Raw genomic sequence first — 114812 nt, 5'->3', positions numbered from 1 at the left:
CACTAAAAACAATGCTCAAGTATAAATGCGAGAACGCAGGCGTATTGTTTGAAGAAGTCCAAGAAGCCTATACCACCCAAATCTGTTCGTGCTGCGGTGAGATCACCTCAAGTAGTCCCAAAGGTAGGACAGATCTTGGAATAAGAGAATGGGAGTGCATGAGCTGTGGTACAGCTCATGATCGAGATATAAACTCAGCTTTAAACATTCTTGCGCTTGGGCATAAGCGTCTAGCTGTAGGAATCACCCTCTTTTAAGGGGGGGAGGATGTCAAAACCTCAAAACCGAGCACATGATTTTACTGCATCGACCTCACCCTGAAAATGAAATCAAAGGTGGGGCATTGAAAGCTGTAAAGCAAGCACTCAAGCAGGAGGGTTTTTTATGAGTTATTTTAAATACAAAGGTTATCTCGGGACGATTGAACCAGACCTTGAAACAGGTGAGTTGTTTGGAAAATTGGCGTTCATTCGAGATCTTATTACTTATGAGGCTGAAACCTTAAAAACACTTGAGCAAGCTTTGCAGGAATCGGTAGATGGATATTTAGATTCTTGTGCAGAATTAGGGAAGAAACCTGATCAGCCATTCAAGGGAACATTTAATGTTCGTATCAGTCCTGAATTACATCGCAAAGCTGTTTTAGCTTCGGAGGAGAGTTCTTTGAATGCATTTGTGAGTGATGCAATTCAAGAGAAATTAATGCGCTTAGGTGTATGATTTTATCAATGCTATAAACTTTATTCTATATTCAATTTAAAGCATAGCGACCTATTGCTATACAGATCGCTATGTTTTTTTGTGTGAAAATTACTTCTTCTTACGTTTTAAGCGTTTCTTCGCCTGTTGTGCAGCAAGAGCCTCTAACGCCTCACGCAATTCTTCATCGCTAAAGGTGGTGATGTGTTGCAGCATCTGTAAAGTCACATCATCCAACACCAAATTGGCGTATTGTGCGACGTTTTTAAAGTTATCATCAAACACAATCGCATTGTCACTGTTGGTGCTGATATAACCTTGCTGAGTTAAGACTTTAATAAAGCTTTGGAACAAGGCTTTGTCAAAGAATTCAGGTGAGTTGAATTCATACAGCACCGACAAACGCTGACCGACCAAATGGCTGAGTTCTTCGACCTGACGTGCCGAAATATTGCCTGAGCCGCGTTGTGTAATCAGCGCCAGTGTCATGTAATAACGCTCTAAACTCTGCATTACAGGTGCAGCCAATACTACCAACTGGTTATGGTCTTCACTATTTGGTGCAGGTGAAATTAAGTTGCCTTCCGCATCTTCAGAAATCAATTTGGCCTGAATTAACGCTTCTACATAGGCACAAATCCGTTCTTTGAGTTCCTGATCTTGCCATTTCAAGAACAACTCGGCTTTCAGGAACGGATATAAGGTGCGGATGACGTTGATTAAATCGCCACGACGAATCGAACCATTATGTTTCACCAATGCTGCAATTAAAGATGGTAAGACAAAGGCATGCAAAATATTGTTGCGGAAGTAGGTGAGTAACACCGCCTGATGGTCTTCAATCGCGATAATATCGCCCAAAACGTGCTGCACTCGTTTAATCAGTTTGAGTTTTAAGCCGTAGGCAATAATTTCTTTACCTGATAATGGTGTGACTTGAGTGCGCTCATCATAAGGCAGGGCAGTGAGCAGATTACGGTAAGTGTCTAACTGCTTCACACAAATTTCTTCATCCAAGGTATGTTTTGGTGTTGCCAGTAAAATCAGCGATAACAAAGATACCGGGTTAATTACCGCAGCACGGTTAATGTTTTCCAAAATCGCATGTGCTGAAGTATTCACTGCATCTGACACTTGTGGTGGAATAGGATCATCATTTTTTTCAATGCTGATGTGTTCGGCATCGTGTTGTTTTAGAACATCATCTAAAAACACAGGTTCGCCAAAATTGACATGCACCTTGCCAAAAATCCGTTCAATCTTGCGCATGGTTTTTAAAATGCCCATTAGCGATTCAGATTCTTTTGGCTTGCCTTGCATTTCACCGACATAGGTTGAACCTTCCATCAGGCGTTCATAACCAATATAAGTTGGCACAAAAGCAATCGGTTTAGCACGACCACGCAAATGACTGTGAATGGTCATGGCGAGCATGCCTGTTTTTGGTGGCAACAAGCGGCCTGTACGTGAACGTCCACCTTCAATAAAGTATTCAAGCGGCGTGTTACGCGACAAAATACTGAATAAATATTCTTTAAAGACGGTTGTGTATAAGCCGTTGCCACGGAAAGTACGACGGATAAAAAACGCACCGCCACCACGAAGCAATTGACCTACAAATGGCATATTCAGGTTATCGCCCGCAGCAATGTACGGCACCATCATGCCGCGTTTGTAAATCACATAAGACAGCAATAAATAGTCGATATGACTGCGGTGACATGGGGTATAGATAATTTCATAGTCTTTGGCCAGTTCGCGCACGGTACTAAAATTATGCACTTCCACGCCATCGTACAATTGTGTCCATAAGCGGGTCAGTGCCATATCGGCAAAGCGTACCGCTGCATGAGAGTAGTCCGACACGATTTCATTTAAATAACCAATCGCACGACGCTCGGCTTCAATCACGCTAATTTTACTGCGTAAACTTTCACGACGAATGGCATCTTGCACATCGGGAGATTTAATCAGACTGAGCATGACATTGCGGCGGTCAGACAAGTCTGGGCCAAGTACGACTTCACGTTGTCCATCTAAGTAATTATTTAGAGTGTTAACAATAAAGGTCGCAGGCGACAGGTTCGGATGCTCAGTTTTGGCATGTTCAATTAAAGCGCGTAATGATTGTGGCTCGTGAAATTCCAAATAAGACTGACGACCATGCACCCCAATATTCATTAACTGCTTGACTGTGCCAGGCGTTGCCCACGTATCGGTAAACAGTAGTTTAAACCACGAATCCTCTTTGTCTGGAGAACGTCCCCACAACACGGTCACAGGTACCAATTCAATATCAAGTTCTGGGTGTTGTTCTAATTGTTCAATTAAACGTAACAAGCGTGGCGGAAAAGCATAAGGTGGTGGATTGAGTAGGTTGTTCTCATCGTGATGCTGTAAAAACAGAATCGAGGCTTTTTCTTTATGTGAACCCATCACCAATGGATCAAGCGCAGGCGTGAGTTTTAAGCGACGTGTTTCGCCATCGACCACCAAGGCATTGCTGCGTGAGTGATTTTGCAATACGTAGCAAGTTATCTTGGTGCGAGTGGCATTTGAGTCTACACTTTGCGCATCCTTGACAGGGACTTCACCCAAAACATGCGGTGTCACCACAAGGTCAAGCAGCTTACCAGAAAGCTGACGATACATTTGACCAAAACCACGCTTGGACATACTCACTCCTACTTCATCACCTAAGTCCCTAGCCAGTAGGGAATTTATTTTGCGTCATTGTATCTAATAATCGCGCTGCATTTTTAGATAATTTGCATGAATATTGTTAGATTTTATCGTTAAAAATCGTATTTTTAGCAAAATTGATCGGCTAAGTTGTGACACAGCGGTCAGTCTTTGATGGGTAAAAGATGCAGAATCTATGGCAAAATAGCAGGCTTAAAATAGTCAGTTTATTTTGACGATTTATTTTTTCATCGACTTCGATCCCGCATCCCCAATTTCCGCCATACATAGGTTAGTTATGAACGCACTCACACAAGAGCTGGTTGAACTTCTTTGTTTAGAAAAGTTAGAAGAAAATATCTACCGAGGTATCAGTCGTAACTTGGTGGGTAAACGTGTTTTTGGTGGACAGGTTTTGGGACAGGCTTTACGTGCTGCATCTTATACCACTGATCGTCCTGCGCACTCATTGCATGCCTATTTCTTGTTTGGTGGCGATGTCAACGCACCTATTATTTATGAAGTTGACCGTTTGCGTGATGGTAAAAGTTTTTCTAGCCGTCAAGTACGTGCCATTCAGCATGGGCGTACCATTTTTACTGCGATGGTGTCCTTTGCGCCGTTGGAAGACGGTCTGAATTATCAAATTTCAGAGCCAAACTATCCTGCAGCAGAAGCTTTAAAAAACGAAGCGGAACTCAAACAGCATATTGTCGAGTTTGTACCTGAAAACGTACGTGCCAGTTTTATGCGTGATCGCTTGGTGGAGATTCGCCCGATTAATCCGAGCAATCCGTTTTTGCCACAGCCTGAGGCACCTGCTTATGCACACTACATTCGTACCCATGACAGCATTTCACCAGAGGTGGATGAAGTGTCTTTGCATCAGGCAATTGCTGCATTCTATTCAGACTTCACGTTAATGACCACAGCGCTGCGTCCGCATGGTTTGAGCTATTTATCGCCAAGTATGCAATGTGCCAGTATTGACCATGCCATGTATTTCCATAAACCGTTCCGTGTGGATGACTGGATGCTGTACGACATGGAAGCCACCATTAGCACCAGTTCGCGTGGTTTGAACTTTGGACGCATGTGGCAAAATGGTGAATTGGTGTGTAGCACCAGTCAGGAAGGTTTGATTCGTTTACGTGAAATCGAAACGCAATAAATATAGCCTTTAAAATCTACATTCATCAGCCGACATTTAAGTCGGCTTTTTTACATCCTGAGGCGCGATTTGAACCTCGCCAAAGTGCACCAGAAAAATAATACTCGATTCAATTTCAGTCACATGGCATAGTCCACACATCACATTAAAAAAACTCAATTGCGTATGAGCCTCAATACACAAATTCTAATTGCCGCAATTTTGGGTGTGGTGTTTGGTTTTGTTCTGAATCTATTTCCAGACAGCACATTTTTTAGCGCCAGTTTGTATGGCATTGCTTTAATGAGCAGTATTTTTATTGGTTTATTAAAAATGCTACTGATCCCGCTAATTTTTAGCTCAATTGTGGTCGGTGTGTCGAACTTGCAGGCTGTGGGGCAATTGAGTCGGGTCTGGAAAATTACGTTGGCGTGTTGTGTCACCACCACGACTTTGGCTTTAATTTTAGGTTTGGCGTGTGCGCATTTATTTGCAGTCGGTAAAGGCGTAGATATTGTGATGTTTCAAGATGCTATGGCGCAGCATCAAACCCCAGACACGCTTACGCCGTCTTCGTTTTTTACCAATTTTATTCAAAACACCTTAATCAACCCGTTTAAAGCTTTTGCTGAGGGTAATGTTTTGGCCGTGGTGATTTTCGCCTTATTGGTGGGTGTGGCACTGGTCAAAGGTGGGGAGCACTTTAAAACCGTGCGTAAACTCAGTCAGCAATTTTTTGAAATTATGATGTTGATGATTGGCTGGGTAATGAAATTAGCGCCTTTTGGGATTTTTGCCTTATTGGCAAAGTTGGTCGCAACTGAAGATATTTCAGTTCTGAGCCGTTTAGCAGAATTTGCTGCGGTGGTCACGGGCACCACGATTTTTCATGGTGTGGTGGTCTTGCCTTTGCTGTTGTGGATATTTGGCAAAATGGATCCGATCACCTTTTTTAAAGGCACACGTGCTGCCTTAATTACGGCTTTTGCCACCAGTTCCAGTTCTGCCACTATGCCACTTTCGATGAAATGTGCGCAGGAAAATTTAGGTGTGCGTCCGCAAACTGCAGGCTTTGTGATCCCGTTAGGTACACAACTGAATATGGATGGAACGGCATTGTATGAAGCTGCAGCGGCTTTGTTTGTTGCCAATTTAATGGGGCTGGATTTAAGTTTAGGACAGCAATTAATTGTCTGTGCCACAGCCATGATCGCTTCTTTGGGCGCGCCTGGTATTCCAAGCGCAGGTATGGTGACGATGATTATGGTATTACAATCGGTGGGCTTGCCTGCAGAAGCGATTGCGATTTTATTGCCGATCGACCGTTTGTTGGATACTGTGCGTACTGTGGTCAATGTGCAGGGCGATATGATGATTAGTGTGGTGGTCGATCGGCATACTCGTGATGACCCTGCACTGCATTCTTGATAATGGGTTTAAAATCGAATCAAGTTTTCAGCATCATCCTGTTTTATTGTGCTATGTAAAGACATGAGCCAAAGCAGATTAATCCCAACATGGGCTGTAGGCCACTTCCCAAATATGACCATCTAAGTCCTGAAAATAACCTGCATAACCGCCGTAAAAGGTGCTCTGTGCAGGTTTTAAAATTTTCGCACCTGCATTTTTTGCTTGTTTCAATACCTGATCGACCTCGAGTGGGCTATGTACATTATGTCCTAAAGTGATTTGTGCAGCACTGCTGGCTGTACCTGTTAAGCCTGTATCTTGTTGTAAACTTTGTTTAGACCATAAAGCCAGTTTTAAGCCTGCTTGCAGTTCAAAAAAGACCACCGCACCTTGTTCAAATTCCTGTCCAATAATGCCTTCAGTTACAAGTCCTAAGCCGTCGCGGTAAAAGTCGAGTGCACGTTGTAAATCTTCTACCGCTAAGGTAATCACTGAAATGTGTGCTTGCATGTTTGATCTCCTTATCGCATGTAATTGTTTAATGTCTAATTGTTATGATCTTGACAGTAGGGCATTTCTGGCTGCGTTGTAAAGTGCAACTTTGGTGGTGAGAGAGATTGTGATTACGGCGTAAAACTGAAAGTGGACATACAAATAAAAAGTCCTATTCGAGATTGAACGAATAGGACTTTATGTTATCGACCAATAGTCAGTAATTTAACGGACTATTTGGTTTTGGTATCAGATGTGGCTGGATCGTCTATATCTAAAGATTCAGGCTGATCAACATCAACATCAACATCAACATCAACATCAACATCATCGCCAGTCGCTTCTGGAATGCTGTCTAAATCAAATTGATGCGCTTGTTCTAAGGTGAAGTTCAAACGACCGCCCATCACACTCGCAAGCTCTTCCAAACCTTGTTTGTTGAGTGATGAAAATAATTGAATCGAGAAATCTAGTTTCATCTTTTTCAACTGCTGTTTGACTTCAAGCAATACTTTATTGGCAGGGCCGCGGTTGAGTTTGTCCGATTTGGTGAGCAATACATGCACGAACAATTTACGTGAATATGCCCACTCCAGCATCATCACATCAAAGTGCTGTAAGGGATGGCGAATATCCATCAGTAACACCAAGCCTTGTAAACTTTTACGATGAATCAAATAATTTTCGAGTTCTTTTTGCCACACAATTTTCATGGCTTCAGGTACGGCTGCATAACCATAACCGGGTAAATCGACCAAACGCTGTTCGGGGTTGCCCAAACTAAAGAAGTTGATCATTTGAGTACGACCCGGTTTTTTAGAAGCACGTGCCAATTGTTTTTGATTGGTTAAAGCATTAATTGCACTGGACTTACCTGCGTTGGAGCGTCCTGCAAAAGCCACTTCGTAGCCAGTATCTTCTACACATAAATTCAGTTTAGGCGCACTCATTAAAAACTCGGCTTTACGCAGCCAGTTTAAGGCGCGAACAGAGTATTCAGTAATGGCAGGGTCTACTTTTTTCTCGTAGCTAATTTTCTGCCGTGGCTGTGCTGCTGCCTTACTGTTTTTCGATTTTCCTCTGCTATGGTGCATAACTTAACTTCAATTCATGGTCTACAAACAGGCATTATAAAGCAAGTCATACAGGCAAGCGACCTTTGCGCCCTGAATGCCCGAAAAAAGCAACATCTAGGATGATATTGCTTTGACCGTTTAAGTTACTTTAAAGATGAATCAGCGGGATTGGAGATTGTGTACTGAACTGTAAATTGGGTACAGGCTGTAGCACTTCACCCAAGCTGTATTGATCTAAGCTTTGATAAAACTGTTCCATTGCCTGATTGAGAATGCCTTTTAGTCCACATTGCGCACGCAGCACGCAGGGCGGGGTATTACACTCTACAATTTGATTTTCACCTTGCAGGATTCTCACCACATGACCTAAACGCAAAGGCAATGCTTCAGGATGCAAGCGAATCCCGCCACCTTTACCACGAGTGGTAATTAGCCATCCTTGCTTACCCATAAAGTGAACGATTTTTACCAGATGGTTCTGGGAAACATGCAAATCCTGTGCAATTTCCGCAATGGTATAGGGTACATCTCGAGGACGCGAGATATACATTAAAATACGCAGCGCATAGTCGGTGAATTTATTTAATTGCATGATCGCACAGATGTTTTTTTTAAATACAAATAAATTAAGGCTAGTCTAGCATAACTAGACTAGCCTTACCTATTAGCTTTTAACGCTTTAGATTAGTGGCGAACACCACCTGTACCAAACGCTTCGCTATGGATTTGCTCATCTTTGATGCCACGCGCAAGTAAAGCTTTACGCTGTTCTGCCATGAATGGCATTGGACCACATAAGTAGTAATCTGCATCGGCTGGTAACAGCGCTGCATCTACAGTGCTGAGGTCTAAACGACCTGCAACATCGTAATCTTGACCCAGTACATCACCTTCGTTCGGGAACTCATACGCAGTCAACGTATGAATACGTGGACATTTTGCAGTTAAGTCTTGGAGATGCTGTTTCATGGCATGTACTTGTTTGCTACGACATGCGTGAATAAATGTCACAGGTTGTGGCACATCTAAAGTCACCAATTGATTCAACATTGCAATCATTGGTGTTAAGCCAACGCCGCCACTAATGAAGACATTGCGTTTGTTGCTGTCGATGAGGAAGAAGTTACCTGTTGGTGCAGATACTTCAACTTCAGAACCTTCTGGTAATTGGTGCAATACGTTCGATACCCAACCTGCAACTTTATCTGCACCATTGCCTGGCTCACGTTTTACAGAAATACGTAAGTAATCTTGTTGTGGGCTAGTCGATAGCGTGTATTGACGTGGTTGCTTCAAGCCAAGTTCAGGTACAAATACGCGTACTGAAATATATTGACCTGCTTCGTATTTTGGTAAATCGCCACCATCTACTGGCTCGAAGTAGATTGAAGTGATTTCGTCACTTTCTACAACTTTCTTGGCAATTTTGAAATTACGCCAGCCTAACCAGCTGCCTTTAGTTTGTTCGTGTTGTTCGTAGATTGCACGTTCAGCATTAATAAACACTTCTGCTAACTGACCATAAGCAGCTGCCCATGCATCAATTAGAGGATCTTCCATTGAAATATTTAATACTTCGCTAATAGAGTGAAGTAGGTTTTCGCCCACAATATTATAGTCAGGTGCTTGAATGTTTAAGCTCACGTGTTTGTGGGCAATCAATTCAATCACAGGCGCAAGCACAGAAGGATCTTCAATGTTTTCAGCATAAGCCAATACAGCACCTGCAAGCGCTTGAGCCTGCGCACCACTACGTTGGTGACCCATGTTAAAGGTTTCTTTTAGATCAGGATTATTCCCCAACATGCGGTTATAGAAATAACCAGTCAGTGCGACACCATTTTCACGGAGTACAGGAACAGTTGCTTTTACAAGGTCAATTTGCTGTGGAGTCATGTTCGATCTCTCATGGCTGTTATTTATAAGATGTATTCAAAATACATCTTATAAATAAGGATTGCAAACATTTTTTTGTGAAACCTTAAAAAAAATATGGATTATAAAAATATCCCATTATTTTTAAAGTTTTTATGGGGTTTGTAGATGTGACAGCGAGAGGTTTGTAAGTGTTCATTTAGGTTTTGGATGGTGCATCCATGAATGAAATCTATACAAACCTCATCGTTTATAACATGCTATTTCTTACCAAATAATGACCCTAACAAACCTCGTACAATTTTCTGCCCTGTAGAACCGCCTAAGCTGCGTGCTGCGCTTTTGGCAAAGGTACCCACAATATCCTGAGTCAGTTTTTCACGCTGTTTGGCAGCGCGTTCTGCTTCTTTTTGCTGTTCGCGGGCTAGACGTTCTTGCTCGCGCGCTTGTTGTTTGGCCAGTGCCTCGGCCTCTTTAGCCTCTTGCTTGGCGCGAGCTTCAGCTTCTTTGGCTTCAATTTTAGCTTGTTCTGCTGCTGCCGTTTGTTGCTGACGTTGTTCAACTTTTTGTTGCAGCATTTCATAAGCACTTTCACGATCTAGCTGCTGCTCATAAACACCTGCAATAACACTTTGGCTGATACAGGCTTGACGTTCTTCTGTGCTAATTGGGCTAAACGATGAGTAGGGTGGCATTACCCAAGCACGTTCTACAATTTGTGGTGTGCCTTGTTCATCTAAGCAACTAATTAAGGCTTCACCTACCGCAAGTTCGGTAATGGCTTGTTCAACTTTAAAGTCTGGGTTGGCACGGAATGTATCTGCGGCAGTTTTTACTGCTTTTTGGTCTTTGGGTGTAAAAGCACGTAAGGCATGCTGAACACGGTTACCCAATTGTCCCAATACGCTTTCAGGCAAGTCCAGCGGGTTTTGGGTCACAAAATAAATCCCCACGCCTTTAGAGCGAATTAAGCGTACCACTTGTTCAATTTTTTCTTGTAGCGCGCTGCTGGCATTGTCAAATAACAAGTGTGCTTCATCAAAAAAGAACACCAGTTTTGGCTTGTCCATATCGCCCACTTCAGGCAATTGTTCAAACAGTTCTGATAACATCCATAATAAAAAGGTGGCGTACAGTTTTGGCGTGTTCATGAGTTTGTCTGCAGCCAAAACATTAATATTGCCGCGTCCCTGACTGTCAGTTTGAATAAAATCCAAAATATCCAAACTTGGTTCACCAAAGAATTTATCACCGCCCTGATCGGCTAAAGCCAGTAAATTACGCTGAATCGCACCCAAACTGGCCGGAGAAAGATTGCCATACTCGGCTTTAAATTCACTGGCATGCTCGCTGACATAGGTCAGCATGGCTTTTAAATCCTTAAAATCAATCAGCAATAAGCCCTGATCATCGGCAATACGGAATACCGCAGACAACACGCCTTCTTGGGTATCATTCAAGTTCAGCATTTGCGCCAATAATAACGGGCCAATTTCAGAAATGGTGGTACGAATTGGATGACCCTGTTCGGCAAATAAATCCCAAAACACCACAGGAGATGCTGCAAACGGAATGCTTTCGATACCTAAGCTCTGAATACGTGCATCGAACTTTGGACTGATGCTACCTGCTTTGGCTAGACTGGAAACATCGCCTTTGGCATCGGCCAGAAAGACTGGGACACCAATGCGGGAAAAACTTTCTGCCAGTACCTTTAATGTTACGGTCTTGCCGGTACCTGTTGCCCCAGCAATCAGGCCATGACGGTTGGCAAGCTGAGAATGCAGCACGATATCCTGTGTGGTATCGGCGGTTTTTTTAGCAATAACGATTGGTGTATTCATTGACTTGAAAACCTCTATATAAATTTTTGTCTTTTGGAATACTTAAATTTCCCTTATGCACGGATTCGTGATTTAAGCCTCTTTTTTGGTTTATTGTGTTACATGTTAAGGTATTTTTACTTTATTGTTGAAATTGTATCCATTTTTTTTGTAATATTCACCATTCATTTTATTTTTAATAACATTATGAAAAATAAAATTTTAATTTAATAGCTTTTATTAAATAGTTTGAAAACGGTTAGAGGGTATAAATGAAACTTAACAAACAATTATTAGCAATGTTAGTGGGAACATCTGTATTTTTAACGGCATGTGGTGGTGATTCAGATAGCTCAATATCTACAAAGCCTACTGATCCAGTTCCACCAGAACAGCCAGACGAAACGCTTACTACTATTCAAGATGTTGCAACTGTAGTAAGTGAAAAGGCAAATATTGCAGTTTTTGGTGCAGTGAATCCTAAATATTTTACAGAGACAGCATTAACATCAGGTCGGACTGTTTTATTGTTAGATGATAATGTGACAAAAGCAGCTGGATTTGCTTCACAGGTTGATTTAACTGCTTCATCGGCACAGAATCAAGCGAAAGTGAGATCCGTTGTATTAAATCAAAATTTAGATGAATTTAGTAAATTCTATTTAGCTGCATTTACTGATGCTCTTATCCAGCAAAATGCAAAAGTCAATATTTTAACTAATCGTGTATCTACGAATGCTCAAGGTGAAGTGGTTAATGTAATCTTGGATATTGATTTTTCTAATGCCAATGAACTGACTAAAGTTCGTGATCTGTTGTTATCTGTATTAAATTCAAATTCATCTGTTACTACTCCTGTAGCCGTACAAGCAAGTGATAAAAAATTACGTCTCAATCTATCTTTTTGGCTTGCAAACCAATTAGGTTATATTTGGGGAAATACTTACGTAGCGAGTAATAGTGATCAAGTTAACCAAGTATATGGTGATTTGAATATTGCTAGTGCTTTAAGTAGCAATGCGGTTATTGAAGTGGCTACAGTAAAAGAAACTTTTACTCAAACAACACAATCTGCAAATGCGGTTGACATTTTATGGAATATTGATTCTTCAGGTTCAATGTCTGAAGAACAGCGTAACTTGGCTAATGGTGCTGCACAGTTCTTTAAATCATTGAATCAAGCAGGTGTAGATTATCGTTTAGCAGTGAATACGCAGGATGCGTACGCATGTAAGTCGCTTAGAACTTTAAAAGATAAAACGACTAATTTTATTGATAGAAATACACCTGATGCAGAGCAAGAGTGGGCAACCTTGGCTCAACCTGGAACTTATGGTTCAGCTACTGAAACAGGTTTTTACTGCGTTCGTGAAGCAGATTTGACTGGTTTTGACCGTCCAAACGTGAAGAATTTAGTGGTGTTTGTTTCAGATGAGCCTGAAAATGAAACATATTGGCAGTCCAGTCCAGTATATAGTAACTATACACGACGAGATTTTAATGATTATAAAAATTATTTCTTGTCTACAAACACTACCTACTTTTCGATTGTAGGTACATCTGATCATATTCGTCCAACTTTTGCAGATCCTACAATTTCTTGGAGTACACCAGGATTCGAATGTAATGGTCAAGGTGGATCAGCAGAGGGCGGTGGTCATTTTAAAGAGATTGCACGGTTGACTGGTGGGGCTTCTGCTTCAATTTGTGCGGATGCCACAAGCTGGAATGTAGTATTTGATGACATTATTCGTGTAGCAACCGGTCTTGCAAGTCAGTTTAGTTTAAAACAGGTACCAGTACCTTCAACTGTTAAAGTGACAGTAAATGGTCAAAATGTTGCGCGTGATACAACACATCGACAAGGCTTTGATCTAGTTTATAGTAATTCTGGCGTAAGTTTAGTGTTCTATGGAACAGCTTTACCAAAAGCAGGTGAGACTGTTTCAGTAAGCTATGATTACTTTAAGTAAAGCGAAACAATAATGTAAAAAATTGGGCAAATTGCCCAATTTTTTATGTCGATATTTAAGCTAAGACTTTTAAAGCTTGTTGAATATCCTGAATCAGATCTTCCGGATGTTCCAGACCAATACAGAAACGAACCAGAAAACCCTCCTTCAAATGTGAATGTTCAAGCACACGCATTTCTTTTAAGTTATATAGCATGACCAGACTGACAGGACCACCCCAGCTAAAGCCAAGCTTAAACAGTTTTAAGCTGTCACAGAAATTGCGAATATCTTGCAACTTGTAGTTATTGTCAAAAATCACGCTGACCAAACCTGCGCTGTGTCCATCGCGGCAAATTTCTTTCCAATACGCATGCCCCGCAGATGTGGCATCGGCAGGGTGCAACACCTGAGCAAATTGTGGTTGTAGTTTCAGCCAGTTGAGTAATTCAATTGTGCTTTTTGCTTGGTGCTCATAACGTAGTTGCATCGAAGCCAAACTGCGTTGTACTTGCGCGACATCATCCCCCGATACGCAAATACCTTGAATGGCATGCATACGAAACAGTTGATGATGTAAGTGTTGATCACGGGTCACGACAGACCCCATTAAAATGTCACCACCACCACTTGGGTATTTGGTCAGGGCATGCACGGTCATATCGACACTTAAATGTTCATTGCCAAAATCAAAAGCATTAAAGGCAAGACCTGCACCCCAGGTATTGTCCAGTGCAGTCAGAATGTTATGGGCTTGGGCTTTTTTTACCAGACCAATTAAGTCCGGAAACTCCAGTGTCACCGAACCAGCCGCTTCGAGCCATAACAGTTTGGCTTTATCGCTTGGGCTAAAGCTTTCTACCTCCAACGGGTTATAGACCTTGACGGCAATGCCATAACGCTGCTGCAGATTACGCAGATGCTCCATATTCGGACCATAAATATTGTCCGGAACCCAGACCTCATCACCCTGGCTTAACAAGCAGGAATTGACCAGATTAATCGCAGAGAGGCCGCTCGGCGCCAGCAGGTGATACAGACCGCCTTCGATCTGCGCGATGTGATCACCTAACGTAAAGGTCGTCGGTGTGCCATGTGTGCCATAGCTATAATCATAAGCATCAGTCCAGTGTCGATTAAACAGTGCATCTGTGTTTTCAAAGATAATGGTCGATGCACGAAATAGGGGAGGCTGTACCGTTTGAATATATTGTGGGGCACGTCTTGGTGCATGAATTAAAGCAGTTTGAGCATTTTTCTTCACAGGTTCACTCAGAAAATAAGCAAATATTGAGTTTAGCTTAAGAGAAATACTGGCTTTAGGCTATAAAAAGCTGCACTACAAGACATGCCTTGAACTTGGCGCTATTTTTGCAGAAGCTGAAGTATAGAAAATACAAAGGATGATCCAGATGAAAGCACCACTAAGCGTGCATTATTTTCAGCATAGTGCAGGTGAAGGTTTTGGAAGTTGCTATGACTATTTAAAGCAGATGGGGGCGCATATCACTGCAACCGAATTTTTTGCTTTACCGCCTGAGCAAAATATTGAAATTGAAGCCTTACCCAAAGTTGAAGATATTGACCTGTTAATTGTGATGGGCGGTGCCATGAGTGTAAATGATGAAGTACATTATCCATGGTTAAAAACAGAAAAACGCTGGATTAGGCGTTATTTGGCGATGGGTAAACCTGCAATCGGTTTGTGTTTAGGTGGGCAGATGATTGCCAATGCGTTGGGTGCAGCAGTGAGTCCTAATCCTGAACAGGAGCGCGGTTGGCATCCTGTCTATAAAGTCGAAAATATACCAGAAAGCTGTTTCCAAATGCCTGATCAAATCTCAGTGATGCAGTGGCATGGCGAAACTTTTGAATTACCTAAGGGCGCGGTAAGACTTGCCAGTAATGCCGCTTGCACCAATCAACTGTATCAAATTGGGAAAAACGTACTAGGATTTCAGTTCCATCCAGAAATTACCCCACGGGCTTTGCAGTTGTTTTTGGACAATGCTGAAATGAAACCTGCATTTTCAGGCATGTATGTACAACCCGCGCATGAATTAAAACAGATGTCTGCAGCACAATTTCAGGCAGGCAACCAATTAATGAATCGTGCAATAGATTATGTTTTAGCACAAAGCAAACTTAGGGAATAAAGTCATGGATTGTGGAGTGAACACAAAAAATGAAAGTTAGTCATGGTGAGGATGATTTGCGCTGTCAAGGTAGAGGAAATGGTCAAAAAGCAGATTACCTACATTTACACTCAATAATTGGATAGGAATGCTGCCTAACTCATATATAAAGTGCTAATCGTATATTTTAAAAAGAGAAATCGGCAGAGCGTGAAAAATAAAGCAATAAAGCCAAAAAGAGATTTGCTTATGCATTAAACAATCGTTATAATGGGCGACCCTTTATGCAAGGGGGTTAACTGCGAAGAAAGTAGTTAACATCGTGACAGTCGTGGCATCGATCATGACCTTAGTGATAATTCACTGCCTTTGACACTTGCCTTAAATTAGTGGGGTGAGATGCGTCAAGGGTGATTCTTTATATATTTGGCTTGGAGTTAACTGGTATGTCTAACCAGAGAATTCGTATCCGTTTGAAGTCTTTTGATCATCGTCTGATCGATCAATCTGCTCAAGAAATCGTAGAAACCGCTAAGCGTACTGGCGCACAAGTTTGTGGTCCAATCCCGATGCCAACTCGCATCGAACGCTTCAACGTTTTAACATCACCACACGTAAACAAAGATGCGCGCGACCAGTATGAAATCCGTACTTACAAGCGTTTGATCGACATCGTTCAACCTACAGATAAAACTGTTGATGCGTTGATGAAATTAGATCTAGCAGCTGGTGTTGATGTTCAGATTGCATTGGGTTAAGGCTTTCGGTTAATTAACACTCTAAGTTAATTAGGCCGCTTTTTTAGAGGTTTATGCACATGGCTATTGGTTTAGTCGGTCGCAAGTGCGGTATGACCCGTATCTTTACAGATGCTGGTGTTTCTGTACCTGTTACAGTGATTGAGGTTGATCCTAACCGCATCACTCAAATCAAAACGCTTGAAACAGATGGTTATCAAGCAATTCAGGTTACTACTGGTGAACGTCGCGAATCTCGCGTAACTAACGCTCAGAAAGGTCACTTCGCTAAAGCGGGTGTTGCTGCTGGTCGTTTAGTTCAAGAATTCCGTGCTACAGAAGCTGACCTTGAAGGTCGTGAAGTTGGCGGAACTATCGGTGTAGATTTGTTCACAGTAGGTCAGATCGTTGACGTAACTGGTCAGTCTAAAGGTAAGGGTTTCCAGGGTGGTGTTAAGCGTTGGAACTTCCGTACTCAAGACGCTACTCACGGTAACTCTGTTTCTCACCGTGTTCTAGGTTCTACAGGTCAAAACCAGACTCCTGGTCGCGTATTCAAAGGCAAAAAAATGGCTGGCCATTTAGGTGCTGAACGCGTAACTGTACAGGGTCTTGAAATTGTATCTATCGACACAGAGCGTTCAGTTCTTGTTGTTAAAGGTGCGATTCCTGGTGCGACTGGTGGTGACGTAACTGTACGTCCTACGATCAAGGCTTGAGGGGAAATAACGTGAATTTAAATACTGTTTCCGGCTCTGCTGTTGAGTTATCTGAAGTTGCGTTCGGTCGTGAATTCAATGAAGCACTTGTACACCAAGTTGTTACGGCTTACTTAGCTGGTGGTCGTCAAGGCTCTAAAGCTCAGAAATCACGTGCAGACGTTGCTGGCGGTGGTAAAAAACCATTCCGTCAAAAAGGTACTGGCCGCGCTCGTGCTGGTTCTATTCGTAGCCCAATCTGGGTTGGTGGTGGTAAAACTTTTGCTGCTCGTCCACAAGATTGGTCTCAAAAAGTTAACCGCAAAATGTACCGCGGTGCAATGCAATGTATCTTAGCTGAACTTGTTCGCCAAGATCGTCTTGTATTGGTTGAAGAGTTTGCTGTTGAAGCTCCTAAAACTAAAGAGTTGCTTGCAAAACTTAACGACTTGAATGCAACTCGCGCATTGATCGTAACTGAAGCTGTAGATGAGAATCTATATCTTGCAGCGCGTAACCTTCCACACGTTGATGTGGTTGATGCTACTGCAATCGATCCTGTTAGCTTGATCGCGTTCGACAAAGTTGTAATGTCTGTTGCTGCTGCTAAGAAAATTGAGGTAGAACTCGGATGAACAACGAACGTTTATATCAAGTCCTACAAGGACCTGTATTTTCAGAAAAAGCACAAGTTTTAGGCGAAACTGCTGGTGTTCAAGTATTCAAAGTTGCATTAAATGCAAACAAACTTGAAATCAAAAAAGCAGTTGAGCAATTATTTGGTGTGGAAGTTGTTAAAGTTAACACGACTATCACTAAAGGTAAGACTAAGCGCTTTGGTCGTACATTGGGACGCCGTTCTGATGTTAAAAAAGCATACGTCACCCTGAAAGCTGGCCAAGATGTTGAAATGGCTGACTTGGGCGATACCGCTGAAAGCGCAGCGGAATAAGGACGAAATTTATGCCGATTCAAAAATGTAAGCCAACGTCTCCAGGACGTCGCTTTGTAGAGAAAGTCGTTCACGATCATCTTCACAAAGGTGCGCCTTATGCGCCGTTGGTGGAAGCTAAAAAACGTACTGGTGGTCGTAACAACAACGGTCACATTACTACACGTCACGTTGGTGGTGGTCATAAGCAACACTACCGTATCGTAGACTTCAAACGTAACAAAGATGGCATTCCTGCTGTTGTAGAGCGTATTGAATACGATCCAAACCGTACTGCACACATCGCATTGTTGAAGTATGCTGACGGTGAACGTCGTTATATTATTGCGCCTAAAGGTTTACGTGCTGGTGATCAAGTTCAATCTGGTAACGATGCTCCAATCCGCCCAGGTAACTGCTTGCCACTTCGTAACATGCCAATCGGTGCTACTCTTCACAACATCGAACTTAAAATCGGTAAAGGTGCTCAATTAGCGCGTTCTGCTGGTACTTCAGTTCAATTGTTGGGTCGTGACGGTTCATACGCTATCGTTCGTCTACGTTCAGGCGAAATGCGTAAAGTGCACGTTGAATGTCGCGCTGTGTTAGGTGAAGTATCTAACTCAGAAAGCAACCTTCGTTCACTTGGTAAAGCAGGTGCTTCGCGCTGGCGTGGTGTTCGTCCTACCGTTCGTGGTATGGCAATGAACCCGGTTGATCACCCGCACGGTGGTGGTGAAGGGCGTACTAAAGGTATCCAACCTGTAAGCCCATGGGGTCAAAAAGCTAAAGGGTACAAGACACGTACCAACAAGCGTACGACTAAGATGATTATTCGCGACCGTCGCGTTAAGTAACAAGTAAAGGAATCTGACAATGCCTCGTTCTCTGAAAAAAGGCCCATTCGTCGATGCGCACTTGTTCGCTAAGGTTGAAGCGGCAATCGCGGCTAATAACCGTAAGCCGATCAAAACTTGGTCGCGTCGTTCGATGATCCTCCCAGATTTTGTTGGTTTAACAATTTCTGTTCACAATGGTCGTAACCATGTTCCAGTGATTATCTCTGAACACATGGTTGGTCATAAACTCGGTGAATTCGCGCCAACTCGTACCTATCGTGGTCACGGTGTTGACAAGAAGTCTAAACGTTAATAGGTGCTATGATGGAAGTAACTGCTAAATTACGCGGTGCCGCTATCTCGGCACAAAAAGCACGTTTGGTTGCAGATCTTATCCGCGGCAAATCTGTTGCGCATGCACTTAACATTTTAAACTTCAGCAACAAAAAAGCTGCTGTTTTAGTTAAGAAAGCATTGGAATCTGCAATTGCAAATGCTGAACACAATAACAGTTTAGATGTAGACGACCTTAAAGTATCTACGATTTACGTTGATGAAGGCATGAGCCTTAAACGTATTATGCCACGTGCTAAAGGCCGTGCAGATCGTATTACTAAGCGTACTTGTCACATCACCGTTAAGGTAGGGGTTTGATATGGGTCAGAAGGTTCATCCAATCGGTATCCGCCTAGGTGTTGTGAAACGTCATAACGCTAACTGGTATGCGAATCCGAAACAATACGCTGAATACTTGCTTAAAGACCTTCAAGTTCGTGAGTTTTTAACTAAAAAACTTAAGAACGCAATGGTAAGCAATATTCTTATCGAACGTCCAACGGGTGCTGCTAAAGTAACAATTAGCACTGCGCGTCCTGGTATCGTAATCGGTAAAAAAGGCGAAGACATTGAGAAATTACAACGCGAATTAACATCTATTATGGGTGTTCCTGCGCAAGTAAGCATCAACGAAATTGACCGTCCAGACTTAGATGCACGTTTAGTTGCTGAAGCAATCGCTTCTCAATTAGAAAAGCGTGTAATGTTCCGTCGTGCTATGAAGCGTGCGGTACAGAACTCTATGCGTGCTGGTGCTAAAGGTATCAAAGTTGAAGTTTCTGGTCGTTTAGGTGGTGCAGAGATTGCACGTACTGAATGGTATCGTGAAGGTCGTGTACCTTTGCATACACTTCGTGCGGACATCGACTATGCAACTATGCGTGCTGAAACTACTTACGGTACGATTGGCGTTAAAGTTTGGGTATTCCGTGGTGAAATCTTGGGTGGCATGAAACAAGTCATGAACCCAGCACCTGCTGAAGAACGTCCAGCTAAACGCGGTCGCGGTCGTGGTGAAGGTCAAGAGCGTCGTGGTCGTCGCAATGATCGTTCTGCTGAAAAAGGAGAATAATCCATGTTGCAACCTAAACGTACTAAATTCCGTAAGGTGCAAAAAGGCCGTAACACTGGCTTAGCGCACCGTGGTAGCTCAGTATCTTTCGGTACTATCGCTCTTAAATCAGTTGAACGTGGTCAAATGACTGCGCGTCAAATTGAAGCGGCACGTCGTACAATCAGCCGTCGTATTAAGCGTGGTGGTAAGATCTTTATCCGTGTATTCCCAGACAAACCAATTACTTCTAAGCCTCTTGAAGTGCGTATGGGTAAAGGTAAAGGTTCTGTGGAATATTGGGTTTGTCAAATCAAACCAGGTAAAGTCTTGTACGAAATTGATGGTGTGAACGAAGAATTGGCGCGTGAAGCATTTACGCTTGCTGCTGCTAAACTTCCGTTTAAAACCACTATCGTGACTCGGACGGTAATGTAATGAAAACTAAAGATCTACGTGAAAAGTCGGTAGAAGAGTTGACAGCTTTGCTTGATGAGCAACAGCTTAACCAATTCCGTCTTCGTATGGCGAAAGCAACTGGTCAATTGGGTAAATCGCATGAAGTTGCGCTTACTCGTAAAACTATTGCACGCATCAAGACCCTCCTTACCGAAAAACAGGGGAACGGGCAATGAGTCAAAATACAGTCCGCACGTTAACTGGCAAAGTTGTAAGCGACAAAATGGAAAAATCTATTGTTGTCCTTATTGAACGCCAAGTTCAACACCCGTTGTATGGCAAATTGATTCGCCGTTCAACCAAATTACACGCTCATGATGAGAACAATACCGCCAAGATTGGTGATGTTGTAACCATCAAAGAAAGCCGCCCAATGTCTAAAACTAAGTCATGGACTTTAGTTGAAGTTGTTGAAGCTGCTGCTGAGTAATTAACGTTCTTGTTGCATCATCGGTCAATTTCGAGTACTCTTTGAGCCTTTCGAAATTGTGACCGGTGATGCTCGGTTTTGGAGTAGGGCAATGATTCAAACCGAAACGATGCTTGACGTAGCTGACAACAGTGGTGCTCGCCGCGTACAATGTATTAAAGTACTAGGTGGTTCACATCGTCGTTATGCTTCTGTTGGCGACATTATTAAAGTTACTGTAAAAGAAGCTATTCCACGCGCACGTGTTAAAAAAGGTGACGTGATGAATGCTGTTGTTGTACGTACAAAGTTCGGTATTCGTCGTCCAGACGGTTCTGTGATCCGTTTTGATGATAACGCTGCTGTTATTTTGAATAACAACAAAGCACCGATTGCAACTCGTATTTTCGGACCAGTGACTCGTGAACTTCGTACTGAACAGTTCATGAAAATCATTTCATTGGCTCCTGAAGTTCTATAAGAGGCAATCATGGCTAAGATTAAAAAAGGCGATCAAGTAATTGTGATCGCAGGTAAAGAAAAAGGCAAACAGGGTACTGTTCTGTCAGTTTCTAATGACCGTGTTAAGGTCGAAGGTCTTAACTTGGTTAAGAAGCACCAGAAGCCAAACCGTGCTACGGGCGCTGAAGGCGGTATCGTAACGCAGGAAGCTTCGCTTCATATCTCAAACGTGGCAATTTTTAATGCTACAACCCAAAAGGCTGACCGTGTTGGTTACCAAACGATTGATGGCGTGAAAACTCGCGTTTATAAATCGAATGGTGAATCAGTGGCGGTGGCGAAGTAATAGGTTGAAATAGGCAATGGCCAGACTTAAAACACGTTACAACGACGAACTTAAGGCTCAATTACAAGAACAATTGGGCGTTAAGAATGTGATGGAGATCCCTCGCATCACTAAAATTACCATCAACATGGGTGTTGGTGCTGCAGCTGCTGACAAGAAATTGTTAGATGGCGCTCTTTCTGATATGCAAGCTATTGCTGGTCAAAAACCAGTTTTAACATTAGCTCGTAAATCAATCGCTGGTTTTAAAATCCGTGATGGTTGGCCGATTGGTTGTAAAGTTACTTTACGCGGCGAACGTATGTACGAATTCTTAGACCGTTTGATCTCTATCGCGATCCCTCGTATCCGTGACTTCCGTGGTTTCTCTTCGAAATCATTTGATGGTCGTGGTAACTACTCTATGGGTCTCAAGGAACAAATCATGTTCCCTGAAATCGATTTCGATAAGATTGATCAAATTCGTGGTATGGACATCACCATTACTACGACTGCTCGCACCGATGACGAAGGCCGTGCGCTTATGCGTGCATTCGGCTTCCCGTTCAAATAAGAGGTCGATATGGCTAAGAAAGGTATGATTAATCGCGAATTGAAACGCGAAGCTACTGTTGCTAAATACGCTGCAAAACGTGCTGAATTAAAAGCAACGATTGCAAACGTAAATGCAAGCGACGAAGAGCGTTTCGAAGCGATGATGAAATTACAAGCATTACCACGTAATGCGTCTCCAGTACGTCTTCGTAACCGTTGTGGTTTAACTGGTCGTCCTCATGGTTACTTCCGTAAGTTCGGTTTAAGCCGTAACAAATTACGTGACACAGTAATGCAAGGTGATGTACCGGGCGTTGTTAAGGCAAGCTGGTAAGGAGCACTATAAATGAGTATGCAAGATACCGTTGCCGACATGCTAACGCGTGTTCGTAACGCTCAAATGGCAAAGAAACAAACTGTTTCTATGCCTAATTCTAAGTTGAAGGTTGCTATTGCAAACGTACTTCAACAAGAAGGTTATATCGCAAATGTAGAAGTGGCTGACAACGAAGGCAAACCTACATTAACGATTACTTTAAAATACTATGAAGGCAAACCAGTTATCGAAACTGTGAAACGCGTAAGCCGTCCAGGTCTACGTCAGTATCGCGGTAAAGATGCACTTCCAAGCGTTAAGCAAGGTTTAGGTATTGCAATCGTTTCTACAAGCAAAGGCATCATGACTGATCGCGCTGCACGTGCTGCAGGTATCGGTGGTGAAGTTATTGCTTTTGTTTCTTAATAATAGGTGATTCCTCATGTCTCGTGTGGCTAAAGCCCCAGTAACTGTACCTAACGGTGTTACAGTTACTCAGAACGGCCGGCAGGTCGAAGTGAAAGGCAGCAAAGGTACATTGTCTTTCAACCTGCATGCGCTGGTCGAGCTAAAACAGGAAGACGGTATTTTAGCTATTGCTCCTAAAGCTGAGTCGAAAGACGCTTGGATGCAAGCTGGTACTGCTCGCGCTGTGCTTAACAATCTTGTAAAAGGTGTGAGCGAAGGCTTCGAACGTAAGTTACAATTGATTGGTGTTGGTTATAAAGCTGCGGTAAAAGGTAACGTTGTTAACCTTAACCTTGGTTTTTCACACCCAATCGATTACACCCTTCCTGAAGGTGTAACTGCAGAAACTCCAACTGCAACTGAAATTATCCTTAAATCTGCTGACAAAGCAGCTTTAGGTCAAGTTGCTGCGGATATCCGTGGATACCGTCCACCAGAGCCATATAAAGGTAAAGGTGTTCGTTATTCGGATGAAGTTGTTCTTCGTAAAGAAGCTAAGAAGAAATAAGGCGCGAGGTTCTTATGAACGAAAAGAAACAATCCCGTTTGCGTCGTGCGAAAAGCACACGCTTGCACATCCGTGCATTGGGTGCGACTCGTTTGTGTGTAAACCGCACGCCGCGTCACATCTATGCTCAAGTTATTTCAGCAGATGGTGGCAAAGTTTTAGCGCAAGCTTCAACTTTAGATGCTACTTTACGTGCTGGTACAACTGGTAACGTTGAAGCAGCTCAAAAAGTAGGTGCTTTAATCGCAGAACGCGCGAAAGCAGCTGGCGTAACTAAAGTTGCGTTTGACCGTTCTGGTTTTAAATATCATGGTCGTATCAAAGCCTTGGCTGATGCTGCTCGTGAAAACGGCTTGGAGTTCTAATCATGGCTAAAGTTGAACAAAACGAAGGTCTTGTTGAAAAGCTGGTTGCCGTTGATCGCGTAGCCAAAGTTGTTAAAGGTGGTCGTATCTTCTCTTTCACAGCATTAACTGTTGTGGGTGATGGTAATGGTCGCGTAGGTTTTGGTCGTGGTAAAGCACGTGAAGTTCCAGCTGCTATTTCTAAAGCACTTGAAGCTGCACGTCGTAACATGATCACTATCGAATTGGCAGATGGTACTTTACAACACCCGATTCATGCGCGTCATGGTGCAAGCCGTGTTTACATGCAGCCAGCATCTGAAGGTACTGGTGTAATTGCGGGTGGTTCTATGCGTGCAGTTTTAGAAGCTGCAGGTGTACGTAACGTATTGACTAAATGCCGTGGTTCTACTAACGCTGCAAACGTAGTGAACGCAACTTTCAACGGTTTGCGTGACATGACAACTCCTGAAAAGGTTGCTGCGAAACGTGGTCTTTCAGTAGAACAAATTCAAGGGTAATCAATCATGAAAACGATTAAAGTTACCCAGACTAAATCTGCATCGCACCGCTTGAAAAATCACAAGCTTAGCCTTAAAGGTTTAGGTCTGCGTCGTATTGGTCATACTGTAGAAGTGCAAGATACGCCTTCTAACCGTGGTATGATCAACCAAGTCTACTATATGGTTAGTGTAGAGGAATAAGCCATGACTCTGCGTTTAAATGAACTTGCACCTGCAGAAGGTGCTAAGCGTGAAGCCCGTCGTTTAGGCCGTGGTATCGGTTCTGGCGTTGGTAAGACTGGTGGTCGTGGTATCAAAGGTCAAAACTCACGTAAGAGCGGTGGTACACGTCCTGGATTCGAAGGTGGTCAAACTGCGTTATATCGTCGTTTACCTAAATTCGGTTTCACTAGCCAAATCGCTTTGAAAACTGCTGAAGTACGTTTATCTGAGCTTGCTAAAGTGGAAGGCGACATCGTTAGCCTTGAAACTTTAAAAGCAGCGAACGTTGTACGTAAAGATATGGCTCGTGCTCGTATCGTACTTTCTGGTGAAATTACTCGCGCATTCACTATTCAAGGTGTTGCTGTGACTAAAGGCGCTAAAGCTGCTGTTGAAGCGGCTGGCGGTAAAGTCGAGGAGTAATCCCCAGTGTCTATGTCTCCTAGTTCTTCAGGTCATGTTCACATGATGAAAGGCCAACCATTTCACGTGAAATACCGTGAAATTATACGCCGAATGATGTTTCTCATTGGTGCGTTGTTGGTATTTCGACTAGGAGCGCATATTCCAGTACCAGGCATTAATAATGCCGCACTTGAACAATTGTTTAATGCAAACCAAGGTACAATCCTTGGTTTGTTTAACATGTTTTCGGGTGGTGCATTAGAGCGGATGTCGATTCTTGCTTTAGGGATCATGCCATACATTTCTGCTTCGATTATCGTACAGTTGATGTCTACCGTGGTTCCTTCGCTTGAAGCTTTGAAAAAAGAAGGCGAGCAAGGCAAACGCAAAATTAATCAATATACGCGCCAAGGCACATTGTTTCTTGCACTTGTGCAAGCGATTGGGATGTGTGCAGGTCTGATTGGTCAAGGTATTACCTTAACGTCAGGTCTGGCTTTTTACGTTCCAGCTGTGACCTCTTTGGTTGCAGGCACAATGTTCTTAATGTGGTTGGGTGAACAAATTACCGAACGCGGAGTGGGCAATGGTATTTCCATGATCATTTTCGCAGGTATTGTTGCAGGCTTGCCTAATTTAATTATGCAATCCTTCACATCTATTGATAGTGGCCAGTCAAGCCTGATTGGTTTGGCAATTTTTGGTTTATTGTCTTTGGGTGTACTTGCAGCAATTGTGTTTATTGAGAAGGCGCAGCGTCGTATTCCAGTAAACTATGCTCAAAAACAACAAGGTCGTCGTGTATTTACTGCTCAGCAAACGCATTTGCCATTAAAAATTAATATGGCAGGTGTGATTCCAGCAATTTTTGCCAGTTCATTGCTTTTGTTCCCAGCGAGCTTAGGTCAATGGGTCGGCAGTGCGGATCCTAGTGCTGGATTAATCAAGCGTAGTCTACAAGACTTGGCATTGGTATTGTCGCCTGGACAACCGTTGTATTTGGTGCTCTTTGGTGCGTTAATTATCTTTTTCTGTTACTTCTACACTGCGCTGGTTTTCAGCCCTAAAGAAGTTTCGGAAAACTTGAAACGCAGCGGAGCTTATGTGCCTGGTATTCGCCCAGGTGAGCAAACTGCTCGTTACTTAGATCATATTCTCAGTCGTTTGACCTTTATTGGCGCGATTTACATCACTGTAGTCTGCTTAATGCCGATGATTCTACAAAGCTCATTTGGAATTCCATTTAGCTTAGGTGGTACATCATTATTAATCGTTGTAGTGGTTGTGATGGACTTTATGGCTCAGCTTCAAGCACATCTCACCTCGCACCAGTACGATAATCAAACGTTAATGAGAAAAACGACTGCTCATCCTAAGGGATAAGCGCACTTAGAGGTTTCATCATGAAAGTACAAGCTTCTGTAAAGAAAATTTGTGGTAGCTGCAAAGTTATCCGTCGTAATGGGGTTATTCGCGTAATTTGCAGCGCAGAACCTCGTCATAAGCAGCGTCAAGGTTAATTTGATTAAGACCTGTTGATTTCAGTAGGCTAATTAGGTTATTATCCGCCCCTCAAGATTTTTGTGGGGCGGTTGATTATCTTAACTGCCTTTTTGGAGAAAATTGAATGGCTCGTATTGCCGGTGTAAACATTCCGGATAACAAGCACGCTGTTATCTCTCTCACTTATATCTTTGGTATTGGTCGCCACACTGCTAAGACTATCTTAGCTGCTGCTGGTATCGCACCAACAACAAAGATCCGTGAATTAGATGACGCTCAGCTTGATGCGATTCGTGCAGAAGTTGCTAAGGTTCCGACCGAAGGTGACTTACGTCGCGAAATTTCCATGAACATTAAACGTTTAATGGATTTAGGCTGCTACCGCGGTCTTCGTCATCGTCGCAGCTTGCCTGTCCGTGGTCAACGCACCAAAACTAACGCACGTACCCGTAAAGGTCCGCGCAAACCGATTAAGAAATAAGATTTCTGGAAGCTAAAAGATGGCTAAAGATACTCGCACACGCAAGAAGGTCACTCGTACCGTCTCTGAAGGTGTTGCACACATTCACGCTTCTTTTAATAACACCATTGTGACCATTACCGATCGTCAAGGTAATGCACTGGCTTGGGCTACCTCAGGTGGACAAGGCTTCCGTGGATCACGTAAATCAACTCCGTTCGCTGCTCAGGTAGCTGCTGAAGTTGCTGGTAAAGCTGCTTTAGATTACGGTTTGAAAAACTTGGACGTCCTTGTTAAAGGTCCTGGTCCAGGTCGTGAGTCTGCGGTTCGTGCATTAGGTGCAGTGGGTTATAAAATTAACAGCATTACCGATGTGACTCCAATCCCTCACAACGGTTGCCGTCCACCTAAAAAACGTCGCGTGTAAGGAGAAACATTCATGGCTCGTTATATTGGTCCAAAATGCAAACTCTCTCGCCGCGAAGGGACAGACCTGCAACTAAAATCCGGCGTTAAACCATTTGACGTCAAAACTAAAAAACACGCTAAAGCTCCTGGCCAACATGGCGGGGCTCGTGGTGGTAAGCAATCTGAGTACTCACTACAATTACGTGAAAAACAAAAAGTACGTCGTATGTACGGTGTTTTAGAGCGTCAATTTAGTAACTACTATAAAGAAGCTGCTCGTGTGAAAGGCGCAACAGGTGAAAACTTGTTGAAATTGCTCGAAAGCCGTCTTGATAACGTTGTTTATCGCATGGGTTTTGGTTCTACACGTGCAGAAGCTCGTCAGCTTGTATCTCACCGTAGCATTACTTTAAATGGTCGTCGTGTTAACATTGCGTCTATTCAAGTTAAAGCTGGTGATGTAATTGCAGTTCACGAAGGTGCAAAACAACAATTACGTATTAAAAACGCAATTGAATTGGCTGCTCAACGTGGTATCCCTTCATGGATGGAAGTTGACCATTCTAAATTTGAAGGTACGTTTAAAGCTGCACCAGATCGTTCTGATTTACCTGCTGAAATCAACGAAAGCTTGATTGTAGAATTGTATTCTAAATAATCCTTGAGGTAGCAATAATGACGCGTACTGCAAATGAGTTTCTTACTCCGCAAGCGATCAAGGTCGAAGCGGCAAGCGGGACCTCGGCAAAAGTTATTCTAGAACCATTAGAGCGTGGCTTTGGTCACACTCTTGGTAATGCTTTACGTCGCATCCTTCTTTCTTCTTTACCTGGCGCAGCTGTGGTAGAAGTTGAAATTGAAGGTGTCGAGCACGAGTACAGTACTTTGGAAGGCTTGCAGCAGGACATCGTCGAGCTCTTGCTGAACCTGAAAGGATTGTCTATTAAGCTGTTCGATCAAAATGAAGCTTATTTGACATTGGAAAAACAAGGTCCAGGCGATGTAACTGCTGCAGACCTTCGTTTACCGCATAATGTTGAAGTGGTTAACCCTGAACACTTGATTGGCACTTTAAGTGCTACAGGCAATTTAAAAATGCGCCTGAAAGTTGCTCAAGGTCGTGGTTATGAAACATCTGATTCACGTTTCCCAGAAGGCGAAACTCGCCCTGTAGGTCGTTTGCAGTTAGATGCTTCTTATAGCCCAATCAAACGTGTGTCTTACATCGTAGAAAATGCGCGTGTAGAACAACGTACTGACCTTGACAAGTTGATCATTGATCTTGAAACCAATGGTACAGTTGATCCAGAAGAAGCGATCCGCAAAGCGGCAACAATCTTGCAACAACAAATTGCAATTTTTGTTGATCTTCAGAAAGATCAAGCTCCTGTTGCTCAAGAGCCTCGTGAAGAAGTTGACCCAATCTTGCTTCGTCCAGTAGATGATCTAGAGCTTACTGTTCGTTCTGCTAACTGTTTGAAAGCAGAAAATATTTACTACATTGGTGATCTTGTACAGCGTACTGAGGTTGAGCTACTTAAAACGCCTAACTTGGGTAAAAAATCGCTTACAGAGATCAAAGATGTTCTGGCTTCTAAAGGCTTACAGCTCGGCATGCGTTTAGAGAACTGGCCACCGGCTAGTCTCCGTATGGACGATCGTTTCGCCTATCGTAGCCGTTAATTAAGTAGGACTATCACCATGCGTCATCGTAATAGTGGTGTGAAATTAGGCCGTACAAGCAGCCATCGCAAAGCGATGTTCCAAAACTTGGCTAATTCTTTGTTCGAACACGAGTTAATCAAAACAACTGTTCCTAAAGCAAAAGAATTACGTCGTGTTGCTGAGCCTTTAATCACTTTAGCTAAAAACGATACAGTAGCAAACCGTCGTTTAGCGTTTGCTCGTACTCGTTCAGCAGCAACTGTTGGTAAATTATTTACCGTTCTTGGCCCTCGTTACAAAGAGCGTAACGGCGGTTATCTACGTGTTCTTAAAGCGGGCTTCCGTGCGGGTGATGCTGCACCGATGGCTTACGTTGAGCTTGTAGATCGCGAAGTTAAATAATTTCGCCAAGAATAACGCACGTTGTTCAGAAAAAGACCGGTTTTACCGGTCTTTTTTTATGAAAAAAATATATTGAATCTCAATAAATGATCAAATTGTCCCGAATTGATATAAATTTTAGTAACTTTTGCTAAACTTGACATTGTGTATTGTCAAATTTATGCTTTAATAAAAAACATCATTCAAGCTGGACAATAAAACATGGATAAGCAGGTTGATATATTAATTATTGGGGCAGGGATTTCGGGCATTGGTGTAGCAGCACATTTAAGTCAAAACTGCCCACAGCGTTCTTTTGAAATTATTGAGCGTCGTCAAAGTTTTGGTGGCACTTGGGATTTATTCCAATATCCGGGCATTCGTTCAGATTCGGATATGTCGACCTTTGGTTATAATTTTAAGCCTTGGAAGAAAACCAATGTACTAGCCGATGGCGCATCTATCAAAGGTTATTTAGCAGAAGTCATTCAAGAAAAAGCCTTACATTCAAAAATTCATTTTCAGCATCGTGTGCTATCCGCCAATTATGACTCTCAAACACGTAAGTGGACGTTACGCATAGAAAATGCAGAACAACAGATTGAAACTTGGGTGGCTAATTTCGTTTTAGGCTGTACAGGCTATTACAACTACGATCAAGGTTTTCAGCCAGATTTCCCCAATCAGCAGGCATTTAAAGGTACATTTATCCACCCACAGCATTGGCCTGAAAATTTAGATTATCGTGGTAAAAAGGTCTTAATTATTGGCAGTGGCGCAACTGCAATCACCTTAGTACCTGCTATGTCAAAAGGTGGTGCAGCGCATGTCACCATGCTACAACGCTCGCCGACTTATATTGCTTCAGTGCCTGCAATGGATTTTGTTTATCAGCAAATGCGTAAAGTTTTGCCTGAAGATGTTGCTTACAAAATCACGCGCGCACGTAATATTGGCATGCAACGCGCCATTTATGCTTTAGCACAAAAACAGCCGAAATTACTGCGGACTTTGTTGCTGAAATCTATCCAAATGCAGCTCAAGGGCAAGGTAGATATGAAGCATTTCACGCCACTTTATAATCCGTGGGATCAGCGTTTATGTGTTGTGCCTGATGGTGATTTATTTAAGATTTTACGCGAAGGGCATGCCTCGATTGAAACCAATCAAATTGCAAGTTTTACTGAAACAGGTGTGCAATTAAAATCGGGTAAACATTTGGATGCCGATATTATTGTGTCTGCGACAGGTTTGAATATTCAGATTCTAGGCGGTATTCAAGCCACAATTGATGGTGTGCCTTTAGACACCTCGAAGCACATGCTATATCAAGGTGTGATGATCAGCGATGTGCCGAATATGGCGATGATTATTGGCTATATTAATGCCTCTTGGACGCTTAAAGTGGATGTGGCTGCGGATTATATTTGTCGTTTGCTCAATTATATGGATCGACAAGGTTATGACGAGGTAATTCCTCAAGGCGATCAAACTGAGTTATTGGAAGATACGGTGATGGGCAGTTTGAGTTCGGGCTATATCGCGCGTGCTGCTGATGTGATGCCAAAGCAAGGCAAACATGCGCCATGGCGAGTGACCAACAATTACTTAGAAGATCGCAAAACTTTAAAACAAGCAAGTTTTGAAGATGGTATTTTAAAATTCAAACAAGCTGTGCCTGCACAGCAGCGTAAACCTAAATTAGTGTCTTAAATCGTTGGGTGCAAAAACAATATGGCACAAGAAATTTAAAATTGCTTGCGCCATTTTTATGTTGAGGTGGAAATTTTATAAAGAACGTGAAATCAGCTCTTTCATAATTTCATTGGTGCCTGCATAAATACGATTGGCCCGATTGTCTAAGTAAGCACGTGCAATTGGATACTCAAGCATATAGCCATAACCACCATGCAGTTGTAGACATTCATCCACCACTTTGGAGTACATCTCTGAAATTTTATATTTGGCGGCCGCTGCAGCTTCAACACTGAGCTGATCTTGAAGTTGTAACTGCATACATTGATCTAAAAAAGCACGACAGAAATCAATTTCGGTGCGTAATTCTGCCAGTTTAAAGCGCGTATTTTGAAAGCTATGAATACTTTTGCCAAAGGCTTGACGTTGCTGAGTATATTGCAGTGTATGTGCAAAAGCAGCTTCTGCACCTGCTTGGCAAATAATCGCGACAATTAAGCGTTCCCAAGCCAGTTCTTTCATCAGCATGATAAAGCCCATGCCTTCTGCACCCAATAAATTGCTGCGAGGCACGCGGACATTATCAAAAAATAATTCGCAAGTGTCCTGACCTTTCATACCAATTTTATTCAGTGGTTTGCCTTTGCTAAATCCCGCACGGTCTGCTCCTACCAATATTAAAGACAGATTGGCTGAACCTTTGTCTGTGTTTGCAGTTTTACACACCACAATCGCCATGTCGCACAAATAGCCGTTGGTAATAAAAATTTTAGCACCATTAATTACGTATTCATCGCCATCCAATACTGCAGAGGTACGCACAGCTTGTAAGTCTGAACCTGTACCGGGTTCGGTCATGGCAATCGCGGTGATGACTTCACCTGTGGCCATGCGGGGTAACCAGTGTTGTTTTTGTTCAGTTGTGCCAAAGTTATTGATGTAATTGGCGACAATATCTGAATGCAGTGAAAAACCAGTGGCACTGTCGCCTGCATAGGCTTGTTCTTCAATCAAAATCATGCTGTACAGGCGGTCTACTCCTGAACCTGAATATTCTTCAGGCATGGTGCTACACAGTAAACCCAAAGTACCTGCTTTACGCCATAGCTCACGGTCTACATGCTGCTGCGCTTCAAATTTTTCAGTATTGGGGATGACTTCCTGCAAATAGAATTTTCGTACCAAATCACGAAAACTGTCGTGTTCAGCACTGAATAAGGTGCGCGGTAACATATTGGCAATGGGGCGAATTGCGGCAGATTGCATGGTTTTATCTTCCTGATGTTGTTATTTTGAGTTCACCTTAGAAGAATTTATAGGGGGCAACAAGGTGCAAAAGTTTCAATTGCAAATGAAAGATGATGCTTTTGGTCAATGCTGCATAAAAGTCATCGAAACTTTAAAAGGGGTCGGTTAAACTAGCCTGAGTTTAATTTTAATGGGGAAACCGCATGAGTGATGACATCAGCTTAGAAGAACGCAAAGTGATTTACCGTGCCCGTCGTGGTTTAAAGGAAATTGATGTCTATTTTGACCCGTATGTGAAAAATCATTATTTGACTGCCAGTGCGGAAGAAAAACAAATGTTTGCCGATTTGGTTGAGCAGGAAGACCCAGATTTATTGGATTGGTTTATGGAAGTGTCTGAGCCACCACGTCCTGAGTTGAAAGATTTTATCCGTAAACTAAAGCATTATGTGCATGGCTAAGCAGCAGTTTCAGCTGAAACCTAGTGTCATCGCAATAGTGTTTCAGCTGATGATCGCTCTACTCATCGTTTGGCTTTTACTACAAGTGTTAAAGCCATGGCTTAGCGTTGTATGTATTGTCATTATGGGCTGGACATATTTTAAATTTGTTCGTGCAAACCGAATTGTTGGTTTAGATCAATTAGATGACCGTGAATGGTCAATTTCCTATCTCGCGCCTCGTGTAGTATCACAACAGATTAAAAGCACAGCTCGCCAAATTGAAATTCAGCGTGTGCAACTGCGTCAAGTGATAGATCATCAAATTTATATCGTCATGGAATTTCAGCAAGCCTTTAAACCTCTGGTGATTTGGTGTGATCAGGTTTCCAAGGCGGAATGGAAGGCTCTAAAAGTATTGGCGAAAATGCTCTAATTTACAGACAGCTGTATATTTTTATAATAATAAAAAACTATAAGTATCATAAAGATAAAATTATCATCTATTTTTCGTGTCCTGATCAGTCATTTTATATTGGCATAAAAGATTACACATATCCCTATTTTCAGTTATATTCATTCCAGACAAGTGTAGATCAATACAAATCAGATTCCTGAAATGTGTAGATTAAAATTTAGTCGAAAGATTTTTTAAGATAAGCCCGAATTGGGCATCAGTTAATAAGTAGCATGTGCTGAACCGTCGCAATGCTACTTTTTTTTGCCTAAATTTTGTCGGATGACAGATTTCAGTCAATTTTAGTCACTTTAAAACATGGCAAAGTTATCCATCTGAAGCAGCAAGGAGTCGCTTTTATTCAGATATTGCTTCTGCTATGTTTGTTGCAATGGACATAAACACAATTATAGAGGACAGGAAAATGTCGCAAGTCCAAAAAATAGGCCAGGGTGTGGCCGTATTTGCAATCACAAGTTTATTATTATCAGGTTGTTCGCAAGTGATCAAAACAGGTGCCAATGTCGCACTTGGATTTACTGAAAAACATATTGTGCCACCAATTTTAGCGATGGAAGATGCTGAAATGGTGTGTAATTCTGGTAATTCCTTAACCCCTGCCATTATGGCGACTAAAGATATGGGCGCAGACCCAACCCGTGTTGCGGTACTGATGTACTCGGCGGCGGGCATTTGTGCCGAAGAAAAAGCTTTGGATGCTGAATTGCGTTATTTACGTGCAGCAAAAGCAGGGCAAGTAGGCGAAGCGCAAGATGCGCGGATTCAACAAAAGCGTTGGGCGGCTTTGGCTGCACAGCGTCAATACACAGGCTATCAACTGTTTCAGCATCGTTGGGAAAAGAAATATCGGAAACCTTTGGGCGAAGGTTGTCCAAAAATGAACAGTGATATTGACCAAACCGTGTATATGTTGGGGATGTTGAGCGGCTTGCAAGCCATGACCAATGATATTAATTCAGGCGGGGCAGTGCATGTGCCTAAAGACATTGCTGCGATTGTTGAACGTGGCATGACCTGTTTAAATAATGAAAAATTCTGGGGTGCACCAGAGGCAACACGTGCCGTAATTTGGACTTTGCTTCCGGGTGCGGGAGATGGCAAACCTGATCCGTATCAAACCTTAAAGCAGTCGATGCAAATTGGTGAAAATAAAGGCGTGCGTTTATCACACGCTTTATATGCGGTTGCTGCCCAAGCCAGTGGTGAAGATGCCAAAATCCGCGATGCACTCAAAGCCTTTTCTAATGCACGCAGTGACGAAAAACCTGTAAATCCACAATTTAAATTGATTGATGCCATGGCGGGAAGCATGGTACAAGGAATTTCAGACCGTTACTGGACTGAACATACAGGTGTGCGTACGGGTGATCAGCAACGTTTCTGGGATGAGCAAGATGATTCATCTGAATTAGATGATTTATTTAATGAGGATACGGCAGCTCAATTGTAAAAATATCAAGATTGCCCAATTCAATATAGACAAGAAGTTTTAGGATTGGGCAATCCGTTTGCCGAAGCACATAACAAGAATAATTTGGAGGATGCAAGCGCCTATGCAATATTCATCTCAATTTCTCAGTCGAAAAATTGTGTTTATTGCGGCATGTATGTCGGTTTCGGCATGTTTGCAGATTTTTGCAGAGCATTTTATTTATTGGTCTACACATTTATTGGATGAATTCTGGCGTTTATGGACAGGGCATTGGGTGCATGTGGGTTGGATTCATTATTTACTCAATATGATCGCGTTTGCCTGTTTACCTTTTATTTTCCCGCATGCCAAAATAGGGCATTTTGTGGCGCTTTTGCTGCTACTACCCCCAGCGATTAGTCTGAGTTTCTTTTACTTGCTTACCGATGTTGATGCCTATGCAGGGCTTTCTGGGGTATTGCATGGTGCTTATGTGGCGGTGGCGTGTGTGCATTTGCTCTATAAAAAAGAACGTGGTTTTGCCGCATTGGTCTTGCTGCTTATTTTATCTAAATTGATCTGGGAAAATACTTTGGGCAGTTTGGGTACAGCAGAATTAATCGGAAGTCCTGTATTAGTTGAGGCACATTTATTGGGCGTGATTTGGGGAGTAATTTTTGCACTGGCTTATATTGTTTGGGCTTATTGCATTGATTCGCATTAAATTTACATCGAAAAGGACTCACAAGAAATCTCACAATTGACCATTTTTACTTAAAAGAAAATCTATATTGTCATTTTAAAAATAACGACGTTCATTCACATTTAAACTGAATACAAAAATGCTCAATGGAAGATGGATATTCCGTTGAATAAGGACAGACAGAAATTCGAGTGTCTCGGTTTCTGCATAGAATAAAAACAGGAAAATATATGCACAATAACGGACAACGCAGGTCTGGCTTGGCTTTGCTCAGACATATATGGACAGAATGGATTTCTACATTCGTTATTTTGATCTTGTTGCTACTGACCCTCATTATTGGTACAGGTGAAATGGTACATGGTCAGTTGTTGCGCATGGGTGAACGCCTATACGGTGACCCTGCAACGGGTATGCAGTATTCATTTTTGCGTGCCGAACCCACTGCACCTGACTGCGAACGCAACCCCGATATCGATGCACAAGTACATGCCCAAATGCAAGCCAATGCTGCTGATGAGTTTGCCGATATTTTTGGTACTGCCTCTGAATCAGATGTCCGCGCTTCCATTTTAGCAGCCAAACAAATTTGTGAAGAAAAATTTCAATTTCATGATCAGGCGATTCAGCATATTCAAGCCCATCCAAGCTTGAAAATGTATCGAACCATTGAAACCTCTTTTTTTGGTATTTTTAAATTTGGTACTGAAAACCGTGCCATTTTATTGGTATTGATGGTGGTCTTTGCTGCAATTAGTGCCACTTTAAAGACCCATCACATTGGTTTACGTGGCCCTGCGACCAAAATTGACTTCAAGGTGTATTCGACCTTAATGGTGGTGGCGAATGGTTTCTTAACCTCGTCAAGTATCAGTCAATATCGTTCAGTACTCAATTCAGGCGTACCGATGAGTGGTGAAACGCAAATCATTTACTGGATGTGGATGATTCTGTTTGCAACTCTGACTTTAATTAGTTTATTCCAGCTTATTAAGCCACCTGCACCGACCCGTGAAGGCGGTAGTTTAGGTCTTGCTTTCCTGAGCGTACCTTTGTATGCCTATATGGCAATTAGTACGGGTTTCTCTTTTACCTTCCTGATGGATTATCCAATGGGGCAAGGGATTTACCTAGGGCAACTGGTCGAATTCTCTAGTATTTTCTTGAACTTGGCTTTGTTTATTTGGGCGGGGATGTTGCTCAAACAAACCCGAATTGTGGATTTGTTCCTGAATATTCTGCGTCCGTGGAATTTGGCACCTGAAACTTTAACCTGGCTGATTCTGATTGCTGCTGCATTACCAACGGCTTATACCGGTGCATCGGGGATTTTTGTCATTGCTGCAGGTGCGATCATTTATAAAGAAGTTTGGAATGCGGGTGGACGACGTCAGTTTGCATTAGCGGCAACTGCCATGTCGGGTTCAATGGGGGTGGTGCTTCGCCCTTGCCTATTGATTGTTGTGGTGGCATCGCTGAATAAAGAAGTCACAACGGACATGCTATATCACTATGGTTTGTATGTGTTTCTTTTGACTTCAACCCTGTTTTTAGTGATTTCATTGTTCTTTGCTGAAAATAAATTCCGCATTGCTGCACCAAGAATAGCTGCGCCATTGTCCCTACGTGCTTTTGGCCCTGTACTACCATATATCCTCATTTTTGTGTTGATTTGGTTGTTCTATAAATATGCTTTAGACACCAATATGAATGAATTTACTGCACCTGTAATGATGCCAGTTATTTTATTGATGATGGTGTTGTTTGATAAATTGCGCCATGAACCTGCGCCTATTCCAGCGATGGGGCAGTGGGATCAGACTTTAGATCACAAGCCTGTAGCACAACAGACAGCAGCTTCATCTGAGCGTTCATTATTGACCGCACCTGATTCACCATTGCGTCAGTATGGTTTCTTCAAAGCTCTGCATTTATCGACCAGTGAAACGGTGGGACATATTGGGGCATTGGTAATTTTGATGGCGCTTTCAGTCAGTGTAGGTGGCTATTTAGAACGCATTGAAATTATGGAAGCGTTCCCAACCGATATTAGCAGCATCTTTATTGTGATTAGCCTGATTGTTGCCTTGATGATTTTTGTGGGCATGATTATGGATCCATTCGGTGCGGTGATTCTAATTTCTGCAACGGTTGCGCCTGTAGCTTATCAATATGGGATACATCCTGCGCATTTCTGGATGATTACCCTAATTGGTTTTGAATTAGGCTATGTGACGCCACCTGTAGCGCTGAATCACTTATTGGCAAGGCAGTCGATTGGAGATGAAGAAGTCGCTGCAGCCGATGCAGAAGTTCGTCATAAATCGTTCTATTATCGTTATGAGCGTTGGATTTTGCCTATGATTGTGATGCTTCCTGCGATGTTGATTATTGCCTATGCACCGTATGCGTTCAAGCTATTCGGCTGGTATGAATAAGCACATGGATACTTAATCACTGTCATCTTATTATTTAAAAACACCCTGTGGTTCACTACGGGGTGTTTTTTTAATAGGTTGATATGCAGGGAATACAAAGCAGCATTATGAATGCGGGGAGTGATGATTCAGGTGTTTTTGTAACAGTGGACTGCACAAAATAATGGCAAGCAAAATTAGGGCAAAGCCAATTAAACTAAATAAGTCTGGCGTTTCATGCCAAAAGCTAAAGCCCCAAATCCCTGCAAAAATAATCGCAATGTAATTGACAGGGCCAATTTGCCCAGCAGGGGCAAGACGGTAGGCATTGGACATAAAGATCTGACTGATATTGGCCAGCAATCCTGCACCAATTAAAAAACTCAATTCTTTTAAGTTGTAAGGACGCCATGACCAGAACATCGGTACAACAGAAATGAGTGTCCCAATCATGCAAAAATAAAACACAATGCGTTCAGGCGGTTCGGTTTGAGTCAGGGCGCGTACCGTGACAAAAGCCATCGCTGCTAAAAAACTGGCACTGAGTCCAATTGCGGACATGCTATTAAACATACCTGCATCGGGTTTGGCGACAAATAACACGCCAAATAAACCAATGAACGCAGCCCATAGCATTGGTTTGGTGATTTTTTCTTTAAGGAATAGCCATGCAATTAGGGGAATAAAAATAGGCGATGAATAGGTGAAGACCATCGCATTGGACAGTTTTAGATTGGCAATCGCGTAGAAAAAACCATACATGGCGGTTAATCCGACTACCGAACGCCAAGTGTGCATCCATAACTTTTCAGTTTTAAAAAAGCCCAAGCCTTTATTGAAAATGAGCGGGATAAAAATAAACAAACCAATGAAATTACGGAAAAATACCACTGTGGCATTATCTACCGTTTCTGATGCGTAACGAACGCACACTCCCATGAGTGAAAACAGAAAGGCAGAGCAGGTCAACAGCATAATTGCTTTGAGCAAATTTTGTTGGGCAGAACCAGAAGATGTCATACAAATAAAGCCAGAATAACCTCTGGCTATTCTAGCTTAAATTGGCTACAACACTGACCCTTTATCGTATTTTAAAATGACTGATGTGAAGCAGAGGAGGCTTACTGTGCCAGTTGGGCTTCCAGTATTTTGATTTGTTCTTCTTTCAGTTTAATCAATTCATCAGCATCGTTATGTTGCTGTTTTAATAAGGCACGTTGATCATTCAGCTGATTTTGAATGTCATCTAATTTAGCCACTTCTTCTTTGGCAAGCGCTGCATTCTCAGATATAGGTGCTTTGAGTAAATCTTCTGTGACCAACTGTTTTGGTGCTGCTTCATCTTCTTGCAATGGCGTTGCTTCAGCAGGTACAGCTTTCGCTACAGACGCCGTAGTTGGGGCAGTTTCTATAGGCGCAGTATTGTCGCTATCGCCCATCCATTGAAAGATAAATACGGCAATAATGACAATAATTAACCCACCCGTAATCGCCCATAAAAGCTTAGGGTTATGTCGTTGATCTTCAGTCATGCGTTGTTGAACCTTATTGTTTTACTTTGACTGACGCGGCTTAAACTGGATCACCCCAATTTCATCTGAAACCTCTGGGATTTCAGGTTCATCAATATGTGTTGGACGGTTTTCCGTATAATCACACTCGATACATTCGATCCATTCAGCTTCGTCAGCGGTGAGCATGACAACCCGATCCATCGCCTGACATTTCGGACATTTTGCGCCTGCAATGAAACGACGTTTAATGGTCATCACGACTCCCCTAACTTCATCTAAAGTTCTTAGTTTAAGCGTTTTTGACTATGTTCGTCCAACCTTGATGACGTAATAGTGCGTCTATTTTTGGCTCGCGTCCGCGGAAATTGATAAATGCGTCAAGCGCTGAATCTTTTCCGCCAACTGCTAGAATAAACTGTCTAAACTGCTTGCCAGTTTCGGTGTTAAATAGCCCTTCATTTTCAAAGCGATCAAAGGCATCGCTGGCCAAAACCTCTGCCCATTTGTATGAATAATATCCTGCAGCATAGCCGCCTGCGAAAATATGGCTGAAGCTGTGCTGGAAGCGGTTGTAAGCTGTAGTTGGCGCAACGGCATAGTTTTGACGAATATCATCTAGCATGGCTTGAATCTGTTCCGCATTTAAAGCAGGGTTGCTGCGATGAATACTTAAATCGAACAGGGCAAATTCAATTTGGCGCAGGCTCTGCATTCCCGACTGGAAGAAACGTGCATCTAACAGTGCTTTAAGCAGGTGTTCTGGCAGGGTGTCTTGGGTTTCAATATGCGCACTCAGCATATCTAAACTATCTTGATCCCAAGTCCAAAATTCCATGAATTGGCTTGGTAATTCCACCGCATCCCAAGCGACACCATGTGTACCTGCCACAGCAATATTATCTACTTCAGTTAGCATGTGATGTAAGCCATGTCCAAATTCATGGAATAGGGTGATGACTTCATCATGCGTTAAAAGCGCGGGTTGGTCTGCAACAGGTGGGGTAAAGTTACACACCATATAGCAAATTGGTTTTTGTAAACCTTGTGCCAATTGCATGCGTGAACGGAAACCACTCATCCATGCGCCGCCGCGTTTGCCTGTACGGGCATATAGATCAAAGTAAAAACCACCAATCACTTGACCTTGATCTTCAAGTTCAAAATAACGTGCATCAGGATGCCAAACAGGGGCAGCGCGCTCAATAATATCGACATCGTATAAACGCTTGACGATGCTAAATAGACCTTCAACCACTTTCGGTGCAGGGAAATATGGTTTTAACATTTCTTGTGAAAGGTTAAATTGCTGTAATTTTAATTTTTCAGAATAGTAGCCTGTATCCCACGGTTGTAAGGTATCAATCCCATCTTGGGCGGCAATGGCTTTGAGTTCGGCAATTTCTTGTTCTGCAGGTGCACGAGCATGTTCTGCCAGTTCACGCAGGAATTGATCGACTGCTTCGACACTTGGTGCCATTTTGCTGGCAAGGGATAATTCTGCATAGTTGTTAAAACCGAGCAATTGCGCCATTTCTTGACGTAAACGCAAGATTTCTTCCATGATCGGGGTGTTGTCAAATTCAGACTGGGCTGATTGATCGGACGCGCGAGTAGTGTATGCCTGATACAAGGTTTCGCGCAAAGCACGATCATCGGCATAGGTCATAATGGCTAAATAGGCAGGAATATCCAGTGTTGCCACAGCTTGTTCCAATTCGCGTTGCTGACCATATTGTTTCAGCAATTCAACGCTGCTTGGCGGTAAACCTTTGAGCTGATCTTCGGACAATACTTTGTAATAGGCTTGGGTGGCATCCAATACATGATTGGAAAAGTCTGATGACAGTTGCGATAAACGCGCTGAAATTTCAGCATAGCGTTTTTTAGCTTCACCTTCTAAGGCCACACCTGACAGTTTAAAGTCGCGCAATGCCAGTTGAATTGCGCTTTGTTGTGCAGCAGGCAAATCTTTAAAGGTGTTGGCGTCGTGAATATGTTGATAGCTTTGATACAACACCGTGTGCTGACCCAATTGAGTGTAGTAGTCGCTTAAACTTGGTAACAGCGCTTGATACACTTCGCGGGTTTCAGGATTATTCATGACCGCATTTAAATGTGACAGCACGCCCCATGCTTCGCTCATGTTATTTTCGAGCTGATCAATCTGTTCTAAAACATTTAATTGCGCCGTCGTATTTTCAGGTACTGCAGTCAGATTATTTAAAAAGTTTTGTCCCTGCTGAATGGCATGCTCAATTTTTTGTTTTAAATCTGCCAGGGTAATTTGATCAAATTGTGGAACAGGCAAAGTTGCCTTTTCTAATGTCATGTCGGTCTGCCGATTTATTTCCTGTGTTATTTGTAGAAGTAAGGCTTCTAGAAGGATAAATCAAGCCTTGGGTGCTATTTATTCGCTCTTGTTTCACCGTGGATAGATTGAATATCTTGGATGTAGGTGCCAAAGCGCCCCTCAATGACCGATAATTTTATGAATAGATTTTGATTTTTGTAGTGTTCATATTCATCTACATTGATTCGAAACATACCAGTAGAGTCATACGGTGTTTCAATAGAATAGTAGACACTTCCTTTTTTACCATGTTTTTTAACAGCGCTTGCTTCCAATGTCACCACAGTAGGTGTACCCAAAACTAGGGTATGAAGCAGAGGAGGATAGACAACTAGATTTAAGTAAAGAAACAGAATTACAAAAATAGGGAAGAGGAGTAAAAAATAGAATTTTGGCTTTTTTTGTACATTTGTCCATGTACGTGGAATGATCCATTGTCCGTATCTATGCAGAACATAAAAGTAGATCAAAACAGCCAAATAAATCAACGTTGCAACAATGAAGGCTGTGATTTTGACTTGATTTGTTGGGGTGAAGTCTATAAAAAAGAGAGCAATCAGTGCTGAAATACTAAGTACAAAGACTAAGCATATTACATATTCATGGTAATAGTATTTAGTAATTTTCTGTGATGTCATGATTTTTAAGTGGTTTATTTTTATAGAGATATATTAAATGAAAAAGAGCGCCGTAGCACTCTTTTTTATTTAGTAAAATTTACTCACCCTTTGCTTTGGCATTGGATTTTTTCTTTTTCACCTTGGTCTTTTTTTTGGCTTTGTCTTTCGGTTTAGCTTCCGACTTCGCTGAGGTTTTTTTACCGTAAGAGCTCGGTTTGCTTTTTGGCTTTTTCTTCGGCACAGGTTGCTCACCGTTTTCACTTAAAGTCGCCTTGCTTGGACGCTCAGAAAAAACTTCTTCAGTGGCTTCACGGCTGAACGGTTTTGCCACGCGCGGTGCGCGCATACGAATAGCACGACCTGCATGGGTGAGTTGCTGCATGAGCTCAAAATCAATTTTGCGATCTTCTAAATTGACAGCCGCGACTTTAATTTTAACTTCATCGCCCAAGCTAAAGCTTTGACCACGTGCTTGTCCAATTAGACTTTGGCTGGCTTGGTCAAATACAAAGAAGTCATCGCCCAACTGGCTGACATGAATCATGCCATCGACATAAAGGTCTTTGAGAGTAACAAATAAACCAAATTCGGCTACTGCAGAAATTACGCCCACAAATTCTTCACCCAAATGCTGCTGCATATAGTGGCATTTTAGCCATGTGGTGACAGAGCGTGAGGCTTCATCGGCACGACGTTCAGTTGCAGAATAATGTTCGCCTGCATCATCTAAAGCTGCGCCCGAAAGTGGTGATGGTTTTTGTTTTAAATGCGCTTTAATGGCACGATGCAACAATAGGTCAGGGTAGCGACGGATTGGTGAAGTGAAATGCGTGTAGGCATCGTAAGCTAAACCATAGTGACCTGAATTATTGGCGCCATAATAGGCTTGCATCATTGAGCGTAATAACACCGCGTGAATACTTGGTGCATCAATACGATCTTTAGTGGCTTCAATCACCGCTTGATAGTCGGCCTGAGTGGGTTGTTCTGGAAAATGTAGCCCAAGTAATTTGACAAAATCATGGACTTTTTGAATACGTGAAAACTCTGGCGGTTCATGCACACGGTACAGCATCGGCACATCATGTTTGAGTGCATATTCTGCTGCTGCGACGTTGGCGAGTAACATACATTCTTCAATCAGTTTATGCGCATCGTTACGGCTGCGCGGCAAAATTTCTTTAATTCCACCTAACTCATCAAAGGTCATGTAGGTTTCAACGGTTTCAAACTCCATGGCATGACGTTCAGCACGTAAACCTTTCAGCACTTGATACAGTTGGAACAGAGTATTTAATGATTTGCACACCTCCCGATCTTCTGGAATTGCCGCACTATCACCCTCAAAATATTGTGCCACTTGAGTATAGGTTAAACGTGCTTTGGAATGCATGACCGATGGATAAAATTCAAAACCTGTGACCCGACCTGCGCGTGACAGTTTTAAATCGCAGACCATACACAAACGGTCAACCTGCGGATTCAGCGAACATAAGCCATTCGATAAAGCTTCAGGCAACATCGGCAATACAAAATGCGGGAAATAGACTGAAGTCCCACGTTCCTGAGCTTCATCATCCAACGGTTTGCCTGTGCGGACGTAATGGCTGACATCGGCAATTGCGACCACGACACGGTAACCACCGCCTGGACGTTTTTCTGCATATACTGCATCGTCAAAGTCGCGGGCATCTTCACCATCAATAGTCACTAAGGCTAAATCGCGTAAATCAACACGTCCTTCACGGTCTTGGGCTGTCGGTTCTTGAAAGCTTTCGGCTTCTTGAATGACATCTTCAGGAAATTCATACGGCAGACCAAATTCTAAAATGGTTTGCGGAATAATAATTTCAGTTTCGGCTTTGTCTGCCATCGACTGAATAATATGTCCTGTGGCAAATTCTTCGCGGGTTGGATAGTCGTCAATCGCAATGCGCACAGAATCGCCCAATTTAACTTGGGCATGTTCAATTAATTCTTTTTCAAGGGTAATGGGTTGATGGCTATTTGGCTGGGCAGGCTGAATAAAATATTCACCATCGTATTCTGACAATTTACCAATGATTTGTTTGACACGACGCTGGGTGACTTCGGTAATAAACCCCCATGCCTTGCCTTTACGATCTACCGATGTCTGGCGGACTTTGACTTGATCGCCATTAAACACCAAACGTAGTTCGCGTTCAGGCAATAAAATATCTTCATGACCTGCAATATTGGCTGTGCCTAAACCTTTACTGTTGATGTAAACCGTGGCGTCATGAGTCGGTTGTTCTGCAGCCAGCTGGAACTTGAATCCATCTTTCATGAGCTGACCATCACGCACCATGGCAATTAAACGATGGCTCAGGGCATCAATACTTTTTTGATCGGCAATCGCAAAATGCTCTACCAAGTCTGCATGTGACTGTGCTGCCTGCAAGGTTTCAATGGTTTCTAAGATTAAGGTACGGCTTGGAATAGGATTTTCGTAGCGTTCGGCTTCAGCTTTCGCTTCAGGATCGACCCAATTTTTCATCATGGAATAAACTTCATGTCAGAAGATAGGTTTAGCATAAGTCATGTACGGAAAGACTGCACGTAAATGATTGCAATAATGTGTTTTCTGTCGTTATTTTACGATGTTTCTAGTTTTTGTGCAGCGATTGCCAAAAGTTCAGGCACAATTGTGGCGATGAATCCTGAAAATTGTTTAAAAAATATTTAATTGAGCAAAAATATGCAAAAATTGTGGTATCGAAGCTTGCAGTGCTAGCACTTAATTTGTATTATGGCGGCACGTTACGGTGAGATGGGTGAGTGGCTGAAACCACGTCCCTGCTAAGGACGCATACGGGTAACTGTATCGAGGGTTCGAATCCCTCTCTCACCGCCACGCTTTACTTATGTCGCGCTCATAGCTCAGCTGGATAGAGCACTTGGCTACGAACTAAGGGGTCGGGAGTTCGAATCTCTCTGAGCGCACCAATAAGTAAACCGAACAGTAACGTATCGCCTAAATTGGCACACAAGTAATGCGCTCATAGCTCAGCTGGATAGAGCACTTGGCTACGAACTAAGGGGTCGGGAGTTCGAATCTCTCTGAGCGCACCAACTTGAACAATCAACCGCTTAAATGCGGTTTTTTTGTGCCTGAAATTTAGTAAACTCAAACAATAATCAGTTTATTAAAAAGAATAGCGTACTCATGGTTTTACGTTAAAATTCTTTTGAATCGTCCAATATCTGTGCATTTGATTGCAAAATGATGAATTAATACTTAACAGCCAGAAAAAAACACGTATAATGCACCCCATCAAGTCGTCGCGCTCATAGCTCAGCTGGATAGAGCACTTGGCTACGAACTAAGGGGTCGGGAGTTCGAATCTCTCTGAGCGCACCAACTTGAAATAAAAAACCGCACTTTTGATGCGGTTTTTTTGCATCTACACTATCTAAAAATGATGAAATTTCTGTGTCAAAAGCATGACCATTGTTTTACGTCTGGCTTTGAGCGAATAAACACGAAAAAAATAAGGAAAGTGCTCAATCTAGTGTAAGATTTAGCTCAATTTGAATGACTTGATGATGAGCTTATGTCTGACACGCAGCCAGCATTGTCTTTGCGCTATTTTTTAAATTTAGAAGAATCTCAAGACGGCTTTGCCCTTGCGACTTTTGGTAAAAAACAATTTACCCGTTTTATTACACCGTTGATTAGTGTGGCGATTATTGCTTGGGGCTTTTATTTGGGCTTCGATGGGGTAGGTCGCTATTATGTTGCACTCGGTGCTTTCTTTTTAATTTTGCAAACTTTAATGCGTTATTGGTTCTTGCCAATGATGTTTAAACGTCAGTTTGTAAAATACCAATTTGGTAAAAGCGAGCAAGGCATTGATTTATTTCAGGACTATGCCGAGCTGTATGCCAATGGTCGTAAACAGGTATTTCATTATAACGAGGTGCAAAATTTCGCTGTGGGTAAACTCACCTATATGCTGGAATTAAAAAATCGTACAGTGGTGATTGTACCGAAACGTGCATTTAATCTGCCTGCAGAACAAACGGTTTTTGAAAATACTTTTAAAAAGTAAGTTCTAATTTTCCCAATTTACGAGTTATTCGAGGATGATCATGAGTACACGTCCATCTAAAATTGTCTGTGTCGGTCGCAGTTATGCAGACCATGCCAAAGAATTAGGTAATGCTGTACCTGATCATCCTGTGTTATTTATTAAACCGCCAAGCAGTTTACGCAGTTTAAGTGATGGGATTACGTGGAATAAGGTCTGGGGCAATTGTCACTATGAATGTGAATTGAGTTTACGCATTGACCAGCCTTTAAATGCAGACACAGATCCTGCCAAAGTATTGGATGCTGTAAGTGCAGTGACTTTGGGCTTGGATTTAACTTTGCGTGAATTGCAGGATGAACTTAAGAAAAAAGGACAGCCGTGGGAACGAGCCAAAGCGTTTGACGGTTCTTGTGTGTTGGCAGATTGGGTGGATGTATCGGAAATTCAGGACTGGAAAAACGTGCAATATCGTTTGGACATTAATGATGAATTACGTCAGCAAGGCGATACCAGTTTATTGATTTTTGATATTGCGGCATTGTTGGCAGATATTAGCCAAGTATTTAGTTTAGAACCTGGTGATGTGGTAATGACTGGTACACCTGCAGGGGTGGCAGCATTACAGTCGGGCGATCAGTTGAAGATGACCTTACAAGGACGTACTCAGGCATTTGTCTGGACGACTTTTGTAAAATAAATAGTGGTGTAAACGGTGATGTCATCAAAAGATGAGTATCACCGTTTTGTACTTGCTTTTAAATCCAATGGTTATACTTTCAGTAAATGCTGAAATTTACTGCGTAATTTATTCAGTTTCGGTGGAATGGAAAAATTGCAGTAGCCCTGATTTGGATTTTTGGCAAAGAAATTCTGATGATAGTCTTCTGCAGGGTAAAATTCAGGTGCTGCACTGAGTTCAGTCACAACATTCACACCTTCAGCTTGTAAGGCTGCAATCATCTCGGCGGCAGCTTGTTGCTGTGTAGCATCTAAATAATAAATCACAGAGCGGTATTGTGTGCCGACATCATTGCCCTGACGGTTTAATGTGGTTGGGTCGTGTGTGGCAAAAAACACCTCAAGTAATTGTGAATAGCTGATCTGCTGCTCATCAAAATCAATCAAAATGACTTCTGCATGTCCGCTGTCGCCACGGCAAATATCTTCATAGCTTGGGTTTAAGGTATGTCCACCTGCATAACCGCTGGTGACTTTTTCTACGCCTTGCAGTTGTAAAAATACGGCTTCGACACACCAGAAACATCCGCCACCAAACAATGCTTGTTGCATGATTTTGTCCTTATATTTTATGAATAAACCATTTTAAGCCTGTCTATTATTAGGCTTAGCCGTTAACGTGCAGCCGTTGGTGTTTCAAATTGAATCAGTAAATTTCCATGGCGATCTAGCAATTTCAGGGTTTTACCATAGACCTGATAATGCGTCACTTTATTTAGGGCTTCATGAAATTTCTGATCTAAGTTGTTGTTATTTAAGCAAGCCATTCGCGTGGTTGCCAATTGCCCCAATTGTAGGGTGTCACGTCCTGCGACATAACTACCGCTGAGTCGGTTACAACTATCTGAACCTGTGACTGTTTGTGTGGCGGCATCAAAGTTTAAATATGGCAAGTTTTGGCGGTTTGCTTCTGTTTTTAACATGCTGTTGCCCAATTGCGTAGCAGTCCATGTACGTTGTACTAAGTTGGCTTGATTGATTGCGCTAATTTGGCTTGCACTCGTTTGAGTTGGCATAGTTTCACATCCTGATAAAGCAATCATTGCACCCAATAAGGTGATCCCGAAGTATTTTTTTAGCATGGAATGATCTCTAATTTTTTGAAATTGTTGCTATCTAAACAAATTATGCGCCGTGGCTCTAGTTGAATTTGTATGTTTGCTGCAACTTTTTCCAAGATATGGTGTGGTTTTTTCTCTGAATTGATTGTATCTGCGCAAAATGACCAAAATAGGTCAGGGCAGCACTTTGTTCTGATAAGTCGGATGCGAATAAGGCGTGCTGATGTTTGCTGAAGAATCGAGCTGCACGCCTTGTCGAATGAGCGCGGAAAAGTCTTGGCTGTGGATATCTTTTAAGTTTTCCACACGTGGGTTAATGTGGGCACGTTGATACCAAGTTTGCATATCCCAACGATGATCCAGCGCATGCAAATCATATAAATAATTGGGTAAATAACCCGAAGCAAACAGACGATAGTCGGCAGGGAAACGTTTTTGAGATACTGCCTGAATCATGTCAAACAGCAGCGTGGTGCAATTACTGGTCAACGTATTATACCAACGCGCTTTGGCGGCTAAAGCATCGGCTTTATGCAGATATTCCTGAAACAGTGCTTGTGCTTCTTGTGGATTGAGCTGGATCGGGAAAAAATAAACTTGCTCACCCCGAATATTGCTGCGGGTGTAGATGATATCTTTTTCATCGGCAGCGACAAGGCTGAGTTCATATTGCCGAAAGAAGCCACCAATCGCAGAAAACTCTTCGTGTTTTTCTTTGCGAATTTCAATGGAAAAGGTGAGTGGCGCTTGATCGGCAAAGTCAAAACTGACTAAGGTATGCGCAATTTTTGGCCCCATCCAGTAAGAGGTGATGATATTCACCCCCGTAATCTGTTTCAGGTTAAATTGGCGGGTTTCCCAACGTTCGGTATAGCGACCATCGGCATGCCAGTCAAAATTGCGGACATTGTGCAGCGTGACCTGATCTTGTACTTGTTCATAATGCAGCATACGGGCTACTTCAGGGTTCCAGTCACGGTCTTGCTTGGCATCCATCCCAAAATACCAAAACAGCCCCAAGGTAAAACCCAAAAGATAAACCAAAATATCCTGATTGCGACTGAGCAAATGCTGAGTGATATAAATGCCCAAAATGCTGAGGGTGAAGGCTAGCCAAGTCCCAATCAGCACACGGCTCATTAACCAACCCAAAGGCTGATGAATCCACAAGGCCATACTGAGCCAAATAGAAGAAAGAACGACACCTAAACTGAAGATGAAATGCAGCATCCGCCATTCCTGAGGCAAAGTTAAATTCCGTTTAAGTCATCATAATCAAATATTGCCAAGGCTGTCAGCATTATTTTTGATAGCGGGCAAACTCAAAGGCAATCCCTGATTTTTCATCGACATGCTGTTCTGAGGCCACTTTTTTAAACTCGGCAGGAATGGCAGGATAATGCGCATCTCCCTGAACATCTAGTTCAATATGTGTCAGTTCCAAACGGTCAGCAATCGGCATAGTTTGGCTAAAAATTTCACCACCACCAATAATAAATAAAGTGTTTGGTTTTTCTGAGGCTTGAACATCGGCAACGGCTTGTTGCAAGGCATCTTCAATGCTATGCGCCACTTTTGTGCCTTCAAATGCCCAGTTTGGGTCGCGGGTAATCACCCAATTGACACGTTTAGGCAGGGTGCGTCCCATCGACTCCAAGGTTTTGCGTCCCATAATCACCACGCCACCTTGGGTGATTTCTTTGAAGTGTTTTAAGTCTGCCGAAATATGCCACGGCAATTGGTTACCCTGACCAATGCAGCGTTGTTGATCCATAGCGACTACGTGTACAACTTCTAAATTTTGAAATGACATAATTAGGCTCGTATTTTCTTAGTCTGCCAAGCATCTTTTGGGGACGTTGGGGCAATTTAAATGTTGAGATGATAAATCTAGCAACAGGCAATTAAACAGCGACAGGTGCTTTAATTGCAGGATGTGACTCATAGCCTACAATTTCAATATCTTCAAATTTAAAATCGAAAATATCTTTGATTTCAGGATTGAGTTTTAACTGACATAACGCCAGTGGTTCACGGCTTAGCTGTAACTGTGCCTGTTCAAAGTGGTTGGCATATAAATGCGTATCGCCACCTGTCCAGACAAAATCTCCGACTTCTAAATCACAGACTTGCGCGATCATGTGGGTTAGTAAAGCATAGCTGGCAATATTAAAAGGCACGCCTAAAAACACATCGGCACTGCGTTGATATAGCTGGCATGAGAGTTTGCCGTTGTGCACAAAAAACTGGAATAAAGTATGGCAAGGCGGTAAAGCAACTTGACCTGCTTCTTTCGGGTTCCAGCCTGACACGATTAAACGACGTGAATTTGGATTGGTTTTAATTTCATTGATTAACCATGCAATTTGGTCAAAACCATCTTGCTCATACAGACCATCGGCTTTTTGTGTTGCACCAAAATTACGCCATTGATGTCCGTACACTGGGCCAAGTTCACCTTCAGGACGACCAAAGCGCGCGGTTTGTTCTGCGGTAGACCATTCATCCCAAATACTGACTTTATGTTCTTGTAGATATTTGACGTTGGTATCGCCTTTTAAAAACCATAACAGCTCAATTACGATAGAACGGAAATGTACTTTTTTGGTAGTCAGCAGTGGAAAACCTTGTGCAAGGTTAAAACGCATTTGGTGCCCAAACACTGAACGTGTGCCTGTTCCGGTACGGTCACCTTTGTCGCCACCATGGTCAAGAATATGTTGGAGTAGGTCTAAATACTGGCGCATAGCGTTCTCTGGTCAAGCAAAAGAAATATTTTTTGTTTGGGCAATTCGATGCCCAGTAAATCAGAAAGAATAATAGCAGAGTTTTTAAAGTTGTGACTTTATTGTGTGTCGGAAGTGTGATGTTGATGCAGTAAAGCCAACGGCGAAAACAGGCAAATAGCCAAAGCGGTAAAGCCAATGCCTTGAGCGCCCGACAGTAAAATTTCACCGTGTTGAATCTGCATGAAAATTATTGCGAGTAACAACGCCAGTGGAATCCAAGTCAATAGTCGTGCCAACCAACCTGTGGGATGTTGTGCAGTAAAATGAATTTTGCAGTAACGACAAATTAAAAAAACAATACCTGTGGCCAGAAACATTAAAATCGCATCGAGCTTTAAGGGTTCTAAGAAGTATACCGCTGCAGTGACCAGCGCGATCACCATCAGCAGGGCAATTTTCTTTGTGACCGCAACCTGTGGGTTAAACCAAAATTCAAGCATGTGAGATATTGATGTCTGAAAAGTGTAAGTAATAGATAGCACTGTAGCATAAAAAAGGCGAAGATTGACTTCGCCTGAATGGATGAAACCTGCATTTAAATGGGTAGTAGCTTAGCTGTTTTTTTGCGGCCCCCAATCATAAATTTTCTTTTGATAGGCATACCACATCATCCAGAAACCGACCAAAATCATTGGTAAGCTCAGGAATTGTCCCTTACTCATCCATGCAATAAAGAGCTGACCATGATCGGGTTCGCGGAAAAATTCGACAACAAAGCGCGCCAAACCATAACCAATCAGGAATAGGGCAGACACTGCCATGCGTGGACGTGGCTTTGAACTAAACCACCACAGTACAATAAACAGGATTAGACCTTCACATAAGGCTTGATACAATTGCGATGGATGACGTACCAATTGTAAAGGATCGGTCGGGAAAATCATCCCCAAAGCAAAATTCGGATCGGTCACAGGGCGACCATATAATTCACCACCAATAAAGTTACCAATACGACCAAACATTAGACCTGTAGGTACACATGGGGCAATAAAATCCAAAGTTTGAAACCACGTCATTTTGTATTTTTTACACCAGAACAGCATGGCTAAAATCACGCCCAGAAAGCCACCATGGAAACTCATGCCGCCTGTCCAGACTTGGAATAACCACAGTGGATTTTCCAAAAATTGTTCAAAGCCGTAGAAAAACACATAACCGACACGTCCACCAATCACCACGCCCAAAGCGCCGTAAAAAATCAGGTCGGAAACCATGTCTGGTGTCCAGCCACGTTGTTTGGCACGGTAAGTTGCCAAACCCCATGCAAATAAAAATGCCAGTAAATACATCAAGCCATACCAATGGACTTGTAAAGGCCCGAGCGAAATAGCAACGGGGTCAATATTTGGATAGGTGAGCATTCCTGTTCCTTGTGATTCTGTTTTGCACAGATTTTAGCTGAATGTGATGAAAAATGTTGTACATTCAATGTGTAAAGATCAAGAGTTTAAATTATGTGTATTGTGGCATTGGCTTGGCAGGTCTTGACAGACACACCACTGTGTTTGATTTCAAATCGAGATGAGTTCTATCGGCGTCCGACAGCAGCACTGGCAGCATGGTCTGATAGTCCAATTGTTGCAGGGCAAGATTTAGAATCGGGCGGTACGTGGATGGGCATTACCCCATCGGGACGCTGGGCTGTGATTACCAATTATCGTGATGCGAATGATGTTCGTGAATATCCAACTTCACGTGGGCATATTATTCAGGCTTTTTTAGAATCTGAGCAAACGCCTATCCGTTTTGCGCAAGCCTTAGAAAAACAGCAATGTGAATATGCAGGTTTTAATTTATTTGTGGGTGACACCACTCAAGCGGTGTACATGAGTAACCGTGGAGAAGCGCCGCAGGTTTTAGCTAAAGGCGTTTATGTGGTGTCGAATGGATTGATGAGTGACCCTTGGGAGAAAACTGCACGCTTACGCAAACGCTTTACGCAGGAGTTTTTACCGATGCTGCAATTGCCTGATCTTGCAACGGCAGAGCTAAATGCTGCGGCGTGGGATATTTTGCAAGATGAACGCAAAGTTGCATCTGAATTGTTACCGCAAACAGGGATTTCATTGGAGATGGAAGCGTTGTTGTCATCGACTTTTATTCAAAGTCCACTTTACGGTACACGTTGTTCCAATTTTTTACGTATGCAGGCGCAGCAATTTACATGGCTGGAAAAAACACAATATGGTGAGCAAAAGGGAGATATTGTGCAGCAACAGTTGAACATTGAGGCATAAAAAATGCCGACGTGATGTCGGCATTTTTAATTTATGGATGTTATCCAGCAATTGCTTTGCCGTCTTTACGGGTGATGACAACCGTTGCTGAACGAGGACGTGCAGTTTTATTGTTCATGTCAGTTTGTGTTGCAGGCCAATGGCTGCTTGGCGCATCAAAACTCTTTGAATCTTCACCTGGGTGCTGAACGTTAATAAAGATTGCTTTGTAGTCAGGTGTCATGGTTACACCTGTAATTTCACATTCTTTTGGCCCAACAAGGAAGCGACGTAAGTTTTTATCGGTGACTTGAGCACCAGCAATTGTACTTTGATCACCAACAGTTTTTACAACACCGCCATCACCAACTTGACCAGGTAGTGCTGCTAACATCATACAGTTTGTAACATCTGTATATGCGCCATCATCTGTTTGAATCCAAAGAACACCACGTGGGTCAAACCACATACCATCTGGACTTGAGAAGTCGTTTGCATCGCTTAAATTAGAAAGGTTAATTGTCGGATCCATACTTGCTTCAGCACCAAATAGATAGATATCCCATTCAAATGATGTTGCTGCAGTATTCTCTTCTTTAAAGCGGATAATATGACCATTGACGTTACCTTTACCACCTTCAGGATCGGTGTAGTTACGTGGGTTTGCAGGATCTGTTGCATAGCTTGAACCACGGTTCGAGTTATTGGTTAAAGTCACGTACACTTCACCATTTTCAGGGTTTACAGCAACCCATTCTGGACGATCCATTTTTGTAGCTCCTACAGCATCTGCTGCAAGACGAGCAAAAGTAAGGACATCCGCTTGTGAGCTAAATGGGTAAATAGCGTTTGTTTCGGTTAAGCCATTTTTACCATAAGCCAGTTCAATCCACTCTCCTGTGCCTGATGCATTAAATTTAGCGACATAGAATTTCCCTGAATTCATATATTTGTCGCCAGCTCGATAGCCACCATTCACATCTTTAGGATCCCATGTTGCATCTGATACAAATTTGTAGATGTACTCACCGCGCGAGTCATCGCCCATATAGAATGCAAATTTTTGCCCTTCAATTGCGCGGCTGGCGCGACAGTCTTCGTGAGCAAAACGACCTAATGCAGTACGTTTTACTGGGTTTGAGCGGCTATCGAATGGATCAATTTCTACAATCCAGCCAAATGTATTTGGCGCATTACGATAGTCTTGAGTTGCAGACTCTTTGGTTACGTTAGCAGCCCAACGATCATACATGTCTTGAGATTCAAAACCAGCTTCTGCTGTTTCCCAACCATAGCGTGAAGATTTATTCAAATACACGATGCGATCTTGCTCATCGCGTTCTGGAATTTTTTTACCATCAGCATCTAAAATATAAATGATGTTGTTTTTCGCATCACGTTTAACACTACCGTCTGCATTTTTTTCAGTTTGATAAGAGATCTCTAAGCCTAAGCCATAGCGTTTAAGTGCTATTTTTTCAGCTTCACTACGGGCTGAGTATTGGTCTGTACCTGAGCGTTGGAAATAACCAATAAAATTTTCTTCAGCAGTTAAATAAGTGCCCCATGGTGTATAACCATTACCACAGTTATTTTGTGTGCCTCGAGTTTGACGACCAGCGGGAGAGAATGCTGTGTGCAGTAATGGAGAACCAGCTACAGGCCCTGCAAAATCCATGACAGTCGAAGCTGTAATACGACGGTTAAATGGTGATGACTTCACAATCTCTACAGCTTGAGTTTCAGCATTTTTCTTAATATGAACGACTGAAACACCGTGTGCATTTACTTCACGAATCACTTCATCTTCTGGGCGACGTCCATCCTTTTTAGTTGCGCCTTTTGGATGTAAGAAGGTTTGGTTGATATATTCGTGGTTCAAAACCAATAAGCCATGATCTGATGCATTTTCATCATAACGACCAGTTTTAGTACTTAAGCCAAAATAGCTCATGCCATCGTGACAGTCACCAGAGCGGAATTGGAAACTTGGGCCAGATGGAACATCTGCATCTGCATTCCAATTGCTATAAGAAGGATTGATTGAGTCACCTAAAGCATATAATACAGTTGCTTGGTAACCTTCAGGAACAGTAACAATATCATTTAAATTTTTATCTACAGCTTTAAATGTTAATGTTTCAGGCTTGGTATTGGGTTCTTCTTTACTTGTTGGTGGTGTTACATTTGTATCTTCATCATCATCACTACATGCAGATAAAGAAGAAGCTAAAGCTAAAGCTGCTGCACCGCTTGCAGTTTTTTTAATTAAACTGCGACGGCTCATGCGTTGTTCTAGAATGTCACGAAAGTGCGTATTGTCTGAAGTGTTATTATCTAACTCTTGATCTTCATTGTAAGGCATAAAATCAGTCATTTTTTTTCCTAGCAAATTGCTTAGTCGTTTGAAAGTTATATGTAAATTAGTGGCTAAACATGACATGCGGGTTAAGCTTATGTGTCAAACTGATTAAATCCGTTCAGTTGTGATCTACACGCACAAAAAAAGAAGCAACCATGTGCTTCTTTTTAAAATTCAATATTTTAGATTAGCTGTGACTGACTCGGCGCTTCTCAATTAATTTGCCAAAAAACAAACCAATTTCAAACAGCATCCACATCGGAATGGCAAGCATGATCATCGATAAAGCGTCTGGCGGTGTGACAAACATGGCCACAAAAAAACAGCCAACAATAATAAAGCGACGTTTTTCAACCAAAGTTTGCGTAGACACGACACCAATCATAATCAGCAAAAGTGTGACAATTGGAATCTCAAAGGTAAAACCAAAAACCAAAAACAGCTTCAAACAAAACGTAAGATAGCTATTAATGTCGGTCATCGGGGCGACTGTTTCAGGGGAAACGCTAATGAAAAAGTGCAGAATGGATGGCAAGGCGACAAAGTAAGCAAAGCTAATTCCGATATAGAACAAGCAAATACTGCCGATCAGCAAAGGCAGCGCCAAACTTTTTTCTTTTTCATATAACGCTGGTTTTACGAATGCCCAAATCTGATACAAAATAAATGGCATCGCAATGAACAGCGCGACAAAAAAGTTTAGTTTAAACGGCGCCATAAAGGTTGCGGTAACATCAGTCGCAATCATGGTTGATGTATGTGGCAACTGTGCACGTAATGGTTCCGACAATACTTGATAAGTTTTATTGGCAAAGGGCAATAAACAGAAGAATAAGGCAAGAATAAGCCCTACAATTTTAAAAAGATGATTACGCAGCACCATCAAGTGCTTGGTAATTGGCATTTCTTCTAATGCGGCTTGCTCTGCCTTCACAGGCAAATGTGAAAGCTCAGAAGCGTTTGATTGGCTCATACTGCAACCTTCATTTCAGTATAGGGCGCTGTAGTATGTTGTAGCGCAGATAAATTTGAATGTGATGTCATTTTAGTTTTAGGGAGTAACACCGCAGAGGTTTTTTCAGTATTTAAAACCAAGGTGTAATGATGCTGTTGTAAGGTATTTTTTGATACGGCATGCGGGGAATGTGTGCTTTTTGCAGTTGTATCTTCAAATATTTTTTCTTGCTGCATTTCATGCATTTGTGCTTGCATCTTTGCTTCAAGTTCCTGAATACGCGCCATTTCTTGCTGCATTTGCTCGCGTAATTCAGATAAACGCAATTCGCGGTCAATGTCATTTTGAACATTACTGACCATACGTTTAATTTTAGCGTACCACTTGCCGACAAAACGCGCTGCTTCAGGGAGTTTTTCAGGACCCAGCACCAATAATGCAATGATGCCGAAAATCAGCAGTTCCGTCATTCCAATATTGAGCATAATCTCAAACCCTCAGCCTTAATGCTTTACAGTCGAATTTACATCACTGCTATTGGCTTGATGTTCAATCGTACGAGGTTCTTTCAGTTGCGCCGCTTCTGCCTCATCATCTTTTATTGATTTTTTAAAATCTTTGACCGCGCCACCTACATCTTTACCTAAGTTTTTAAGCTTAGATGTACCAAATAATAAAATGACCACAATTGCAAAAATCAGCACGTGCCAAATAGATAATCCTGCCATGATTTAGACCTCTCAATAGTTGAGCCTATCTCAACAGGTCTGTATGACAATGCGGTGACGAATGTGTTGCGATTTGACGACAAGGGATGTTTGACCTGATTTGTAAAGCTTGAAAATAAAACAGCCCGTGTTTGAAAACGGGCTGTAAGATCAATCACATCTGTTAAATCTAAGCTTGTAAACTTGCTTTAAACAGTTGCATCGCCTGACCACGGTGACTGATTTTATTCTTTTCTGCTTTCGACATTTCTGCGCTCGACACTCCCAATTCAGGCAACAAAAAGAGCGGGTCATAGCCAAAACCATTTTCACCACGAGCTTCTGCTAAAATCTCGCCTTTCCAAATACCTTGGAAAATTTGTGGTAATGGATCATCGGCATGTTCAACCAAAGCCAAAACACAAACAAACATACCTTCAATTGCTGCGCCGTCTTGACGTAGTGGTTTGAGTTTATTCAAAAGTTTTTCATTGTTGGCTGCATCATTGCCATGTTCGCCTGCAAAACGTGCAGAATAAATCCCCGGTGCGCCGCCTAAAATAGGCACACATAAACCAGAGTCATCTGCAATGGCAGGCTTTCCTGAAATTTTTGCGGCATGGCGTGCTTTTAAAATGGCATTTTCAACAAAGCTCAAACCATCTTCAACAGCATCTTCAATATTTAGTTGACCTTGCGGAATCACTTGCACAGGCAAGTCTAATTGCGCAAACAGGGTTTCAAATTCTGCAATTTTTCCCTTGTTATTGCTTGCTAAAACCAAAGTACCTTGAGCACGCCAATCAGTTGCAGCCATAATTCAGATCTTAATTCAAAATAATCTTGGATATTTTAACGGATTTTGCAGACTTAAAAGTTTAATCTTAGATAGATTTGTTTTAATACATACCAATTATGCTGAGATATAAAAAAATAGGGGAATCATGATGAGCAAAATTTCAGAGATCTACCGTTATTCGAGTCAGCACCGTACATTATTGCAGCAAAGTGAGCGTTCTGGCTGTTTTTACTGTCTGGAAACTTTTGCTTATAGCGAAATTGAAGATTGGTGTGATGATGAGCAAACCGCAATTTGTCCGCATTGTGGTATAGATGCGGTATTAGGTTCTGCTGCAGTAGAAGAATTCAGTCCTGAACTGCTACAGGCCATGCAGGCAGTTTATTTCGGATAAAACAAAAAGCACCCGAAGGTGCTTTGAGATCACTTCAAACGTAGTTAAATTTATTGCGCTTGAATCCATTGGTCTGCGCGGTCACGTGCTTGACGAATTTGTTCTTGAGTTAAGTTAGCTGCCAAAGCGGTTTTCTTACCTTCAGACAAAGAAATTACTTTATTGTCGAGCATGCCATCACGGGTAGATAACTCATACCACTGATACGCACCCATATAGTTTTTCTTTTGTTCTTCCATCATGGCAAGGTTAAAGCTGGCACGGTTATCACCACGGCTAGCCGCCTTTTCAAAATATTGACGTGCTAAGACTTCGTCTTTTTTCGTGCCAATACCATCTGCCAACATACGACCTACATTTAATTGCGCAGCCGATAAACCTTGATCTGCCGCAGCTTTGTACCAAGCAAACGCTTGACGGCTGTCTTGTTGAACGTCTTTACCTTGTTGATATTTTGTCGCTAAGTAAAATTGTGCGCCTGCCTGACCTGCTTTGGCTGCTTTAATCAAGCCGTTAATATCCATGGTTGAATATCGAGCCGCTTGGCTCGCTACAGAAGATGACGGTGAAACATAATCTGCATGGGCTTGAATGCTCAACAGTCCAACCAATAGCGTGGTGCTTAATAATAGTTTTTTCATAGAGCGCTCACTCGATAAATTGCGACTTCACCAAACAAATTAGGCAGATGCTTACTGAGTAAACTATCTTGTTGATTCCCATTCACGGCAAGTCGGTTAATGATGCGAATATTATTTTCAGCACAAAGTGCCTCAAAATCACGAAACGTACATAAATGAATATTTGGGGTGTTGTACCACATATAAGGTAATGCATCTGAAACAGGCATTTTTCCTTTTAAGGCAAGAAAAGAACGAGTCTTCCAATGCGCAAAGTTTGGAAAGGTGATAATTGCCTGTTTACCCACACGTACCATATCTCTTAATAATACGTCAGGTGCATCTACTGCTTGCAAGGCTTGTGCCATGACCACATAGTCAAAAGACTGGTCAGCAAAACGGCTTAGCCCCAAATTCAAGTCTTGTTGGATGATATTTAACCCGCGACTGATCGCAATTGCAATCTTTTCTTGATCAATTTCTAATCCGTAGGCACGAATATTGTGCTGTTTGCTCATGTGAGCCAACAGTTCGCCATCGCCACAACCTAAATCGAGTACTTTAGAATTCGGTTTAATCCACTTTTCGGCAAGTTGCTGATCAAGACGCATTACACGGCCTCCTGTGGGGTTGCTTGAAGATGTTCTGTACCACCCAAGAATGCACGCATGGCTTTTACATACAGTGGAATTGGGAACAAGAAGGAGTCGTGTCCTTGTTCGGCATCAATATCTAAATAGCTGACAGGCTTATGATTGCTGATTAAAGCATCTACAATTTCCTGCGAACGGGCAGGGCTAAAACGCCAGTCGGTGGTGAATGACACCACTAAAAACTTGCACTTGGTATTGGCCATGGCTTGTTGCAAGGACTGTTCATATTCACGTGCAGGATCAAAATAATCCAGTGCCTTGGTCATAATTAAATAGGTATTGGCATCGAAGTTACGGCTAAATTGCTCGCCTTGATAGCGTAAATAGCTTTCGACCTGAAATTCGACATCAAAACCATACATAAATTTGCCTGATTTTAAGTCACGGCCAAATTTCTGTTTCATGGCCTCTTCAGACAAATAGGTGATATGTCCAACCATGCGTGCCAAAATCAACCCACGTTTTGGATAGCTGTCATGTTCTAAATAACGACCATGATGAAAGTCTGGGTCAGATAAAATTGACTGACGCGCGACTTCGTTAAAGGCAATATTTTGTGCAGACAGTTTTGGTGCACTGGCAATAATCACGCATTTTTTCAGACGGTCAGGATAATCTACCGACCATTGCAAAGCCTGCATGCCACCCAAAGAGCCGCCAATAATTGAATACCAGACTTCAATCCCTAAACGGTCAGACAGCATGGCTTGGGTTTTGACCCAATCGCGCACAGTGACCAATGGAAAATCTGGGCCATAAGGACGGTTGTCATTTTCAGGGTTAGGCGATGTGGGGCCAGTAGAACCGTTACAGCCGCCAATATTGTTTAGCGCCACCACAAAGAAACGACTGGTATCAATGGCTTTTCCAGGGCCAATACAGGCATCCCACCAACCTGCTTTTTTATCATCGGCATGATGATAACCCGCAGCATGATGATGCCCTGACAACGCATGACAGATCAGAATCGCATTGGATTTGTCGGCATTGAGCGTGCCATAAGTTTCGACCATGAGTTCAAAGCGGGGCAGAACACGACCGCATTCGAGTTCTAAAGGTTCTTCAAATTGGAATTTTTCTGGAACAACAATACCTACTGAGTCAGCTGGAAAAGACACGGGAATAATTCGCCTTAAATCCTGAGGATGAATAAATAAAAGGATACCACTTGGGGTATCCTTTTCAAAATGCTTTTACATGTTAGCGCAAGATTATACTGCTGCTGCAACTACTTGATCTGTGCTTAATACGCCTTGTTCAATCAAGCGGTTGGTGCAGGCAATAATTGCATCAATAGATGAGGTCACGATGTTGTCATGTACCCCTGCACCAAAGGCAGATTTACCTGTGCCTTTGACTTGCAACTCAATCAATGCCAACGCTTTTGCATGTGCGCCAGAGCTAATGCTGCGTTCTTCATAATTCAAGACATCAATTGGTAATTGAAGTGCATTCAAAATTGCTGAAATTGGGCCATTGCCTTCACCGCGTAAGCGTTGCGTTTCGCCGTTCACGACCACATCTAACTCAATGACTTGATTGCCATTTTCATCAGATAGTTTGTAGTTTTTGGTCGCATAGTGCGCATCTTTTACTGCAACGTAAGTGTCTTTAAACAAGTTCCAGATTTCGCTTGCGCTAATTTCAGTGCCTTGCTCATCGGTACGTTGTTGCACAATTTGTGAGAATTCGATTTGTAAACGACGTGGTAAAGTCACGTTGTAGTTCGATTCTAACAAGTAAGCTATCCCGCCTTTACCCGATTGTGAGTTGACACGAATCACCGCATCATAGTCACGACCTAAGTCTTTCGGGTCGATTGGCAAGTAAGGCATATCCCAAATTTCTTCGTTTTTCTGGAATTCAAAACCTTTCTTAATCGCATCTTGGTGTGAACCAGAGAATGCAGTAAACACCAAATCACCTGCATACGGATGACGTGGATGCACTGGCAAACCTGTGCATTCTTCAACTGTGGCAATAATTTCGTTGATGTTCGAGAAATCCAATTCTGGTGCAACACCTTGGGTGTACATGTTCAAGGCAATTGCAGCAACGTCTACGTTACCGGTACGTTCACCATTACCAAATACACAGCCTTCTACACGGTCTGCACCTGCCATGATTGCCAATTCAGATGCGGCAATACCACAACCACGGTCATTGTGACAGTGTACTGAAATGATCACGCCATCACGACGCGCAATGTTGCGGTGCATCCATTCCACTTGGTCGGCATACACGTTTGGTGTAGACACTTCTACCGTTGCAGGCAAGTTTAAAATTACTTTATTGGTTGGCGATGCTTCCCAAATTTCAGTCACGGCATCACAAACATCTTTAGCCACTTCCAACTCAGTTGCAGTAAAACATTCTGGGCTGTACTGGAATACCCATTCTGTTTCAGGTTGCTTCGCTGCGTATTCTTTTACTTTGCTTGCTGCATTGATTGCCAATTGTTTGGCACCTTCAACATCAACATTCAAGACTTTGTTACGGAAGGTTGGTGAGTTGGCATTATAAATATGCACAATCGCACGTTTAGCACCTTGTAAAGATTCAAAAGTACGTTGAATTAAGTGGTCACGCGCCTGTACCAAGACTTCAATATACACGTCATCTGGAATATGACCTTCTTCAATCAATTTACGGGTGAAATCGAAGTCAACTTGAGATGCCGATGGGAAACCAATTTCGATGTGTTTAAAACCAATTTTCACAAGCATTTGGAACATTTTGAATTTTTGTTCGATGTTCATTGGCTCAAAGATCGCTTGGTTACCGTCACGTAGGTCGGTACTCATCCAAATTGGCGCTTTGGTAATTTCGTTATTCGGCCATTGGCGGTCTGGTAAATCGACACGCTGGTACATACGACGGTATTTTTTGCTTGGATCTGCCAACATCATGTGAAAACTCCTTGAATAGTAGCGGTTGCATCGCGTGGATAACGGCAACTTACTATAAATATAGATTGTGTCTATTCTATCAATTTACAAGCTGTTTTCAGGAGGCTATCGCTAAAAGTAGAATCATGGCACTTGTAAACCAATATCTGTATGTTAATCGATCTGCAAGGGTAATAATTCCCTGTTTTTTACAGATACGGCATGTGTTGTGAAATATTTTTCTGATATTAGCTATTTTGGTGATAAATATAGCTGCTGTTGATTTGTTTGATGCAGCTTGTTCCCATAAGTGCCATTGTGACTTCAAATTCTTCCTTTAACAGTTTAATGCTATGCGCTGCCCCTAGCGCGCCTGCAACTGCCAAGCCATAAATATATGGACGACCGACCAAAACCGCACTTGCTCCCAAGGCCAGTGCTTTAAAAATATCTGTGCCACGACGAATCCCACTGTCTAATAAAATTGGGAAATCGTGCGATAAAATTTTTCGCATCGTGCCTAAAATTTGAATTGGGCTGACCGCGGTATCTAAAATTCGGCCACCATGATTAGACACAATAATACCGTGTGCTCCGTACTGATATGCCTGCTGCGCATCGGCAGGATGTAAAATACCTTTGAGTAAAATAGGCAGTGGACTGTGTTGTAGCAACCAAGCAATATCTTCCCATGTGGCAGCCTGCTGCATCAATCCATCAAAAAGAGGGTGCTGATTTTCCTTAAGCGGAGTGGTATTTACAGATGATTGATATACCGCCCGAATATGTGCAGGCAATTGAAAAGCAGCGCGACGTTCCCGATCTCGAATGCCCATGTGCGGTGCATCAACCGTGAGTACAATGGCTTGATAGGCATAGTGTTGCGCTTGAAAAATCAAATCCAAAGCAGCTTTACGACAGCCTTGCCAATACAGTTGAAACCATTTTGCCGCGCCCGAAACCTGATTCAGTGTGCTCATTGAAGTGGCACTTAAATGACTGAGAATCATGGGGGCTTGTAGGGCGGCTGCCGCTTGCGCTGTAGCAATTTCCCCCTGTGGATGAAACAGTTGTTGGTAAGCCACGGGCGCTAAAAAAATTGGGTGTGGATACTGTTCGCCCAAGAGCTGAATTTGCGTATTTGCCCCTGCAAAAGTATTTAAATGACGGGGCAATAATTGAATATCGGCAAACGCACGTAAATTGTTGTTCAGACTATATTCATCGCCTGCAGCGCCTTCTAAATTGGCCCAAGTGGCTGCATCTAAATGTAATTGCGCCTGTTTTTGATAGTCGGCAATGGTGTGTAAATGTGGCGGGATGTGATTCAAAGCTGCCAATGGCGTGGTATTCATAACTGACTCCATTGACGAATCAGATTGTGATAATGTGCGGTTAGTGCCAATACTTCTGCTGTATCTCCAAGTTGTTGACGCAATTGCAAAATAGTCATATCTAAATTGAACAACATACTGCGTTGCCAGTCATCTTTGACCATACTTTGACACCATGTAAATGCTGCAATTCTTTGACCTGCGGTGACAGGTTCGACCCGATGTAAACTGGTGGCAGGGTATACGATGGCATCGCCTGCATTGAGTTTAACCGCATGGCTACCGTAACTATCTTCAATGATCAGTTCACCGCCCTGATATTCTTCAGGCTCACTTAAAAATAGGGTCATGGATACATCGGTGCGAATCGGGCGTTGTAGCTGTGCGCAATATTGCACGGCATTATCAACATGATTGCCATAAGTTCCTGTGTTTTGATAACAATTGAACATGGGTTGCAGAATGTGCAGCGGCAAGGCAAAGGACTGCAATAAAGCCTGTTGTTTTAGTGCACTGAGGATGTCTTGTGACAGAGTTACATAGCTCGGATGCTGCAGGTCAAATTGTAAATTCTGTTTAATTTTCTGTGCTTGTGCCCCTGCACTGAATTGACCATTTTGCCATGCAGCTGCAGTGTCCAATTCAGCGCGAATCTGTTGGACTTGCACTTTGCTAAGAACTTCTGGAATGTGAAGCATCATATCGATTCTTCCTGAAAAAGTTTTAATTCAAACAGCCGAATATTCGACAGCGTTGTTCAACATGCAAAGTTCGAGCGATAGACAGTATGCAAAATGATCTATCCCTCGAACCCATATCTGCAGCCTGTTTGTAGAGGAACACAGATTAGCTGCAACAACTTAGAACTTGTAATTCAAACTGAGTGCTGCTGAGCGCGGCTGTCCAAGTACAACGCGACCACCACCATTGTTTAACGTGCTGATGTATTCTTTATCGGCAAGGTTATAAAGGTTTAAATTCAACGAGGCATTTTTGTTGAAGTTGTAGCCTACCAATGCATCAAACACGACATAGCCTGGAATATTCGGCATGTTGGCAGGTGCGTTGCTGTCAGTCACAACACGTTTTTGTTCATCGACATAGCGTGCGCCCAAACCCAATTTAAAGCCCGCCCAGTCATAGGTCGACCATAAACTTGCCGTCCATTCAGGCGACCAGCGTTCCGATACGGTTGTGGCACTCGATGAGCGTTGGTTCAGTTGTTTCACTTTCATGTGTGCAACGCCTGCAGACAAATTCCAGTTATCGGTCATTTGACCAACGGCACTCAGCTCAACGCCATCGACTCGCTTTTTACCTTCTTGTACTGCAAGCTGAGAAATTGGATCTATGGTCGATTGGTTTTCATTTTCTGTACGATACGCTGCAGCAGCCAAAGCCAGCTTGCCTTGTAGTAACTCCCATTTGCTGCCTACTTCATAATGATGGGTTTCTTGAGGCTTGGCATTGATTGCGTCATTGCCCGATTCAGACAGGCTAAAGTTGGCGCTGCCGGGCGGAGTCAGCGATTTTGCATACGCAGCGTAAATGCTGCTATTTAACGTAGGCTTATACACAGCGCCAAGTTTCCAACTGAACAGCGTATCGTGGGTGCTCAGATCTGTGGCCACCAAAGCATTTCCTCCACGTGGCAGAGTAAGTCCCTGATAATCGGTTTCATAATAATCTACACGCACGCCGCCGTTCAGTTGAAAACGCTCTCCAAATTTTAAAGTATCAAATAAATAGGCGGCTGCGGTTTGGGTTTCACCATCGGTATAACCACCGCTGTAAATCAGCTGCGGCATGGCTTGGTTGCGGTCTGGATGATAAAGATTGGCCCAAGGTGTATCGGCAGTGGCTTCGCCAGGCAGCTGAGTTGCCATGAGTTTGCTGGATTGCTGTTCGCGTAAAAACTCTATACCTGCAACGAAGTCATGTTGAACATTGCCTATGTTAAGGTTGAAATTTAGCGTGCTTTGATTGGCAAGAATCTTATTTTCCTGATCGACACCTTGGCGGGAGCGATTTACTTCCCAGTCGGCAGGGTTTGATGAACCGTTGGTTCTTAAACCACTAGAACCCGTGTTGAGGCCTGTCAGCACCCGATTCATGTGGGTTTTTGCTACACGGGTGATATTGGTCAGTTTGAGTTGATCGGTTAAATCACTTTCAATTTTCGCGGTGAACATATCGGCATCGACATCTTCATAGTCATTAACGTGACCATAAAAATTCTCCCGATTAACTTTAGGCGCAGTGGCTAACAGTGAATCGGTATTGTAAAAGCCTTGCATGCCCACCGTTGGAATGCCACCATCTGGAATATTGCGTTGTCTGATGTGTTGAGAATATAAATAAAGGCGTGTGGCAGTATTTAATCCAAAGGCAATAGAAGGGGCGATGGCATAACTATTGTTTTCAATATAGTCGCGTCCTTCTATGCCGCCTTCTTGACCCATCACATTCAGGCGAAAGGCGGTATTTGGATTGATAGCCTGGTTAATATCTGCAGAAAGTCTTGCATGTTGTGCTGTGTTGTAAGTTGCAGAAATTTCCTGACTGCTTTCACTTTGCGGTAATTTGCTGACCAAATTGATATAACCCGATGCTGCACCACGACCCGCTTCTGAACCCGATGGGCCTTTGACAACTTCAATTTGATCAATGTTAAATACATCACGGCTGATTGCGCCTAAATCTCGGACACCATCAACATAGGTCGATGTTTGGGTGGAAAAACCACGCATTTGAAAGGCATCGCCAGCACTAGTATTGCCATTTTCTCCCAGTTGTAGAGTAATGCCTGGTGTATTGCGTAAGGCTTCAACCAATGACGTTGCGCCTTGTTCTTGTAGAATTTCTTTTTTAATCACAGAAATTGTTTGTGGGGTATCTAACAACGGCTGAGTGTATTTTGCGGAACTTAAGTTATCTGCCTTGTATTTGCTTTCAGCTTCAGATTTAACGGTAATAGTGGGAAGCTGGGTGACGTCATCTTCAGGGTTTGCTGCATGAGCAAGTAGTGGAAGAGAGGCGGCTAAAGCCATCAGTTGCGCAGAGCGGTTGTGTTTGCGACTTTTGATCTGTGCCATTTATGCGATTTCCCTAAGTATGTACCAACACGAGGTCAAGCTTTATTCGTTGGTTCAAGCTCAAAATGTGAATAAAGTGTGAAGTTATTGTTATGACATCTATAACAAGTGTTGTTAATTGTATTGAGAATCATTATCAATCTCAATGTGTGAGCGGTAGGTTTGTGTGGTTTTTATTTGAAAATAATAATCATTATCAATATTTTTATTTAAAAAAACGATACAACAGTAAAAAAAGGAGTGAGAAAAGGTAGAAAACCCTGCCGAAGCAGGGTTGAAAAAAGAAATTTAAGGCTTAGAAGTCATAAGAAACAGAAAGCCAGTAGTTGCGACCTGCTAAATATGTACCTTCAGAACTGCGTCCGATAGATAAATATTTATAAGCTTGTTGAGTATCACCATTGATATCAATGTAGTCCATATTTTCAGTAAAATCTTTATCAAGTAAGTTATTTACAGCCGCATTAATACGAATGCGATCATTTAATTGATAACTTGTACCCAAGTTAAAGAGATTGTAACCAGAGAACTCATTATTTGTTTGTGTTTCAATGCTTTGCGATCCTGCATCTGTAGGTTTAACGGTATAGCGAGGACGACCAGATTGATATTCATGCTGTAGCCAAATATCGAATGCATCATTTACATGCCAAGTTGAAGTTAAGTTAAGTAAATGTTTTGCAGTTGATTCTAAAGCATAACCTTTATCTTCTCCTTTGGTAATTTCCGATTCGGTAAAGGTATAGGATGCTTTGATATCCCATTCTGGAATAATTTGATACTGTAAAGATGTTTCTAAACCATAAACCTCTGCTTCATCAGCATTAAAGCTCTTACTAAAAGAAGTAACTTTGTTGCTGAAATTAGAACAATCATTGGTTAGACAGCTAAAATTTTTAGAAATAATTTTATCTTTAATTTGGTTAAAGAATGCTGTTGTAGTTATATTTAAAGTGTCTGTTGGTTGGTAATTAAAACCAATTTCGTAGTTAACTGAGGTTTCAGGGTCTAAGTCTGGGTTTCCTAAACTTGGTGTTGCCCCTTGCCCACTGTAACCATTGATTCCATTATATAAATCTTTAGCTGATGGGGTTTTATAGCCTGTGCTGATACCACCTTTAATTGTTAAGTCAGGTGTCGTATTCCAGACTAGATATGCGCGTGGGCTGAATTGTCCGCCGAAACCGCTGTGATCCTCAAAGCGTCCACCAAAAGTGAAATAAAGATTATCTCTTAATTGCCATTCATCTTCAGCATAGAGTGACCATGTATCTTGAGTAAATTCTTTTCCAATACCTGCGATATCATCGGCAATAGTCGTGTCTTTATACTCGGTACCAATAGTCAGTTTGTGATTTGCAATTGGTGCGACTAAGTGTGAATCTATAACTAAATCAGTATTTTCTAATTTACGCGGTTGTCCTGCCAATGCGGGAAATGCATCTGTTGGAATGGTGCGTCCTTTGGTTTCAGTCGTATTGTGGCTGATATAAGTTTTCCATAAACCGAAGTCATATTGTCCATCGTGACCTGCAGCAATTTGAACTCTATTAAATTCAAGCTCATCTTTATATCCAGCAATGCCACCACGTGAAATAAAGTTACCTAAACGTTGATCAGAGTTATCATATTTTTGTGTTGATGAAAAACCATCTATCCAAAATGAATTTTGATCATCCAGTTTAAAGTCTAATTTCGCGCCAACATCATAGTTATCTGCTTTGTTTGGACGAGGATCACGACCTGTTGAACCCTGAATACGCTCTGAACGTTGACGGTCTAAATAGCTGCCACGTAGTTGCAAACCTAAACGGTCATTGATCAGTGGTCCATTGACGACAAAACTGGTTTTCCATGAGTCTGCTTCGGCATTACTTTCCATGACATTACCGCTGACAGTGACATTCCCATTCCACTCATCAGACACTTTTTTGGTAATGATATTGATCACACCACCCATCGCTTCTGAGCCATAGCGAGTAGCCATAGGTCCACGAATCACTTCAATTCTTTCGATTGCAGCCAGTGGGGGTAAAAATCCGTTTGATGTTTCTCCAAAACCATTTGGGGTAACATCTGAAGAGGTAGTTTGACGACGACCATCAATTAAAATTAAGCTGTAATCATTTCCAAGACCACGCATTTTTATATTTAGACCAGAGGTTTTACCGACACCAGAACGTATATCGATACCAGGAACATCTGCCAGTAAGTCTGCAATGCTGGTCGCATTTTTTTTCTCAATATCTTCTTTACTGACTATACTTATAGATGCGGGTGCATTTTTTAGCTCTTGTTCAAAACCTGCCGCTGAAACCACAATTGTGGAAAGTTGGTGGGTTGAAGTCGCATCGGTAGAGGTATTTGCGAAAACAGCAGTAGAGGTTGCCCCAAGTAAAGCAAAACACAGCGGGTGTAGGTTGAACTTAGCCATAAAATGAAATCTCTGATTATGAATTGATGATGCCAATTGAACCTATATGGTAATTAGAATCATTCATGAAGGAGTTGGTTAATAATAATGATAAAGATTCTTATTTACAACAAGAAATATACAAAAGATGAAAAATTACAAAAAATAGCTCGCGAATGAAATAAAATTCAGTCGAGATCAGATCGTATTTTGTATATCCTTAAATGTTGTCATATAATGTGGCACTTTTTTATAAACTGTTATTACTAACTATATCGAGGAAGCCATGCAAGTAACTTCTGAAGCGGTTTCGGGCGTTGCCCGTCGTTTAAATGTATCTGTACCGACGAGCCGTATTAACGAGCAGTTTGAAGCTCGCTTGAAACGCACTGCCAAAACTGTGAAGATCAACGGCTTCCGTCCAGGTAAAGTGCCTGTAAACGTTGTGCGTCGTGAATACGGTGCGGGTATTTATCAAGAAGTGGTGAACGACATTATTCGTGACACCGTTTTTGAAGCAATCCAACAAGAAAAAATCAACGCTGTTGGTATGCCAAATATCGAAAAAACTGAAATGAAAGACGACGCTTTAGTTTACGAAGCGACAGTTGAAGTTTATCCAGAAGTTGAAGTGAAATTTGAAGGTTTAGAAGTTGAACGTAAGTCTTCAGAAGTGAACGACAAAGACGTTGAACAAATGCTTGAAAATCTTCAAAAGCAACGTGCTTCTTGGGCAGAAACCAAAGGCATGGCGAAAAAAGACATGCAAGTGACTTTTGACTTTGAAGGCACTGTAGATGGCGAGAAGTTTGAAGGCGGTGAAGCTGAAGACTTTAAACTGGTACTTGGTTCTGGTCGCATGATTCCTGGTTTTGAAGATGGTATCGTGGGCATGAAAAAAGGCGAAGAGAAAGTGATTGATGTAACTTTCCCTGAAGACTACCAAGCAGCGAACCTTGCAGGTAAAGCAGCACAATTCAAAATCACATTGAAGCTGGTTGAAAAGCAAAAACTTCCAGAAATTGATGCTGAATTCCTACAAATCTTCGGTATTTCTGAAGAAGAAGGCGTAGAAAAGTTAAAAGCTGACGTTCGTAAAAACATGGAACGTGAAGTGAAAAACGGTTTACGTAACCAAGTAAAAGGTGCAACTTTTGATGCACTCGTTGCGGCAAACGAAGTTGAAATTCCGTCTGCAATGGTTGCTCAAGAAATTGACCGTCAACGTCAACAAATGATTCAGCAATTCACACAGCAGTTTGGTGCGCAAGGTGCAAAAGCATTTGACTCGAGCATGCTTCCAGATGAATTGTTCAAAGAACAAGCTGAAAAATCTGTAAAACTTGGCGTATTGGTTAGCAAAGTATTAGAAAATGCTAAACTTGAAGTAGATCAAGCGCGTGTAGATGCTTACATCGAAGACATGGCTTCTTCTTATGAAGATCCAAGCGAAGTGATTGAATACTTCAAAAACGACAAACAACAACGTTCACAAATTGAAGCTGTTGTTTTAGAAGACCAGGTTGTAGATCACATCTTAGCTTCTGCAAAAGTTACAGATACAACTGTAAGCTATGAAGACTTATTGAAAGAGCAGCAAGCTCGTCAACAAGGCTAATTTGCTTTGATACAAAAAGGCGCTTCGTGCGCCTTTTTTATTGCATCGCGGTTTTCAGTTTTTCAGAGATTGATCGCATTTAACTCAAAATATCTACGATTTAAGCCGTGAATATTTTGCAATTTAGACAATTATCCCTCATATTGTGAACATGAGTCGTGTCACAAGAATTTAGGAATAAATAACCATTATGTATGTTCCAACAATTGAAAATGCTTTAGTACCCATGGTGGTCGAACAATCATCTCGTGGTGAGCGTTCTTTTGATATTTATTCACGTCTTTTACGTGAACGTGTCATTTTCTTGACGGGTGAAGTCGAAGATAATATGGCCAACTTAATTGTGGCGCAGATGTTGTTTTTAGAAGCTGAGAACCCAGATAAAGATATTCACCTTTACATTAACTCACCAGGTGGTTCAGTGACTGCAGGTATGGCAATTTACGATACCATGCAATTTATTAAACCAGACGTCGTGACTTACTGTATGGGACAAGCAGCATCTATGGGTGCATTCCTGTTAAATGCAGGCGCAAAAGGTAAGCGTTACTGTCTTGAGAATGCCCGCGTTATGATTCACCAACCATTGGGTGGTTTCCGTGGTCAGGCATCAGATATTGAAATTCATGCGCGTGAAATTCTATTCATTAAAGAGCGTTTGAACCGTTTAATGGCAGAACATAGTGGTCAGGACTATGAAACTGTCGCAAGAGATACCGACCGTGACAACTTCATGACTGCGCAGGCAGCGAAGGAATACGGTCTTGTGGATGAAGTTTTAACAAAACGTCCATAAGTTTTAAAGATTGAGATATTGGAGTGACTATGTCCGAACATCCTCAGGGACAAAAACATTGTTCATTTTGCGGTAAAACGCAGTCTGAAGTCGGGAAGCTGATTGCAGGCGAGGACGCATACATCTGTAATGAATGTGTGGACGTATGCTTAGACTTGGTTCAGACCAGTCAACAAGTTGAGTCGGGTGATTGGGCAACACGTCCATTGCCAAAACCACATGAAATTCGTGCTGCGCTTGATCAGTATGTAATTGGTCAAGATACTGCGAAAAAAACCTTATCGGTTGCAGTATATAACCATTACAAACGCCTAAAAGTGAGCAATCAGGCGCATAAAGCAGGCGATGCTGTCGAAATCTCAAAAAGTAACATCATGTTGGTAGGTCCAACGGGTTCGGGTAAAACCTTACTTGCACAGACCTTAGCACGTCTATTAGATGTGCCTTTTGCAATGGCAGATGCCACGACTTTAACCGAAGCGGGTTATGTGGGTGAAGATGTCGAAAACATCGTGCAAAAGCTGTTGCAAAAAGCCGATTACGATGTAGAAAAAGCACAAAAAGGCATTATCTACATTGATGAAATTGACAAGATCACGCGTAAGTCTGAAAACCCATCAATTACTCGTGATGTGTCTGGTGAAGGTGTTCAGCAAGCCTTGCTCAAAATGATTGAAGGCACGGTGGCTTCTATTCCGCCTCAAGGTGGACGTAAGCATCCGCAGCAAGAATTCATTCAAATTGATACTTCAAATATCTTGTTTATTTGCGGTGGCGCATTCTCTGGTTTAGAGAAAATTGTGCAGCAACGCCAAGAAAAAGGCGGCATTGGTTTTACGGCAGACGTGAAGAAAAAAGATGAAGGCAAGAAATTGTCTGATTTATTTCGTCAGGTAGAAGCAACCGATTTGGTGAAATTTGGCTTAATTCCAGAGTTCATTGGTCGTTTGCCTGTAATTGCAACGCTAGACGAGCTAGATGAAGATGCATTGATGCAAATTCTGACCGAGCCGAAAAATGCCTTAACCCGTCAATATCAATACTTATTCGAGATGGAAAATGTCGATTTAGTCTTTGAAGATGCGGCATTACGTGCAGTGGCGAAAAAAGCCCTTGAACGTAATACAGGTGCGCGTGGTTTGCGTTCAATTCTGGAAAATGCCTTGCTCGAAACCATGTACGACTTGCCAAGCCGTACCGATGTTGGCACAGTGGTAGTGACTGAAGCGGTGATTGAAGAAGGTGCTAAACCTGAATTTCAGACCGAACGTCAGCCTCAAACAGAAGAACCTGCAGCAGAAAAAATTGACTTAAAAGTATTAGACAGCAAAACTGCTTAATACGCTATTCGTCTGAAACGTGCCGAAACGCTAGGTTTCGGCACGTTTTTTTATTGTCAAAAAAATCAAGGCAGTGTTAATCTTAGACCTAGGCGTGGATGCCCATTATTCAAAACAACAATTGCAAAATGAATTTGCAGCGTGATTTCAAAAACGTGATTTACAAAAATAAGAAACGCAGTGAGGGATAGACATGCGTGGTGTCGCAATCTTGGTCGTGACCAGTTTAATGTTGCTGGGATGTCATGGCAAAAAAAACGTGGTGCAACAAACGCAACCACCTAGTACCTTAAAAGTTTTAGATTTAGAACAAAAACCTGGTTTTGTAGAACAACACCGTTTGGGCATGATGACCATTGGTGGTTGGGTCAATCAAAAACTAGGGCAAAATTTTAAACCTGTTCAGGCACAACATGCCGATGCTGCCATCGTGTATTTATATCGTCCAGATTCTAAATGGAACAGACAGGAAATTGTCGCTGCTAGTATGTTTATCAACAAACATCGGATTCCAAGTTTATTGCACAATCATTATTACTGGGTTGAACTGGCACCGGGCGCGTATCGTCTGAGTGTGAGTCGTCCTTTGGGTGCATTACATTTCCAAAAACCAAAGTATTTGGATTTTCAGGTACAGGCAGGGCAGTCGTATTTTATTAAATATGATGAAGAAAACTTGAGTACCCGCAAAGAGGTTTCAGGGCCTTTAATGCTCATGCCTTCAAGTACGGCACAACAGGAAATAGCGTTTACTCAATTGAAAACCGAAAGCTATAACTTTGTCGCGGAAGATCAAACCACAGGTAAGTTGCGTAAAAAGCCACAAAAAATCAAGCATGAGAAATATGACCCTGCGGAAGATGTGCACTTAACCCAACCCTTTAAATTGTGGGATCCGAGAACGTGGTAAGGTTTTGCATCTTTATCTCATGCATTGCTTTTATTTATTTCCAGTAAGCATAAAAAAGCACCCAATGTTGGGTGCTTTTTCGCTTATTACTAAATTGGAATATTATTCTGCTGCAGCATCTACAACGGGAATCTTGCCAATTTTAGCTTGCCAGATTTTTGGTGCAATCGCGTGGATAGATGTACCATTGACATCTACCGCAACAGATACAGGCATATCTTCAACTTTGAATTTGTAGATTGCTTCCATACCTAAGTCTTCAAAAGCAACCACTTCTGCTTCACGTACTGCTTTAGATACGAGGTAAGCCGCACCACCTACAGCCATGAGGTAAGTCGCTTTGTGATCTTTGATCGCTTCAATTGCTGCAGGACCACGATCTGCCTTACCAATCATACCGAACAAACCTGTGTGTTCTAAGACTTGGCGAGTAAATTTGTCCATACGAGTTGCAGTTGTCGGACCTGCAGGGCCAACGACTTCATCACCAACAGGATCAACAGGGCCAACGTAGTAAATGAATTTGCCTTTTAAGTCGACTGGTAATTCTTCACCATTGTTGATCATGTCGACCATGCGTTTATGCGCAGCGTCACGACCTGTGTAAATTGTACCGTTTAATAACAACGTGTCGCCCGGCTGCCAAGAGTTCATTTCTTCTTGGGTAATGTTGTCTAAATCTACACGTTTAGATTTAGATGAATCCCAAGTTACTTCTGGGTAGTCCTCAAGTTTAGGCGCTTGAATATGCGCTACACCTGAACCATCTAACTGGAAGTGTGCGTGACGAGTTGCCGCACAGTTTGGAATCATACCCACTGGTTTGCCTGCAGCGTGGCAAGGGTAGTCTTTGATTTTAATATCAAGAACTGTGGTTAAACCACCTAAACCTTGTGCACCAATACCAAGTGCGTTCACTTTCTCGAAGATCTCGATACGGAGTTCTTCCATTTTGTTTTGTGGGCCACGACGTAATAATTCGTCCATGTTGATTTCTTCCATGAGAGCTTCTTTTGCAAGCATCATGGCTTTTTCGGCAGTACCACCAATACCAATACCAAGCATACCCGGTGGACACCAGCCTGCGCCCATAGTCGGAACAGTTTTAAGTACCCAATCTACAATTGAGTCAGATGGGTTCAACATCGCCAATTTAGATTTGTTTTCTGAACCGCCACCTTTGGCAGCAACTGTAATATCTACTTTGTTACCCGGAACGAGTTTGTAGTGAATTACTGCAGGGGTGTTGTCTTTGGTGTTTTTACGACCAAATGCAGGATCAGCCAATACCGATGCACGAAGTACGTTTGAGTTTTCTAGGTAACCTTGACGTACACCTTCGTTGATCGCGTCGTCCAAGCTCATGGTTAAATCAAATTTAACGTCTAAACCCACTTCAAGGAATACGTTTACGATACCAGTATCTTGACAGATTGGACGATGACCTTCTGCACACATACGTGAGTTAATTAAGATCTGTGCAATCGCATCTTTCGCAGCTTTGTTTTCTTCACGATCATAAGCACGGCTCATCGCTTGGATGAAGTCTTGTGGATGATAGTAGGAAATGAACTGAAGCGCGTCTTTGATCGAAGTGATCAAGTCATCTTGCTTGATAATAGTTGTCATATCAAAAATCTCTTGAGCGGGCGGATAGCTAGCGGGCTAAATTATAAGATAAAATGCAGCGATTGTGGGCACTTTGATCAAGCTTTGGGCGAAAGTTTAATATCAGTCGTTAGCTTGAGAGAATTTGTGAAATATCCATAAAATTATGTCGTCAAAACGGGCCATGATTTTGCTGTTTTGTTGGTGCAAATTCAGCTATGTTCAAAGACTTCTTTGGAATGATGTTTGGGGTAAATATGAATGATCACACGCATTTAGCTGCTCAGATTATCCCCATTTATCAACGGCATGCAAAAGCGTGGACAGACTTGCGCGGTCAGTTGTTATATGAAAAAACTTGGCTGGATCGTTTTCTTGCTTATTTGCCTGCGCAGGCCAAAATATTAGATTTGGGCTGTGGTTCGGGGCGTCCTATTGCTACATATCTATTACAGCATGGGCATCAACTTACAGGAGTAGATAGCGCAGACAGCATGCTGGAGATGGCACGTGAACATTTTCCTGAACAGTGCTGGATTGAAGCCGATATGCGCTCAGTGAACTTGAATCGGTGCTTTGATGGTATTTTGGCGTGGGATAGCTTTTTTCATTTAACGCCAAACGATCAGCGCTGCATGTTCGAAAAATTTGCGCAATGGTCTACCGCCAATACGGTTCTCATGTTTAGCAGCGGACCTGCGGCAGGTGAGGCGATTGGGGATATGTTTGGCGAGGCACTTTATCATGCCAGTTTGTCGCCAGAAGAATACCGTCAATTGTTAGCACAACATGGTTTTAAGGTATTAGGCATGCAAGCTGAAGATCAGGACTGTGCAGGGCATACGGTGTGGTTGGCGCAGAGGTTGTGATTTAGTCATGCTAAATCCTAATGTGGAACAATGATTGAGAATTGAGCGTGGAACGTGAAAAACAATAAAAAAAGTCCATTTCAGGGTGCGTGGGCTATAAGATTGTTTTAATGTGTTGAATTATAATACAATTTAAAAATCATTGCGCATAAGCTGTATTATGTTAATTCTAGAAAAACTAATCCTATACATGAACTTTATTATTAAAATTTTTATGTCAATTATTAGAGCCAGTGCTGTAATTTTACTTAATAGATACTATATTTTGCTTCTAGTATATCTGAAACATTAATGTTTCTATTTATATGATTAATTAAATCGTATAACTCATGCTCAATTTTCAAAAATTGCTTTCTTTCATATCTAGGAAGTTCAATTCCCATTTTTTTTGAATTTTCTATTAATAAATCAATATGATCAGTATAACCAAGCTTTTTAGGTAAATTATGATTTAAGAAATCTATAGATACATTAAATGATTTAATAATATTTTTATAATCATTACATATGCTTAGATCGCCATTTTTTACATTTGGGAAAATATAAGTATAAAGGGCTAATTTATCAATACTATTAGGTGACAGATATTTCAATTTACTGACTTTTATTTCTAACATCATAATAAAATTTTCATAATGCTTAAGATAAGTTGAATATCTGCTAACCTCTTGATTATTTAAATTGTTCTCATGTGTAGTGAAATATGTGTTTAGATATATTTTAACAGTAATCCAACCCAATAACAGTGTTGTGATAGCCGTTGAAAAAATTGGTATCTGAAGTATCTGGTCATTTAATTCTAGAAATTTTTTTAACCCAGAATTATTAATTTGTATTGCATAACCTTGTTTTAATATATCAAAACAATTTCCAATCCAGAAGTAAAAAACAATCATTGAGGTCACTAACCAAAGTTGCTCAATAATCAAATATACTAACTTAGCTTCTTTTTCTAAACCTGTGCTCATACCTTGTTTCTTATCCGATATAATTGCAGTTCTGCATTAAGATCAAAGGCTTTACTATCATATATTTTTTTTGGATGAGACTTTAAGAATCCTATTCTATGTTGAATTTTAAAGAATTTTTTATTGTAAATATAGTTGCCCTCTCCAATTTGTTTGGGAAAGAAAACCTTTAATTCTTTTATCGATTTCTCTATATACTTTATATCCGAGTCATTAGGTAATGGATAAATTTTATTTAACTTATTTTGCAATTTAGTATATGACTGATGATTTACCCTTTGTAATTTACTAATAAGACCTTGACATCGATTAAAGTCAATCCTGTAATAATAATGTGTTCTATGATTTGGTTTCTTTGCTAGCTCAGATAATCTATGAATTGCAGCCCGGATATTTTTTACTTCAGTCTTGTCATATCTAGGACTTTTAAAATCAACTCGAATATTATGAACTGTTAATGGTATAGATGAGAATCTATTTATTTCTATCTTCTTCTTATTCAGTGGTAAATTCAAATTATTTAAAAGACTTTCCACAATATTGATAATAGCTTCAAAGTTAAAGTCTCTGTTTTTGGAAGAAATAGTAATATCATCTACATATCTGGTATACGTAAGTTTCTTACTTTTCATTCTCAAAAACAAATTCTCTTCTAAAGAGTGCAGAGCGATTGATGCTAAATAACTAGAGGTAATTCCACCTTGAGGTACTTTTAAATCAACACAACAAAGGGTAGCTAAAATTTCTGATACAGGATCAGGATAACGAAAAAATTTTTTAAAAATACTTTCAACTAGCTCCTGACTAATATTGTCAAAGAAGTCTTCAATATCTAATTTTAATATTGATTGGGCTAAGCAATGTTGTTGAGCACATTCAATGAAGTCATGGGAGTTGTCATCAGCAGGAATTGATCCAAATACAAAATCTGGCCACGAAATTTGCGAAAAAATTCTATTTTTAATTCTTCTCTGAATTTTACGGAATATAGGTTTTGGGTTATATACGGTTCGTTCTCTTCCATCTTTTTTTGCAATAGTTCTGGAAGAATATTTGTCTTCATCTTCAATTTGAACTGCATATAAAATATCTTCAATATCAACATCTAAGATTTTTGCTAGATGATCAATATCTTTAATTGGGCTTCCAAGAAATTCAAACTTAGTATTCATAAATAATTGATATAATCGAAGGCAACCGAAATATATGTTTAGAACATATAATAAATGCGGATTTGTAGTTTATACCCACTTCACTGCTCATGGCATCTATGGATAACCACATAAACTACTACCTTCGACTATCAGGATTATTTGGGACAAATAGGACGGAACCGACCCTCTCCCCACAAGCTAGATAAATCTAGCACTGATAAAATCAGCAGATAGATACCTTTAAACTGAGCAACATTAGCAGTCAAACGAAACGTTTGAGGTGCTAAAATTATAATCTATTGATTTTAAAAAGTATAGTTTTCTATTTAACATAAACCTCTTATACCAAATCTACACATAAAAAAACCACCCAATTTTTCAATCAGGTGGTTTGAGAAACTTCAATTTACGAATTATTGAGCCGCTTGTTGCTCTGCCTGAATCGCAGTCAAGGCAATGGTAAACACAATGTCATCTACCAATGCACCGCGTGACAAGTCATTTACTGGCTTGTTCAAGCCTTGTAGCATTGGGCCAACACTCACCACGTTGGCAGAACGCTGTACTGCTTTATACGTCGTGTTACCTGTGTTCAAGTCAGGGAAAATGAACACATTAGCGCGACCTGCAACTTGAGAGTTTGGTGCTTTAGAGCGACCAACACTTTCAACCGATGCTGCATCGTACTGTAATGGGCCATCAATCAGTAAGTCAGGACGACGTTGTTTCGCAATTTCAGTCGCTTTCGCTACTTTTTCTACGTCAGCACCTGCACCCGAAGTACCAGTTGAGTAAGAAATCATGGCAATACGTGGGTCAATACCAAACGCTTTTGCAGAGTCAGCAGATTGAATCGCAATTTCAGCCAATTGTTCAGCATCTGGGTCTGGGTTAATCGCACAGTCACCGTACACATATACTTCATCTGGTAACAGCATAAAGAATACTGAAGATACCAATGAATAATCAGGTGCAGTTTTAATGAGCTGGAATGCGGGACGAACTGTATTGGCTGTAGTATGCACAGCACCAGACACCAAACCATCAACCTGATCAAGTGCTAACATCATCGTACCTAATACGACAGTGTCTTGCAGCTGTTCACGTGCTTGATCGTCAGTAAGTTTGCCTTTACGCATCGCAACCATTTTTTCGACATAGTTTTCACGAATCAAGTCAGGATCAATGATTTCTAAGTCGTGTGGAAGCTCAATACCGCGTGCTTTGGCAACATCGACTACCGCTTCTGGTTTTGCCAATAATACGCAGTGGGCAATATCACGTGATTGACAAATCGCTGCAGCTTGAACGGTACGTGGCTCATCACCCTCTGGAAGCACGATACGTTTTTTCGCTGCAATAGATTTTTGCACCAATTCATGGCGGAACGCAGAAGGCGATAAACGTGGTTTATGCGTATCGCTGATTAATTGGGTTAACCATTCTGCATTGATGTGACTGGCCACAAAGCGGGTAACTTGTTCTGCACGCTCAGTATCATCTACAGGAATTTCGTTGCTCAGGTTTAATAACTGTTGTGCAGTTTCAAAGGTGCTCAATTTAGTATGTAAAATTGGCAAGCCATTTTTCATTGCTGCTTGGCAGAACTCTAAAGCTTGTGCGCTTGGTGCTTGATGTTCAGTTAACACCAAACCTGCAAGTGGAATACCATTGCTGCTGGCTAAGCTACTGGCAAGCAATACATCGACACGGTCAGAACCACTGATAATCAGCTCGCCTGCAACGAATTTATGCATTTCGTGTTCAATATTCGATGCAATTAAGCTGCTGTGTAATACACGGCGCTGCGCTGCTTCACCTTGGTTAATCCATTCTGCAGAAATGTGTGCAGCCAAGTCCGACATGCGTGGCACACTTAAAGTATTGCTGAATGGCACCAAGCCAATCACTGGCATGCAATCTTTACCAATCATTGGATGTGTAGTTTGAATTTTGCTGACAAACTGGTTGGTGTCGCTAATTAAACGTAAGTTTGGATCAAGCGTAACAGGAATTTGTGCAGAATCTTCTGGTAAACCTTTGGTACGCATAAACAATACGCCCGCAGTACGCTCACAAGTTGCACCACCAAAGAAACGTAATTGATTGTCTACTTTTGACGCTGTTTTAACAGCATTGTTGATGTCGGCATTGCTGACAATAATGACTTTTGCATCAAGTGCTTTAGCCAAATTTGCATTCAATTCAGTTGCAAATGGATCACGTCCGTTTGGCAACACGCCTTCTACAATAATGATATCGTGATGTTTAGAAATTTCACGATGTAAACGAACTGCATCTTCAAGCAATTCGTCATTTTCATCATTTTTTAAACGCTCAGTCAGCGCAGTATAAGAAATCGGCTCAACTGTTTCATGCTTGAACAGGTGACGATACAACGCAGTTGTGCGGTCTGCTTCAGGTTGTAATTCTTGTGAAAAAGGCTTTAAGAAACCTGCTTTTACGCCTTGGCATTCCAAAGCGTAAATTAAACCTAAACATGCTGATGTTAAACCAACACCAATTTCTGTAGGAACCAAAAGTATTGTTTTCATAATTTTTTCTAAATCGTAAAGGGACTGATTGAAAGTGGCTGAGCACTACGATTGCTTAAGCAATCGCAGCGTCACATTCAGACTTTTTTGCAGCTGACTTTAGCTCCTCTGCAACTTGCGCAGTTTCTTTCGCAATACGGCCTTCTTCGTCAGTTGGTACAACCCAAATTTGTGGACCGCCTGTACCTGCATCAATACGACCTTCAGTACCGCGTTTTAAGCTGTCATTGCGTTCTTTGCTGAAGTTAAAGCCAAAGTGTGGCAAGTAAGATACAGTTTTTTCACGGATGTACGCAGAGTTTTCGCCAATACCACCTGTGAAGAATAAGCCATCTAAGCGTGGTAAACCACAGCTAAGTGCAGCTAAAGATTTAGCTAAACGGTAGCAGAATACTTCAATTGCAAGCGTTGCATCTTCGTTGCCTTGTTCAGATGCTTCAATCAGGGTACGCATGTCGTTCGATAAGCCTGACAAACCAAGTAAACCACTTTGGCTGTTTAGCATTTTGTCAATTTTGTAGATATCCCAACCTAAGTTGCTTGCAAGGAAGCTGTGTAAGCTTGGGTCTACATCACCACTACGAGTACCCATCACCAAACCTTCAAGTGGGGTTAGGCCCATCGATGTGTCTACACTTTGACCATTCCAGATTGCACAAGTCGAGCTACCGTTACCCAAGTGAGCAGTTAACCAGCCACCTTGTTTGAAGCTGCCAGCCAACTCTGAACCGCGCTCTGAAACGTATGCGTGACTTGTACCGTGGAAGCCATAACGACGTACGTTGTGGTCGGTATATAAGAATTTAGGCACTGCATAACGGTAAGCGTGAGCAGGCATCGTTTGGTGGAATGCAGTATCAAATACAGCCACTTGCGGAAGTTCTGGGAACAAACGCATTGTTGCTTCAATACCCACCAAGTGTGCAGGGTTGTGTAAAGGTGCAAGCGGAGTTGCTTCACGAATACGTTGCACGATTTCTTCAGTTAATAATTCTGCTTTGGTTAAAGTACCGCCGTGTACAACGCGGTGACCAATGGCTTGTGGCTTATATTGAGATAAGCGACCAAGAATAGTTTCCAATGCTTTTTCATGGTCAGCATGTGGAATAGAAAGTTCGAGCGGCTCACCACCTGCGGTAATGCCTTTAATGCGCGCATCAGCAGAACCTAGATTTTCTGCCAAACCAAAGATACGATCTCCAACGCTTTCAGATACAAGCGCATATTTGATAGAAGAAGATCCGCAGTTAATCACTAATACTGATGTAGTCACTTTTATGTACCCGAATTCTAATTGAAGTTATCCCTAGTCAATCAAGCTGCATTGCAAGATATGGCAAACGGCAATCTATTGTGTTGCAATCTTGATCATTACGTATGTTTTATCATGGGTTTTTTATTGCTCCTAGATAGACTTTAGGAGATTAGACTTAAGCATTATCGACCATGAAATCAGAAATAATTAAAATTTATCAGCCCGAAACTTTCATTTTTTCATGAAATGATGGTCTAAAATTTCTGCTTAATTCCTGTTGTATTCTCTTAACATAGCACACTTCATTCTGCAGGCGAGTGGCAAACTGTTTTAAATTATTTCCTCAATCTTTGTCGGTTTATTTTGATTTGGCAGCGTATTTAATTTCCGACCAACGGACAATCACATAAGCAATCAGTGCCACCATAAAAAACACCAACATCATCCACGCCAAGCCTTGTAAGGTTTCAATAATGGTGCGGTAAATTTCCAATACCCAGCGTTCTTGCGTCAGTTCAATCACAATTCTTTTGTCATTTTCGGCATAGGTGAGTGGGGTAATGTATTTTTCCATATCGTAAATACGAATGCCTGAAGATGTGCCGACCACCATGCCTGCAAATTTGGTGTACTTTGCCCATGCTTCATGAATTGGGTCGTGGATGATACGCGCCAAAATTGCATTGATGGAGCTGGAAAACAGACGCATGACAATGAACGACACCAACAGTGCTAAAGCAAAGGTACTAATAATCAAATAATAAAACATAAGCATCGCCACTCTTTTTGATGATTTTTCTAATCTTGATGGTGTTTTTATTTTAAGTGAGCGTGAGGCAGAAATGTGTAGTGGAACTGTGTCTTAAAACAATGTCTAAAAAATAGAAGGGAATAATGTTCAGCTTCCTGTGAAACTGAACATTATATTTGGATATTGCAAAATTACAGATGGATTTTATTGGCGGATTTGACCATCGCCAAACACGATCCATTTTTGTGAGGTTAAACCTTCCAAACCGACAGGGCCACGGGTATGAATTTTATCGGTAGAGATTCCAATTTCAGCACCTAAACCATATTCAAAACCATCAGCAAAGCGTGTAGAAGCGTTAATCATGACTGAACTAGAATCTACCGCAGCCAAGAATTGACGCGCCAAACTAAAGTTTTCAGTAATAATGGCATCAGTATGATGTGAACCATATTTATTGATATGTTCAATTGCCTCATCAATTCCTGAAACCACTTTAACTGCCAAAATTGGGCCTAAATATTCGGTGTACCAATCTTCTTCGGTTGCTGTTTTAACACTTGTACCCAAAATCTTTTGGGTTGCAGGACAGCCGCGTAATTCGACTTGTTTTTCTGCATATAGCTCGGCAATACGTGGCAAGAATTGTGCGGCAACAGCCTCATCGACCAACAATGTTTCCATGGCATTACAGACGCCATAACGGTGAGTTTTTGCATTCAGGGCAATAGGCAGGGCTTTTTGTAAATCGGCCTGTGCTTCTACAAATACGTGACAGTTACCATCCAAATGTTTAATCACTGGAATACGCGCTTCATTGCTGATGCGTTCAATCAGACTTTTACCGCCACGTGGCACAATTACATCTACATATTCAGACATGGTAATTAATTGCCCAACGGCAGCACGGTCTGAGGTGTTAATCACTTGCACCGATGTTTCTGGCAAGCCTGATGCTTTTAAGCCGTGTTGAATCGCGGCAGCAATCGCTTGGTTAGATTCCAGTGCTTCAGAACCACCACGTAAAATAATCGCATTGCCTGATTTTAATGCCAAAGACGCAGCTTCAAGGGTTACGTTTGGACGTGATTCGTAAATCATGCCCACCACACCTAGCGGTACACGCATTTTGCCCAATTGAATACCAGATGGACGGTAAGCCATATCGGTAATTTCACCAATTGGATCCATGAGACCAATCACATCTTTCAGACCTTGTAACATGCCTTTAAAGCGTGCGGGGTTAAGTTCTAAGCGATCAAGCAGTGCGCTATCCAAGTTGTTGTTACGACCTTTGGTCATATCAATTTGGTTGGCAGCTAAAATAGCGGACTCGCTATTTTCCAATGCCGTATAAATAGCCGATAACGCATTGTTTTTAGATTGGGTAGAAGCGCTTGCTAAGACACGAGAGGCTTGGCGTGCTTGTTGTCCTACCGTTTGCATATATTGTTCAATAGACTCTTGCATAGCGGTTTGATCACTTAGAAATTTCAACTCGATATTAACAGTCTGTGCCTGCACAATGAAGCGTCTCAGCGGAAAATCGACTAAATTGTTCAATCTTTTCATATTTTTCAATGCTTTCATCACAAAAATTAATATTTTGAAATGCTTTATGATTTAAAAGTAGATGAGCGGTCATAGAAAATGTTGCGTATAAAATCAGCACCTGTATAGAATGATGCGATAACGACATTGATGTCATTCACAACAATAAGCAGGATGCCACTTTAATTCAGATAAGTGGGTAATCGTTCAATGACGAACACTTGCACAATAAAAATAAAATGCGCATGGAGGTAAGGAATATGAATTCCATGATCCAGATGGACACGGATGTACAGGACGCAAGTTCGCATGTCTGTTTTTTTGATATTTACGATAAACACAGCTTTAAACAACCCGCTCGTACCACTTGGATCAACGGCTGGAAAGTGGAATACATGGCAATTGCTCAGCCAGAAACCGCACATTTAACTCCAATTGTGATTATTGGTGGTGCATTCCAAAACTTTAATTCATATAAATATTGTGTCGAGCAGCTTTTTCGTGCAGGGCCAATCATTTTAATTGATATGCCATCTATGGGCGCCAATCAGCAAATGACCAATGTGGAAACAGGTGAGTCGGCAGGAACGCTAGAACTGCATGATTTAGGTCAGATGTTGGGTGATTGGCTGGATATTGTCGGCTTAGATAAAGTATCCGTCATGGGCATGTCATTGGGTTCGGTGGTGGCATCGTGTCTAGCAGATCAGCGTCCTGAATTGATTGATCGCATGATTTTAATGGGGGTTATGCAAAAGACCCGTAAAAGTTGGCGCATGTTGCTTGAAGAATCACTGCATTTAATGAAAGAGCAGCGCATGGATGAATTTGGTCAGGCGGTGATTTTATACTTGGTCAATCATGCCAAAATGGAACAAACTCGCATGTCACCGACTGCAAAGCGTTTGTTTTACCGACAAATGGCCGACTTTACCGCTACAGAGCAAGATCGCTACGATGTGAACTGCAACCGTTTATTGCGGTTAACCAATGTGCCTATTCCGCAATGTAAGGTTTTGGTGGCGTGTGGGCAATATGACAGTTTTACCTTGCCGCATGAAAATGCCAATTTTGCCTTACAGTGCCCGAACATGGAATTTGCCATGATTGCCAATGCAGATCATGTGCCGCAATTACAGCGCCGTAAAGAAACCATGAATTTATTTGCGACCTTTTTAAGCGATGAATCTATTCAGGACTTAGATGGCATTATTCCAATGACACGTGCGCAACTATTGACGATGGAACGCCGTGGAGAAGCGCGTATTCGGGTGCAAAATCCGCAAAGTCATTTGCAGTATCGTCATTCTGATTTGAAAATTGCCACGCACATTGTCGATTTAAACTTCTTTGGTGTATTGCTTGATTTTGAAAATGCTGCGTTGGCGGCACAAGCAGCACAGTTTGAACGAGATATGGCCTTAGAATTACAGGATGAGGAAGGCAGTTTTAGCATTGAATGTTTAATTTTTGAAAGCCAAGGGCAGCAACTACGCGCATTATTTAAGCATGGTAGTTTTGAGGTGGCAGAGCGTTTGTTGCGTTATGTGGAACGTCAAAAAGCGGCTGCACAAAATTTGGAATATGCCCGTTAGTAGATAAAATCAGTGCTTGGTTTAAAATTATCCAAAGAAAATAGAATCAAAATAGCGTGTTAAACCACGCTATTTTTTTTGTAGGCATGAACCATCCAGACTAAATCGCCTAAATGTTCTGCGGTTGTTTTTTCTAAAGAGCTGTTGGAAAAATACAGTTGTGGTTGTTGTAGCTGCACTTGCTCAAAACCTGCATTTTGAAAAAACTGAGTTAATTCCTGCGGAGATTGAAAGTGAAAGGTGAAAGCACTGCGTGACATAAATTTCAATAATCGGCTGCAGTTCCAAATAAAATTGGCGAGCTTGTTTTTGACGGGTTCAGGGTAAATATCGGTTAAATAATGCAGTTCTGGAAAGTCTTGGGTGTAGTTACACATGCCATTTAACAGCTGTTGTAGCATGTCTTTGCTGAAGTAGTTAATTAAACCTTCACTAATAATTACTAAGGGCTGCGAGTGATCAAAATATTCAAAGGCCTGTTGAAAGGATTCACTAAAAATATCGGCGGTGAGAACTTCAGGTGCGTCGTGGTCAATTTGTCGTAACGCTTGAGTTTTAATTTGCGCCATATCAGGCAAATCCAGTTCACGGTAATTCAGTTCAGGATATTTTTGTCGAAAGTTCCAGCTGCGTGGTGACAGCCCAGATGCAATTTCGAGCACTTGTAATTGCGGATGTTGCTGAATCAGTGCGGTTAAGTGTGCATCAATCATTTGGTGACGTTGTTTGAGGGTGCTGCGCATACTGCCGCCCACATGACGTTCTGCCCAGTTTTCTAAAGGATGTACCAATTTGGCTAAAAACTTGCCTTTTCGGGTCGCAAATACAGGATGTGAAATCCCCCTTTGATACCAGATATATCCCGTATAATGTGCGGTAAAAGAAATATGCCGATGTTTGGACAATGCAGTCGTGTCTGAGCGAGTTGGCTTGGCATCCGAGTTGTGCATTTCAGTCCTTTTTTCTGTCGTGATTTTGCTGTTCAGCAATGTTTTTGTCATTTTCGTATAGACCTTAATTGTTTGTATGGTGGTCGTTGTCTTTTTAGGCATGCTTTGACACTCAAGCTGCGGTGTCAGGCATATACTCAAAATAGAATAAGTTTATCATAATCAAAAAGGAACAAGCTGTCGTGTTCCTTTGTCGTATAAATGCTGTGAAAAAGTGAAGGCGTATAGGGTCTGTTGACATTTCATAAATGGCTTGCGCTGTAGGCTAAAACTGAGCAGATCAGGCATAAAACGCAGGGAATAGTGGACCTATTTTCAAGTTCCATAACGCAATCTGAGAAAGTTTTAGCCACATGAGCAAGAACAAAGCGTTGCTTTGTTTGCTGCGCAAGGGGGCGAGCATATTTTTTGCTGCTATTGCGTTATGTGCCAGTCATTTAGAATGACTAAATTTCCTGTCCCATGCCTTATATCAGCTAAAAAATCTTGCGAGATATATCTCTCACGTCGCAAACATAGACGAATTGTCAACAGACCCTAGTTAGTTTGTGGTGATCTCAAGTCGCAGCGTTTTTAGTGGTACTTGAATAATTGGTCGGGTCGTGACTAGTTTGTGCTGCCAGTAGCGCGGCACTTTGTTCTTTAAATACCAAGATACGATCACGGACGCTTCGCCATTCATCACCCAAGTCTAAAACTTCAGCAATGCTAAACTCTGCACTAAGCTCAGGGATTTTACCGCGCATGCGTTCTAAACGTGCCTGATTCGGCAAGGGTAAATCGGCAATCGCATTTAAAGCCAATCGTTGTGCAGCACGGTTGTTGCAGACCAATCCCATGTCACAGCCTGCAAGCAAAGCGGCATGAATACGTGCATCGGCATCGCCTGCTACACAAGCCGCCTGCATGCTTAAATCATCCGAAAAGAGTACACCATCATAGCCCAAGTCTTTGCGAAGCACTTGCTGTAACCAAAACTCAGAAAAACCTGCAGGGTTCGGATCGACCTGATCATAAATGACATGCGCAGGCATGAGCGCATCCAGTTGATTTTGCAGTTGGATAAAGGTTTGCATATCCTGTTGTTGAATTTCGGCAAAAGAACGTGAATCTATCGCGGCAGCAACGTGAGAGTCTGCTTTAACCGATCCATGTCCAGGAAAGTGTTTGCCTGTGGTTGCCATTCCTGCACGATGCATTCCACGTAAAAAAGCATCTGCCAAAGCAATAATATCGACAGGACGCGCAGCAAAAGCACGATCTCCAATGACATCACTGATGTCATTTAAATCTAAAACGGGTGCAAAACTAAAATCAATGCCTACGGCTAATACTTCGGTGGCCATCAACCAGCCACATTCTTCGGCTAAATCTAAGGCACGTTCAGGTTCGTTTTGGTATAACTCGCCAAATCTACCCATAGCAGGCAATAGGGTAAAACCTTGTTTTAAGCGTTGTACGCGTCCGCCTTCCTGATCGACTGCAATTAAAATATCAGGGCGTACCTGACGCATGTGGTCGGTCAAGGCGCGTACTTGCGCAGGAGATTGGATATTTCGGGCAAATAAAATGACTCCACCGACTTGCGGAGCGCTTAATAGTTCAATATCTTCTTGAGTAAGTTCTGTGCCAGCGATGTCGAGCATCAATGCGCCAATCATATTGGGTGTCCGTATTCGATTTTTATCAATAAAAAAACAATACCTGAATTCTGCAATGATTTGCTACATTTTGACAGCACAGATTATGATAAAACTACACGACAGACCCAAATTAAGTTGTATAAGATTTTGAATCTGCTCAATTCATTGTGAAAAGCAGAGATTGGTCAAAAACCAAGGACGTAAATATTTTTATGAAACTTCAAACCATCGCTTGTGCGGTTGCAATAGCAACTGGCGGTTTTTTCTTTTCTCACGCCATTAACGAGGCAATTGCAGCCAATAATACCGCTGTCGTTGCTAACAGTATTGTGCCGACGCAGGAACAAGCTTTGGTTTCGCGTCAATTGGCGACCTTGGTCGATCGTCAGCATTATTTAAATCAGCGTTTAGATGCTGCGACGTCGCAGCGCATTTTTGATTTTTATATCGACAGTTTAGACCCTGACCACACTTTGTTTTTGGCTAAAGAAGTTGAGCAATACCGCAAACAATATGCAGCAACATTTGGCGCTTCATTAAAAGCAGGCAATTTGGCTGGACCGTATCAAATTCATGCACAGTATCGTGAACGCTTAAAACAGTTTTATCATTTCATGTTGGCAGAGCTGAAAAAACCACAAAATTTAAAACAGCCAAATGTCACGATTGAAACAGATCGGGAAAAAGCACCGTTCTTTAATACTGAAGCAGAAATGCGTAAGCATTGGCAAAAAATGCTGGTGTCGCAGCTCATTAACCTGACCATTAGCAAAGAAGAAGAATTGGCAAAACAAAAAGCCATTAAAGATAACCCTGAATTGACCAATGGTCAGGATTTGGCAAGTCCAGAAGATTTGACTCCAGTGCAGACTTTAACTAAGCGTTATACTCGTCAGTTAGAGCGCATGGATCGTTTAAAGAGCGATGACGTGCTGGATAAAACTTTGAATGCGATGATGCTGACTTATGATCCGCACAGCAATTATTTCCCACCTGTTGATGCGATGGAGCTGAATCGTCAAACGACTTTGCAGCTTGAAGGGATTGGGGTGTCGATTCGTCCTGAACGGGGCAATGAAGACTACACTAAAATTGAAACCATTGTTGAAGGTGGCCCTGCCAGTAAAACAGGGCAGGTGAAATCGGGTGACCGCATTATTGGTGTGGCGCAAGATGGCGAAAAAATGGTGGATGTTGTGGGTTGGCCGAGCAATGAAATTGTGGGGCTGATTCGCGGTAAACGTGGCACCAAAGTCACTGTGCGTTTGTTGGGTGCGGGTGCGGCGATGAATCAGGCGCGTAATGTGACCATTGTGCGTGATGTGATTCAGGAAGAAGATGCGGGAGTTCGCTCACGAACGATTGACATCAAACGTGATGGTCAAACTTATACCTATGGTGTGATTGAAATTCCATCGTTTTATTTGAATTACCGTGCGCGTCGTGCAGGTAATGAATATCGCTCGGTGTCGGAGGATACCAACAATGCCCTGAAAAGTTTGGCGGCCAAAAATGTCGCAGGGATTATTGTCGATTTACGTAACAACCCTGGCGGTTCACTAGAAGAAGTGGCACGTATGCTTGGGCAAGTAATCAAATCAGGCCCTGTAGTGCAAATTCGTGATGGCAATGGCAACGTGAGCGTATTTGAAGATGACGATGGCGGTGCACAGACTTATGCAGGCCCATTGGCAGTGATGATTAACCTTGCTTCTGCTTCGGCCAGTGAAATTTACTCTGCTGCAATTCAGGACTATCAGCGCGGGATTGTGATTGGTAGCACCACCACAGGTAAAGGTACAGCGCAGGTACAACTCGACACCTTAGCCTATGGGCAGGCGACCTTAACTCAACGTAAGTTCTACCGTATTACAGGTGGAAGTACCCAAAACAAAGGTGTGATTCCTGACATTAAACTGGTGGATATTTACAATGAGGAGTTTGGTGAACGCAAAGCGAAAAATGCTTTGAAGTGGGATACTATTCCAACTGCACCATTTAAGCGTGAAGGTTCAGTACAGCCGTACATCACCAAGCTAGGGCAATTGTCACAGCAACGTGTCACGCTTGATCCGCAATTTCAATATTTGGAACAACGTAAGCAAATTGCCAAACAAACTGAAGATCGCAAAAGCATTGTGTTAGATATTGAACAACGCAGAGCAGAGTTGTTAGCTTTGGAGCAACAAACGCTGACTGCGGAAAACAAACGCCGTCAGGAAACAGGTTTGAAACCATTTGCTAATTGGGAAAGCTATCAGGCATCTATTGATGCTTTGGCAGAAGCGCGTGCCAAATTGAAAGCGGCACAACGCCCTGCTTTACCTGAGGAAGAAGCTTTTGTGATTGAAGCAGCGCAGGTGTTGCAAGACTATGCCATGTTACAAAAAGGTGTTTCTGAGCCGAATCAACCTTAAAACAATCTTAGAATCTTAATCAAATAGAACCAGCAGCGAAAAGTTGCTGGTTTTTTTCATCCTAAAGCGAAAAGTAAAGTGACAAGATGCATATAGCTTTGAGTCAGACAGCTATTTTTAGCAGTTTTGAATTGCCATTATTTCATGATGACATATTATATAGTTGACTATTGACCAAAGCGGAATAGTATTAGATTCTAAAGTCAATGCAGTCTTTGCTAGATCAATCCGTCGTTCAGGTTGCTTTTTAGTTATTATTTATAAGAGAGTGTGGGATTGAGTAACCGAAAAACAATAAAATATGACAGAGATGGACACATCTAATGATGCATGTACATTATGATCTGAGCTTGGTAATCGGCTCGGTAGCAATCTCAGTGTTGGCCTGCTATTTTGCAGTGTCTGTTGAGCAAATGCTTTTTCAAAATGTACGACAACAACTAAAAAAAATTGCATTAATCATGAGTGGTTTGCTGCTAGGTGCGGCAGTGTGGAGTATGCATTTTGTGGGCATGTTGGCCTGCCAGTTACCTGCACCGTATCAATTTGATCTTAGCTTTACGACCCTATCTTTTGTTATTGCATTTATCGCTTCTACGTTTGCGGTTTGGCTGACCACGCAATCGACCCTGCCTGTGGCGCGTTTGATCCTGAGCGGCATTTTGATGGGGTTGGGCATTTCAGGCATGCACTATACGGGCATGATGGGAATTCAGGTAGAAGGCTACCGTAGTTATTATGATCCCACGATTGTTTTACTGTCTGTATTAGTGGCCATTGGCGGTGCAATACTTACCTTTTGGTTTATGTTTCATTCCAAGTGCAGAATGGGGCGTCAGGCACAATATAAAATTTTCATTGCGGTACTCATGAGTCTGAGCATTGTTGCCATGCACTATATAGGCATGGAAGCACTACATTTTTACTCTACAGCCGATTTGCCTCAATCAGGGCATTTTCAGATCGGGCAAGGGCCAGCCCTGTTGGTGGTTATTTTAGTGACCAGTTTGATTTTTGCTGCTGCGGTGGGCGTATCTCTGCTGGAGCTACGCTTAGAAGAAAAAAGCAGACAATTGTCTTTAGCCAATCGTGAATTGGCCAATCAGGCAGTCAAAGATAACCTGACCAAATTGCCTAACCGTTTATATTTAGCCGAATATGCACAATTGCTTTTTTCTGAACATCGGCAAAAAAATACTAAAATTGCATTTTTGTATATCGACTTAGACCGCTTTAAAGCGGTGAATGACGTATTTGGACACCATGTTGGCGATCAATTGCTTATTCAGTTGTCGCAACGTGTGCAATCCCACCTAGGTGAAAATACCCAGTTATTAAGAATTGGTGGCGATGAATTTCTTTTGGTGATTGAACATACCGATATCGCAGAAGCCACGCTCATTTCTGAAAAAATATTAGAACTGATTCAGCAAAGTTTCTTAATTGCAGGCAAGGTCATTAATATTTCAGGCAGTATTGGCATTGCGATGTATCCAGAGCATGGCACCAATTTGCAAGATATTTTAATGAATGCTGATGCGGCGATGCTGACCTCTAAATATCAGGGGCGTAACACCAGTTCAGTATTTAATTATGATCTGGAGTTACTTGAGGCTAAAAGCCAAAGTAAGTTGATTAATGATTTATATAAAGCAGTTGAACAACAACAATTTGCGTTGTTCTATCAGCCAAAGTTTAAAGCCACTGACCATAAAATTTGTGGCGTAGAAGCTTTAATTCGTTGGTATCACCCCGTACATGGTTTACTTACCCCAAACATGTTTATTAAAGGGGCTGAAAAGACGGGGTTGATTATTCAAATTGGCTATTGGACGCTAGAAGAAGCCTTTAAACAAATTCAAATTTGGGAAAGATCGGGTGCACCGTTATTTCCTGTGGCTGTGAATTTATCGGCAGTGCAGTTTGAACATAAACACTTATTTTCGACTTTAGAAAACTTGTTTAAACGCTATGAGATTCAACCCCATCACCTGATGATTGAAGTGACTGAAAGTACAGCAATGCATCATATTGAATCGAGTATTCGTAGTTTTGAGCGTTTGCGTCAAATGGGGATTCAATTGGCGATTGATGATTTTGGTACAGGACATTCGAGTTTCTTGTATTTGAAAAAATTGCCAGTCGATGAGTTGAAAATTGACCGTGCTTTTATTTTAGATTTGTGTTTGGACAGCAAAGAAGAATTAATTTTAGAAAGTATTATTCAGTTAGCCATTAAACTGGGTTTAACTGTGACCGCTGAAGGGGTGGAAACGCCATTGCAAGCTGAGATTTTAACCCGTTTAGGCTGTCAGCAGTTGCAAGGTTATTTATTAGGCTTACCTATGGATGTTGAGCGTTTAGAAGAGTTGTTTAAACATTCGGCTTAAGTTAGTGGCATATAAAAATGATCACTGGCATGAACATGAAATCAGCTATTATCAAAAACAGATGATTGAAGATTTTTATGAATATATGCAGTTGATAGGTGGTAAGGTTGTTTTGAAAAATGAGTTTATACGGTAATTTCTTTTATTTTTTAATAAGTTTATAAATATTAGTGTTTTGATGAATAATTCTGGTGCGCACTGAGGGAATATGAAATACCAACCGCCTTATACTATCACCTCAAAAATCATTCATTTGATTGCTCAGATCAGTGAGAATATAGGGCGTTTGACTGTTTTAGAAGAAATCCAAGAAAATTTAAAACTTAGAAAAGCTAATCGTATTCGTACCATTCAAGGTTCACTTGCGATTGAAGGTAACACGCTTAGCACTGAGCAAATCACGGCAATCCTTAATGGTAAAACAGTAATTGCACCTCCAAAAGAAGTACAGGAAGTGCGTAACGCTATCAAAGCCTATGAAGCATTTCAGCAGTGGCAACCGAGCCAAGAAGCAGACCTATTACAAGCACATCAAGTTTTGATGACAGGCTTGATTGATGAAGTCGGTCAATATCGTCATGGTGGTGTCGGTGTAATGTCAGGTGATCGTGTGGTGCATATGGCGCCACCTGCGAATCAGATCAATCGTCTTATGGCTGATCTACTTGGTTGGTTGAATGATAGTGATGTGCATCCACTCATTCAAAGTTCAGTATTCCATTATGAGTTTGAGTTTATTCATCCATTCGCAGATGGTAATGGGCGGATGGGAAGGCTGTGGCAGACATTGATTTTGAGCAGGTGGAATCCAATCTTTGCCAATATTCCTGTGGAAAGTCTGATCTACCAAAATCAAAAAGCTTATTACGAAGCTTTACAAGCAAGCACTGATCGGACTGATTCAGCAGTATTTATAGAATTTATTTTGCAAATGATTTTGGATGCAATGTTGAGTTCAAATGAAACCGCTCAAAATGGTGATCATGCTGCCGCTCAAGCTAGCGTACAAGTGAACGACCAAGTCCAACGTTTAATTTCAGTGATGGAACAAGGTGAATATAGCTTGGCTGAGTTAATGCAGTTGTTAGGTTTAACTCATAGAGCAACATTCCAAAAGAATTATCTGAATACTGCCATAGAATTAGGTTTGATTGAGCGTACGATTCCAGAAAAACCGAAAAGCCCAAAGCAAAAGTATAGATTGAAAAAATAACTATATTCTCAGTTATGGATAAATTAGAACATATCAACAATCAATAAAATTTGATTCAAATCTGCTACAATTACGCCAATTTTTCATATTGATCATTTTGATCTTATACACTGCAGTTCTGCAGTAGGTGTCTTGCATGAGTTTTAAAGATGAGTTAGCGGCGCAGGTCGCACAGCGACGTACTTTCGCGATTATTTCCCACCCCGATGCTGGTAAAACCACCATGACAGAAAAACTGCTGTTATGGGGACAAGCCATTCAAGTTGCAGGGATGGTAAAAAGCCGTAAGTCAGATCGTGGCGCAACATCTGACTGGATGGAAATGGAAAAAGAACGTGGTATTTCCATTACAACTTCGGTGATGCAATTCCCGTATAAAGACAAAATGATTAACCTGCTCGATACCCCAGGGCACGAAGATTTCTCTGAAGATACTTACCGCACTCTAACTGCGGTGGACTCTGCACTGATGGTGATTGATGGTGCGAAAGGTGTCGAAGACCGTACCATTAAATTAATGGATGTGTGTCGTATGCGTGACACACCCATCATTTCATTCGTCAACAAAATGGACCGCGAAATTCGTGAACCATTAGAGTTGTTGGATGAAATTGAAAATGTCCTCAAAATTAAGTGTGTGCCAATCACTTGGCCAATGGGTACAGGGCGTGATTTCGCAGGGGTGTTTAACCTCATCGAAGAAAAGTTTTATGTGTACAAATCAGGTTTTGGTTCAACCATTCCTGAAATTGAAGTACGTGATGGCTATAACCATGCAGATTTACGTGAAAAAGTAGGTGAATTGGCATGGGCGGCATTTGAAGAATCACTTGAGTTGGTACAAATGGCGAATGAGCCTTTAGACCGTGAAGAGTTTTTAGCGGGTCGTCAAACACCAGTGCTATTTGGTACTGCTTTGGGTAACTTCGGTGTAGATCATGTATTGAATGCATTCAGTGAATATGCGCCGCCGCCAAAAGCACATCCAACTCAAGACCGTATTGTAGAAGCCAATGAAGAAGGCTTTAGTGGTTTTGTTTTTAAAATTCAGGCCAATATGGATCCGAAGCACCGTGACCGTATTGCTTTCATGCGAATCTGTTCAGGCAAGTATGAGAAAGGCTTGAAAATGAAGCATGTGCGTATTGATAAAGATGTACGTATCAGCGATGCCTTAACCTTCTTGGCAGGTGATCGTCAGCACCTCGAAGAAGCGTGGCCGGGCGACATTATTGGTCTGCATAACCACGGGACGATTCAAATTGGCGATACCTTCACTTCGGGTGAAAAGTTGCAATTTACAGGGATTCCGCACTTCGCACCTGAAATGTTCCGTCGTGTACGTTTGAAAGATCCATTGAAGTCCAAACAGCTGCAAAAAGGCCTTAAAGAGCTTTCAGAAGAAGGTGCAACGCAAGTCTTTATGCCACAAAACAGCAATGATTTAATCGTAGGTGCTGTTGGTGTGCTACAGTTTGAAGTCGTCGCCTATCGCCTGAAAGAAGAATACAAAGTTGATTGTATTTACGAGCCTGTCAGCATCAACACGGTACGTTGGGTGTCTTGTGCCGATGAGAAAAAGTTTAACGAATTTAAGAAAAAAGCCCACGATCAGTTGTCTCTCGATGGTGGTGGTCACTTAACTTATCTCGCGCCAAGTCGTGTGAATTTACAGTTAATGCAAGAGCGTTACCCTGACATTGAGTTTAGAAATACACGCGAGCACTAAGCCTCAGGTTGATGATGCTTAATCTGGCAGATGCAATCAGCGTAGCGCAGATGAATGTTCGGCATGCCTAAAAGTTTCAAAATTAAAACAGCTTCTTTAGGAAGCTGTTTTATTATGGGGGCGGTAAAAGATTAAAGATTATTTTTGATAAATGAATTGGGGAAATCATGCAGCAAAAATCGGTTTATCTGGGTGCAATTTTGAGCGGGATGGTTTTGCTTAGCGCCTGTGACTCATCTAAACAAGATCAAAACTCAGATGAGCAAACGTCTATTTTTCAGAAAGATCAAGCGGATGTTTTACCGTATTTGAATATCAAGCAACAGGCAGCAGAAATTGCCTTGCCATTTTGTGAAAATAAAAACTGCATTGAATTAGAGGTACAAACTTTAAATACCCAAGATACATGGCTCAACAGTTGGATTGCAAAAAATCAGGCCATGGTGATTCAAGATCAAATTGGCTTAAAACAAAACATGAGTTTGCAGCAAGCCGTAGATGCCTATGTGAAAAAATCCGATGCTTGGCAGGCACTATTAGATCAAAATAAAGCTTATGAATTGGCGATGTACACCCGTATGGCATATCAACGCAATCAATATGTTTTGTTGCAAGTCGGGGTAGATAGCAAACAGGAAGGCACGCAGGTCAAAGAACGCTATTATTTCTTTGTGGCAGATCGGAAGCAGCAAAAAGCCTTGTCTGTTTTAGATGTGATTGATGCCAAACAACAAACCCGTATGAATACTTTTGTACAGCAGGCCTATCAGGATTGGCTCAAAACACAAAGCAGTGACGTGCAAAAAGCAGCACCTGCCAAATTATACTGGGGGCAGGCAGATTGGTTTTTTGATGATCAGGGCTTAGGATTGCATTATCGCACCCATGAAATTGTCAAAGATGGCACGCAGTTAGATATTTACCTAAGCAAAGCACAAACACAACAAGTTTTAAAAGCAGACATCTATCCATCTATGTTTTAGTAGGTGAGTACGGTGACAAGCAAAAATAGATGAAATCAAGGTTGGATCCATGTTGAAAAATAAAAGTATTTTGGCGATCAGTATTTTAATTACAACGCTAGGGATTACTGCATGTCAGCCAAAGAAAACCGAACCAGAAACAGTCGAGCCAGAGCAGACGCAGGCGGAACAACAAAGCTTAAAACTGGTCGGGGATACTGAAAAACTGAATTTGTCGTTGCCTAAATGTGAAGGGAATAACTGCCCTGAAATTTCAATTGAGCGTTTGAATAGTAATCAGGCCTTTATCGACCATTTTATTGATCAGAAAATTATTCAAGAATTGGCACAAATTTTAGAAATTGCACCACAGCAGGCGGCTTCTGAAGCTGCAGCAATTGAGAAGACAGCCAGTGAAAATACAGCAGCCAGTGCTGCAGATGCACCTGCCAGTAACCCCACTGCAGCTGCCATTGCACAAGTGGAAACTTTGGCGCAAAAATTAGAAAAACAAACCGTGCCTTATGTGCAAAGCTTTTTGGCACTTGATCAGGAGCTGAAAGCTTTAAGCTCAAATCATAAAATCAGTTTGATGATTAAGCCTAAAATTTTGAATGCAGATCAACCATTGGCAACCGTGGTATTAAATAGCAGCAGTTATTTGGGCGGAGCGCATGGTGCATCGGCACAGCAATACTATAATTTTGATTTAGAGCAGAAAAAATTAGTGTTGTTAAATGACATTCTGTTAGAGAAGCAGCGTCCCCAATTGGAGCGTAAAGCCTACGAAGCGTTTAAACAATGGGTCATCGCATCTGAACTTTCCACCAATGTGCAAGAATATGAACAAGCGTGGAAATTTAAGCTGTCGGAAAATTACTATTTAGGTCAACAGGGTTTAATTCTGCAATACGCAGAATATGAAATAGGCCCTTATGTCGTTGGTTTACCGCGTTTAACCATTCCGTATGCAGAACTGCAGGGGATTTTAAAAGCTGCGTATTTGCCTGTAACAGAAGCAGCCTCTGAAGCAACCGCAAAATCTGCCGAAGCCAGTGCAGTAAACACAACCAAAGCGAAATCTTAATATGAGCATTGCGCTGTTTGATACGCATACCCATTTTGATGTACCTGATTTTGACTCAGATCGGGAGCAATTGGCGTATGCGGCCAAGGCAGCAGGCGTAGAACATTTGGTACTGATTGGCTTTGTACAATCACGTTTTCAAGATTTAATCTCTACACAACAGTTTTTAAACCAATTTGAGCATGTGCCACACAGTCATCTTGCACCAGGCTTGCATCCTTTTTATATCGAACAACATCAAGACCAACATTTACAAGATTTAGAACATTTTTTGCAACAACAGCATTGTGTCGCGGTGGGTGAAATTGGCTTAGACACTTTTTTGGTTGAACATAAACAGCCTGAAGCGTTTCAAAAGCAGCAAGATTTTTTTGCCGCGCAATTGGAAATCGCACGCCATCGACAAAAACCTGTACTGCTACATATTCGTAAGGCCCATGCCGAAACCTTAAAAATACTCAAACAACAACAATTTCAGTTTGGTGGCATTGCACATGCTTTTAGCGGTGGGGTAGAAGAAGCCAAAGCACTGATCAAATTGGGCTTTAAAATTGGTGTGACAGGGCAGATTACCAATCCCAATGCAAAAAAACTGCGCCGTGTTGTGCAGGAAATTGGTGCTGAACATTTGGTTTTGGAAACCGACTGCCCCGATATGACGCCTTTATGTTGTCAGACAGATACTCAATCACGAACCCGAAATACCCCTGCGAACCTGATTTATGTGCTTGAAGGTTTAGCGGATTGTTTAGATATTGCACCGCAAACTTTAGCCGCACAGCTTTGGCAGAATAGTGTTCAAGTATTAGACCTGCCTAAACTTTAGATGAAACAACACGAAGTCTGCGAAACGCAGTAAAATGCCCACACTTTGAAATTAAATTTGATTGCAGCATGACAGATCTTCTTCAAGATGATGAATATGAACGCCGTTTTGCAGGTGTGGCCAAAATTTATGGCGACAGTGCTTTTCAGCATTATGCCCAAAGTCATGTCATGGTGATAGGAATTGGCGGTGTCGGCTCTTGGGCGGTTGAGGCGTTGGCACGTACGGGTATCGGCGAGCTGACATTGGTGGATATGGATGTGGTCGCAGCATCTAACATTAACCGTCAATTGCCTGCCATGAGCTCAACCTTGGGGCATGAAAAAATTAATGTCATGGCAGAGCGTTGCCGTTCTATTAATCCACGTATCAAAATTAATTTGGTCGATGATTACCTCAGTCCAGATAACGTCAAAGCGTTATTGGCGACTGCACCTGATTTGATTTTAGATTGCATTGATGACGTAAAAGCTAAACTAGCGTTGATGCTGCATTGTCGTTTTAACAAGATTCCACTGATTGTTTCGGGTGGTGCAGGTGGCAAACTTGATCCGTTGAAAATTCGAGTGGCAGATTTATCTAAAACCGAACAAGACCCAATGTTGGCCAAATTGCGCGCCCAATTACGCAGCAAAGGTATTTGTAAAAAGCCAAAAGAAAAGTTTGGGATTACCTGTGTGTATTCCATCGACAATCCATTTTCTAGTGCCGATGTATGTCCAAGCGCAGGCTTGCGCTGTGGCGGCTATGGTTCGGCGGTGGTGGTCACGTCCAGTTTTGCGATGGTAGCTGTGGCAGAAGTGTTGAAAAAGTTAGATGCCTTACAGGCTAAAAATACATAAATCAAAGCCATGCGAGGCATGGCTTATAAAAAAGTTCTTTGATTTTGCACATCGCCAATGACTTTATTCAGTAGGTCGTTGTAGCTGCTGCTCTTTTAAATAGTCTTCCGTACGCTGCATTGCTGCTTGAATATTGACCAATGCTTGCTCTACATCTGCAAATGTTTTGGCATTGCCGCCACTTAGTGCCTGACGCCATTTACGTGCACCTGGCAGGTTTTGGAATAAACCTAAAATATGGCGGGTAATGACAGAAAGTGGTGCACCTTGTTGTAGACGTTGTTCAATATACGGCAACATGCGCTGCATAATTTCAAAACGGTCAGGTAATTCTAGCCCCCATAATTGCCCAAGCTCTGCCAGTAAATAAGGGTTGTGATAGGCTTCACGACCAATCATCACCCCATCGACATGCTTGAGGTGTTGTTGGGTTTCGGCAAACGTTTTAATTCCACCATTAATTTCAATCAACAATTCAGGGCGGTCATGTTTTAAACGATACACATCCTCATAACGCAGCGGTGGTACTTCGCGGTTTTCTTTAGGCGATAAACCTTGTAATAAGGCAATTCGGGCATGCACGATAAAGTTATTGCAACCTGTTTGAGCCACGGTATCCACAAAATGCAGCATCTCTGCATAAGAGTGCATGTCATCAATCCCGATTCGATGTTTTACGGTCACAGGAATATCAACAGCTTGACGCATGGCGGCAATACACTCTGCCACCAAGTCTGGTTCTGCCATTAAACACGCACCAATTTTATTGTTTTGTACTCGATCACTTGGGCAGCCAACATTCAGATTGATTTCATCATAACCCCAGTCTTGTGCCATTTTACTGCAGGTCGCAAGGTCTTTCGGATTTGAACCGCCCAACTGCAAGACAATTGGATGTTCTTCCTTGCTGTAATCTAAATGGCGCTTGGCATCACCAAATAAAATTGCGCCAGTGGTTACCATTTCAGTATACAGAATGATATTGGGGTTAAATAAACGTGCAAAAAAACGGTAATCTCGGGTAGTCCAATCCATCATCGGGGCAACCGAAATGCGAGGTTGTAAAGTTTGGATGGCACGTGTCATAACCCACCTGAATTGAAAAACAAAAGCACAAGACCACGCATTATACGGGGTTTGCGTGAAAATCGACAGTATCCCCAACCCACATCCATTGGCATCAACTTTGCTTTGTTCGCCATGAACAAAGCAGCGCAACCGTAGACGCCAAAGCGGAACTGCTCAGTATTTGTATGCGTAGCCGTTTTTTAGTATGTTGAAAAGATAACGATAACGCAGCATAAGAGGGAGAATAAAATGTTGGTATTAGAAGAAATTTATCGAACTAAGAAAAATGAATTTTCAACAGCATTTAATTTACGCATGCAGCGCAGTTTAAGTTGGTGGAAAAAAGCCATTGAGTTTCATGATGATGTCGATATGCAATTTATGACAGCATGGGTGGCGTTGAGTGCCTTGTATGCGCAAGGTCAGACGGCAGAGCATACACAACAGACTTTGCAGCAATTTGTGCAGCGCATGTATCAAAAAGATGTCGATCAGCGCATGGCGAGAATCATTTGGGAAAAATATCCACAAAGTTTAGAGGTATTGCTGACCAATCCTTATTTGTATCAAAGTTTTTGGGATTGGCGTAATCAAAAAATGACTGAAGCTGAATGGCGTGCAGATTATGAGGCAGAAAAACAGCAGATTATGCAGGCATTGCACATTCATGATTCGGTCACAATTTTGGCATGTTTGTTTAAGCGCTTATTGACGTTACAGCAGCAACTTTTACAAGGTGGTGCAACTTATAACAGTGCAATCAACCGCAAACAACTCAGCCATGCCAATACTTTATTGTGTGCGTTGATGCCGTGTTTTATCCAAATTTTATTGGAAAATTTAGAAAATGTGGAATTGAGTCAGCCATTTTACCCTGTGATGCAAATGTCTTAAGCGACTTGCTTGATTGTAATCGCAGCGTTTAAGGCATGGCGGTGTGTTGACGTTGATGCTGCCAGTCGAGTAGGGCAAAGCTCATTGCGGCGGTAACAAAACACAAACCAACTAGGCAACTCCATAACCATCCACCGTGTTGCCATGCATAGATTCCCAAGGCAGAACCACAAGCACCGCCAGTAAAATAACTGGTCATATAAATTGAGTTAATCCGCGATTTGGCATCGGGGTGTAAACGGAAAATCACGTTTTGGTTGCTGCTGTGTACGGTGGCAAGCCCAAGGTTAATTAAGCCAAAACCAAGAATATAACTCCATAAGCTGAATTGTCCGTTGTATAGAAAGACCCAGCTAATTGCTAATAAAGCTAAACCACCCCAAGTCAGTGCTGTAACATAGCCGCGATCTGCAATTTTTCCCACATGTTTAGTCGAAAGAGCACCGAATACTCCCACCATTGCCACAATGCCCACCATAAAGTCGGCTAAGCCAAAACTGGATTTGAGTAATACTGCAATGGTAGAAAACAACACACTCATCGCTGCAAAAGCAAACGCACCGAGCAAGGCACGATAGACCAAACGACGTTCTTCTAAAATGAGTTTGCCCATAGACTGAAACACAGCCAAATAACTGAGTTTGCTGGTTGAGACAAACGGCAAGCGCGCTTTGAGTACTGCAGCAATGCATAGCATCAGCACGCCACTAATCAGGTAAATCACTTTCCAATGGAATAAGTTGGACAGCAAACCTGCCAAACTGGTCGAAAGTAAAATACCGACCAATAAACCACTCATCAATAAACCGACCACTTCACCCATTTTTTCAGGTTTTACAGTCATGGTGGCAAAAGGAATTAAGACTTGTGCTGCCACAGAAAATAGCCCTGTGATAATCGTGCCAATCCATAACATGCTTAAATTGCTGGAAAAGGTACATAAAAATAAGCCAATCGAGGCCAAAAACATTAATAGGGGAATGAATTTGGTTTTATTGACAATATCGCCCATAGGCACAATGAACAATAAACCCAGTGCATAAGACACTTGTGCAAAAGTCACCGTCAATGCCACTTGGGATTGCGGAATTTGGAAAGATTGATGAATCGAGTAAATCAGCGGTTGGCAATAATAATTGGCCCCCGCGCATAGGCCACAGGCAATCGCCATCAACCAGAGCAGGGTTTTATCTTGGCTGATGTCGGGTGCAGTGTTCATAATTATCCTAAGGTCAATGGTAAAACGGGGTTGCAGTAGCTCAAAGATTGAATCCAATATTCAACTTCATTAGTGGCAGGATGTCGCCTTTAACTTAATGAGAGAACTTGTTTTTGGACAAGGTGATCATCATCACGCCTACAATATTGAGCATGCAGCCGAACCATTGTATGCCATTTAGATGTTCACCTAAAAATGCTGTGGCCAATAGAATCGTCAAGATGGGGCCAATTGAAGCAATCATGGCCGATTGTGCCGCACCTAAACGGGCGATACTGTGCGCCATGAGTAAGGTGGGCAAGACTGTGACAAATATCCCTAAAGCAATACCATAGCCTAGCACTTCTACAGGCAGTTGTTGCACCAGTCCCAGTGGATTCGGTGTGACCAAACTGTAATGCGTAAGCGTACCGATGCAGGCAATACTTAAAGCCAGACCTGTAAAATTCCAAGAGCCAAAATGCTGAATCAGGCTTTTGGTCAGCAATAAATAGCCTGCAAAACACACTGCACTGGCGAACACTAAACTACTGCCTAACCAAAAATACGTGTCATGCGGAGTATTGCTCTGTTCCTGTAACATCACAATCACTGTTCCGCCATAACTCAGGGCAATTGCAAACAGACTCAACCAGCTAAGTTTCTGCCGATACATCACACTCGAAGCCAAGACGGTGAGTGTTGGGTATAAAAACAGAATAATGCGTTCTAATGAGGCACTAATGAACATCAGCCCTAAAAAATCCAACCAACTGGAAAAATAATAGCCCATCAAACCTGCAAAGATCAGCAGCAGCCAATTGCGTGTAGAGATGTTGCGACTGTGGTAGCGATTGAGCCAACAAATCAGTAGGAAGAAAGGCAGGGCACTTGCCATGCGCAAAGCCATGAGTACGGTTGCATCGACCAACGGTGAAAGTGCATAAGCTTGTTTAATAAAAATGGCTTTGGTACTAAACAAAAAGGCTGCAAATAAGGCAAAGATGGAGCCCCATTGTGTGGCGTTAAGTCTGATCATGAAAAATGCTGTCGAGCAAGGTGGATGCAAGAAAAGTGACACATGCCGCGCACACAAATACAAGTTGTATGATGGATAAAGACAGATGCGACTGCATGAATAAAGCTGTGTGCTGTATTTGAGTAAGCATAGCCGATTTTATGCAGATGGTCTGCTTGAGATGGCATAAATTTTGTGAAAAGTAGAGTAAATGAGCTTTGCACGATAATGGTGCAAATTAGCTAAAAATGTTGCAAAACAGAGAAAATCCATCATCAGACTAAATGACGCACAAAAAAAATGAAAAAAATAGCAGCACTTAACTTAGACCTGAGTTGAATAAATTCAAGCTTCTTTTAAAAGTTTTACTGTTTCAAATATTCGATTTTACTCATAAGGCAAAGGTTGGTATTTGTAAGGTTTTAATGGGGAGGTATAGGCTCTAAATTAGTACGTATAGCGAGCGATAAAATTTGTCAGAAAAGTCAATTTGGCATTGAAGTTTTAAGTTTTAGCGGTCAAATGTATAGATATATGATCTTTTGGGTCTAAGTCGGATTTTCCCAATTTAGCCAAATGCATGTCAGAATGATCAATGCAAAATTCATTTAAATGTGATGAACTGCTAACTCAAAACTGCTGTGCTGTCGTTTTGATCCTGCCAAATATGGTTGTTGCTGAATAATTAGACTTATATTAAAGAAGCAAAACCTATCAATTATATCTCGCAACAATATTTTTATGAATCATCAGTTCAAAATATGGGTATTTATTAAATAAATATTGGGTGGTAATTTAAAAATGTTGCATTAGAATCCAAAAATTCAACAAAACTTATCCTGAGGGGAAAGCATCGTTATCCACGATGTTGACTTAAGAAAAACTAGCTTGAGGGACGCTCATGCAGATCGGAATTCCAACCGAAACTGTTGTCGGTGAAAATCGTGTCGCTGCGACGCCAGAAACAGTAAAGAAGTTGATTAGCGCGGGTCATAGCGTAGTCATTGAACGTGGTGCGGGTGTTAAAGCCGCTTATATCGACAGTGCTTATGAACAAGTGGGTGCAAGCCTGACAGATGATGCTTATCGTGGCAGTCAAATGATTTTGAAAGTTCGTGCCCCGAAGGGTGATGAAATTCAGAAATTGGCACCGAATAGCACTGTCGTGGCGATGTTTGATCCTTACCGCAATACTGAATTAGATCAGTTTGCTGCGGCTCAGGTGTCTGCATTTGCGTTAGAGCTTTTGCCGCGTACTTTGTCACGTGCACAAAATATGGATGTGTTGTCATCACAAGCCAACTTGGCAGGCTATAAGTCAGTGTTGTTGGCTGCAGCAGAATACCAACGCATGTTCCCAATGTTAATGACGGCTGCGGGTACTGTAAAACCTGCACGTGTTGTGATCATGGGTGTGGGCGTTGCAGGTCTGCAAGCCATTGCAACGGCAAAACGTCTAGGTGCGGTAGTAGAAGCAACTGACTTGCGTCCAACTGCGAAAGATCAGGTAGAGTCTTTAGGCGGTAAATGGCTAGACGTGCCAATGTCTGAAGAAGAACAGCAAAAAGCTGCAGATGCTGCCAAAAATGGCTACGGCTGGATGCCAGGTGAACAATACATTAAAGATCAAGCTGTTATTGTAGATAAAGCTGTTTCTAATGCTGATATTGTGATTACCACGGCATTATTGCCTGGTCGTGATGCACCACGTTTAATCAAAGCTGAAACTGTTGCGAAGATGAAACCGGGTTCAGTCATTTTAGATATGGCAGTAGAAACAGGCGGTAACGTCGAAGGTTCACAATGTGGTGAAACTGTTGTGACTGCCAATGGTGTGAAAATTTTGGGTATCCCAAACATTCCATCTACAGTGTCGACTGAAGCCTCTGCACTTTATGCACGTAATGTATTGAATTTTGTTGAAACATTATTTGATAACGACAAGAACTTTGCACTGAATCCTGAAGAAGAAATTCAGAAAGCATTGCTGGTGACCCATAACGGTCAAGTACTGTTAAAGCGTGGTTAAGGAGAACTCTCATGGTTGAAACAATTACGATTTTTGTCCTTGCCATTTTCGTAGGTTACTACGTGGTTTGGGGCGTAACGCCTGCATTGCATACGCCTCTTATGGCGGTAACCAATGCGCTGTCTTCGATCATTATCGTGGGTGCGATGATTCAAACTGTTGGCTTACCAATGGTGGGTGTAGAGGGTAGTGTAGATTTTCAAACTATTAACGTGGTGAGTGTGCTGGGTGCTATTGCTGTGTTCTTGGCAAGTATCAATATTTTTGGTGGTTTCGCAGTAACGGCACGTATGCTGGAAATGTTCAAACCAAAAGCAAAGAAAAAAGAGGGCTAATGCATGGAATTTATTCGTGAATATGCAGACTGGTTCTATTTAATCGGGGCTGTACTTTTTATCTTAACGCTTCGTGGTTTGTCTGGTCCAAAAACAGCAATTGCAGGTAACCGCTACGGCATGATCGCCATGGCAATTGCCGTATTGACCACATTCTTTGTGGCAGATAATCCAGTGGTTTGGATGATCGTAGGTGCTATGGTTTTAGGTGCAATTGTTGGTATTGCTCGCGCACGTACTGTTCCTATGACTCAAATGCCTGAAACAGTTGCACTGATGCACTCTTTGGTGGGTTTGGCAGCAGTTTTAATTGCCATTGCGGCAATTATTCACAACAACAAGTTGGTGGAATTAGGTCCAGACCTATTGGCTGCAAATGGTATTAATTTCCATGAAATGAGCAAAGTTCATTTATTTGAATTGTTTGTGGGTTGTTTCGTGGGTGCAATTACCTTTACAGCATCTGTATTTGCGTACGGCAAACTGGCTGCAAAGAAATGGGCAAAAACCATTTCAGGTGCATGGGTTAAACCTGTTCAAGCATTGATTTTCATTGCCATGTTAGGTTTTGGTATCCACTTCTTCTTGACTGGAAACATGACATCATTCTGGGCAATGACTGGTCTTGCACTTGCATTTGGTTGGGTATGGATTGCACCTGTAGGTGGTGGTGATATGCCAGTGGTGGTATCACTTCTCAACTCATTCTCAGGTTGGGCTGCAGCAGGGATTGGTTTCACACTTGAAAACAACATGCTGATTGTTGCGGGTTCACTTGTAGGTTCATCGGGTGCGATTCTGTCGTACATTATGTGTAAAGCGATGAATCGTTCAATCATCAACGTATTGTTTGGTGGTGCGATGGGTGGTGCAGCAGCACCGACTGCTGGCGCTGGTGAGCAAGTACAACGTAACTACCGCTCAGGTTCTGCAGATGATGCTGGCTTCTTGATGTCAAATGCTGACAGCGTAGTGATTGTACCAGGTTATGGTATGGCGCAAGGTCGTGCACAAAATGCAGTTAAAGAATTGGCTAACTTGCTGAAAGAACAAGGTGTAACTGTTCGCTTTGCGATTCACCCTGTGGCAGGTCGTATGCCAGGTCACATGAACGTATTACTTGCAGAAGCAGACGTACCATACGAAGACATCTTAGAAATGGATGAGATCAACTCAGATTTCCCAGCAACAGATGTAGTACTTGTTATTGGTGCGAATGACGTTGTGAACCCAGCAGCAAAAGACGATCCGAACTCGCCAATTTACGGTATGCCAATTCTTGAAGCGCATAAAGCACGTACCATTATGGTGATCAAGCGCTCAATGGCAACGGGTTATGCAGGTTTGGACAACGACTTGTTCTATAACGACAAGACCATGATGATCTTTGGTGATGCTAAGAAAGTTGTGGAAGATATGACGAAGTCAATCAACGGTACAGGTCACTAAGTGAACTGACTGATAAGAACCGCCTTCGGGCGGTTTTTTTGTTCGTTGTATAAGAGATCGTAAAAGAAAGCTAAAGATCATGCTTCGGAAAATTATCAGCGCACGGAGACCATCGTCAGTGGGTTAAGGTGGGACTTGTGTGGTGCAAATACGTAAGTTGGTTTGCATATGATTTTTTAAACACTGCACATAAAAAAGCGACTTATTTAAAGTCGCTTTTGCATATTTTCTTGGGTCTGTTTTGAAGCTTTAAAGATTAGGCAACCGATTCAGGTGTGGTACGCCATAAGCTTTCAAGGTCATAGAATTTACGTGCAGTTGGTAACATAAGATGTACCACAACAATGCCAAGATCAACCAAGATCCATTCAGCATCGCGTTCGCCTTCAATGCCGATTGGGCGGAAACCCGCTTTACGTGCTTCTTCAGCAACATTATCGGCAAGGGATTTAACATGACGCGTTGATGTGCCGCTGGCAATGACAATCGCATCTGCAACATTGCTGATGCTGCTGACATCAAGCTCAACAATTTCTTTGGCTTTTACATCGAGTAGTGCTTCATGTACAACTTGAAGGCAAGTTTGTACGTCATGCTTTGCGGTGTTCATTGCAAGATCGTGAGAATTAGAAGCGCCGGGCGATGGTTCTAAATTCATGGGGTGTATAATTTCCTAAAATTATTCATCGTCTAATATAGCCGTTTTGGCCTAAAAATTCAAATCGCACCGATTTTAACCATTTTGTTGTGCCGGAAAAAACTTGTCTTTCCACGCAAATGATTGATTTGATGTTAAACGTGGGCGATATTCGGCAGCGACATAACCTGCGTAATTACTTTGCGCTAACCATGCAAATAATGCGGTATAGTCCAAATGGCCTGTGTCAGGTTCATGGCGTCCTGGGTAGTCAGCAAATTGAATATGACCAATATCTTGCAAGTTTTCCTGTAGTGCGCTGAGCACATCTTCACCCATCATGGCCATGTGATAACAATCGAATTGCATTTTGAGTGCAGGGTGTTTGACAGCTTCTAACATTTCCTGAGCTTGGGCAATGTTCTGTACCAGAAAACGTGGCATATCTGTGCCATTGATCATTTCAAATACAGGTTGAATCTGGTGCTCAGTGAGCATGGAGCAAGCCAGTTTTAGATTTTCTGCCAGTGTGTTTAAGCAAGGTAACAAGTCTGCATCGGCAGGTTGTTTGCCTGCCAAAATATTCACACTTGGAACATTTAGGGCTTTGGCATAGGTAATGGCTTGTTCTAAGCCACGATGAAATTCAAGTTCTTTACCGGGTACCCCCGCTAAGCCATCGCCCCCTTGCATGAGGTCACCCGCAGGCACATTAATCAGACACAGGCTAAGCGCATGCAGCTGAAGTTGAGTTTGAATTTGTTCGATACTGAGCTCGTAGGGAAACTGAATTTCAACGTGCTGAAAACCATGTTGGCGAGCAAGGGCAAAGCGTTCAATTAATGGGACTTCGGTAAAAATCATCGACAGATTAACCGCCAGTTTAGACATGCAGGTGCTCCTTGCAGGCAAAGGTTGGATCAGGAATCAAGCCGATTAAGCTTCGACCTGATGAATAATGGTGGCTAAATCTGCTTCTGCAAAACCCTTGGCTTGATGGGCTTGCAGTTGTGAAAGGGCTTTTTCTGCCACAGGAATCTGTAACTGAAATTGCGCTGCCAGTTGTAAGGCATTGTTTAAATCTTTAGACAGGGTTTGGACTTTCCATTGCACAGGCTCAAAACTGTGAGTTGCCATACGTGGAGTTAAAATCTGAAACGGTTTCGAGTCGGCAAAACCACCCGCCAAAGCAGGTGCAAGTAAACGGGTGTCTACACCTGCCTGTCCAGCTAGGGCAACGGCTTCGGCAATCAGGGTGCTATTGGCAGCAACAATCAGTTGGTTGCAAATTTTAGTGGCTTGTCCTGTGCCTGTTTCGCCCATACGGGTCACACGTTGTGACAGCACATCATAAATCGGGCTTAATTTTTCGATGGTGTTTGCATCACCCCCTGCAAAAATCACCAAACTACCTTGTTCGGCTCCCGCAGTGCCTCCCGATACAGGTGAGTCAATCCATGTGACCTGTTTGAGGTTGGCTTGCTGCGCTAGCTTTTGGGTTTGATCTACAGACAAACTGGAAAAATCGACAATGACTTGTTGAGCAGTCAAAAAAGGCTCAATTTGATCTAATACAGCTTGGACGGCATTATCATCGGCAAGGCAACTCAAGATCACTGGATATTGTCCGATCTCGCTCAATTGCAGCGGTTTTGCCCCCAGACTGAGCACAGATTCGCAAGCCGCAGGGCTACGATTCCACACCGCGACCTCAAAACCTGCCTGAACTAAGCGGGTTGCCATGCGCGTCCCCATAAGTCCCATACCTAAAAAAGCGATTTTTGTGTCACGATCAAAATGCATAGCGCTGATTCTCCATTTTTGCCTACAGTACAAGTCTGGCTTGAAATGTCAATTTAGCCTTTGGTCAAAGTCTGTTGTGTTTGAACTGAATCAAAACTGACGCGGTGCAAAGGTCACTTCAGGGTTCTTGTCCTTTTTACGTGCCAGTTGGCTATTTTTACCCAGCAATAATTTTAATTGCCAAATTTTTTCTAAACGTAAAGATTTATTTGGCGCATGTTCCATAGCATCCAGCACTTGTTTGGCTGCAGCCAATGCATCAGGAGAGCGTTGTGCAATTTCTTCAGCAAGGGCTTGTGCTTTTTGTAAGGGGGTTGCATCTAAATGCGTGACCAAACCAATTTCTTTGGCATAGTTGGCATCAAAAATACGCGCAGTTAAGGTCAGTTCTTTGGCAAGGTCTAAACCAATTAAACCTTTTAATGAACGGCTTAGCCCCATATCAGGCACTAAGCCCCAACGGCTTTCCATAATCGACATTTGCGTGTCAGGATGCGCGATACGAATATCTGCAGCCAAAGCCAATTGCATCCCTGCGCCAAAACAATACCCTTCAATTGCAGCAATTACAGGTACAGGCAATTGTTGCCAAACGAGAAATGCTTTTTGAAACAGGCTTTGCCCTGGCTTAATTAATTCCCAAGCCGCAAATGCACGGTTTTGTGGATTGTTGAGGTCGGCCAAGTCAATGCCTGCACTAAATACCTTTGCTTCGCCTGTTAAAATTACACAACGTAAGCTGCGGTCTTTTTTAAGTTTTTCGGCAGTCCGCACCAATTCTTTAAGTAGGGCAAAACTCATGGCATTGCGTTTGTCTGGGCGGTTCAGGGAAACTGTGGCGATGCCGTTATTTTTTTCGATACGAAGTAAGGTCATGATGTGAGCTCTTGTTTTTACTGGGCAAAGCATAACATGGGCAGCAGTGCGATAAATGACAGCAGAGTCACGGCAAAGCCTTGCGACCTTGCCTTTGATTACGTGACTTTTTTTTGTGAATAGTGCTGGGTGAGTCGTGCTTACAAACTGTATCTTCTCGTTGAGGCGTTCGCGGTGAATGTCACTTTGATGTTGGCTAACTCACCGCATTATGTTTGGTAAAAATGTGTTCTGCTGCATGTTCAACTTGCTGTATACAGGTTTGTAATTCCTGATAACGGTTTAAGACCTCTTGCACAAACAGATCATCGGCTTTACGACGTTCTTTACGTAAGGTCGAAACAAACTGTTCAAATGAGCCTGTTACTTCTTGCAGGTTCGGTGTGCCAACATAGCGGGTCGCACCATACAGACGATGCAACACATGCTCGAGTTGTGGGAAATCTTCCAGTTCAATCAGCTGTTCAATTTCATGTAATTCTGTGGCAAAGCTATCCACTAGCATTTTCAGTAAATCCACTGCAAGGTCTTCTTTGTTGGCTGCCAACATTAGGCTTTGTTGCCAATTCAACACCTGTGGATCTAGTGCTTCAATTACAATGGCTTTATCGATTGCAGGGGGTTTATTAAAACTTTGCGTGGTCCAATGGGTTAAAATTTGGATGATTTGTTCAATCTGAATCGGTTTGGTGACATAGTCATCCATACCGACTTTGAGTAATTTTTGCTTTTCATCGGCAAGTGCATGCGCGGTGAGAGCAATAATAGGCAAGCGTTTGTGATTTTCCAAAGTTGATTCTAAAGAACGAATCGCACGAGTGGTATCTACCCCCGACATCACAGGCATTTGAATATCCATAAAGATCAGGTCAAATGGTTGTTGTCCCTGTTCAATGCGTTGCTGCAAAATTCCCAACGCTTCCTGACCGCTTTGCGCTTTGGTGGTGGTCACATTCAGTTCGCCCAACAAGGCCTCGAGTACAATCAGGTTTGGTAGATGGTCATCCACTGCTAAAACGTGCAGGCCTTTACCATCAAATGATGCAGAATCTTGTTCATCAAAACTATTTTCATTGTTGAGTAAGTCAATTAAGGCTGAACGACTGAGCGGTTGATACAAAGCCCGCGCACGATATTCATTTAACAGACTTGGGTCTAGCGCCATTTGATAGCCATACACCGCCAAGTTACCTTGATAACGAGTACGGATTTCTTTTAATAAGGCTTCGGTGTCACCGCTATGGTCGACAATTAACCAAGTGTTGTCTTGTAAGTCGGATACATCTTTTAAGCGGCTAAATAAATCTAAAATTGAAGCGGCTTCAATATGTCGCACCGCATAATTTTCAAGATAATGACGCAAGACATTCGCTGTGGCAGGGTGCGCCAAATATGACACCACCTGAATCTCTTTAAAGTTTGGATGCTGCTGTGAATGCGCTTCATCTACCGCAAACATGGCAGTAAACCAGAAGGTCGAGCCTTTTTCGGTTGGGGCGCGTTCCTGATTGTCTTCAAAGCCAATTTGACCTTGCATCAAATGCACCAACTGCTTGGAAATGGCCAAACCTAAACCTGTACCACCAAATTGACGCGTGACCGAAGTATCACCTTGAGAGAAAGACTCAAACAATTTTTTACGGTCTGTACCGCTTAAGCCAATGCCACTGTCTTGGACGCTAAAGTGAATTAAGCATTGTCCAATATCGTCATGTTCTACCCGCGCCCGTACAATAATTTCACCATCGGGGGTGAATTTAATCGCATTGGAAATTAAATTGGTTAAAATTTGCTTGAAACGTAAAGCATCGCCCAGCACATATTGCGGCACGTTATCGGCAAAATAAAAGGCCATGTTGATGTGTTTTTGCGCAGCCAAAGGCGAGAGCATATCCATCACATCAAAAATGGCTTCTTCTAAATCAAAGGGTGCGGTATCCAGTTCCAGTTTGCCTGCATCAATTTTAGAAAAATCCAATACGTCATTAATGAGTGCTAAAAGATGCGCCGATGATTTACGAATGGTCTGTAAATATAAATTCTGTTCATTGCTAAGATTTTCCTGACGCAATAACAGGTGAATAAAGCCATCAATACTGTTCAGTGGTGTTCTGAGTTCGTGACTGATGTTGGCTAAAAATACCGATTTAGACTGGTTGGCAGAAATCGCTTGGTCACGTGCCTGACGATAAGTGATGTTTTGCACTTCCAAAGTATCGAGGGTGCGGCGCAAGTCATCTTCGGTTTGTTCGGTATGTTCTTTGAGTTCTAAAAAGCTGAAATGCAGGCGTTTTACCACATTGGCAATATCCCGCTGCAGTAAGCGTAATTCGCCAGTACTGTTAATGACCATGTGTTGATCGAGCGTATCGGCATTCAGGCGTTGTAGCTGCATGCGAATTTCATACATGGGTGCAATCCAGCGTCGTGAATAGAAATTCAGACACAGCAATAACAACAACAGGGTCAGCAAGCCTGTGGCAATTAATACAATCATGACCCGATAACGGGCTATTTGTAGCGGTTGATTGTCTAGTTCAATCAGCAACCATGCAGGACGGTTGATTTCCTGCTGAATTTGCATGCCATACACATGATTATTTTTATACAGAATTGGGCCAAAAAAATCGGCATTTTTAGGGAATTTGGGCCATTCGGCTTGGTCTTGAAAGCCCATGCTTAAACGGCGTGTACCAGAAGCATCAATCAGTGCAGTACGAATCAAGTGCTTTTCGTTCATCATGTTTTGCATAAAAGTACGTGCTTCTTCGTACTTCCACGGAAAGCTAGCCAGTTGATGTAAAGCTGCTTCAGATGGCAACTCAAAACGGGTCAAAATCGCAATTGCCATTTGTCGCTGCTGTGCTTTTGCGGCATTCGAGGTTTCAGATAAAACTAGCATCGTGCCGACGCATGCCAAAACCATAATTGGCACAAAAATAAGTGCAATCAGCTGTCCATAAGCATGATTTAAATGTAAGCGCTTAAATAACTTTTTATTGATATTTGACATGGTTAACGCAGTTTAATCCCTATGTTTGGCAGTTTAGCATGCTTTATCAAATGGAGCGTAAAACTCAGTCCTTCAGGTCAGAGATATAAGCGACACGACATTAAGTGTCGTTTGATTTAACTAAGGACTATTTTCCTTGAGTTTTGATTGTTAATATAAGTACATGAAAACCCTTAAATTACGTATAAAAGACAAACATTGCAAGGTGTTAGACCAACTAGCATCAGAA

113 protein-coding genes and 4 tRNA genes are annotated in these 114812 nt (G+C 42.1%); 66 read left to right on the top strand and 51 right to left on the bottom strand.

Annotation, left to right across the window (positions count from 1 at the left end):
- Positions 1–257, top strand: a 257-nt coding sequence (locus FTT70_RS08375; protein WP_180008849.1) for a zinc ribbon domain-containing protein, incomplete at its 5' end; no start/stop codon positions are given.
- Positions 258–384: 127 nt separating this feature from the next.
- Positions 385–720 (top strand): type II toxin-antitoxin system HicB family antitoxin, encoded by a 336-nt coding sequence (locus FTT70_RS08370; RefSeq protein WP_180168499.1) that lies wholly within the window; start codon positions 385–387, stop codon positions 718–720.
- 90 nt (positions 721–810) lie between these two features.
- Here the strand turns inward: FTT70_RS08370 and plsB are convergent, their stop codons facing one another.
- Entirely contained in the window at positions 811–3375 is a 2565-nt protein-coding gene (gene plsB, locus FTT70_RS08365; RefSeq protein WP_004974675.1) for a glycerol-3-phosphate 1-O-acyltransferase PlsB, read from the bottom strand.
- Positions 3376–3679: 304 nt separating this feature from the next.
- Here plsB and FTT70_RS08360 point away from each other — a divergent pair, with 304 nt between their 5' ends.
- Both FTT70_RS08360 and FTT70_RS08355 read left to right on the top strand, forming a co-directional pair.
- Positions 3680–4552, top strand: coding sequence for an acyl-CoA thioesterase II (locus tag FTT70_RS08360; protein WP_180168498.1), 873 nt, complete (start codon positions 3680–3682; stop codon positions 4550–4552).
- Between the two features lie 165 nt (positions 4553–4717).
- Positions 4718–5959: a dicarboxylate/amino acid:cation symporter gene (locus FTT70_RS08355; RefSeq protein ID WP_180168497.1), complete on the top strand. Its 1242-nt coding sequence runs from the start codon at positions 4718–4720 to the stop codon at positions 5957–5959.
- 78 nt (positions 5960–6037) lie between these two features.
- Here the strand turns inward: FTT70_RS08355 and FTT70_RS08350 are convergent, their stop codons facing one another.
- The 5 genes from FTT70_RS08350 to FTT70_RS08330 form a co-directional block, all read right to left on the bottom strand.
- On the bottom strand, positions 6038–6451 hold the full coding sequence (locus FTT70_RS08350) for a VOC family protein (protein WP_019836869.1): 414 nt from the start codon (positions 6449–6451) through the stop codon (positions 6038–6040).
- 215 nt (positions 6452–6666) lie between these two features.
- Positions 6667–7527 (bottom strand): ribosome biogenesis GTP-binding protein YihA/YsxC, encoded by an 861-nt coding sequence (gene yihA, locus FTT70_RS08345; RefSeq protein WP_179993942.1) that lies wholly within the window; start codon positions 7525–7527, stop codon positions 6667–6669.
- Positions 7528–7657: 130 nt separating this feature from the next.
- Positions 7658–8101, bottom strand: a complete 444-nt coding sequence (locus FTT70_RS08340; protein ID WP_004974689.1) for an Rrf2 family transcriptional regulator — start codon at positions 8099–8101, stop codon at positions 7658–7660.
- 92 nt (positions 8102–8193) lie between these two features.
- Positions 8194–9405: an NO-inducible flavohemoprotein gene (gene hmpA / locus FTT70_RS08335; RefSeq protein ID WP_004974691.1), complete on the bottom strand. Its 1212-nt coding sequence runs from the start codon at positions 9403–9405 to the stop codon at positions 8194–8196.
- Between the two features lie 239 nt (positions 9406–9644).
- Entirely contained in the window at positions 9645–11228 is a 1584-nt protein-coding gene (locus tag FTT70_RS08330; protein ID WP_131260589.1) for a helicase HerA-like domain-containing protein, read from the bottom strand.
- Positions 11229–11479: 251 nt separating this feature from the next.
- Here FTT70_RS08330 and FTT70_RS13625 point away from each other — a divergent pair, with 251 nt between their 5' ends.
- Entirely contained in the window at positions 11480–13180 is a 1701-nt protein-coding gene (locus tag FTT70_RS13625) for a vWA domain-containing protein (protein ID WP_225543809.1), read from the top strand.
- A gap of 55 nt (positions 13181–13235) precedes the next feature.
- Here the strand turns inward: FTT70_RS13625 and FTT70_RS08320 are convergent, their stop codons facing one another.
- Positions 13236–14423 (bottom strand): PLP-dependent transferase, encoded by a 1188-nt coding sequence (locus tag FTT70_RS08320; protein ID WP_179988904.1) that lies wholly within the window; start codon positions 14421–14423, stop codon positions 13236–13238.
- A 148-nt stretch (positions 14424–14571) separates the two neighbouring features.
- On the opposite strand from FTT70_RS08320, the gene FTT70_RS08315 reads away from it, so the two are divergent.
- From FTT70_RS08315 to FTT70_RS08170, 30 genes are all read left to right on the top strand, one after another.
- Positions 14572–15315, top strand: a complete 744-nt coding sequence (locus FTT70_RS08315; protein WP_131260587.1) for a type 1 glutamine amidotransferase — start codon at positions 14572–14574, stop codon at positions 15313–15315.
- 425 nt (positions 15316–15740) lie between these two features.
- Positions 15741–16052, top strand: a complete 312-nt coding sequence (rpsJ, locus tag FTT70_RS08310; RefSeq protein WP_000070912.1) for a 30S ribosomal protein S10 — start codon at positions 15741–15743, stop codon at positions 16050–16052.
- A gap of 59 nt (positions 16053–16111) precedes the next feature.
- Positions 16112–16750, top strand: coding sequence for a 50S ribosomal protein L3 (rplC, locus tag FTT70_RS08305; protein ID WP_026438075.1), 639 nt, complete (start codon positions 16112–16114; stop codon positions 16748–16750).
- Positions 16751–16761: 11 nt separating this feature from the next.
- Positions 16762–17364, top strand: coding sequence for a 50S ribosomal protein L4 (gene rplD, locus FTT70_RS08300; RefSeq protein ID WP_004974702.1), 603 nt, complete (start codon positions 16762–16764; stop codon positions 17362–17364).
- A complete protein-coding gene (rplW, locus tag FTT70_RS08295) occupies positions 17361–17681 on the top strand; it encodes a 50S ribosomal protein L23 (protein ID WP_004974703.1) in 321 nt (106 codons plus the stop codon). The genes rplD and rplW overlap by 4 nt, the downstream gene beginning before the upstream one ends.
- Positions 17682–17692: 11 nt before the next feature.
- Positions 17693–18517, top strand: a complete 825-nt coding sequence (gene rplB, locus FTT70_RS08290; protein ID WP_004974706.1) for a 50S ribosomal protein L2 — start codon at positions 17693–17695, stop codon at positions 18515–18517.
- A gap of 19 nt (positions 18518–18536) precedes the next feature.
- Positions 18537–18812 (top strand): 30S ribosomal protein S19, encoded by a 276-nt coding sequence (rpsS, locus tag FTT70_RS08285; protein WP_004673001.1) that lies wholly within the window; start codon positions 18537–18539, stop codon positions 18810–18812.
- A gap of 11 nt (positions 18813–18823) precedes the next feature.
- Positions 18824–19153, top strand: a complete 330-nt coding sequence (rplV, locus tag FTT70_RS08280; protein ID WP_001982638.1) for a 50S ribosomal protein L22 — start codon at positions 18824–18826, stop codon at positions 19151–19153.
- Position 19154: 1 nt separating this feature from the next.
- Entirely contained in the window at positions 19155–19907 is a 753-nt protein-coding gene (rpsC, locus tag FTT70_RS08275; protein WP_004974711.1) for a 30S ribosomal protein S3, read from the top strand.
- 3 nt (positions 19908–19910) lie between these two features.
- Positions 19911–20324, top strand: coding sequence for a 50S ribosomal protein L16 (gene rplP / locus FTT70_RS08270; RefSeq protein WP_004691317.1), 414 nt, complete (start codon positions 19911–19913; stop codon positions 20322–20324).
- Positions 20324–20521, top strand: coding sequence for a 50S ribosomal protein L29 (rpmC, locus tag FTT70_RS08265; protein WP_004650482.1), 198 nt, complete (start codon positions 20324–20326; stop codon positions 20519–20521). Before rplP ends, rpmC begins: the two co-directional genes overlap by 1 nt.
- Positions 20518–20775: a 30S ribosomal protein S17 gene (gene rpsQ, locus FTT70_RS08260; RefSeq protein WP_004974714.1), complete on the top strand. Its 258-nt coding sequence runs from the start codon at positions 20518–20520 to the stop codon at positions 20773–20775. The genes rpmC and rpsQ overlap by 4 nt, the downstream gene beginning before the upstream one ends.
- Before the next feature lie 91 nt (positions 20776–20866).
- Complete coding sequence (gene rplN, locus FTT70_RS08255; protein WP_001982634.1) at positions 20867–21235, top strand: 50S ribosomal protein L14; 369 nt, start codon at positions 20867–20869, stop codon at positions 21233–21235.
- Between the two features lie 9 nt (positions 21236–21244).
- Positions 21245–21562 carry a 50S ribosomal protein L24 gene (rplX, locus tag FTT70_RS08250; protein WP_004974717.1) on the top strand — a complete coding sequence of 106 codons (318 nt, stop codon included), beginning with the start codon at positions 21245–21247 and terminating at the stop codon, positions 21560–21562.
- 16 nt (positions 21563–21578) lie between these two features.
- Positions 21579–22115, top strand: coding sequence for a 50S ribosomal protein L5 (rplE, locus tag FTT70_RS08245; protein WP_004974719.1), 537 nt, complete (start codon positions 21579–21581; stop codon positions 22113–22115).
- A 9-nt stretch (positions 22116–22124) separates the two neighbouring features.
- Positions 22125–22430 (top strand): 30S ribosomal protein S14, encoded by a 306-nt coding sequence (gene rpsN, locus FTT70_RS08240; protein WP_004825185.1) that lies wholly within the window; start codon positions 22125–22127, stop codon positions 22428–22430.
- 12 nt (positions 22431–22442) lie between these two features.
- A complete protein-coding gene (gene rpsH / locus FTT70_RS08235) occupies positions 22443–22838 on the top strand; it encodes a 30S ribosomal protein S8 (RefSeq protein WP_004974720.1) in 396 nt (131 codons plus the stop codon).
- 16 nt (positions 22839–22854) lie between these two features.
- Positions 22855–23388, top strand: coding sequence for a 50S ribosomal protein L6 (gene rplF / locus FTT70_RS08230; RefSeq protein ID WP_004974722.1), 534 nt, complete (start codon positions 22855–22857; stop codon positions 23386–23388).
- A 14-nt stretch (positions 23389–23402) separates the two neighbouring features.
- Positions 23403–23753, top strand: coding sequence for a 50S ribosomal protein L18 (gene rplR, locus FTT70_RS08225; RefSeq protein ID WP_004281497.1), 351 nt, complete (start codon positions 23403–23405; stop codon positions 23751–23753).
- Positions 23754–23755: 2 nt separating this feature from the next.
- The gene (rpsE, locus tag FTT70_RS08220) at positions 23756–24253 is read left to right on the top strand and encodes a 30S ribosomal protein S5 (protein WP_004974725.1); all 498 of its coding nucleotides are present in this window, start codon (positions 23756–23758) and stop codon (positions 24251–24253) included.
- A gap of 6 nt (positions 24254–24259) precedes the next feature.
- On the top strand, positions 24260–24436 hold the full coding sequence (gene rpmD / locus FTT70_RS08215) for a 50S ribosomal protein L30 (RefSeq protein WP_004786899.1): 177 nt from the start codon (positions 24260–24262) through the stop codon (positions 24434–24436).
- A gap of 3 nt (positions 24437–24439) precedes the next feature.
- Positions 24440–24880: a 50S ribosomal protein L15 gene (gene rplO / locus FTT70_RS08210; RefSeq protein ID WP_004974728.1), complete on the top strand. Its 441-nt coding sequence runs from the start codon at positions 24440–24442 to the stop codon at positions 24878–24880.
- Between the two features lie 45 nt (positions 24881–24925).
- Entirely contained in the window at positions 24926–26245 is a 1320-nt protein-coding gene (secY, locus tag FTT70_RS08205; protein ID WP_171062591.1) for a preprotein translocase subunit SecY, read from the top strand.
- Positions 26246–26265: 20 nt separating this feature from the next.
- Positions 26266–26382: a 50S ribosomal protein L36 gene (rpmJ, locus tag FTT70_RS08200; protein WP_000867907.1), complete on the top strand. Its 117-nt coding sequence runs from the start codon at positions 26266–26268 to the stop codon at positions 26380–26382.
- A 107-nt stretch (positions 26383–26489) separates the two neighbouring features.
- Positions 26490–26846: a 30S ribosomal protein S13 gene (rpsM, locus tag FTT70_RS08195; protein ID WP_004974734.1), complete on the top strand. Its 357-nt coding sequence runs from the start codon at positions 26490–26492 to the stop codon at positions 26844–26846.
- 19 nt (positions 26847–26865) lie between these two features.
- Entirely contained in the window at positions 26866–27252 is a 387-nt protein-coding gene (gene rpsK, locus FTT70_RS08190; protein WP_001040166.1) for a 30S ribosomal protein S11, read from the top strand.
- Between the two features lie 12 nt (positions 27253–27264).
- On the top strand, positions 27265–27891 hold the full coding sequence (gene rpsD, locus FTT70_RS08185) for a 30S ribosomal protein S4 (protein ID WP_004974744.1): 627 nt from the start codon (positions 27265–27267) through the stop codon (positions 27889–27891).
- A gap of 17 nt (positions 27892–27908) precedes the next feature.
- Positions 27909–28916: a DNA-directed RNA polymerase subunit alpha gene (locus tag FTT70_RS08180; RefSeq protein WP_004974745.1), complete on the top strand. Its 1008-nt coding sequence runs from the start codon at positions 27909–27911 to the stop codon at positions 28914–28916.
- A gap of 18 nt (positions 28917–28934) precedes the next feature.
- A complete protein-coding gene (gene rplQ / locus FTT70_RS08175) occupies positions 28935–29300 on the top strand; it encodes a 50S ribosomal protein L17 (RefSeq protein WP_004974746.1) in 366 nt (121 codons plus the stop codon).
- Between the two features lie 201 nt (positions 29301–29501).
- Positions 29502–30992: an NAD(P)/FAD-dependent oxidoreductase gene (locus tag FTT70_RS08170; protein ID WP_180168496.1), complete on the top strand. Its 1491-nt coding sequence runs from the start codon at positions 29502–29504 to the stop codon at positions 30990–30992.
- A gap of 75 nt (positions 30993–31067) precedes the next feature.
- Here the strand turns inward: FTT70_RS08170 and FTT70_RS08165 are convergent, their stop codons facing one another.
- Positions 31068–32240 carry an acyl-CoA dehydrogenase family protein gene (locus tag FTT70_RS08165; protein WP_180168495.1) on the bottom strand — a complete coding sequence of 391 codons (1173 nt, stop codon included), beginning with the start codon at positions 32238–32240 and terminating at the stop codon, positions 31068–31070.
- Between the two features lie 185 nt (positions 32241–32425).
- Here FTT70_RS08165 and FTT70_RS08160 point away from each other — a divergent pair, with 185 nt between their 5' ends.
- From FTT70_RS08160 to FTT70_RS08140, 5 genes are all read left to right on the top strand, one after another.
- On the top strand, positions 32426–32683 hold the full coding sequence (locus tag FTT70_RS08160) for a succinate dehydrogenase assembly factor 2 (protein WP_004974752.1): 258 nt from the start codon (positions 32426–32428) through the stop codon (positions 32681–32683).
- Positions 32676–33098: a protein YgfX gene (locus tag FTT70_RS08155; protein ID WP_096901367.1), complete on the top strand. Its 423-nt coding sequence runs from the start codon at positions 32676–32678 to the stop codon at positions 33096–33098. Before FTT70_RS08160 ends, FTT70_RS08155 begins: the two co-directional genes overlap by 8 nt.
- A 445-nt stretch (positions 33099–33543) precedes the next feature.
- Positions 33544–34590 carry a hypothetical protein gene (locus FTT70_RS08150; RefSeq protein WP_004974758.1) on the top strand — a complete coding sequence of 349 codons (1047 nt, stop codon included), beginning with the start codon at positions 33544–33546 and terminating at the stop codon, positions 34588–34590.
- 103 nt (positions 34591–34693) lie between these two features.
- Entirely contained in the window at positions 34694–35275 is a 582-nt protein-coding gene (gene rrtA / locus FTT70_RS08145; RefSeq protein WP_180168494.1) for a rhombosortase, read from the top strand.
- 209 nt (positions 35276–35484) lie between these two features.
- On the top strand, positions 35485–37692 hold the full coding sequence (locus tag FTT70_RS08140; protein ID WP_180168493.1) for a TRAP transporter large permease subunit: 2208 nt from the start codon (positions 35485–35487) through the stop codon (positions 37690–37692).
- Between the two features lie 105 nt (positions 37693–37797).
- Here the strand turns inward: FTT70_RS08140 and FTT70_RS08135 are convergent, their stop codons facing one another.
- From FTT70_RS08135 to rnr, 6 genes are all read right to left on the bottom strand, one after another.
- Positions 37798–38691 carry a DMT family transporter gene (locus FTT70_RS08135; RefSeq protein WP_004974770.1) on the bottom strand — a complete coding sequence of 298 codons (894 nt, stop codon included), beginning with the start codon at positions 38689–38691 and terminating at the stop codon, positions 37798–37800.
- A 101-nt stretch (positions 38692–38792) separates the two neighbouring features.
- Positions 38793–39203, bottom strand: coding sequence for a hypothetical protein (locus FTT70_RS08130; RefSeq protein WP_004974772.1), 411 nt, complete (start codon positions 39201–39203; stop codon positions 38793–38795).
- 21 nt (positions 39204–39224) lie between these two features.
- On the bottom strand, positions 39225–39434 hold the full coding sequence (locus FTT70_RS08125; RefSeq protein ID WP_171324836.1) for a YheV family putative zinc ribbon protein: 210 nt from the start codon (positions 39432–39434) through the stop codon (positions 39225–39227).
- Positions 39435–39474: 40 nt separating this feature from the next.
- Positions 39475–41514 carry a M3 family metallopeptidase gene (locus FTT70_RS08120; RefSeq protein ID WP_131260579.1) on the bottom strand — a complete coding sequence of 680 codons (2040 nt, stop codon included), beginning with the start codon at positions 41512–41514 and terminating at the stop codon, positions 39475–39477.
- A 74-nt stretch (positions 41515–41588) separates the two neighbouring features.
- On the bottom strand, positions 41589–42173 hold the full coding sequence (locus FTT70_RS08115) for a hypothetical protein (protein WP_111885424.1): 585 nt from the start codon (positions 42171–42173) through the stop codon (positions 41589–41591).
- 79 nt (positions 42174–42252) lie between these two features.
- Positions 42253–44676 carry a ribonuclease R gene (rnr, locus tag FTT70_RS08110; protein WP_180168492.1) on the bottom strand — a complete coding sequence of 808 codons (2424 nt, stop codon included), beginning with the start codon at positions 44674–44676 and terminating at the stop codon, positions 42253–42255.
- Between the two features lie 264 nt (positions 44677–44940).
- On the opposite strand from rnr, the gene FTT70_RS08105 reads away from it, so the two are divergent.
- The 6 genes from FTT70_RS08105 (at position 44941) to FTT70_RS08080 (ending at position 46907) form a co-directional block, all read left to right on the top strand.
- Positions 44941–45030: transfer RNA gene (locus FTT70_RS08105), tRNA-Ser, on the top strand.
- Between the two features lie 15 nt (positions 45031–45045).
- Positions 45046–45122: transfer RNA gene (locus tag FTT70_RS08100), tRNA-Arg, on the top strand.
- A gap of 49 nt (positions 45123–45171) precedes the next feature.
- Positions 45172–45248, top strand: a tRNA-Arg gene (locus FTT70_RS08095).
- Between the two features lie 212 nt (positions 45249–45460).
- Positions 45461–45537 (top strand) — tRNA-Arg (locus FTT70_RS08090).
- 193 nt (positions 45538–45730) lie between these two features.
- Complete coding sequence (locus tag FTT70_RS08085) at positions 45731–46228, top strand: YcxB family protein (RefSeq protein ID WP_096901373.1); 498 nt, start codon at positions 45731–45733, stop codon at positions 46226–46228.
- 40 nt (positions 46229–46268) lie between these two features.
- Complete coding sequence (locus FTT70_RS08080) at positions 46269–46907, top strand: fumarylacetoacetate hydrolase family protein (RefSeq protein ID WP_154320311.1); 639 nt, start codon at positions 46269–46271, stop codon at positions 46905–46907.
- A 71-nt stretch (positions 46908–46978) separates the two neighbouring features.
- On the opposite strand, the gene msrA is transcribed toward FTT70_RS08080, so the two are convergent.
- From msrA to lgt, 7 genes are all read right to left on the bottom strand, one after another.
- The gene (gene msrA / locus FTT70_RS08075; protein ID WP_004974785.1) at positions 46979–47500 is read right to left on the bottom strand and encodes a peptide-methionine (S)-S-oxide reductase MsrA; all 522 of its coding nucleotides are present in this window, start codon (positions 47498–47500) and stop codon (positions 46979–46981) included.
- A gap of 62 nt (positions 47501–47562) precedes the next feature.
- A complete protein-coding gene (locus tag FTT70_RS08070) occupies positions 47563–48030 on the bottom strand; it encodes an META domain-containing protein (RefSeq protein ID WP_004974787.1) in 468 nt (155 codons plus the stop codon).
- Positions 48031–48183: 153 nt separating this feature from the next.
- Positions 48184–49239 (bottom strand): DUF4105 domain-containing protein, encoded by a 1056-nt coding sequence (locus FTT70_RS08065; RefSeq protein ID WP_004974789.1) that lies wholly within the window; start codon positions 49237–49239, stop codon positions 48184–48186.
- 70 nt (positions 49240–49309) lie between these two features.
- A complete protein-coding gene (locus tag FTT70_RS08060; RefSeq protein ID WP_004974792.1) occupies positions 49310–49822 on the bottom strand; it encodes a dihydrofolate reductase in 513 nt (170 codons plus the stop codon).
- 91 nt (positions 49823–49913) lie between these two features.
- Positions 49914–50756 carry a thymidylate synthase gene (gene thyA, locus FTT70_RS08055; RefSeq protein ID WP_004974795.1) on the bottom strand — a complete coding sequence of 281 codons (843 nt, stop codon included), beginning with the start codon at positions 50754–50756 and terminating at the stop codon, positions 49914–49916.
- Positions 50757–50854: 98 nt separating this feature from the next.
- Complete coding sequence (locus tag FTT70_RS08050; RefSeq protein WP_180168491.1) at positions 50855–51238, bottom strand: AzlD domain-containing protein; 384 nt, start codon at positions 51236–51238, stop codon at positions 50855–50857.
- 111 nt (positions 51239–51349) lie between these two features.
- Complete coding sequence (lgt, locus tag FTT70_RS08045) at positions 51350–52159, bottom strand: prolipoprotein diacylglyceryl transferase (RefSeq protein WP_096901379.1); 810 nt, start codon at positions 52157–52159, stop codon at positions 51350–51352.
- A gap of 93 nt (positions 52160–52252) precedes the next feature.
- Between lgt and FTT70_RS08040 the strand changes: the two genes are divergently transcribed.
- Entirely contained in the window at positions 52253–53035 is a 783-nt protein-coding gene (locus FTT70_RS08040; protein ID WP_004974805.1) for an NRDE family protein, read from the top strand.
- 40 nt (positions 53036–53075) lie between these two features.
- Here the strand turns inward: FTT70_RS08040 and FTT70_RS08035 are convergent, their stop codons facing one another.
- The 5 genes from FTT70_RS08035 to rdgB form a co-directional block, all read right to left on the bottom strand.
- Positions 53076–55391, bottom strand: coding sequence for a PhoX family phosphatase (locus tag FTT70_RS08035; protein ID WP_131260576.1), 2316 nt, complete (start codon positions 55389–55391; stop codon positions 53076–53078).
- Positions 55392–55563: 172 nt separating this feature from the next.
- Positions 55564–56349: a twin-arginine translocase subunit TatC gene (gene tatC, locus FTT70_RS08030; protein ID WP_004974811.1), complete on the bottom strand. Its 786-nt coding sequence runs from the start codon at positions 56347–56349 to the stop codon at positions 55564–55566.
- Positions 56346–56816, bottom strand: a complete 471-nt coding sequence (gene tatB / locus FTT70_RS08025; RefSeq protein WP_019836836.1) for a Sec-independent protein translocase protein TatB — start codon at positions 56814–56816, stop codon at positions 56346–56348. Before tatB ends, tatC begins: the two co-directional genes overlap by 4 nt.
- An 18-nt stretch (positions 56817–56834) precedes the next feature.
- Entirely contained in the window at positions 56835–57059 is a 225-nt protein-coding gene (gene tatA, locus FTT70_RS08020; RefSeq protein WP_004974820.1) for a Sec-independent protein translocase subunit TatA, read from the bottom strand.
- 169 nt (positions 57060–57228) lie between these two features.
- Positions 57229–57855, bottom strand: a complete 627-nt coding sequence (gene rdgB / locus FTT70_RS08015) for an RdgB/HAM1 family non-canonical purine NTP pyrophosphatase (RefSeq protein WP_180168490.1) — start codon at positions 57853–57855, stop codon at positions 57229–57231.
- A 130-nt stretch (positions 57856–57985) separates the two neighbouring features.
- Between rdgB and FTT70_RS08010 the strand changes: the two genes are divergently transcribed.
- Positions 57986–58231 (top strand): cytoplasmic protein, encoded by a 246-nt coding sequence (locus tag FTT70_RS08010; RefSeq protein WP_225530414.1) that lies wholly within the window; start codon positions 57986–57988, stop codon positions 58229–58231.
- A 50-nt stretch (positions 58232–58281) separates the two neighbouring features.
- Here the strand turns inward: FTT70_RS08010 and FTT70_RS08005 are convergent, their stop codons facing one another.
- From FTT70_RS08005 to FTT70_RS07970, 8 genes are all read right to left on the bottom strand, one after another.
- Positions 58282–58872 (bottom strand): tetratricopeptide repeat protein, encoded by a 591-nt coding sequence (locus FTT70_RS08005; RefSeq protein WP_096901383.1) that lies wholly within the window; start codon positions 58870–58872, stop codon positions 58282–58284.
- The gene (gene metW, locus FTT70_RS08000; protein ID WP_004974832.1) at positions 58869–59462 is read right to left on the bottom strand and encodes a methionine biosynthesis protein MetW; all 594 of its coding nucleotides are present in this window, start codon (positions 59460–59462) and stop codon (positions 58869–58871) included. The genes FTT70_RS08005 and metW overlap by 4 nt, the downstream gene beginning before the upstream one ends.
- On the bottom strand, positions 59462–60622 hold the full coding sequence (locus FTT70_RS07995) for a homoserine O-acetyltransferase (protein ID WP_179993961.1): 1161 nt from the start codon (positions 60620–60622) through the stop codon (positions 59462–59464). The genes metW and FTT70_RS07995 overlap by 1 nt, the downstream gene beginning before the upstream one ends.
- A 93-nt stretch (positions 60623–60715) precedes the next feature.
- Positions 60716–62413, bottom strand: a complete 1698-nt coding sequence (leuA, locus tag FTT70_RS07990; protein WP_131260575.1) for a 2-isopropylmalate synthase — start codon at positions 62411–62413, stop codon at positions 60716–60718.
- Positions 62414–62640: 227 nt separating this feature from the next.
- Positions 62641–63747 (bottom strand): alpha-hydroxy acid oxidase, encoded by a 1107-nt coding sequence (locus tag FTT70_RS07985; RefSeq protein ID WP_180168489.1) that lies wholly within the window; start codon positions 63745–63747, stop codon positions 62641–62643.
- Positions 63744–64427, bottom strand: coding sequence for a Fe2+-dependent dioxygenase (locus FTT70_RS07980; protein WP_180168488.1), 684 nt, complete (start codon positions 64425–64427; stop codon positions 63744–63746). Before FTT70_RS07980 ends, FTT70_RS07985 begins: the two co-directional genes overlap by 4 nt.
- Positions 64428–64586: 159 nt before the next feature.
- On the bottom strand, positions 64587–66821 hold the full coding sequence (locus tag FTT70_RS07975) for a catecholate siderophore receptor Fiu (RefSeq protein WP_180168487.1): 2235 nt from the start codon (positions 66819–66821) through the stop codon (positions 64587–64589).
- 295 nt (positions 66822–67116) lie between these two features.
- The gene (locus FTT70_RS07970) at positions 67117–69255 is read right to left on the bottom strand and encodes a TonB-dependent receptor domain-containing protein (protein WP_180168486.1); all 2139 of its coding nucleotides are present in this window, start codon (positions 69253–69255) and stop codon (positions 67117–67119) included.
- 265 nt (positions 69256–69520) lie between these two features.
- Between FTT70_RS07970 and tig the strand changes: the two genes are divergently transcribed.
- The 4 genes from tig (at position 69521) to FTT70_RS07950 (ending at position 73898) form a co-directional block, all read left to right on the top strand.
- A complete protein-coding gene (tig, locus tag FTT70_RS07965; RefSeq protein ID WP_180168485.1) occupies positions 69521–70852 on the top strand; it encodes a trigger factor in 1332 nt (443 codons plus the stop codon).
- A 190-nt stretch (positions 70853–71042) separates the two neighbouring features.
- A complete protein-coding gene (gene clpP, locus FTT70_RS07960) occupies positions 71043–71648 on the top strand; it encodes an ATP-dependent Clp endopeptidase proteolytic subunit ClpP (protein ID WP_004974855.1) in 606 nt (201 codons plus the stop codon).
- Positions 71649–71677: 29 nt separating this feature from the next.
- On the top strand, positions 71678–72988 hold the full coding sequence (clpX, locus tag FTT70_RS07955; RefSeq protein WP_004974856.1) for an ATP-dependent protease ATP-binding subunit ClpX: 1311 nt from the start codon (positions 71678–71680) through the stop codon (positions 72986–72988).
- Positions 72989–73181: 193 nt separating this feature from the next.
- Positions 73182–73898: a DUF2846 domain-containing protein gene (locus FTT70_RS07950; protein ID WP_180168484.1), complete on the top strand. Its 717-nt coding sequence runs from the start codon at positions 73182–73184 to the stop codon at positions 73896–73898.
- Between the two features lie 102 nt (positions 73899–74000).
- Here the strand turns inward: FTT70_RS07950 and FTT70_RS07945 are convergent, their stop codons facing one another.
- Positions 74001–75527 (bottom strand): fumarate hydratase, encoded by a 1527-nt coding sequence (locus tag FTT70_RS07945; RefSeq protein ID WP_004974861.1) that lies wholly within the window; start codon positions 75525–75527, stop codon positions 74001–74003.
- Between the two features lie 236 nt (positions 75528–75763).
- Here FTT70_RS07945 and FTT70_RS07940 point away from each other — a divergent pair, with 236 nt between their 5' ends.
- Positions 75764–76375 (top strand): class I SAM-dependent methyltransferase, encoded by a 612-nt coding sequence (locus tag FTT70_RS07940; RefSeq protein ID WP_180168483.1) that lies wholly within the window; start codon positions 75764–75766, stop codon positions 76373–76375.
- A 248-nt stretch (positions 76376–76623) separates the two neighbouring features.
- Here the strand turns inward: FTT70_RS07940 and FTT70_RS07935 are convergent, their stop codons facing one another.
- From FTT70_RS07935 to FTT70_RS07910, 6 genes are all read right to left on the bottom strand, one after another.
- A complete protein-coding gene (locus tag FTT70_RS07935) occupies positions 76624–77343 on the bottom strand; it encodes a retron Ec48 family effector membrane protein (RefSeq protein WP_180168482.1) in 720 nt (239 codons plus the stop codon).
- A complete protein-coding gene (locus tag FTT70_RS07930; protein WP_180168481.1) occupies positions 77340–78515 on the bottom strand; it encodes a reverse transcriptase family protein in 1176 nt (391 codons plus the stop codon). The genes FTT70_RS07935 and FTT70_RS07930 overlap by 4 nt, the downstream gene beginning before the upstream one ends.
- Before the next feature lie 395 nt (positions 78516–78910).
- On the bottom strand, positions 78911–81052 hold the full coding sequence (pta, locus tag FTT70_RS07925) for a phosphate acetyltransferase (RefSeq protein ID WP_180168480.1): 2142 nt from the start codon (positions 81050–81052) through the stop codon (positions 78911–78913).
- 55 nt (positions 81053–81107) lie between these two features.
- On the bottom strand, positions 81108–82325 hold the full coding sequence (locus FTT70_RS07920) for an acetate/propionate family kinase (protein WP_096901391.1): 1218 nt from the start codon (positions 82323–82325) through the stop codon (positions 81108–81110).
- A 340-nt stretch (positions 82326–82665) separates the two neighbouring features.
- Complete coding sequence (locus FTT70_RS07915) at positions 82666–83076, bottom strand: hypothetical protein (RefSeq protein WP_026438428.1); 411 nt, start codon at positions 83074–83076, stop codon at positions 82666–82668.
- Positions 83077–83262: 186 nt separating this feature from the next.
- Complete coding sequence (locus FTT70_RS07910) at positions 83263–84528, bottom strand: glutamate-5-semialdehyde dehydrogenase (protein WP_096901406.1); 1266 nt, start codon at positions 84526–84528, stop codon at positions 83263–83265.
- Between the two features lie 341 nt (positions 84529–84869).
- Here FTT70_RS07910 and FTT70_RS07905 point away from each other — a divergent pair, with 341 nt between their 5' ends.
- Positions 84870–86204, top strand: coding sequence for an alpha/beta fold hydrolase (locus FTT70_RS07905; RefSeq protein ID WP_004974874.1), 1335 nt, complete (start codon positions 84870–84872; stop codon positions 86202–86204).
- Between the two features lie 59 nt (positions 86205–86263).
- On the opposite strand, the gene FTT70_RS07900 is transcribed toward FTT70_RS07905, so the two are convergent.
- Positions 86264–87154, bottom strand: a complete 891-nt coding sequence (locus FTT70_RS07900) for a class I SAM-dependent methyltransferase (protein ID WP_004974878.1) — start codon at positions 87152–87154, stop codon at positions 86264–86266.
- Positions 87155–87711: 557 nt separating this feature from the next.
- Positions 87712–88815: a beta-N-acetylhexosaminidase gene (gene nagZ / locus FTT70_RS07895; protein ID WP_004974880.1), complete on the bottom strand. Its 1104-nt coding sequence runs from the start codon at positions 88813–88815 to the stop codon at positions 87712–87714.
- A gap of 194 nt (positions 88816–89009) precedes the next feature.
- On the opposite strand from nagZ, the gene FTT70_RS07890 reads away from it, so the two are divergent.
- The 8 genes from FTT70_RS07890 to FTT70_RS07855 all read left to right on the top strand — a co-directional run bounded on the left by FTT70_RS07890 (position 89010) and on the right by FTT70_RS07855 (position 100263).
- A complete protein-coding gene (locus FTT70_RS07890; RefSeq protein ID WP_180168479.1) occupies positions 89010–91214 on the top strand; it encodes a carboxy terminal-processing peptidase in 2205 nt (734 codons plus the stop codon).
- Positions 91215–91537: 323 nt separating this feature from the next.
- Positions 91538–93604 (top strand): bifunctional diguanylate cyclase/phosphodiesterase, encoded by a 2067-nt coding sequence (locus FTT70_RS07885; protein WP_180168478.1) that lies wholly within the window; start codon positions 91538–91540, stop codon positions 93602–93604.
- Positions 93605–93812: 208 nt separating this feature from the next.
- Entirely contained in the window at positions 93813–94817 is a 1005-nt protein-coding gene (locus FTT70_RS07880) for a Fic family protein (RefSeq protein WP_180168477.1), read from the top strand.
- Between the two features lie 136 nt (positions 94818–94953).
- A complete protein-coding gene (locus FTT70_RS07875) occupies positions 94954–96546 on the top strand; it encodes a peptide chain release factor 3 (protein WP_131260566.1) in 1593 nt (530 codons plus the stop codon).
- 167 nt (positions 96547–96713) lie between these two features.
- Positions 96714–97529, top strand: coding sequence for a hypothetical protein (locus tag FTT70_RS07870; protein ID WP_180168476.1), 816 nt, complete (start codon positions 96714–96716; stop codon positions 97527–97529).
- A gap of 49 nt (positions 97530–97578) precedes the next feature.
- Positions 97579–98595, top strand: a complete 1017-nt coding sequence (locus tag FTT70_RS07865; protein WP_180168475.1) for an RsiV family protein — start codon at positions 97579–97581, stop codon at positions 98593–98595.
- Position 98596: 1 nt separating this feature from the next.
- The gene (locus FTT70_RS07860) at positions 98597–99421 is read left to right on the top strand and encodes a TatD family hydrolase (RefSeq protein WP_180168474.1); all 825 of its coding nucleotides are present in this window, start codon (positions 98597–98599) and stop codon (positions 99419–99421) included.
- Positions 99422–99489: 68 nt separating this feature from the next.
- Entirely contained in the window at positions 99490–100263 is a 774-nt protein-coding gene (locus FTT70_RS07855) for a ThiF family adenylyltransferase (protein ID WP_096901398.1), read from the top strand.
- A gap of 63 nt (positions 100264–100326) precedes the next feature.
- On the opposite strand, the gene dusA is transcribed toward FTT70_RS07855, so the two are convergent.
- Positions 100327–101349: a tRNA dihydrouridine(20/20a) synthase DusA gene (gene dusA / locus FTT70_RS07850; protein WP_180168473.1), complete on the bottom strand. Its 1023-nt coding sequence runs from the start codon at positions 101347–101349 to the stop codon at positions 100327–100329.
- A gap of 231 nt (positions 101350–101580) precedes the next feature.
- On the opposite strand from dusA, the gene FTT70_RS07845 reads away from it, so the two are divergent.
- Positions 101581–102225 carry a hypothetical protein gene (locus FTT70_RS07845; protein WP_179990044.1) on the top strand — a complete coding sequence of 215 codons (645 nt, stop codon included), beginning with the start codon at positions 101581–101583 and terminating at the stop codon, positions 102223–102225.
- Positions 102226–102253: 28 nt separating this feature from the next.
- Here the strand turns inward: FTT70_RS07845 and FTT70_RS07840 are convergent, their stop codons facing one another.
- Complete coding sequence (locus FTT70_RS07840; RefSeq protein ID WP_180168472.1) at positions 102254–103444, bottom strand: MFS transporter; 1191 nt, start codon at positions 103442–103444, stop codon at positions 102254–102256.
- 94 nt (positions 103445–103538) lie between these two features.
- On the bottom strand, positions 103539–104462 hold the full coding sequence (locus FTT70_RS07835) for a DMT family transporter (RefSeq protein ID WP_179995060.1): 924 nt from the start codon (positions 104460–104462) through the stop codon (positions 103539–103541).
- Between the two features lie 880 nt (positions 104463–105342).
- Here FTT70_RS07835 and FTT70_RS07830 point away from each other — a divergent pair.
- The 3 genes from FTT70_RS07830 to FTT70_RS07820 are packed head-to-tail and all read left to right on the top strand — an operon-like array spanning position 105343 to position 108254.
- Positions 105343–106470 carry a Re/Si-specific NAD(P)(+) transhydrogenase subunit alpha gene (locus tag FTT70_RS07830; protein WP_168419151.1) on the top strand — a complete coding sequence of 376 codons (1128 nt, stop codon included), beginning with the start codon at positions 105343–105345 and terminating at the stop codon, positions 106468–106470.
- A gap of 11 nt (positions 106471–106481) precedes the next feature.
- Complete coding sequence (locus FTT70_RS07825; RefSeq protein WP_168419150.1) at positions 106482–106805, top strand: proton-translocating transhydrogenase family protein; 324 nt, start codon at positions 106482–106484, stop codon at positions 106803–106805.
- Between the two features lie 3 nt (positions 106806–106808).
- On the top strand, positions 106809–108254 hold the full coding sequence (locus FTT70_RS07820) for an NAD(P)(+) transhydrogenase (Re/Si-specific) subunit beta (protein ID WP_168419149.1): 1446 nt from the start codon (positions 106809–106811) through the stop codon (positions 108252–108254).
- A 256-nt stretch (positions 108255–108510) separates the two neighbouring features.
- Here FTT70_RS07820 and rsfS read toward each other — a convergent pair whose 3' ends face one another.
- The 5 genes from rsfS to FTT70_RS07795 form a co-directional block, all read right to left on the bottom strand.
- Complete coding sequence (gene rsfS, locus FTT70_RS07815) at positions 108511–108912, bottom strand: ribosome silencing factor (RefSeq protein ID WP_168419147.1); 402 nt, start codon at positions 108910–108912, stop codon at positions 108511–108513.
- A 75-nt stretch (positions 108913–108987) separates the two neighbouring features.
- A complete protein-coding gene (locus FTT70_RS07810; protein ID WP_168460014.1) occupies positions 108988–109782 on the bottom strand; it encodes a hydroxypyruvate isomerase family protein in 795 nt (264 codons plus the stop codon).
- A gap of 45 nt (positions 109783–109827) precedes the next feature.
- Positions 109828–110694 (bottom strand): NAD(P)-dependent oxidoreductase, encoded by an 867-nt coding sequence (locus FTT70_RS07805; RefSeq protein ID WP_131260560.1) that lies wholly within the window; start codon positions 110692–110694, stop codon positions 109828–109830.
- 90 nt (positions 110695–110784) lie between these two features.
- Positions 110785–111570 (bottom strand): crotonase/enoyl-CoA hydratase family protein, encoded by a 786-nt coding sequence (locus FTT70_RS07800; protein ID WP_004974929.1) that lies wholly within the window; start codon positions 111568–111570, stop codon positions 110785–110787.
- 196 nt (positions 111571–111766) lie between these two features.
- The gene (locus FTT70_RS07795; protein ID WP_180168471.1) at positions 111767–114583 is read right to left on the bottom strand and encodes an ATP-binding protein; all 2817 of its coding nucleotides are present in this window, start codon (positions 114581–114583) and stop codon (positions 111767–111769) included.
- Positions 114584–114812 lie beyond the last annotated feature (229 nt).

Source organism: Acinetobacter sp. YH01003, assembly GCF_013420525.1.
GTDB classification, from domain to species: Bacteria; Pseudomonadota; Gammaproteobacteria; order Pseudomonadales; family Moraxellaceae; genus Acinetobacter; species Acinetobacter towneri.
Note: the sequence above shows the minus strand (reverse complement) of the source record. Positions and strands in the feature narration are given on the sequence as shown.

Coding starts and splice junctions, on each gene's coding strand:
- FTT70_RS08370 (WP_180168499.1), top strand. CDS start 385: ATGAGTTATTTTAAATACAAAGGTTATCTCGGGACGATTGAACCAGAC.
- plsB (WP_004974675.1), bottom strand. CDS start 3,375: ATGTCCAAGCGTGGTTTTGGTCAAATGTATCGTCAGCTTTCTGGTAAG.
- FTT70_RS08360 (WP_180168498.1), top strand. CDS start 3,680: ATGAACGCACTCACACAAGAGCTGGTTGAACTTCTTTGTTTAGAAAAG.
- FTT70_RS08355 (WP_180168497.1), top strand. CDS start 4,718: ATGAGCCTCAATACACAAATTCTAATTGCCGCAATTTTGGGTGTGGTG.
- FTT70_RS08350 (WP_019836869.1), bottom strand. CDS start 6,451: ATGCAAGCACACATTTCAGTGATTACCTTAGCGGTAGAAGATTTACAA.
- yihA (WP_179993942.1), bottom strand. CDS start 7,527: ATGCACCATAGCAGAGGAAAATCGAAAAACAGTAAGGCAGCAGCACAG.
- FTT70_RS08340 (WP_004974689.1), bottom strand. CDS start 8,101: ATGCAATTAAATAAATTCACCGACTATGCGCTGCGTATTTTAATGTAT.
- hmpA (WP_004974691.1), bottom strand. CDS start 9,405: ATGACTCCACAGCAAATTGACCTTGTAAAAGCAACTGTTCCTGTACTC.
- FTT70_RS08330 (WP_131260589.1), bottom strand. CDS start 11,228: ATGAATACACCAATCGTTATTGCTAAAAAAACCGCCGATACCACACAG.
- FTT70_RS13625 (WP_225543809.1), top strand. CDS start 11,480: ATGAAACTTAACAAACAATTATTAGCAATGTTAGTGGGAACATCTGTA.
- FTT70_RS08315 (WP_131260587.1), top strand. CDS start 14,572: ATGAAAGCACCACTAAGCGTGCATTATTTTCAGCATAGTGCAGGTGAA.
- rpsJ (WP_000070912.1), top strand. CDS start 15,741: ATGTCTAACCAGAGAATTCGTATCCGTTTGAAGTCTTTTGATCATCGT.
- rplC (WP_026438075.1), top strand. CDS start 16,112: ATGGCTATTGGTTTAGTCGGTCGCAAGTGCGGTATGACCCGTATCTTT.
- rplW (WP_004974703.1), top strand. CDS start 17,361: ATGAACAACGAACGTTTATATCAAGTCCTACAAGGACCTGTATTTTCA.
- rplB (WP_004974706.1), top strand. CDS start 17,693: ATGCCGATTCAAAAATGTAAGCCAACGTCTCCAGGACGTCGCTTTGTA.
- rpsS (WP_004673001.1), top strand. CDS start 18,537: ATGCCTCGTTCTCTGAAAAAAGGCCCATTCGTCGATGCGCACTTGTTC.
- rplV (WP_001982638.1), top strand. CDS start 18,824: ATGGAAGTAACTGCTAAATTACGCGGTGCCGCTATCTCGGCACAAAAA.
- rpsC (WP_004974711.1), top strand. CDS start 19,155: ATGGGTCAGAAGGTTCATCCAATCGGTATCCGCCTAGGTGTTGTGAAA.
- rplP (WP_004691317.1), top strand. CDS start 19,911: ATGTTGCAACCTAAACGTACTAAATTCCGTAAGGTGCAAAAAGGCCGT.
- rpmC (WP_004650482.1), top strand. CDS start 20,324: ATGAAAACTAAAGATCTACGTGAAAAGTCGGTAGAAGAGTTGACAGCT.
- rpsQ (WP_004974714.1), top strand. CDS start 20,518: ATGAGTCAAAATACAGTCCGCACGTTAACTGGCAAAGTTGTAAGCGAC.
- rplN (WP_001982634.1), top strand. CDS start 20,867: ATGATTCAAACCGAAACGATGCTTGACGTAGCTGACAACAGTGGTGCT.
- rplX (WP_004974717.1), top strand. CDS start 21,245: ATGGCTAAGATTAAAAAAGGCGATCAAGTAATTGTGATCGCAGGTAAA.
- rplE (WP_004974719.1), top strand. CDS start 21,579: ATGGCCAGACTTAAAACACGTTACAACGACGAACTTAAGGCTCAATTA.
- rpsN (WP_004825185.1), top strand. CDS start 22,125: ATGGCTAAGAAAGGTATGATTAATCGCGAATTGAAACGCGAAGCTACT.
- rpsH (WP_004974720.1), top strand. CDS start 22,443: ATGAGTATGCAAGATACCGTTGCCGACATGCTAACGCGTGTTCGTAAC.
- rplF (WP_004974722.1), top strand. CDS start 22,855: ATGTCTCGTGTGGCTAAAGCCCCAGTAACTGTACCTAACGGTGTTACA.
- rplR (WP_004281497.1), top strand. CDS start 23,403: ATGAACGAAAAGAAACAATCCCGTTTGCGTCGTGCGAAAAGCACACGC.
- rpsE (WP_004974725.1), top strand. CDS start 23,756: ATGGCTAAAGTTGAACAAAACGAAGGTCTTGTTGAAAAGCTGGTTGCC.
- rpmD (WP_004786899.1), top strand. CDS start 24,260: ATGAAAACGATTAAAGTTACCCAGACTAAATCTGCATCGCACCGCTTG.
- rplO (WP_004974728.1), top strand. CDS start 24,440: ATGACTCTGCGTTTAAATGAACTTGCACCTGCAGAAGGTGCTAAGCGT.
- secY (WP_171062591.1), top strand. CDS start 24,926: ATGAAAGGCCAACCATTTCACGTGAAATACCGTGAAATTATACGCCGA.
- rpmJ (WP_000867907.1), top strand. CDS start 26,266: ATGAAAGTACAAGCTTCTGTAAAGAAAATTTGTGGTAGCTGCAAAGTT.
- rpsM (WP_004974734.1), top strand. CDS start 26,490: ATGGCTCGTATTGCCGGTGTAAACATTCCGGATAACAAGCACGCTGTT.
- rpsK (WP_001040166.1), top strand. CDS start 26,866: ATGGCTAAAGATACTCGCACACGCAAGAAGGTCACTCGTACCGTCTCT.
- rpsD (WP_004974744.1), top strand. CDS start 27,265: ATGGCTCGTTATATTGGTCCAAAATGCAAACTCTCTCGCCGCGAAGGG.
- FTT70_RS08180 (WP_004974745.1), top strand. CDS start 27,909: ATGACGCGTACTGCAAATGAGTTTCTTACTCCGCAAGCGATCAAGGTC.
- rplQ (WP_004974746.1), top strand. CDS start 28,935: ATGCGTCATCGTAATAGTGGTGTGAAATTAGGCCGTACAAGCAGCCAT.
- FTT70_RS08170 (WP_180168496.1), top strand. CDS start 29,502: ATGGATAAGCAGGTTGATATATTAATTATTGGGGCAGGGATTTCGGGC.
- FTT70_RS08165 (WP_180168495.1), bottom strand. CDS start 32,240: ATGCAATCTGCCGCAATTCGCCCCATTGCCAATATGTTACCGCGCACC.
- FTT70_RS08160 (WP_004974752.1), top strand. CDS start 32,426: ATGAGTGATGACATCAGCTTAGAAGAACGCAAAGTGATTTACCGTGCC.
- FTT70_RS08155 (WP_096901367.1), top strand. CDS start 32,676: ATGGCTAAGCAGCAGTTTCAGCTGAAACCTAGTGTCATCGCAATAGTG.
- FTT70_RS08150 (WP_004974758.1), top strand. CDS start 33,544: ATGTCGCAAGTCCAAAAAATAGGCCAGGGTGTGGCCGTATTTGCAATC.
- rrtA (WP_180168494.1), top strand. CDS start 34,694: ATGCAATATTCATCTCAATTTCTCAGTCGAAAAATTGTGTTTATTGCG.
- FTT70_RS08140 (WP_180168493.1), top strand. CDS start 35,485: ATGCACAATAACGGACAACGCAGGTCTGGCTTGGCTTTGCTCAGACAT.
- FTT70_RS08135 (WP_004974770.1), bottom strand. CDS start 38,691: ATGACATCTTCTGGTTCTGCCCAACAAAATTTGCTCAAAGCAATTATG.
- FTT70_RS08130 (WP_004974772.1), bottom strand. CDS start 39,203: ATGACTGAAGATCAACGACATAACCCTAAGCTTTTATGGGCGATTACG.
- FTT70_RS08120 (WP_131260579.1), bottom strand. CDS start 41,514: ATGACATTAGAAAAGGCAACTTTGCCTGTTCCACAATTTGATCAAATT.
- FTT70_RS08115 (WP_111885424.1), bottom strand. CDS start 42,173: ATGACATCACAGAAAATTACTAAATACTATTACCATGAATATGTAATA.
- rnr (WP_180168492.1), bottom strand. CDS start 44,676: ATGATGAAAAATTGGGTCGATCCTGAAGCGAAAGCTGAAGCCGAACGC.
- FTT70_RS08085 (WP_096901373.1), top strand. CDS start 45,731: ATGTCTGACACGCAGCCAGCATTGTCTTTGCGCTATTTTTTAAATTTA.
- FTT70_RS08080 (WP_154320311.1), top strand. CDS start 46,269: ATGAGTACACGTCCATCTAAAATTGTCTGTGTCGGTCGCAGTTATGCA.
- msrA (WP_004974785.1), bottom strand. CDS start 47,500: ATGCAACAAGCATTGTTTGGTGGCGGATGTTTCTGGTGTGTCGAAGCC.
- FTT70_RS08070 (WP_004974787.1), bottom strand. CDS start 48,030: ATGCTAAAAAAATACTTCGGGATCACCTTATTGGGTGCAATGATTGCT.
- FTT70_RS08065 (WP_004974789.1), bottom strand. CDS start 49,239: ATGCTGCATTTCATCTTCAGTTTAGGTGTCGTTCTTTCTTCTATTTGG.
- FTT70_RS08060 (WP_004974792.1), bottom strand. CDS start 49,822: ATGTCATTTCAAAATTTAGAAGTTGTACACGTAGTCGCTATGGATCAA.
- thyA (WP_004974795.1), bottom strand. CDS start 50,756: ATGCGCCAGTATTTAGACCTACTCCAACATATTCTTGACCATGGTGGC.
- FTT70_RS08050 (WP_180168491.1), bottom strand. CDS start 51,238: ATGCTTGAATTTTGGTTTAACCCACAGGTTGCGGTCACAAAGAAAATT.
- lgt (WP_096901379.1), bottom strand. CDS start 52,159: ATGCTCACCTATCCAAATATTGACCCCGTTGCTATTTCGCTCGGGCCT.
- FTT70_RS08040 (WP_004974805.1), top strand. CDS start 52,253: ATGTGTATTGTGGCATTGGCTTGGCAGGTCTTGACAGACACACCACTG.
- FTT70_RS08035 (WP_131260576.1), bottom strand. CDS start 55,391: ATGACTGATTTTATGCCTTACAATGAAGATCAAGAGTTAGATAATAAC.
- tatC (WP_004974811.1), bottom strand. CDS start 56,349: ATGAGCCAATCAAACGCTTCTGAGCTTTCACATTTGCCTGTGAAGGCA.
- tatB (WP_019836836.1), bottom strand. CDS start 56,816: ATGCTCAATATTGGAATGACGGAACTGCTGATTTTCGGCATCATTGCA.
- tatA (WP_004974820.1), bottom strand. CDS start 57,059: ATGGCAGGATTATCTATTTGGCACGTGCTGATTTTTGCAATTGTGGTC.
- rdgB (WP_180168490.1), bottom strand. CDS start 57,855: ATGGCTGCAACTGATTGGCGTGCTCAAGGTACTTTGGTTTTAGCAAGC.
- FTT70_RS08010 (WP_225530414.1), top strand. CDS start 57,986: ATGAGCAAAATTTCAGAGATCTACCGTTATTCGAGTCAGCACCGTACA.
- FTT70_RS08005 (WP_096901383.1), bottom strand. CDS start 58,872: ATGAAAAAACTATTATTAAGCACCACGCTATTGGTTGGACTGTTGAGC.
- metW (WP_004974832.1), bottom strand. CDS start 59,462: ATGCGTCTTGATCAGCAACTTGCCGAAAAGTGGATTAAACCGAATTCT.
- leuA (WP_131260575.1), bottom strand. CDS start 62,413: ATGATGTTGGCAGATCCAAGCAAAAAATACCGTCGTATGTACCAGCGT.
- FTT70_RS07985 (WP_180168489.1), bottom strand. CDS start 63,747: ATGAATACCACGCCATTGGCAGCTTTGAATCACATCCCGCCACATTTA.
- FTT70_RS07980 (WP_180168488.1), bottom strand. CDS start 64,427: ATGATGCTTCACATTCCAGAAGTTCTTAGCAAAGTGCAAGTCCAACAG.
- FTT70_RS07975 (WP_180168487.1), bottom strand. CDS start 66,821: ATGGCACAGATCAAAAGTCGCAAACACAACCGCTCTGCGCAACTGATG.
- FTT70_RS07970 (WP_180168486.1), bottom strand. CDS start 69,255: ATGGCTAAGTTCAACCTACACCCGCTGTGTTTTGCTTTACTTGGGGCA.
- tig (WP_180168485.1), top strand. CDS start 69,521: ATGCAAGTAACTTCTGAAGCGGTTTCGGGCGTTGCCCGTCGTTTAAAT.
- clpP (WP_004974855.1), top strand. CDS start 71,043: ATGTATGTTCCAACAATTGAAAATGCTTTAGTACCCATGGTGGTCGAA.
- clpX (WP_004974856.1), top strand. CDS start 71,678: ATGTCCGAACATCCTCAGGGACAAAAACATTGTTCATTTTGCGGTAAA.
- FTT70_RS07950 (WP_180168484.1), top strand. CDS start 73,182: ATGCGTGGTGTCGCAATCTTGGTCGTGACCAGTTTAATGTTGCTGGGA.
- FTT70_RS07945 (WP_004974861.1), bottom strand. CDS start 75,527: ATGACAACTATTATCAAGCAAGATGACTTGATCACTTCGATCAAAGAC.
- FTT70_RS07940 (WP_180168483.1), top strand. CDS start 75,764: ATGAATGATCACACGCATTTAGCTGCTCAGATTATCCCCATTTATCAA.
- FTT70_RS07935 (WP_180168482.1), bottom strand. CDS start 77,343: ATGAGCACAGGTTTAGAAAAAGAAGCTAAGTTAGTATATTTGATTATT.
- FTT70_RS07930 (WP_180168481.1), bottom strand. CDS start 78,515: ATGAATACTAAGTTTGAATTTCTTGGAAGCCCAATTAAAGATATTGAT.
- pta (WP_180168480.1), bottom strand. CDS start 81,052: ATGAAAACAATACTTTTGGTTCCTACAGAAATTGGTGTTGGTTTAACA.
- FTT70_RS07915 (WP_026438428.1), bottom strand. CDS start 83,076: ATGTTTTATTATTTGATTATTAGTACCTTTGCTTTAGCACTGTTGGTG.
- FTT70_RS07910 (WP_096901406.1), bottom strand. CDS start 84,528: ATGCAAGAGTCTATTGAACAATATATGCAAACGGTAGGACAACAAGCA.
- FTT70_RS07905 (WP_004974874.1), top strand. CDS start 84,870: ATGAATTCCATGATCCAGATGGACACGGATGTACAGGACGCAAGTTCG.
- FTT70_RS07900 (WP_004974878.1), bottom strand. CDS start 87,154: ATGCACAACTCGGATGCCAAGCCAACTCGCTCAGACACGACTGCATTG.
- nagZ (WP_004974880.1), bottom strand. CDS start 88,815: ATGATTGGCGCATTGATGCTCGACATCGCTGGCACAGAACTTACTCAA.
- FTT70_RS07890 (WP_180168479.1), top strand. CDS start 89,010: ATGAAACTTCAAACCATCGCTTGTGCGGTTGCAATAGCAACTGGCGGT.
- FTT70_RS07885 (WP_180168478.1), top strand. CDS start 91,538: ATGATGCATGTACATTATGATCTGAGCTTGGTAATCGGCTCGGTAGCA.
- FTT70_RS07880 (WP_180168477.1), top strand. CDS start 93,813: ATGAAATACCAACCGCCTTATACTATCACCTCAAAAATCATTCATTTG.
- FTT70_RS07875 (WP_131260566.1), top strand. CDS start 94,954: ATGAGTTTTAAAGATGAGTTAGCGGCGCAGGTCGCACAGCGACGTACT.
- FTT70_RS07870 (WP_180168476.1), top strand. CDS start 96,714: ATGCAGCAAAAATCGGTTTATCTGGGTGCAATTTTGAGCGGGATGGTT.
- FTT70_RS07865 (WP_180168475.1), top strand. CDS start 97,579: ATGTTGAAAAATAAAAGTATTTTGGCGATCAGTATTTTAATTACAACG.
- FTT70_RS07860 (WP_180168474.1), top strand. CDS start 98,597: ATGAGCATTGCGCTGTTTGATACGCATACCCATTTTGATGTACCTGAT.
- FTT70_RS07855 (WP_096901398.1), top strand. CDS start 99,490: ATGACAGATCTTCTTCAAGATGATGAATATGAACGCCGTTTTGCAGGT.
- dusA (WP_180168473.1), bottom strand. CDS start 101,349: ATGACACGTGCCATCCAAACTTTACAACCTCGCATTTCGGTTGCCCCG.
- FTT70_RS07845 (WP_179990044.1), top strand. CDS start 101,581: ATGTTGGTATTAGAAGAAATTTATCGAACTAAGAAAAATGAATTTTCA.
- FTT70_RS07840 (WP_180168472.1), bottom strand. CDS start 103,444: ATGAACACTGCACCCGACATCAGCCAAGATAAAACCCTGCTCTGGTTG.
- FTT70_RS07835 (WP_179995060.1), bottom strand. CDS start 104,462: ATGATCAGACTTAACGCCACACAATGGGGCTCCATCTTTGCCTTATTT.
- FTT70_RS07830 (WP_168419151.1), top strand. CDS start 105,343: ATGCAGATCGGAATTCCAACCGAAACTGTTGTCGGTGAAAATCGTGTC.
- FTT70_RS07825 (WP_168419150.1), top strand. CDS start 106,482: ATGGTTGAAACAATTACGATTTTTGTCCTTGCCATTTTCGTAGGTTAC.
- FTT70_RS07820 (WP_168419149.1), top strand. CDS start 106,809: ATGGAATTTATTCGTGAATATGCAGACTGGTTCTATTTAATCGGGGCT.
- rsfS (WP_168419147.1), bottom strand. CDS start 108,912: ATGAATTTAGAACCATCGCCCGGCGCTTCTAATTCTCACGATCTTGCA.
- FTT70_RS07810 (WP_168460014.1), bottom strand. CDS start 109,782: ATGTCTAAACTGGCGGTTAATCTGTCGATGATTTTTACCGAAGTCCCA.
- FTT70_RS07805 (WP_131260560.1), bottom strand. CDS start 110,694: ATGCATTTTGATCGTGACACAAAAATCGCTTTTTTAGGTATGGGACTT.
- FTT70_RS07800 (WP_004974929.1), bottom strand. CDS start 111,570: ATGACCTTACTTCGTATCGAAAAAAATAACGGCATCGCCACAGTTTCC.
- FTT70_RS07795 (WP_180168471.1), bottom strand. CDS start 114,583: ATGTCAAATATCAATAAAAAGTTATTTAAGCGCTTACATTTAAATCAT.